Origin of the sequence: Saccharopolyspora kobensis (genome assembly GCF_900108315.1) — a bacterium.
GTDB lineage: Bacteria > Actinomycetota > Actinomycetes > Mycobacteriales > Pseudonocardiaceae > Saccharopolyspora > Saccharopolyspora kobensis.
Window position 1 is genome coordinate 192,624 of record NZ_FNVB01000006.1, and the last position, 114,014, is coordinate 306,637.

Below are 114,014 nucleotides of genomic sequence, written 5' to 3' on the forward strand. Positions count from 1 at the left end.
GCTCTTCGGGAGGTTCAGCCGCCGATCCGGGTCAGCTGCCACTCCTGGCCGATGCCGTCGCGGGCCTGCTGGACGTCGACGCGCGGCGGGAAGATCAGCAGCGGCGAGCGGTCCAGCCGGAACTGGCCGCTCGCGATGTGCACCCGGCCGGCCCGCGACGCGGCGTCGAGGGTCCACGTGTGGGGCTGCGGCGTGACGACAGCCAGCCGGTGGTGCCCCGGCTCCACCCGAACGCCCAGGTAGTGGCCGGTCTGCGCGCTCTGGATGGTGTAGCCGTGGCCCTTCCGCGCGATCACCCAGACCTGGGCGCCCTCACCGCGCGGCAGCAGCACGACGGGCGTGCCGGGCGCCGCGTCCCACGGCTCGGTCAGCACCTCGCCGAACGAGCTCGTGCCGAACTCGATCTGGTAGGTGCCGGGCTGCACGTACGCGCGCGGCTGAGCAGCCGTCGCAGCGGGTGCGAAGGCGACCAGCGCCGCGATGGACACCAGCGCGAAAGCCCACGCCAGAGCACGTCGAAGAGTCATCGTCCGAGGTCCTTTCCGAGAAGATGCCGCCCGGCCCCTCCCGGACGATCACGCCATCTCCATCGGCCGCCGCAACTCCGCACCGATGTCCTCGACCGGCGGATTCCACGCCCCCGTCAGGTGACACGTGGTGCGGCTGGTCGACCCGTCGGCCGTCAACACCGACCGCCACCCCTTTCTCAACCTTCCGGTTGACCAAGCCCGGACGCCGGGTCTACCTTGTTATTCAACCGACTAGTTGAGGACAAGCGTTGGACGAGAGCACGGAGCGGCTCAACCGGGCGTTCGCGGCGCTGGCCGACCCGACCCGGCGGGAACTGGTGGCCCGCCTGGCCGGTGCGGACGCGACCGTGGGCGAGCTCGCCGAGCCCTACGACATGAGCCTCCAGGCGATCTCCAAGCACGTGAAGGTGCTCGAGGACGCCGGATTGGTGACCCGCAGCAGGGACGCCCAGCGCCGGCCGGTCCACCTGGACGCGGAGGTGTTCGACCTGATGTCGAAGTGGATCGAGCGCTACCGCCGGGAAGCCGAGGAGCGCTACCAGCGCCTCGACGCCCTGCTCGGCCGGATGAACGAAGAACAGCAGCCGAACCGGAAGAAAGGCGCGTCATGACGCCCGTCGCGTCAACCGGATTCCTGCTCGACCGCACCTTCAGGGGGACCGTGATGCGACCCAGCCACAAGAAGCCGCAAAACGCAGGATCACTCCCAAGCGCGACCACCACTGAAAAGCACGGAGAGGCGGACAGGCCATGACCAACGAGACCAGGATCGCGGCGGACGAGAAGACCCCGACCATCGAGATCACCCGGGAATTCGACGCGACGCCCGAGCAGGTGTTCCGCGCCCACGTCGACCCGGAGCTCTACGCGCAGTGGGTCGGGCCGCGCTCGGTGACCACGAGGATCACCACCTGGGACGCCCGGACCGGCGGAGCTTGGGCGTTCGCCAACGACCGCGACGGCGAGGAGATCGCCGCCTTCTACGGCAGCTTCCACGAGGTGCGCCCGCAGGAGCGGATCGTGTGGACCTTCACCTTCGAGGGTGTGCCAGACGCGGTCGCGCTGGAGACGCTGACCTTCGAGGAGCTCGCGGGCGGCCGGACGCGGCTGCGGACGCTGAGCGTGGTGGCGGACTTCGAGACCCGCGACAGCATCCTCGCCAGCGGCATGGACACCGGAGTCGGCGAGGGCTACGAGAAGCTCGACGAGCTGCTCGCGAAGGGCGCCTGACGTGACGGCCGAGCAGCACGCGCAGGACGCCGCCCGGTTCACCGAGCTGGTCGAGTCCGCCGCGGCCGGCGACTGGTCGCGGCCGAGCCCGGTCGCGGAGTGGACGGCGCTCGACGTCGTGAAGCACCTGGTCGAGTGGTCCCGCGGCTTCCTGACGGGCGCGGGGATCGAGCTCCCGGCCCTGGACGTCGCGGCCGACCCGGTGGCCGCCTGGAAGCAGCACGTCACCGACGTCCAGGCCATCCTCGACAACCCCGCGGGCCGGGTGCTCAGCAACCCGCACACCGGCGACATGCCGGTCGATGAAGCGATCGACCGGTTCTACGCGGCCGACGTCTGGATGCACACCTGGGACCTCGCCAAGGCGCTCGGCCGCGAGCCCGACCTCGGCGAGGAGCGCTGCCGCGCGGCGCTGTCGGCCATGCGGCCGATGGAGCAGGTGTTGCGCGACAGCGGGCAGTTCGGCGCCGCCGTGCCCGTCGCGGCCGGCGCCTCGGCGCAGGACGAGCTGATGGGCTTCCTCGGCCGCGACCCGGCCTGGCCCCCCGCCACCTGATCCCCACGTTGACATATACCCCAGCGGGGTATATACACACTCCCGACACGGATACCCCCTAGGGGTATTGTTCGGGAGGAGAGGGACATGGGGCTGTTCGCGATTCGCGACTACCGGAGGCTGTTCGGCGCTCAGGTCATCGCGCTGTTCGGCACCGGGCTGGCCACGGTCGCGCTGGGGCTGCTCGCGTACGACCTCGCCGGACCTCGCGCAGGCGCGGTGCTCGCCACCGCGCTGACGATCAAGATGGTGGCGTACGTGGTCGTCGCACCGCTGGCGGCCGCGTACGTCGACCGGCTGCCCCGGCGCTGGTTCCTCACCGCTCTCGACGTGGTGCGCGCGCTGGTGGTGCTCGCGCTGCCGTTCGTCACCGAGGTCTGGCAGATCTACGTGCTGATCGGCGTGCTGCAGACCGCGTCGGCGGCGTTCACCCCGACGTTCCAGGCGGTGATCCCGGACATCGTGACCGACGAGGCCGACTACACCCGAGCGCTGTCCGCATCGCAGGTGGCCTCCACGATGGAAAGCCTGCTCAGCCCGGTGCTGGCGGCGGTGGCGCTCACCTTCATGACGTTCAACCTGCTGTTCCTAGGCACCTCGGTCGGATTCGCGGTGTCGGCGCTGCTGGTCCTGTCCACCCGGATTCCCGACGCGCGTCCCAGCGCGCGCACGAACGCCTGGGACCGCGCGGTGTCGGGGATCCGCACCTTCGCGGCCACGCCGAGCCTGCGCGGCGTCATGGCGCTGAACCTGGTCGTCGCCGCCGCCGGTTCCATCGTGGTCGTCAACACCGTGAACTACGTCCGCGACGTCCTCGGCGGCACCCAGTCCGACGTGGCCTGGATGCTCGCCGCTTCCGGAACGGGAACGCTGCTGGTGGCTCTCGTCCTGCCCCGCGTCCTGGACCGGGTGGCGGACCGGCTGGTGATGCTGACCGGAGCCGCGGTGCTGCTGCTCGCGGTCGGCGCGGCGGTCGCGATGTCCGCGGCGAGCATCGCGGCACCGCTGCTGACCGGCGCGATCTGGGTGGCGATCGGCGGCGGCATGGCGCTGATCATCACGCCGACCGGCCGGGTGCTGCGCCGAGCCGTCGACCCGAGCGGGATCCCCGAGGTCTTCGCCGCCCAGTTCTCGCTGTCCCACCTCGCCTGGCTGGTCACCTACCCCATCGCCGGCTGGGTCGCGACCCGCGCGGGCTTCACCACCACCTGGACCGTCCTGGCGGCCTTGGCGGCGATCGGAGCCCTCACCGCGATGGCCGTCTGGCCGCGAACAGAGCGGGTGGAGCAGCCCGGAACGGCGGCGGTGGTCCCGGCCGAGGACGGCGACCTCGTCACGGTCTCGGCCCGGGAAGCAGAGGAAGGCACCCTCATCGCGGGCCAGTGCTCCTGCGTCCGCACCGTATGAGTCCCACGGCTGAGAACGCGCACCTCTCGCCCGCCACCCGACTGGCGGAGCGAGAGGTGCGCGCGTTCCGCCGGGAGCAGAACCGCAGCCCGCGGGCACCGGACAGGTGCCAGGATGGCGGTCATGGCGGAAATCCTTCCCTTCAAGCGCACCCCTGCGCCGGATCGCGAACCGGACCCGCTGTGGCGCGAGGTGCTGGGCCGGAGCCTGCGCGCGACCCGGGAGAAGCGAGGTGTCCGCCTCGTCGACATCGCGGAGCGGGCCGGCATCTCGCCGCAGTACCTCTCCGAGATCGAACGCGGCCGCAAGGAACCTTCGAGCGAGATGATCGCCGCGGTCACGGGCGCCCTGGGCGTCGACCTGGCGGAGCTGCTCATCGGCATCGCGGGCGACGTCCAGCGGATCCGCGGCGCGGCACCCGTGCGCCGTCCCGCCGGCCCCGTGCTCATGGCCGCCTGAGAGCTCAGGACCGCTGGTCGAGGACCCGGTCCGCGAGCCCGTACTCGACGGCACCCGCCGCGTCGAACACGCGGTCCCGGTCGGTGTCGTGCCGCAGGTCCGCGACGGCACGACCGGTGTGCGCGGAGAGGATCTCCTCCAGCTGGGTGCGCACCCGCACCACCTCGTCGGCCTGGATGATCAGGTCCGGGATGGTGCCGCGCCCCTGCGCCGCGGGCTGGTGCAGCACCACGCGGGTGTGCGGCAGCACGGACCGGCGACCGGCCTCCCCCGCTGCCAGCAGCACGGCACCGGTCGCGACCGCCTGGCCCACGCACGTCGTCGCCACCGGCGCCTTGATGTAGCGGATCGTGTCGTACAGCGCGAGCATCGCCGACGGGTCGCCGCCCTCGCAGTTGATGTAGAAGTTGATCTCGCGTTCCGGGTTGTCCGCCTCCAGGTGCAGCAGCTGGGCGATCAACGCGTTCGCCACCCCGGAGTCGATCGCGGTGCCGAGGTAGACGATCCGCTCCGACAGCAGGTGCGAGTAGACGTCCATGATCCGCTCGCCGCCCGCGCTGCGCGTGATGACGTTGGGGATGGTGTAGGTGCTCATGCGCTCGCTCCCGTCGCCGAGGCGAGGCCCATCCGGTGCGTGCGCACGGGCAGGACCTGACCGAGATCGCCGACGACGTGGTCGATGAACCCGTACTCGCGCGCCTGCTCGGTGGTGAACCAGCGGTCGTGCAGCGAGTCGGTGAAGATCCGTTCGACCGGCTGACCGGTGTCCTCCGCGATGATCCCGAGCACCGTGTCCCGGGTGTGCCGCAGATCGTCGGCCTGCACCTCCACCTCGACCGCCGACCCGCCGATCCCGGACGACCCCTGGTGCATCAGGATCCGCGCGTGCGGGAGCGCGAAGCGCTTGCCCGGAGTGCCCGCGGACAGCAGGAACTGCCCAGCGCTGCACGCCAGCCCCAGCGCCAGCGTCGCCACGTCGCACGGCACGAGCCGCATCACGTCCCGGATGGCCAGCATCGCGGGCACCGAACCGCCCGGCGAGTGGATCCACAGCGCGATGTCCCTACCGGGATCCTCGCTCGCGAGGGACAGCATCTGAGTGGCGAGCACGGTCCCGTTGTCGTCGTCGAGCACGCCGTCGAGGACCAGCACCCGCTGCCCGAAGAACCGTTCCCGAAGCCGATGGTCGAACATCGGCTGCTTCCCGTTGTCGCTCATGCCCCCGACGATGCCGCCGCCCCGCCGCACTTGGCGGCTCCCGCTGCTGTGAGCAGATCAGCCCACAGCAGCTTGGCACCGAGAGAGCACGGGAGCATCTACCTCTGTGTCCTGCCTCATCCCGGACGGAGATTGCAACCACGCAGGCTTCACCACCACCTGGACCGTCCTGGCGGTCCTGTCCACGATCAGAGTCCTCACCGCACTAGCTGTCCGGCCGCGCACAGCAAGTGCCGACCGCGACCGGAGCCGGAAAGCAGGAGAAGGAAAACCCTCATCGCAAGCCAGTGCTCCTGCCTCCACGCCGCGTGAGTCCCACCGCCGAGGACGCGCAGCTAACCCACCAGCGAGGACGACGCCCCCGTGAGGTCGCATTGACAAACAGGAGAAGACTTAACACGTGGGTTGGACGGGCGTCGCTGTTGATGGATCTGGTTGATCGGCGCGAAGTAAAGAAGTTCAGAGAAGGCCCGTTCTAAGCACACGTCGGTGGCTTCAACTCGTAGGAGTCGATTTCCCAGCCCCCATTAGAATCTCGAAAAAACCCGAAGCTACCGAGAACGGGACCACCTTCGACCCGCATCCGGCAGGAGTACGCCACCGCGTCGTTGCCTGCGATCACCACAGCGTCGCGATCTAATCGCGGGTTGGCATAAGCGTTTTGATCCGTGACCTGGTTGCGCAGTTGCTGAGCCGCAGCCTGGCAGTCGGGAGCACCATGAGCTGCGGCGAACGCCTCCTTGCCAGTGTCGGCGAAGAGGAGGCAGATCATTTCTGGTTTTTCCGAGCGAAGTAAGTTGTACACATCAAAAACTGCATCGACAGGGCTAGGTGACTTCATCGGTCTCCCGGACACAAGCCCATGCACCTTCGGGATGGTCGGCTCAGGGGCAGCTGACTGTTGTCCGGAGTTTCTCGACTCCGGCGGCGGTGAATCGTTTCGTCCGATGACGAGCGTGACGGCACCGTATGTTCCGAAGCCAAGAAGGAGCAACAGCAGAAGTGCAGCGCCGACGAGCGAGAGTCGCGTTTGGCGGTTGTTGTTGATCGTCATCGGGCCGATGGATATGTGGTTCCGCCCGCGGATGCCCGAGACGTTGGTGATCGTGACGTTTTCCTGGTTGCCACCAACCGCGCTGCTGCTGCCCTGGGTAGGAGTGTAGGAGGAGGCAGACTCCTGAAGCTGTCGCGCAAATTCCGGGTCACTGCTGATCGCGTCTCGCACGACCGACTGCAACAGCGCCTGTCCTGCGGGCTCCGTCGGGCTTTGCTCGAACTGATTCCACGCGGATTGGCCGACGTCGGAGTTCAGCACTCGCTCGCGGACGAGATCATAGACGCGCTGAGCACCCTCTTGGACCGGCTGGCCGGAAGCGAGCGCGGACATCATCTGAACGACTGCGGCCGCGAGCGTGGACGCATCCATGTGAGCTCCCCCATGATCGGCAACGCTCGCTGAGCGTACCGGAATCAGCACTCGCTGTACGCGAGATCGAGCACTTCGCGTCACCTGGCCTGGCTTCCGGCATGACTGACTCGTGCTCGCGTCGACGCTGTTCCGCCAGTGCCTGCACCTCCGCTACGACGTCCGCGTAGCGCCATCGGACCTGGACCACCAGACATGATCAACTCAGGGCTAATCCACCCTTGTACTTCGCGTGGTCTTCGATGGTTCAGCGGCCGAGACCACTTCTAAGCTACCTCTGTGATCCGTCTCACTGCCCCGGAAGTTGGGGATTAACCCTCAGCCTGGCTTGACGGAGAGCGACTTACCAACTCGTCACGAGCTTGCAAAGCAAGGAACCCCCTGCTGGAGGGGGTTCCTGCTGTCTCGACCAGACGTGCGCCCGAAGGGATTCGAACCCCTAACCTTCTGATCCGTAGTCAGATGCTCTATCCGTTGAGCTACGGGCGCTTGTTCATTTGTGGGCTCCCACCTTACGGTAGGAACCGCTGCGGAGGCTCCGGGATTTGAACCCGGGAGGGGGCGTAACCCCCAACCGCATTAGCAGTGCGGCGCCATAGACCAGACTAGGCGAAGCCTCCCGGCGTCCTTCGTGGCCACCGGAGAAAAGACTACAGGGCCCTCCCAAGCCCTTTTCAAGGGGGGTCCACTTAAGCCGCGATCAGCCCGCTGAGCTGCGGAAACGCGTCCGGATCAGCGCAGGTGGAGGTCGAGCCAGTTCTTCGCGCGGCGCCAGGCCTCCGCGGCCGCCTCCGGGTCGCGGTCGAAGCGGTGGCCCGCGCCCGGGTAGCGGACCACGTCGGTCACCACCGATGCCGCGTCGGCCGCCTCGCGGAGCTTGTCCACCTCGTCGGCTTCGACGCCCTCGTCGTCGCCGTACAGGCCGAGCCACGGGCAGGAAAGCTCGTCCGCGATCTCCACCAGCGGCGGCAGCCCGTCCGACAGCGGGTCGAGGATGCCCCGGCCGCCGACGCTCACCGCCGCGCCCAGCGTGCGGCTCGCGGCCACCACCAGCGCCGCCGCGCCGCCGATGTCGAAGCCGATGACGCCCTGCCGGTCGGCGGGCACGCCCTGGTCGGACAGCCACACGAAGGACGCGTCGGTGTCGGCCAGGATCGAGTCGCCGGACAGCCTCCGCACCTGGTCGGGCTCGTCGTCGCGGTGGTACAGGTGCGGTGCGACGGTGAGCCAGCCCTCCTCCGCGAGGGCGCTGCTCAACTTTCGCACCCGGTCGGTGACGCCGCGGGTCTCGTGCAGGAAGACGAGCCCGCCGCGCACCACGTTGTCCGGTTCGGCAACGGTGAGGCGGAGCTCGTTGCCGTCGGTGAGCGCGAGCGTCTCGGTCCGGGTTTCTGTCATGCCGTGCAGGGAATCACGCCCAGGTGAACACCAGTCAACAACGTCATCCGGTCGGACCAGCGGGCACTTCACAAGATCACCGGAACGTGCCAGCCGCTTGCACTGACCGGAGCCGCGCCGCGACGTCGAATGCAGGCTGTTTCGCGGAGCCCCCGCAGGTTAACGTCACCGTGACCGACCTCTGAAGGAGTCGCAGAGATGAGCGTGCGCACCCGTGCCGACCTCGACCAGCTGCCCGCCTACGTGGCAGGCCGGACCGTGCCCGGTTCGATCAAGCTGGCCAGCAACGAGGTCTCCGAAGGCCCGCTGCCCAGCGCGGTGGCGGCCATCAACCAGGCGGCAGGCGAGGTGCACCGGTACCCGGACATGGGCGTCGGCCGCTTGACCGACGCGCTGGCCGCGCACTACCGGGTCGAGCCGGAGCGGATCGCCGTCGGCTGCGGTTCGGTCGCGCTGTGCGAGCAGCTGGTGCAGGCCACCTGCACCGCCGAGGACGAGGTCATCTTCCCGTGGCGGTCGTTCGAGGCGTACCCGATCATCACGCAGGTCGTCGGCGCCAAGCAGGTTCCGGTGCCGCTGACCGGTGAGCACGCGCTGGACCTGGAGGCCATGCTCGCCGCCATCACCCCGGCCACCCGGCTGATGTTCGTCTGCACCCCGAACAACCCGACCGGCACGCTGCTGCGCAAGGCCGAGCTCGCCGCATTCCTGGACCGGGTGCCGGAAGACGTGCTGGTGGTCCTGGACGAGGCGTACTTCGAGTTCGTCAGCGACCCGGACGCGCCGGACGGCGTGGAGATCACCCGCGAGCGCCGCAACGTGGCCTCGATGCGCACCTTCTCGAAGGCCTACGGCCTGGCCGGTCTGCGCGTCGGCTACGCGATCGCGCCGCCGGAGGTCGCCGCTGCGCTGCGCAAGGTGATCATCCCCTTCAGCGTCAACGCCCTCGCCCAGGTCGCCGCGATCGCCTCCCTGGAGGCCCAGGACGAGCTGCGGAAGCGCTGCGCCAACGTGATCGCGGAGCGCGAGCGGGTGCACCGGGAGCTCGTGTCCCTCGGCTACGAGGTCCCGGAGACCCAGGCGAACTTCGTCTGGCTCCCGCTGGGCGACCGGACGGCGGACTTCAACGAGCACTGCCTGCAGAACCGCGTGGTGGTCCGCGCCTTCGTCGGCGAAGGGGCCCGCGTGACGATCGGCCGGCCGGAGGAGAACGACGCCTTCCTCGCAGCCGCGAAGTCGTTCGTCTGAGCGCGCGACAATATTCGGAATTCCGACGCGAAATCAATATTTCTGACCGATTCACCGACCATCGGTCCGATTCGCCGCTTACCGGACGAAACGTTCGGCAAGCGGCGAAGTCGCGTTCGAGGACGACTCGGTCGCGCGGGCGATTTCGCGCGAAATCGGCATTCCGCTCTCAGGCAGGGCACGCTTTCGGCGAAATCGCCCTGGCAACCGCAACGCCGCTGGTAGGAGCACGTGCGAGCGCGGCCGGGAACCGCCTGTCGAGCGGCCGCCGTAGGCGCCGCGGCCCAGCCGGGTCTCCGCGCGAATCAGCCGATAAAAGAACAAAAAACGGTGGTGCCCAGCGAAGAGAGGGGGAGTACTTCGCCGGGCACCACCGCAGGGGGTGTGGCCGTCCGAGCCAGGACGACCACGTGGAGCGCGTAGTAATCTACGCAGCTCCGGAATGTAGTTGTGTTCTGCATTGCCCGCCAGCTCGAAAAGCGTCTTGCACCCGTTCAGGTGGCGGCATTAACGCGATCAGCCAGTGACCGCGTGGTGTCCGCGCACCAGAGCCGGAGCCGGCGCGGTGGGCAGGTCACGGTTCACCGGGTCCACGACCTTGGCAGGCGGGTTCACGGCCTGCACCGGCGGCGGGGTGTTCTCCGCCGGCGGCGGGGTGTTCTCCATCGGCGGCGTCTTGCCCTCCACCGGCGGCTTCGCACCCTCGACCGGCGGGGTGGGGTCGCCGTGCGAGTGGTCGACGATCGGCGCGTTGACGCACTGGTTGCCCTGCGGCGACAGGATCGACACGACCGCGCCGATCACCGTGATGTTGTTGCCGCACAGCTGGACCGGCAGCACGCTCAGGTTGTTGTCGTTGCCGACGTTGATGCCGTCGTTGTCCGCGCTGTCGGCGAAGGCCGGAACCCCTCCGGCGAGCAGTCCGGCGCCGGCGACGAATGCGCCTGCGAGGCAAGCAGTTTTACGCATAGAGCCCTCCCAATTCGGTTCACTTCGGGGGTGTTCCATCCGCGGGCTACCGCAGGTGGACGAGAGTGCCCAGCGGCAGCGTGGTGAGCAGCTGGAGCGCGTCGTCGGGCACCCGGACGCATCCGTCGCTGCTGGCCTGGCCGAACACCGATGGTTCTGGCCAGCCGTGCAGCGCGACGGTGCCGGGTCCGCCGCCGTAGGTGCTGAAGGTGTTGGAGTGGGTGCCCAACGGCAGGATGATCGGGCTGAACTTGGTCACCGTCTCCTCGATCGCGGCCATGATGTAGGTCCGGCCGCGCGGGGTCGGTGAAGCCGGTGCACCGACGCCGACCACCCACTCACCGATCGGTGCGCCGTCCTTGCGCACCACCATGCGGCGGGCGTCGATGTCGACGTCGACCACGTAGGGCGTGCGGGCGCGTTCGACCGGTCCGTCGGTGCGGACCCACCCGGTGCTGCCGTTCGGGCGGGACGGGAGCAGCACCTGCGCCCACGCCCCCCGCTCGGCGATGATCGGTACCCAGGTCGGGTTCTCCAGCTGCGTCGCGGGCAGCTTCGCGAACACCGGTCCGTCGGGCGCGTGGTGCACCGCGATGTCCTTCTTGACGCGCAGCACCACGCCGTCGGTCTCCCCGTCCGGCGCCGGGTCTTTCGGCGCGGTGGGGAACTCGGTGAAGGTGCTGGCCGGTGCCTGCATGCCGAGATCGGCCCGGGCCATGATCTGCTCGGGCTGGGCCGCCGGAGCCGTGCCGCAACCGGTGAGCGCGACGCACAGCGCACCGAGCGCAGCACCCAGCTGGATCCTGCGCCTGGCGGCGGTCGTCCGTGAACTCATGATCGGCTCCTGGCCCGTCGGGGAATGTGCTCGACAGCGTCCGGCGTCGGCCGGGAAGCGCCTGTGCGGTCGGCCGTTGACCTGGGAGATCAAGTGCCGGGACGGACGCTAACCCGCGCCCTTCCGCCGCTGGCGCGGGCCGATGGGAGCGCGATCTCGCCGATCAACGGCCTGAACAGGACAAACGGGCCAGCTTGATCGATTGCATAAAATCGTTACTAAATAGCTGTCGCTCAATAGTGTTGGTTTTTTAGCTCTACCGAGCGACAAATGGCCGGATTGCTCAAGCCCGGAAAGGACTCGAACAACCCGGCCAGGAGTGCTGGGACGTCACTTCCAGCTGGCGAGCACGCCCAGTTCCTTCTCCTGCGAGTCGGTCGGCGCGTACTCGACGGTGAACCCGGTCGCGTCCGCCGGAACGTCGTAGACGATCTTCCCGGAGACCGGCTCGCCCTCGGTCAGCAGGTGCAGGAACATGTTGTCCAGCGACACCGTGGCCGCCTCGTACCGGTTGCCCTGCGAGTCGACCAGCGTGAACTCGTCATCGCTGATGTTGTCGACGGTACCCGCGAGCAGTTCCGCCTGGGCGTCGACGGCGACGTACTTGCCGACCTCCGGCGGGAAGCTCGCCTGTGCGGGGTCGAGGTCCGCGGGCGCACCGATGGAGATCTTCAGCTTGGCACCGAGATCCTTGCTGACCTGGGCGAACTCGCCGAAGGCCACCGGGCCACCGGTCGTTTCCTCGGAAGCCTGGCCGGTTTCCGAGGAACTGGTCTCCGAGCTGCCGGACTCGGTGTTCCTCGGCGGCGTCGGGATGCCGGGGACGCAGCCCGCCAACCCGATCAGTAACGCAGCCGTGGCCAGGGGTGCAATCAGCCTCTTCAAGGTTCCTCGCACGAGAGATGTTCGGTTAGGGGGGTAGGAACAGGACTTTTGCACGTCGGAACGCCGTAAATCACCGGAATGGACTAATGTCCTGCAGGAAAGTTGAGCTGTTCTCCGGATCAGGAACGTCCGGGTGCTCACCTCCGTGCGGCATACGGGCGAACATCCCCGGACCTCCCGAAGCGGGGTGGCCGGTCGGCGCGCGGGGAGGGACGACGCGCCGACCGGCCGTCCGGCTCGACGCCGCAGGTCGGGGGAAGCGGCGGCGAACCGGAATTCAGGTGGTCAGAGGTTGCGGAGGCCGTCCAGCACGCGCTGCTGCAGATCGAGCGGCGGGCCAGCTCCGTCCGATGTGGACTCAGGCTCGCGGAGCCGGTGCCGTCCGACGCGTTCCCGTTGTCGCCGCTCGGCCTCGACGTGCGCGATGAGCTGCCACACGGTCAGCGCGCCTTCGCCGCCTCCGGCGTGCTGCGCGCGGTGCGGCCGCCAGGTCAGGACCAGGTAGCAGGCGAGGGTCGCCGAGATGACGGCGATCTGCGGCATCAGTTCCAGCATGTCGAATCCTCCCGAGATCAGCGGTCGGAGACCCGCCGCGCGGCGGCGTGGCAATCGGTGCAGGTCCCCCAAAGCCAAGCGAGCTCGGAGTTGTCGGCGACGAGCTCCTGCCCGCACAGCACCCGAACCCCGGTCCCGCTCGGATACGCCAAAGCCCCGTCGGGTCGCGCATCAGTACTCGCATGCCGAGCCCCACCAGCAGGAACCCAATGAAACGGATACACGGTCACCACCCCAGATTCTTGGATTGCCGAAGGCTGAGATCAGCTGCACTTCGAAGACTATGGGTGCAATTAACCCCGCGCCATCCCTTGATCGGGTGCAAGTGCACCTTTTCTGATAGGGCTAGGCTCCTGCCATGCCAGCCACTCCGACGCGCCGGAAGAAGCGACTGGGTCAGCTGCTCGCCCGCCTTCGCAGCGATGCCGACAAGACGCTTGGAGATGCAAGCAGACTGCTTCGCGTCAGCGAGCCGACCATCAGCCGCTACGAGACCGGACACGTTCGTCCAGGCTGGGCTGCGTTGCAAGCACTGCTGGCGCTCTACAAGGCAAGCGATGAGGAGCGTGGTGAAGCTGCGGCGTTGTGGGACGACGCGGGCGAACGCGCCACGCAGGTCGTTACTCCTACTGGCTCACCAAAGGCGTTCCGCGCCTTCCTCCGTGCTGAAGCGGAGGCCGACACAGCCCGAACGCTGGAGCCCCACGTAGTTCCCGGCCTGCTCCAAACCCACGCCTATGCACGAGCTGTCAACGAAAGTGGTCAGCAGTTCCACACCGCGTCTCCCGCGCGCTATGTGTCAGCTCGGCTGAGTCGGCAGTCGAGGCTGGTCCAGCCATCACCACTCCGCTTCCACGCTTTGATCGACGAGGCCGTGATCCGCAGAACAGTGGGTGGCCCGGAAGTCATGATCGAGCAGTTGACCCACCTGAACGACTGCTGCGCGCGGGAGAACGTGACGGTCCAGGTACTGCCGTTCAGCCTGGGTGCGTACGGCACGATGTCCGGCGGCTTCACGATCATCAGCTACACCGATCCCGATGACCCGCCAGCCGTCTATCTGGACTACGTCGCAGGTGGCGCCTGGGTGGAGAATGCGAACGACGTACAACATTTCGCGGAGATGTTCTCGGAGATCGCTACATCGGCCCTCAGCACCGATGAGTCTGCGGATCTGATCCGCGACCAGGCGAAGGCATTGGGATGAACAGCATGATCTGGCGCAAGAGCAGTCGTAGCGGCAGCGGAGCCAGCAACTGTGTCGAACTCGCCATCGGCGAGGCGGCCACCTACATCCGCGACACCAAGGACCGCGACGGCGGCACGTTACGCGTGAAACACCCGTCCTGGACCGCGTTCCTCGCCACCGTCAAGGCCGGTCGCCTCGACCGCTGAGTCGCCCCGGTTGGCCCGGTGAAGGGAACCTTTTAGCGGCCGACTCGCCTAGAAAGCGCCCTTCACCGCGGAAGTCCCTCAGCGGATGCGGGTGAGGTTGATGGGGAGGCCGTCGGTGGGCATGGGGCCGGTGCCGTAGCGCATCGGGGGTTCGTAGTCGGGGCTGACCTTCCAGCGGTAGCGGAGCAGGAGTTGGTGGAGGATCGCCTTCACCTCCATCACGCCGAAGTGCATGCCGATGCACTTGTGCGCTCCGCCGCCGAACGGCGCCCACGCGTAGCGGTGGGTCTTGTCCTCGCGGCGGTGTTCGGCGAAGCGCTCCGGATCGAACACGTCCGGGTTCGTCCACCACTCCGGCATCCGCTGCGTCGCGTAGACCTGGCCCGCGACCTTGGTCCCGGCCGGGATGTAGTGGCCGAGGATCTCGGTGTCCTTGACCGTTTCGCGGAACAGGCCGCCGACCGGGGCGTTGATCCGCATGGACTCCTTCACCACCATGTCCAGCGCGGGCAGCCGCTCCAGGTCGCCGTACTCGATGGCCGGTTTGCCCAGCGCCAGCGACTCCTCGCGGACGCGGTCCTGCCACTCCGGGTGCTTGCCGAGGTGGTGGGCCGTCATGGCGAGCGTGATCGTGCTGGTGTCGTGCGCCGCCATCAGCGCGAAGATCATGTGGTTGACGACGTCCTCGTCCGAGTAGCTGTCGCCGTCATCGGACTGCGCCCGGCAGAGCACGCTGAACAGGTCCTGTCCGGAACCCGCTCGCTTGGCCGGGATCCGCTCCCGGAAGTAGTTCTCCAGGAACCGGCGCGCGCGCAGCCCGCGCGCCCAGGTGCCACCGGGCACGTCGGCGCGCACGAGCGCGTGGCCGCCGTGCACCGCTGCCACGAACGCCCGGCTGAGCTGGTCGGCTTCCGCACCCGGCCGTTCACCGACGAAGACCTCGGTGGCCAGGTCGAGGGTGAGCCGCTTCGACGCGGTGTACACCGGGAATCGCTCGATCGGCCGCCACTGGGCCAGGGCCCGCTCGATCGCCGGCGTCATCACGTCCAGGTACCCGTTGAGCCGGTCGCGGGTGAAGGCCCGCTGCATGATCCGCCGGTGGTGCAGGTGCTCGTCGAAGTCGAGCAGCAGGATGCCGCGGCGGAAGAACGGGCCGATCAGGTAGTCGTAGAAGCCCTCGTTGCCGAAGGCCTTGTCGCGGTTGGTGGCCAGCGCCTCCAGCGCGTCCGGGCCGATCACGGTGACCGTCTTCGCCCCGAGCGTCACGCCCCACGACACCGGCCCGAACTCCGCGTACCGCCGGCGCGACGCCTCCAGCAGATCGGTCAGCACGGTGACCGTGTGCCCGATGACCGGCAGCCCGGGATTGCCGAACACCGGCTTCAGCCCGGAACCGGGCGGCGGCATGGCCAGCGGGCGAACCGGAGTCATCTGCTCGGCCCGGTAGATCGTGGACTGCAGCTGCCTGACGAGCGTGCGAGTCGCCACCGGCGTCCTCCCTGCGGAGCGGGTGCAAATCCCCCTACACGGAAGCACGGTACCGGCCCCGGACTCATCCGCCGTCAGCGCGAACCTGTTCCGCCGAACGCTTGGATGTCAGTCGAGGGCCCGGCGGAGGAAGAACTTGATGCCCAGGGCCCCGAACAGCACGCAGGAGATCAGCAGGGCCACCACGCAGATCCACGGTGGCATGTGCGGGACGTCCGGGAGGAGCGCGCCGCGCATGCCCTCGCTGACGTAGGTCAGCGGGTTGATCGCGCAGAGGACCTGGAACCAGCGCAGGTGCTCCAGCTGCGCCCACGGGAACTGGGTCGCGCCGGTGAACATCAGCGGGGCCAGGATCACCGCGAACATGATGTTGATCCGCCGCGGCGGCACCGCGGCACCCACCGTCAGACCGACCGCCGCACCGGCTAACGAGCCCAGCAGCATGCAGAGCAGGGCGAACGCCAGGCCGCTGTAGTTCCAGTTGATCTCGCCCAGCATCACCATGCCGATCGGCACCATCAGCACCGCCGCCAGCAGCCCGCGCAGCGCGCCGAAGAGCATCTTCTCCACCGCCACCCAGCTGATCGGCAGCGGCGCCAGCAGCCGGTCCTCGATCTCCCGCGAGTAGGAGAAGTCCAGCACCAGCGGGAAGGAGGTGTTCTGCAGCGACACCAGGAAGGCGTTCAGCGCGATCATGCCGGGCAGCAGGATCTGCGCGTACCCGGGTTGGGCGTAGCCGAGCTCGCTGAGCACCTTGCCGAAGATGAACAGCAGCGCCACCGGCTGCACCAGCACCTGCGCCAGGAAGCTCGGCAGCTCCCGGCCCGTCACGAACACGTCGCGGCCCAGCACCGCGGTGAAGGCCCGCACCGAGCTCATCGCAGTTCCCTCCCGGTGAGATCGATGAAGACGTCTTCCAGCGTGGCCGAGCCCAGCGCCAGATCGCTGACCGCGACCCGGTGCTCGTGCAGGGTCTGCGCGACCGGGCCGAGCAGCGCGGCCGGCTCGCCGCCGACGTAGAGCCGCAGCCGCAGCTCCGCCTCGCCGTCCGCCGCGGTGCCGCTGCTGATCTGCTCCACCCGCTGCACACCGTCCACAGCGGACAGCAGCTTCGCGATGCGCTCCGGCTCGTAGCCGTTCGGCCGCAGCGTCGCGTCCACCGTGCCGCTGCCCGGCAGCGATTTGATCAGCGCTTCCGGGGTGTCCAGGGTCAGCAGCTTGCCGTGGTCGACCACGCCGACGCGGTCGGACAGCTTCTCCGCCTCGTCCATGTCGTGGGTGGTGAGCACGACGGTCACGCCCTCGGAGCGCAGGTCGTTGATCCGGTCGTGCACGAACAGCCGGGCCTGCGGGTCGAGGCCGGTGGACGGCTCGTCCAGGAACAGCACCTCGGGCTTGTGGATCAGGGCGCGGGCGATCATCAGCCGCTGCGCCTGCCCGCCGGAGAGGTCGTCGACGCGCGCCTTCGCCTTGTCCGCCAAACCCATCCGGTCCAGCAGCTCGTCGGCGAGCCGGTGCCGCTCGGCGCGCGGCACCCCGTGGTAGGCGGCGTGCCAGATCAGGTTCTGCCGGGAGTTCAGCGAGCGGTCCAGGTTGACCCGCTGCGGCACCACCGCCACCTTGCTGCGCGCGGCCACCGGGTCGGCGGCCACGTCCACCCCGGCGACGCGGGCGGTGCCGCTGGTCAGCAGCACCCGGGTGGTCAGGATGCCGACCGTGGTGGTCTTGCCCGCGCCGTTCGGCCCGAGCAGCCCGAAGACCTCCCCCGCACCCACCTGGAAGCTCAGCCCGTCGACCGCGTTGCTCCCGGCCTTCGGGTACCGCTTGACCAGGTCGGTCACTTCAACCGCTGTGGTCACATCCGCTTCCTTCCTCGCCGAGCCCGCTGAGGACCGCGATCAGGTACTGCCGGACGATCGCGGCCTCAGCCGCCGGGACGTCCGGTTCGATCCGCTGGAACTCCGCGCGCACCGCCTGCCACGCCGAGTGCAGCTCCGCGCGCCCCCGGGTGGTGATGCGCAGCCTCACCGCCCGCCGGTCGTTGCGATCCCGGTGGCGGGTGAGCAGCCCGCCTTCCACCAGGGCGTCGACGACGGGGGTCAGCGTCGCCGGACGCACCCAGCAGCGCCGGGCGACTTCACGATGGGTCTGGTCGTTCTGGTGGTCGAGTGCGTTGAGCACGAGCAGGGCCGTCCGGCTCAGCTCGGTACTGCGCGCCACGGTCCGCTCCCAGTGCTGGGACAGCCGCCGACCGGTCAAGCCCACCAGTCGGGTCAGCGGCATCCGCTGCGGGTCCTGCTCCGCGAAGCCGGGCACGACCCGATGGTATCGGCGCCGAATGGTCAGGTGGCAAATCATTTTTCCGGCACGTCGGTGCTGGCAGGTAGCCTGATCAAGTGACGGAGCAGGGCACTCGATGGCTGAACGACCGCGAAATGGCTGCTTGGCGCGCCTACATCGTCGGCAGCGCGCTGCTGGAGCACCGCCTGAACAGGGACTTGCAGACCCACAACCTGTCCATCGCGGACTACGAGATCCTGGTCCGATTGTCCGAACGCCCCGACCAGCGAATGCGCATGAGCGAGCTGGCCCACGACGTGGCGCACTCCAAGAGCCGCATCTCGCACCAGATCCGCCGCCTGGAGTCGGCAGGCCTGGTCCGCCGCGACGAGTGCCCGGACGACGGCCGCGGCGTCCTCGCGGTGCTGACCGAGGAAGGCGCGGCGAAGCTCCGCGAAGCGGCCCCGAGCCACGTGGCCAGCGTCCGCGAGAACCTGGTCGACATCCTGGACGAGCAGGAGCAGGAGGTCCTGGGCCGGATCTTCGACCGCCTGACGACCCATCTGGGCGGCATCAAGTAGCGGCCCGCCTGCACGCCGACCCGCCCCGGTTGGCTACGCTGCGCCCTGGAAGCGTGGCAGAGCGGCCGAATGCACTCGCCTTGAAAGCGAGCGTCGCGAGAGCGACCGGGGGTTCGAATCCCCCCGCTTCCGCCACACCGCCCCTGACCTGCGCAAACGCAAGTCAGGGGCGATCTTGTCGGTACTGGGCCGAGCGAACGCGGCGCTCGCCTCGAGACATGTCGACATCAGCATCAGGAGCCGACCGGGCACTGCTCCATCGGATTGGCGCGGCGGCGTAGCGAGGCCCGGAACACCTCGGCGCAGGCATGATCGGCCCGTGGTGAAACGGGTGTTCATCAGCTATTCGCGTCGCGACTTCCACTTCGCCGAAGCCGCGGTGGCCGTGCTGCGGACGGATGGCCTGGACCCCTGGCTCGACGTGCAGCGGCTGGTGCCGGGAGAGGACTGGGCGACGGCGCTGGACGATGCCCTCGCGGCTGCCGACGCGCTGCTGCTCCTGGCCTCTCCGGCCGCGCTGGCGTCCGAGCACGTTCGGCGGGAGTGGACTTCGGCAGTGGAGCGCGGAATCCCGGTCCACATCGGTGCCGTGGCGGCGGTCGAGCTGCCCGGGGAACTGGCCGACCGCCCGGTGCACGACCTGCGGACCCGCTTCCGGGCGAGGGCCACGGTCCTTGCCGAGGTGATCTCCGGAAACCGCGCGGCGCCCGCCCGCAGGGCGCGCGGCCTGCCGGTGCCCGCACCGGTGGCCGCAGTGGTGGCACTGGCGTCGGCGACCGCGATCGCCACGAGCTGGGCGACCGCGTTCCTGGTGGGACTGGACGTGGCCGCAATCCGCTTGAGCCGGGGCCTGTTCGACACTTCCTGGGTGTGGGAGGCGTCCGCCTGGGACGCGCTGCTCGGGCAGCGCTGGCGGGCGACGGCGTACTACCTGCTGGGGCTGACCGTCTTCGCCGCTCCGCTAGTCCCCACGCTGCTGACCTCCGCGGTCGGGCTGCTGCGCCGCCGAGCCGGCCCGCTCGTCCTGCTTACCGGCCCGGCCGCGACCACCGCTGTCGGGACGCTGCTGTTCGTCGCGGTCGGGCTGAGCGTGGGCGGCCGCGGCCCGCTGGACGAGGCCGCGTTCATCACCCGAATCTTCCCGCCCACGCCCGAAATGGTCGCCGACGTGGCCGCGATGCGAGTGCTGCTGGTGATCGCCGTCGGGTGCGCGCTGGCCCAGGCGCTGATCGTCCTGCTCTCCCGCACGGTGCACCTGTGGACGCCGACCGGCTCGGGCCTCGACACCCACCGCAGGGCCATCGCCGGGGTCCGACCACTGCTCGTGCTGGCGTCCCCGGTAACTCGGTACCGGAGAACCGGGTACTACGACGGAGACTTCCCGGCGTTGTGGGCGAAGTACACCGCGCGCCTGGCCGAGCTGCCGGACCCAGGGGCCGCGCCGGTCGTGGAAGTCGAGTGCCTCGCCCCCCAGGACGAACCGGTCGCCGAGCTGCTCCGAACCGCCTGCCGCGATGCGGGCATGGCCGGTGGCCCCGGGCCGAGGTGGACCTTCGTGCTGATCAGCTCGCACGCGTCGTGGCCCGCGGTGGTGCGCGCGGTCGGTGCGCCGGGGCCGCCTGCGATCTGCGTGCTGGTGGACAGCATCCGGTTGCCGCCAGACGCCGAGGCGATGCGCCGCCACCAGTGGATCGACTTCCGCGACCGGCGCCCGGACCACTTGTTCCACCTGCTGGCCGCTCTGCTCGGCAGATCGCCCACCGAGCAGGCTCCTGCTCCGCCGCCGGTGGTCACGACCCGGTTCCTGGCCCCGTTCGAGGTGCGCTTCGCCGTCGAGTCGTGCCGTCACCTCGCCGCCGCGTTCCCCGGCTTCGCCCTGGTGACGCTGTTGTTCCAGCCGCTGGACCCGCGCAGCGCGGCGCTCGCGGTCGTCACCGCGCCGCTGGTAGCGGGCCTGGTGGTGCTGTCCCGCCGGATGGCCACTCGGCGAATCGCACTCACCCGGTTCCGGTGGAGCCTCGCCGCGCTCTGCGCGGGGACCGTGCTGTGGTGCGCAGTGGCGGTCACCACGCTGCGGGAGCACTGGGAGCGCCAGGCGGCGTGGGGGCCGCCGTCCGCCGAACCGGAAGGACTGGAGGCCCTCTCGGACATGGTTCCGCTGGAGATCGTGCTGTCCTTCCCCGCCGGAGCCGTCGCCTTCTGCGCGCTCCTGTGGACCTACCTGCTCCGAGGCTGGCTGCCGCGCGCGGTCACCGGCGCGGGCCTTCGGCCCGTCGGCCCGGAGATCCGCGTCGGTTTCATCCCGTGGATGGCGACTCCCGGAATCATCCTCGCGCTCGCCGTCCAGTACCTCGCGACTTACCCCTGACAAGAGCCTGCTCGACGATCTCGCCCCGGAGACAGCGGTAGCAGTCCGTGATCTCGTCCGTGCAAGCCCTCAGCGCGGCGGCTGCGGCTTCGACGGGGCACCCACCACTCCGATGCAGCGGCGACGACCATGCCGAATCAGAGCCCGGCTCAGCTGCAGGGCCGCGCCGAGGTGTTTCGAGACTCAGCGGAGTTGGCGACTCACCGAAGTGGATGAGCGAGGCGTGCTCACAGGCATGGTGGCTGGTAGCCGTCGACTTCCAGGCCGCGGAAGTCGAGGGTGTTCGGGGTTTTGCCGACGAAGACCAGGCCGCGCGCTTCGCTCAGCGCTGAGGCGAATGAGTACGACGGCTCGCCCAGTTCGGGCAGCCAGGTCCAGTTGTCGGGGGCGAAGCTGAAGAACCTCCGCTCCAGCTTTCCGCCGGTCGACGGCACCGGTGTGAGCCACTTGTCGCCGCCGCTCCAGTGCGAGGCCGGGCGCAACTGGATGTAGAGATCGTCGGTCGCGCTGTAGGTCAGCCAAAAACCGGACGACCCGGAGAGATCGGCCTGCGCTTCGAACTGATTGCCGAGCCACACGACGATCACGTGCCATTCGTCGTTCAGCAATTCCACCTTGGCCGCGTACCGGTCGCCCTCCGGCACGAGCAGGCTGCCGGTCGCCGGGACGGTGGTGCCTTCGCCGGTGGCAAGCCACTGCTGGTACTGGTCGATCGACGGAGTCGCGCACTCGCGGTCCGGCCCGGCTGACAGCCGGCTGCTGGAGGCGACGCCCGCATGAGCGCTCGAACCGACAGGAAGCAAAGCCAGTGCGCAGAGGAATGCTGCGAATGCCCTGGCCAGCCGGACCGTCCCGCGATCGTTCGCCGAAACTGTGCGCATTCTCGGGAAAGTAGCAGAGCAACGGGCGCAACAGTGCTATTGGCGATTTACCATCCGTTGCCGGTTTGCTGACTGTGAAGGGACATTCGGTAGATGCCGGTACGAACACGCTTGAGCGCTGGCCCCAGAGAATCACAGCCTGGCTTCAAATCCCCCACTTCCGCTTCTTGATCAGGAGAAACCCCGGTCGACACTCGTGGAGACGACCGGCGCCAGCCGGGCCGGTTGCATTTGGCGCTGTTGTGCCGCCAGCTCACCCTGGCCTGCAGTCGTCTCGACCGGCGCTTTCAACACGGCCCAGGGCGGGCCGTCGACTTTAAAGCGTCTTTTGACGGGCGACTCAATCAGATGACTCCGTGATCACAGTGTTCGACACCTCCAACGCGCGTGTGGCCTCGCTCTTCTTCGTCCACGCGAGAGAGGGGGTGCTGGTCCGGGGCCGCCAACTGTTCCGCCTTGGCGGCGTCAGCTCGTTTGCGGGCCTCCTTGGCACGCAGGGCGGCGGCCTTCTTTGCGCTGTCGGCCTGAGCCTTCAGCTTGGTCGCAACTGCCGACGTTCTTGTTGGATGCTCACAAATTGCTCCCACTAGACGGCCAGTGAACGTCTGGACGGCGTCCCGTTACATCACGGGGCTACGCGTGCGCTGACTTTTCGCCCATGTGCCGGGCGGGCGTTACGGCGTACTCGGCGGAGCCGCTCCGAAAGCGGAGACGGAGAACTGAACACGCGCGGCAGATTGCCTTCCCGCGGCCAAACAGCAACGATCAGCCACCCACGGCACCAGCCGCTGGCCTCCCCGGCGGCTGCTCCGTAACGCGCCACGCCTTGTCTACGACTTCGATGTCGGCAAGCCAAGATTTTGCGCTGGCCTCTGAGTCGAGGGAGACGACGTCGTGGATATGACCGAACGGGTTGCTGAACTCTCAGCGAAGCTGGCGCAGCAGAAGGCCTCGATCGAGACCGAAGAAGCCACCAAGAACGCGTTCGTGATGCCGTTCATCGGCCGCGTACTGGGCTACGACGTGTTCAACCCGTCGGAGGTCATCCCGGAGTTCACCGCCGACGTGGGCACCAAGAAAGGCGAGAAGATCGACTATGCCCTGGTCCACGACGGCCAGGTGCAGATACTGATCGAGGCCAAGAAGGTCACGGAACCGCTGCGCCTTGAGCACGCCTCGCAGCTCTACCGCTACTTCTCAGTCACCAACGCGCGAGTCGGCGTGCTGACCAACGGTCAGATCTGGGAGTTCTACACCGATCTGGACGCGCCCAACAAGATGGACGCCAAACCGTTCCTCGTCCTCGACCTGACCGCCGTCGACCGAACTCTGCTTCCGGAGCTGGCGAAGCTGACCCGGGACTCGTTCGACCTCGATTCGGTGATCAGCGCCGCGGGAGAGCTCAAGTACATCGGTGCCATCAAGCGATCGCTGGCGGGAGAGTTCAGGGAGCCCTCCGACGAGTGGGTCAGGTTCCTCGCCGGGCGGGTCTACGGTGGCAAGAACATCACCCAGAGGGTTCGCGAGCAGTTCTATCCACTGGTGGAGAAGGCTGCGCACCAGTTCCTCGCCGAGCAGGTCAACGATCGGCTCAAGACCGCGCTGGGCTCCGAGGTATCCACCGAACCAGCCGCGATCGATCAGGCGGCCCCTGCAAGGACACCGGCCAAGTCGGCCCCCGTCGGGGAGGCTGAGACAGCACACGGCACTCGCGCCAGCGAGATCACCACGACTGAGGAAGAACTCGACGGCTATCGCGTCGTGCGCGCCATCGTTTGCAGCGAAGTCGCCGCAACCCGCGTGGTCGGGCGGGACACTAAGACCTACTTCGGTGTCCTGCTTGACGACAACAACCGCAAGCCGATCGCGCGCCTGTGGTTCAACCGAACCCAGCGTTACCTGGGCCTTTTCGACGAGAACAAGGTTGAGACCCGGATGCCCATTGACGACGTCGAGGACATCTACGCCCACGCTGATCAGCTCCGCAAGACCGTCGCGGGATATCTCGCCAGGGCTGGCGAGCAGAACTAGCAATGTAGTGGTTCGCATCCCGCTTCCGCCGTTGGCAGGTCACAACGCCGGTCGCCTTCTCCATCCGGGTGATCGGCGTTTGCCGGGCTGCTTGCGTTTCAGGTGGTCGTAGGCGCCGACGAGTCGCCGCCCTGGTCTGCTCACAGGCCGGCTTCGCGTCCTGCGGCTCAGCGGAGGTCGTCAGCTAGTTCCGGTTCAGCGGCTCCGGTTGCCCTGACTCGGGCCAGCAGTTCGCGCGCCAGGTCCGACTCGCCCCGGCGGATCGCCACGTCGGCGCGCAGGACCAGCAGTTCCAGGAGCTGGGTCGCGGTTGGTTCTTCGTCGGTTCGGTGCCGGGCTCGGTCCAGGACCTTCACCGCCAGGTCCACGCCTTGCTTGGAATCCGCGAACAGCGCGCCCATGTGGATCGCCCGGTCGAACGTGCCCTTCGGCAGCGGCCAGTGCCGTTGGTTCTCGCTGATCGGCTGGGCGATCTGGATGGTGTTGCCGCCGGGATCGGTCATCAGGAACTGCCGCACCCCGTAGCTCATGTCCTTCAGCGCACCCACCCGCGGAACGCCCTGGACGGGCACCGACCCGAATGCCCCCTGCAGCCCTTCGGTGAACGCTGCGTACAGGTAGTCGACGTCATCGGTCTCGACCACGCAGCCGTGCGCGGAGGTCTCCGGGTCGAACTCCTTGCTCCCGTAGAAGTTCAGCTCGATGCCACCGCGCTTGACGGTCAGGAACTGGTACGGCGCCGTCTGCCGGAACGTGATCTCGAACCCCAACGCGGTGTAGAAGTCGGCCACCGGATCGATCGACCGGGCCATCAGCCCGGGAATCGTCCTCTCCGTCATGCCCTCGACGGTAGGGATCGGCGCCGTCGCGCGCACATGACAGTGAAAACCCGACTTCCGCAGGCTTCCGCTGTCCAGTGCTACCTGGGGTATGGACAGGGCCCGGCCGGGGTTCGTTCGGTGTCAGGGCTTTTCGGTGAGGAAGGTCAGGACTGCTTCCAGGAACTCCTGCTGGGCTTCGACGTTGGCCATGTGGACCGTCGGGAGGATCGTGAGCCGGGCGCCGGGGATCGTTTCCGCGAGTTCCTTGCCGTGGGCGGCCGAGGTGACCGTGTCGTGCTCGCCCGCGATGACCAGGGTCGGGTTGTTGATCAGCGTCGCGGTGCGGCGCAGGTCGTAGTCGCGCACCGCTGCCCAGCTGCCCGCCACTCCTTCGCGCTTCGTGGCGAGCAGGGTGCGGCGGAAGGGCTCGACGACCTCGTCCCGCAGCAGGTGGGCCGGGAACCAGTTGTTCAGGAACGTCTCCGCGGTGGCCTGCATGTCGGGGGCGGCCAGGAGGTCGGCGATCGGCTGGTCCCACTGGTTCGCCGGGCCGAGGTTCGCGGCCGTGTTGGAGAGCACCAGGCGGTCGACGCGCTCCGGGACGTGGATTCCCAGCCACTGCGCGACGATTCCGCCCAGGGACAGGCCCAGCACGTGCACCCGCTGCAGGCCGAGGGCGTCCAGCAGCTCCACGACGTCGCGGCCCAGGCGGTCCAGGGAGTAGGGGCCGCTCGGGACGTCGGAGGCGCCGTGGCCGCGGGCGTCGTAGCGCAGGACCCGGAAGTGCTCGGTCAGAGCCGGCACCTGGCCGTCCCACATGTGGAGGTCGGTGGCGATGGAGTTCGAGAGCAGCAGCACCGGCTTGTCCTGGTCGCCGTCGAAGCGGTAGGCGATGCGGACGCCGTCGCCGGTGGTGATGGTCCGGGATTCCATGTCAGCTCCAGTGGTTCTCGGCGGTGTTGAGCTCAGCCTATGAACGCCCTCCGCGGATAGCTATTACAAAGATCGGACCCTCCCTGTAGGTTATCTGGACAATGTTCACGCTCCACGAGTTGCAGTGCTTCAACGCCGTCGTGCTCGACGGCGGGTTCCAGGCCGCCGCCGAGCGGCTGCACCGCTCGCACCCCTCGGTGTTCGCGGCCGTCGCCAAGCTGGAACGCCAGCTGGGCCTGGAACTGCTGGATCGCTCCGGCTACCGGGTGCGGCTCACCGAGGCGGGGCGCGCCTTCCACCGCAAGGTGCGCTTCCTGCTGCACGAGGCCGAGGAGCTCCAGACCTACGCCGAGCAGCTGGCGATGGGCGAGGAAGCCGAACTGCGCGTGGTGCTCGGCGACCTGTGCCCGCTGCCGCCGGTGCTGGAACTGCTCAGCCGCTTCTTCGCGCAGCACCCGCAGACGCGGCTGCACCTGCAGTTCGAGACGATCACCGGCCCGTGGGAGCGGCTGTTGGAGGACGAGGCCGACCTCATCGTGCACCGGGTTCCCAAGAGCGACGTGCGGATGGAGTGGATCGACCTCGGCCGCGTCGCGCTGGTGCCCGTCGTGGCGCCCGGGTTCCTGCCCTTCCCGCCGGACACCGACATCACGCCGCAGCGGATGCAGGCCTTCACCCAGTGCATCGTCCGCGATTCGGCGCGGAACCCGTTCGAGCAAGGGCACTTCCTGATCGAGGGCGCGCCCCGGAGCTCGGTGCCGGACCACCTCATGAAGAAGGAACTGGTCCTGCACGGCATGGCGTGGGGGCACCTGCCCCGGTTCCTGATCGAGGAGGAGCTGCGCGACGGGCGCCTGCTCTCCATCGCCGGTCGGCACTTCCCCGGCGTCGTCGAAGAACTCTCCGCGGCTCGCCGGCGCGACCGGCCGCACGGGCCGGTCGCCGCCCAGCTGTGGGACTTCCTGGCGGGCAACGCGCCGATCCTGCGGCCCGCGCTGGGCCGGGTAGCGCGGATGAAGAGATCACCCGCGGGCTAGGAGTCGCTCGCAGCGCCCGGTGGGGCGAACGGGGTTAGCGTGGCTGCATGACCTGCGCCCGACGGCTCGCTTCGGCGGTGGTGTTCGTGCTGGCAGCGACGGCGTGCGGCACCACCGCGCCGCCTGCTCCGGCACCCGCGCCCAGCCCGCCCGCGCCGAGCCCGACGGAGGCACCGAGCCCGTCGCCCGCGGAACCGGTCGAGCAGGCGCCGGCCGGTTTCGTGCGGCTGCGGGACGTCGATCCCTCGATCATCGAGGAGATCCGCTACGCGACGTCGCACAACTTCACCGGCGATCCGGTGCCCGGCTACGACGAGCCGATGTGCGTCGTGACGCGGCCGCTCGCCGAGGCGCTCCACGCGGCGCAGCAACGGCTCGCGCCGCAGGGCTACACGCTCAAGGTCTACGACTGCTACCGACCGCGACGCGCCGACACCCGCTTCGTCGAGTGGGCCGAGGACGTCGACGACCAGCGCATGAAGGCCGAGTTCTACCCGGGGCTGGACAAGTCGCGGCTGTTCGCCGACGGCTACATCGCCGAGCGGTCCGGGCACAGCCGCGGCAGCTCGGTCGACCTGACGCTGGTGCGACTGCCCGCGAACCCCCAGCGCCCCTACGTGCCCGGTGAGCCGCTGACCTCGTGCTCCGCCGAGCAGCGTTTCCCGGACAACAGCATCGACATGGCCACCGGCTACGACTGCTTCGACAGCCTGTCGCACACCGACGACCCGCGGGTGACCGGTGAGGCGAGAGCCAACCGGGACCTGCTGCGCGACGTGCTCACCTCGGTCGGCCTGCAGAACTACCGGTACGAGTGGTGGCACTTCAACCTGCCCCGCGAACCGTTCCCGGACCAGTACTTCGACTTCCCGGTGAACAGCGCGGCCTTCCGCTAGTAGTCGAGCGACGGGTACCAGTCGCCGCGACCTCGGGGAGTCAGGTCGAGGATGTGCCAGACCGGGGCCAGGAGGTCAATGCCGCGCTCGTCGATCTCCTCGGACATGCGGGGGTGCACCGAGTAGACGTGGCGCACCGCGCCGTCGTCGTCGCGGGTGAACACCGACACCGTCGAATCCTGGTTGCCCTGTTCGTCCTCGCTGGCCAGGTCGCGCTTGAAAGCGCTCTTCGCCGCGCTGAGGAGGCGCAGTCCCGTCCAGCCCCGGTTGCGGGCGTGCTCGCGCAGCGCGGGCAGATCGGCCGCCGCGACGATCGCGAAGTCGACGTTCCGCCCGATGTGGCGGGCGATTCCGCTGAACCCGTCGATCCACATCGTGCACATCGGGCACGGCTCGGCCTGCTCCTTGCCGTACATGAAGTGGTAGACGACCAGATCCCGATCGGGCCCGGTGAACAGCTCGCTCAACCGCACCTCGCGCACCGGTTCGTCACCGGCGTTCAGGTCCGCGGGGCCTTCCTCGAACACGTAGTCGTCGACGACGGGCCCCAGCGGTAGCCGACGGCGCTGATCGGCCACCCGTTCGCGGTGGCGCATCAGCTCGATCTCGGCCTGGCGCAGCTCCTCCCGAGCGCGGACGTACTCGGGCGTCTCCGCGGCGAGATTGGTCTGGCGCATCGCCGGCTCCCCTCAACACAGCTGCTGCCTCGGTTCCCATCGTCAGCTCGCGCACCGGGGATCGCCACGTGAACGGGCCTCACACCGCCGCGTCGGCGCGGGCCTGGCGCCAGCGCGGGCTGTCGACGTAGTGATTGTCGTAGCGCTGGGAGGATTCCGAGATCTCCTTCGGGTCCGCCACGCCGCGAGCTACCCGATCGAGTAGCCGGTAGTAGTCGAAGCGGTCCATGCCGGGCGTGAAGACCACCAGCACGTCGGCGTCGGAGCCCTCTGCCGGACCGAAGGCGTGCGCCACGGTCGGCGGCACGGCGAGGAAGTCGCCCGGCTCCAGGGTGTGCAGGTCGTCGTCGACCAGGACCTGCAGCGCGCCGCCGAGGACGAAGAAGAACTCGGTGGCGCGAGTGTGGAAGTGCGCCGGAGTGCCGAAGACGCCCGCGCTCAGGGTGGCGCGGTTGGCGGTGAAGCGGTTCTCGGTGGTGTCCGAGTCGGCCAGCAGCGTGATCAGGCTGCCGGGGGCGTCGGCGAGGACCTCGGCGTCGGCGGCGCGGATCGGGGTGGGCATCGTTCCTCCAGGGTGCTCCGAGTTGCTGATGCCACTCTTTCCCGGCTGACCTGGGCGAACAACGCCGAAGTGCGAATCGGTCGATAAGCTGCGGGTTATCGATGGGAGGTCGGGTTGGAGCGCAGGGACATCGAGATCTTCCTGGCCCTCGCCGAGGAGCTGCACTTCGGCCGGGCGGCGGAACGGCTGCGCGTGTCGCAGGCGCGGGTCAGCCAGTCGATCAAGGCGATGGAGCGCCGGATCGGGGCGCCGCTGTTCGACCGCACCAGCCGGCGGGTCGCGCTCACCCCGATCGGCAGGCGGCTGGAGGCCGACGTCCGGCCCGCGTACGAGCAGCTGCTGGCGGGCATCGAGCGCGCGATCGCAGCGGGCCGCGGCGAGGAGGGCACCCTGCGGATCGCCTTCGAGGCACCGGCGATGGCGCACCTGATCTCCGGCGTGCTCAACGACTTCCGCTCCCGGCACCCGGGCTGCGAGGTGGACGTCCGCGAGGCCCCGTTCGACGATCCGCTCGCCACGCTGCGCTCCGGCGAGGCCGACCTGGCCGTCGTGCTGCTGCCGGTCACCGAGCCCGACGTCACGACCGGGCCGGTCGTGCACACCGAGCCCATGGTGCTCGCCGTCGCCTCCGGACATCCTTTCGCGCGCAGGGAATTCGTCACCTTGGAAGACCTCGGCCGGGACACCGTCCTGCGGGCCGCGCACCCGCCGCCCGCGTACTGGCGGGATCCGCCGGAGCCGTGGACGACGCCCGCGGGCGCACCGATCACCCGCGGCCGCACGTGCCGCACCTTCCAGGAACTCCTGCTGCTGATCGGCGCGAGCGAGGGCATCTGCCCGCTGGCCGCGCACGCGGCGGAGTACTTCGCGCGACCGGGCATCGCCTTCGTGCCGTTCCGGGACGCCCCGCAGGCTCAGTGGGGCCTGCTGTGGCGCAGCGCGGAGGAGACCGCGCTGGTCAAGGCGTTCGCGGCGACAGCTGGTGCAGGGCTTCCGCCGCGGTGATGCAGCCCGCCGTGGTCAGCTCCAGGTTGGCCAGGGAGGCATCGTGGGTCGGCTGGTCGGCCGCCGTCGTGCAGTCGCTGATGACCTGGACGTGGAAGCCGAGGTCGGTGGCGTGGCGGGCCGTCTGCTCGACCGTCAGGTTCGTCGCCACCCCGGTGATGAGCACCGAGTCGACGTCGCGGGCGCGGAGCCAGGCGGCGAGGTCGTTGCCCGCGAGGCCGGAGAGCTTCTGGTTGTCCACCACGTGATCCGGCTGGTCCGCCATCCCGGCGATCAGCGCCGAGCCCGGCGCGTCCGGCCGGAACGCCTCCTGCGCCTCGCCGACTGCCCGCATGAATCCGGTGTTGCGCACCAGCCCGCCCTCGCCGTCGGGGATCGTGAAGCGGGTGAACACCAGCGTCGCGCCCGCATCCGCTGCGGCCGCGTGGAATCGCGTCGCGCGGGGCACGACTCCGCTGCGCGCCACCGGTTCGCCGAGCATCCCGCCGAAGAAGCCCTCGGGCTCGATCACGTTGACCTGCCAGTGAAGTGCCAGCACGGCACACCTGCGTTCACCCATCAGGCGATTCTGCCCCGGCCCGCGCCCGGCTGTCGGGGATATCGGTCAGACTCCCCGGCATGGCTTCGCAGACGCACCACGCGCTCGACTACGTCGAAATCCCCGTCACCGACTTCGCCGCCGCGAAAGCGTTCTACGGCAACGCCTTCGGCTGGACCTTCAACGACTACGGGCCCGGCCCCTCCTACGTGGGAATCCAGGGCGACGGTGGCGAGGTCGGCGGCTTCCGGCTGACCGACGAGGTCACCGCGGGCGGGCCGCTGGTGCTGCTGTACTCGGCCGATCTGGACGCCAGCGCGCAGGCGGTTCGCGACGCGGGCGGGACGGTCACGCAGGGGCCGTACGAGTTCCCCGGCGGACGCCGCTTCCACTTCCACGACCCGGCGGGCAACGAGCTCGGCGTCTGGTCCGCGCGGTGACGGGCTGAACGGCCGGTGAGCAGATCCCGACAAAGGGCGTGATCTTCGTGAAGTTCTGACATCCTCCGGGACCTGGTCGGTTCAGGAAGGGGATGATCATGTCGATCGGTCCGTTACGGCTCGTCGCCGCGCTGGCGATGGCCGTGCTCGTGTTCTCCGGCGTCTCCGCCACCACCGCGCCGGAAGCCGCCGCCTACGACTGGAGCCGCGAGCTCCGCGAGGGCGACAGCGGCGCCGACGTCACCGAGCTGCAGATCAGGGTGGCCGGCTGGGCCGCCGACGGGGCCGAGCAGACCTTCGTCGCGGTGGACGGGAAGTTCGGCCCGGGCACCAAGGCCGCCGTCGCGCGCTTCCAGAAGGCCTACGGCCTCGACGGCAGCGGCGTGGTCGACGGCGCCACGCAGGAGAAGCTCAACGCGCTGGAGGAGGCCGACGGGTCGACGGCGCACTTCGAGTTCGCCGAGTTCCACTCCAAGGACGGGGCCGGTTTCGGCGGCGGGAACGCCGACGAGAGCACCGTGCGGGAGAACGTGCGGCGGCTGATGTACAAGCTGGAGGCCATCCGCGAGAAGGCCGGTGACGCCGCGATCACCGTCAACTCCGGTTTCCGCAGCAAGGCGCACAACGAGAACGTCGGCGGCGCGGCCAACAGCCAGCACACCTACGGCATCGCCGCGGACATCGTGATCAGCGGCAAGAGCGTCAGCCAGACCATCGACCTGGCCAAGACCTCCGGCATGTCCGGCATCATCCGCTACAACACCTTCACCCACGTCGACAGCAGGATGGAATACCCGTACGGAACCCAGTACTGGTACTGGAAGGTGTGATCCCGGCGCGCCATCCCGGAGCGGTCCGGCCGCTCCGGGATGGCGCAGCCGATCCCGGAGGCGATCCCGCAACGGGCTGAAGTCGTCCTCGGGGAACAGGGCCGGGAACGTGCGCAGCATCGCCTTCATCGCCGCCACGGTCCCGCCGAACTCGCTGCCGCGCAACGACATCTCGGTGAGCAGGTATTGCCAGCCGTAGGTGCCGCGGGTCAGCAGCAGCGCCTCCAGGTAGCCGGCGTAGTCGACGTCCAGCCGGTACGTCCCGCGCTTGGCGTCGAAGAACCAGATCTCGGGATCGGCGGCACCGCAGCGCAGCGACACCAGCTTGCCGTCACCGCCGCGGTGCGGGGCGTCGAAGACCCGGAACTCGCTGAACAGCCGCCGCTCGTCCGCGGGCGTGGCAGCGTGCGCGAGCGCGGGCGGTGGATTCCCGAACGCGTCGAGCAGGTAGGTCAGGTCGAACTCGCCGGACACCGCTGGGTCGGCGGTGCGCCACTGGACGGCGAAGGACTCGAACCTCGCCACGGCGGGCAGCAGCGACTCGTCCAACGTGACCTCGTACCAGTCCGCGATGGCCGCCAGCACGCTGCGCGCGTCCGCGCGTTCCGGGTCGGGCCCGCCCAGATCCCGGTGCTCGATCTCCACCTCGGGGCACGCTTCCAGGCCGTGCGCCATCCGCATCAGGCACTGCTCGACGTCCAGCAGTTCCAACCGATCCTCCCGGTCGACCGAATGCGACGGTGGTTCCGACGCACCGCACCGGAATCCGGTTCCCGGAGCTGTTCCGCAGTGCAATTCAAATGATTCCGGGATTTGTTCCGGGAATCCGTGGTCTGGACCGATCTTCGCTGCCATCATTCGTCGCGTTCGTTTTTCTCGACCCGATGAGGAAAAGTGAAGAAGTTACTCGCGCCGGCCGTCGGACTGCTGCTGGGACTGGCCGGATGTGGCGCCGCCGACGAGGCGACCGTTCTCGTACCGGAGCCCCAGACCGCCCCCGAGCAGGCGGAATCCGAAGCAGCCACGCCGCAGGTCGGCGGCAAGGACGTCGCTTTCGGCGAGACCGCGGGCGTCACGAACGAAGAGGGCGGGAAGTACGCCATCGCCGCGAGCGCGCTGCAGGACGTCACCGAGTTCTCGGAGCCGCCGGTGGAGGGCAAGTACGTTTCCACCGACGTCGAGGCATCGCTGATCAGCGGAACCGGCGGGGCCGTCGCTTCGGTCGGTTTCATGCTCGTCGACGCAGCGGGCAACGAATACGTGAGCGCCGCGCCGAACGGCGAGAACATGGACGGCGTGCTCTTCGCGACGCTGCTCAGCCAGGGCGATTCCGGCAGCGGGAAGGTGTACTTCGACGTGCCCGCCGATGCCACCGGGTTGAAGCTGGTCTTCCAGCCGCTGACCGCCACCGAGCCCCTGGGCAGCTGGAGCTGAGGCAGTACTAGGCGGAACGGCCCGCGAGGGTGCGGAGGACTTCGCGCAGTCCGTCACGGATGCCGGCGTCCTCCACCAGGCCGTCCGGGCCGACCGCCTCCCGCGGCACGAACAGCCGCCCGCAGGCCGCCTCGACGAGATCCACCGCCAGGTAGCGCAGAACGGTGGTCAACGCGCCGATCGCGCCGTCGCCACGGCCTTCGGGCGCGACGTTGAGCCAGGCGACCGGCTTGCCGTTCAGCTCGGTGCCGCCGATCGACCAGTCCAGCAGGTTCTTGAAGCTGCCGGGCAGCGTTCCGGCGTACTCCGGAGTGCAGAACAGCACCGCGTCCGCCGCGGCCACCCGGTTCCGCAGCTCGGCCACCGCGCGCGGCAGCGGCTCGACGTCGTCGTCCGGGTTGAACGCGGGCAGGTCCGCCAGGCCTTCGTGGAGCACCGCCGTCACCCCGTCCGGCGCGACCTCCCGCGCGGTGCGCAGGGCGGCGGTGTTCGTCGAACCGCTCCGCGTGCTGCCCGTGATGAGCAGGACCTCGACCACCACCGCACCTCCGCCCCGACTCGGGTTGTGAACCTACCTCCCGCTCACGGGTTTTCGAACCGGACCTCGGGATAGCGCGGGGACGGGCCGTCGAGCAGGTGCTGCGGGACGCCGTTCAGGTGGTGCTCCGCGAACGCGTCGAGGTAGTCGGCGGTGATGCGAGCCGCGCGGTCGCCGGCGATGGGCTCCGGCCCCAGGTCGATGCCCACCTGCTCGGCCAGCGGCGAGTAGTCGGTGAACGACCAGTGCGACGTCCCCTCGACGGAGAACCAGCGCTTCCATCCGGTCAGGTGCGACCAGGTGCCGTCCCAGGTGTCGTCCGCACCCGGCCGCCCGTGCTGGTCGGCGCCCAGCATCAGCAGCGGGCGGTCGGAATCGGCCGTCAGGCCCGGGTGGAACGTCCCGTCCAGGTTGGCCGCCGCGCGGAAGCGGTCATCGGCCAGCAGCGCGCGAGCCGCCGCCGCTCCGCCCATGGAGTGGCCCGCGACCACCACGCGGTCGCCGTCGATCCCGCCTCGCTCGATGAGCTCGTCGAGCACGAACGACAGGTCGGCGGCCCGGTTTCCCGCCACCGTCGTGCCGTCCGGTTTCGGCGTCCGCTCGCAGGCCAGGCAGCCGGTGACCCGGCCGTCCGGGAAGGTGATCGCCTTCGCCTCGTGGTTGTGGTCCACCGCGGCGACCGCGTAGCCGCGGCTGGCCAGGTCCTCGGCGAGGCCGGTCAGCGACGTGCGAGGCAGGGTGAAACCCGGTGAGAGCAGCACCAGCGGGAGATCGCGGTCCAGCGGTTCCGCGTCGACGCCCGCGTGGGTCCGGGTGGTGCTGAAGACCTCCGGGGACACCCCGTTGAGCTGCTGTCCTTCGAGGATCCGGCGGGATTCCTCCGGTGTGACGTACTGGGCGCGCGGGGCGTCGTCGCGGGTCGGGTACCAGAGCGAGACCATGAGCTCGCGCTTGTCCTCCGGGATCCACGGGTCCTGCCTGCTCCGGTCGACGAGGTGCAGCGCGGTGGTGCCGACCGCGTGCGGGCCGGACGGTCGCGGCAGTGCGGGAACCGGATCGGCGACCGCGGTCGGGCCCAGCAGCAGAGCGCTCGCCGAAACGGCGGCTATCAGCGTTTTCATGCTGCGAGCGTCCCGTTCCCGGACGTCCGGCGGACCCGGGCAGACCCTGGTTCAGGCCCGGAGATCCACCCAGACGAGGTGATGGTCCGACGCGTCGTTGAGGCGGGACAGCTCTTCGCCCGACGTCGGCCAGAAGACGCCGGAGCGCAGCGGGATCAGCGGCGCGGACGGCAGGACGTAGTCGATCCGGAGGTTGCCCGGCTTCTCGTCGTTGAAGTCGCCCGTGTCGAAGTACGGGCTGCCGCGGTGGCTCCCGTTCGCGCCGCCCTGGGCGAGGCTCGCTTCGATCGCGCCGACGCTGCCCGGCCGCGGGTCGATCACGCGCGGCGCGTGCAGCAGCTGGCGGATTCCGTTGCTGTCGCCGTCGAGCGGATCGGAGTTCTGGTCGCCGGCCACGACGAACCGGGCGCCGGGGCGCAGACCGCCGCGCTCGCCCTCGTCGTCGTAGATGTAGTCGCCGCGCTTCGGCGTCACGTAGTCCGCCCAGAACCGGATCTCGTCCTGGTTGCGCAGGACGTTGCGCTTCTCGGGGCCGTCGAAGGCGGGCGGCGTCGGGTGCGAGGTGAGGAAGTGCACCGTGCGTCCGCCGACGTCGATCGGCAGGTCCCAGTGCGACTTCGAGGACAGCCTGACCTGCGCCAGTTCCTCCGGCGTGAACCAGTCGGCCGGTTCCGGCGTCGCCGGGTCGTCCGGCAGCCGCGCGCCGGGCATGTCGGCCCAGCGGAACTGCTGGAAGGTGCGGGCCTGACCGATCGGGTACTTCGAGAGCACCACCATGCCGTACTGGCCGGGGAACACGCCGAAGCCGTGGGCGTCGCCCGGGCCGCCGATGGCGCCGTCCTTGTCCAGGTCCATGCCGGACGGCACACCGGTGTTGACCGGCGCGGTGTAGGCGTAGGGGTAGTCGATCGGGTCGGCGCCGCGCTGGCCCCGCGCGAGGTAGTTGGTGCGGAAGGCGTCGACCGCGGCGTTGCCCTCGACGTAGTCGAACTCGTTGAGCAGCAGGACGTCCGGGCGGGCCCGCTGCACGACCTCGGCCACCTTCCGCGCCTGCTCGTCGTCCGGTGTGGACAGATCGGCCAGCAGCTCGCCCTCGGCGACCCGGTTCAGCGAGGCGTTGAACGTCGCGAAGCGCACCGGCTCGGCCGCGTTCGCGGTCGGGGCGACCAGCGCGGCCGACACCGCGGCCGCCACCACCAATGCAGCTCGTTTCACGACATCGCCTTTCGCAGAACCGTTGTGCCCGACCACGGTGCCAAGGAACCGTGGTCGGGCGACGAACGGAAGCACAACTCCAGCTGAAGCTCTAATCTCGGTCGGTGGTCGAAACCACGACGACCGAAGTCCTCCCGGAGCTGTGGTCTTCCAGCGGGGATCAGGACAGGTTGTGGCCGTGGCCGACCTTCGGGCCCTGGTCGAAGCTCTGGGCCATCATCGTCGTCTGCGCGGCCCGCAGCTGCGCGCGCTCGGCGCGGGTCTGCATGCCGTTGACCGCCTCGGTGCTCTGCGAGTAGGCATGCACGACGTTGGCGATGCCCTTGGTCATCCGCTCCAGCGCCACCCGGTCCACGTTGGACAGGTTGTCGTCCTTGCTGTGGTAGTTCGGGTCGAACGCGATGCCCGCGGTGCCGCCCCACTTGGCGGCCTGCTCCTCGGTCTTCACGTCCTCGACGCCGGTGTGCATGCCGCCGGACGGGATGCCCACCGCGATGAACTCGCCGTAGTCGGAGCGGCCGTTGAACTCGCTCGGCTCCGACTCGATGCCCTGCGCGGCCATCGTCGCGATGAAGTCGTCCTTGATCTGACCCGAGCCGTGCGGGCCCGACGGGCCACCGGTCGAGCCGTCACCGTCGTAGACGAAGTAGCCGGCGTTCGGCGAGCCGATCATGTCGAAGTTCAGGTACAGCGCGATGTCGAGCTGCTCCTCGAAGCTCAGGCCCTGCACGTACTGCGTCGAGCCGACCAGGCCGGACTCCTCCGCGCCCCACCACGCGAACCGCACCGCGTTCTTCACGTCCGGGCTGCCGCCCAGCTTCAGCGCGGTCTCCAGCAGACCGGCGCTGCCGGTGCCGTTGTCGTTGATGCCCGGGCCCTCCGGCACACCGTCCAGGTGCGCACCGGCCATCACCACGTTGTCGGTGCGCCCGGTCTTGGTCTGCGCGATGATGTTGCGGGTGGTCACGGTCTCGAACCGCGCCTGCACGTCCAGCTTCACCTCGGCACCGGCCTGGCCGGACAGCGCCTCGCCGACCTCCTTGGTGACACCGGCCGTCGGGATGCGCCCCGCGTCCGCGCCGCCGAGGGTGCCGTTTAGCGGGCCCTCGACGTTGTTGTAGATGATCGCGCCGACCGCGCCGGCCTCGGACGCGAGCTGCTGCTTGGTCGCGAAGTCGCAGGCGCCGCGCGAGATCAGCACGACCGTCCCGGTGACCTCGGTGCCCGCGAAGTCGGTGGCCTCGCAGCCCGGGGTCTCGTCGACCGGCAGGACCGCCAGCGGCGCGGTCAGACCGCCCTGCGGGGTCGCCGGGGAGTACTCCAGGGCGTCGCCCTCCGTCGGCTGACCGGCGACCGCGAGGCTGAAGGAGTCCTTGAAGTACGCCTCGTAGGTGAACTCCGGGGTGGTCACGTCGAAACCGGCGCGCTGCAGCTTGCCCGCGACGTAATCCACGCTGGCCTCGTAGCCCGGCTGCCCGGAGGCGCGGTTCCCGCCGTTCTGGTCGGCGATCCGCTGGAACGCGATCAGGTGCCGGTTCACCGCGTTGCCGTTGATCGCGTCTCCGAGGTCGGCCGGGGCCGCGCTGGCCGGGGTGACAGCGAGCATCGCCGCCGCGCAGCTCGCGGCCAGAGCGGTGATCGAACGCCTGGATGTGATGGTTCGCAAACTCATCATGCTCCCCGTTTCGGGTGGATTTCGTGGTGGCAAGCCTTGAGAGGATCACGCTTTGAAGTCAAGGCCGTACCAGGAAGAGTTAAGAACCAGGGACCAATTCCCGTTTTTCCCGTATTGTGCGGCTGGCCCGGTCCTCTCGCACCGTCCGCTTCGGACTGCGGTGCCGCCGGTGGTCGCGTTGCGCTGACGTCCGTACCCCGAGCGGCTGGCGCCGGTCACACGAGCGCGGACGGCGGCGCCGACAGGCTCTACTGTCGCGGGCATGTACGCCATCGCGATCCGTGAACCGGGTGAACCGGACGTCTTGGAGTGGACCGAACACCCCGACCCGCGACCGGGTCCGGGCGAGGTGCTCATCGACGTCGCCGCCAGCGCGGTCAACCGCGCCGACCTCAGCCAGAGGGAGGGCAACTACCCGCCGCCGAAGGGCGCCAGCGACATCCTCGGGCTGGAGTGCTCCGGCACCATCGCCGAACTGGGTGAAGGCGTCGAGGGCTGGCAGGTCGGCGACGAGGTCTGCGCGCTGCTGTCCGGCGGCGGGTACGCCGAACGCGTCGCGGTGCCCGCCGAGCAGGTGCTGCCCAAGCCCGCCGGGGTCGACCTGGTGGACGCCGCCGGACTGCCCGAGGTGTGCTGCACCGTCTGGTCCAACGTGATCATGGAGTCCGGCCTCCGAAGTGGACAGCTGCTGCTGGTGCACGGCGGTGCGGGCGGCATCGGGACCTGCGCGATCCAGATCGGCCGGGCGCTCGGCGCCCGCGTCGCGGCGACCGCGGGATCGGCGGAGAGCCGCCGGCTGTGCGCCGAGCTCGGCGCGGACCCGGTGATCAGCTACCGGGACGAGGACTTCGTCGCGGTCGTGAAGGAGCTCGGCGGCGCCGACGTCATCCTGGACAACATGGGCGCGTCCTACCTGGACCGGAACCTGTCCGCGCTGGCGCCCGACGGGCACCTGGCGATCATCGGCATGCAGGGCGGCCGGAAGGCCGAGCTGGACCTGGGGAAGATGCTGGTCAAGCGACTGCACCTGTCGGTGCTGGGACTGCGCGGGCGCCCGCTGGCGGGCCCGCACGGCAAGGCCGCGATCGTCGCCGACGTCCGCGAGCGGCTGTGGCCGCTGGTCGAAGCGGGCCGCGTGCGGACCCCGGTCCACGACCGCATCCCGCTCCGCGAAGCGGCCCGGGCCCACGCCGTCCTCGAAGCGGGCGACGTCCGGGGCAAGATCCTCCTGGTCCGCTGACGGCGGAGTCACCCGACCGGCGGGCGCCCGGCGCAATTTCAATTGAAATCAAAGGTCCAATTTCAATTGAACTTGCGCAGGTGTCGGCGTGTCGGGTCCCGACGCGCCGGTGGTGCGTCGGGATCTACGCGATTTCAATGGAAATCAGGGGTCTGATTTCCATTGAAATCGCCTCCACCCCGGCGTCGACCGGTGCCGACACCGGACGGGCCGGGGTCGGAGGAGCCGGAGCCGACGCCAGAGGAACCGGGGTCCGGAGGAGCCGGAGCCGACGCCAGAGGAACCGGGGTCCGGAGGAGCCGAGTCCGGGTTCGGAGGAGCCGGGGTCCGGGTCCTCCGGAGGAGCCAGATCCAAATCCGGAGGAGCCAGATCCAAATCCGGAGGAGCCGGATCCAAGTCCGGGTCCGGAGGGATCCGGGTCCGGAGGGATCGGGGTCCAAGTCCGGAGGGGCTGGAGGAGTCGGGGGTGGAGGGGGTCAGGCGAGTTCGGCGATGGCTCGGATGAGCTGGTCGACTTCTGCCGCGTTGGTGTAGTGGGCGAGGCCGACTCGGACCGCTCCGCCCACTTCGCCGACGCCCAGGACCGCGAAGACGCCGTGGGTGCCGGGGTCGGCGAAGGCGCAGACCCCGCGGTCGGCCAGGTGCTCGACCGCGTCCACCGCCTTCACGCCGGAGACCGTGAACGCCATCGACGGGACGCGGCGCATCGCGTCGCCGATCAGCATCACGTGGTTCATCTTGCGGAGCCCGTTGGTCAGGCTCGCCAGCAGTCCCGCCTGGTAGGACTTCACCGAGCCCAGCGAGGTCAGCAGCCGTTCGCGGCGCGGCCCCACCGCGGCGTCGTCCAGCGCCGCCAGGTAGTCCACCGACGCCACCAGGCCGGCCAGCAGCGGGTAGGCGGGCGGGCCGAGCTCCATGCGCTCCGCGCCGCGCGCGCCGGGCTCCAGCGCGACCGACGGCAGCTGGTCGAGCATCGCGGCGTTCTTGAACACCAGCGCGCCCACCGGCGGCCCGCCCCAGGCCGAGGCGTTCACCGCCACCACGTCGGCGCCCATCGAGGTGATGTCGAGCGGGACGAACGGTGCCGCCGCCGAGGCGTCCACCACGACCAGCGCGCCGTGCTCGGCCGCCGCCTCCGCGGCCTGCCGCACGTCGGGCCGGGTGCCGACCGCACCCGACGCGGCGGTGATCGCCACCACCTTCGTGCGCGGGGTCACCAGCTCCTGGTACTGCCAGGTGGGCAGCTCGCAGGTCTCGATGTCGACCTCCGCCCAGCGGACGGTCCCGCCGGAGCGCTGGGCAGCGCGCTGCCACGGCGCGACGTTGGCCGGGTGGTCCAGCCGGGAGACGACCACGTCGTCCCCGATCATCCACCCGTCGCCGAGCGCGTCGGCCAGTCGTTGCAGCAGAACGGCGGAGTTCGGACCGAGCACCACCCCGGCCGGGTTCGCCCCGACCAGGTCGGCAATGGAGCGACGGGCGGCCTCCACGATCGCCTCGGCGCGCTGCGAGGCGGGGAATATCCCGCCCGGACCGGATACCGGCGCTCGCAGCGCGGTGGACGCCGCGGTCGCCACTTGTTCGGGAACCTGCATGCCTGCCGGGGCGTCCAGGTGCACCCACCCGTCGCCGAGCGCGGGGAACAGCCCGCGAACCGCCGCGACGTCGAACGCCATGGAGCACACGTTACGTACGAGGCGGGCCGGACCGGCTGCCGGGTGGTCGATATCGCATCAATCCGCCGCGCGAGCGATCATCCGGTGACGCGGCGTGGCCGACTGGCCGGTTCCGATCTGAGGCGTTCGTCTCCGCTGGTCAGGGCCCGTGAGTACTTTGGGGAGCCGTAGCGCCCCAAAACGCTCACGGGAGTCCGCCTGCAGCGCAGCACCGGACTCCGCCCACGCGAAGCATCCCGCAACCCGCCAGGATGGAGACATGACCCGCGAAGACAGTGAGGGCAGGCCGCAGGTGTTCGTGGTCGGCGAGGACGGCAAGCCGCTCGGTGCCACTGCCGAAGGCGAGCAGCACGAGCGCGGAGAGGACATCAACGAGCTTGTCGAGCAGCCCGCCAAGGTGATGCGCATCGGCACCATGATCAAGCAGCTGCTGGAGGAGGTCCGGGCGGCGCCGCTGGACGAGGCCAGCCGCAGCCGCCTCAAGGAGATCCACCAGTCCTCCATCCGCGAGCTGGAGCAGGGCCTGGCTCCGGAGCTCATCGAGGAGCTGGAGCGGCTGTCGCTGCCGTTCGCCCAGGAGAGCACGCCGTCGGAGTCGGAGCTGCGGATCGCGCAGGCTCAGCTGGTCGGCTGGCTGGAGGGCCTGTTCCACGGCCTGCAGACCGCGCTGTTCGCCCAGCAGATGGCGGCCCGCGCGCAGCTGGAGCAGATGCGCCGCGGCCTGCCCGCGGGCAGCGCGGGCGAGGCCGAGATCGGCCACGGCCGAGGCGGCACCGGCCAGTACCTGTGAGGCGCCGGGGCGACCGCGGTTCCAGCCGGGACTGAACCAAGTTCCCGCTGGAGCCGTGGTCGTCCCCGAGGGCGGTTCGCAGTTTCGACGGGCACCGGGGGGCTCGCGCACGGTGCGTGGGGGCGCCGCGCCGGAGCCTCGCGCCGTGGAGTGATGCCCTGGCCCGGAGTGCACACCATCGATCGGTACTCTGACGCACTGTGCAGTCCACGAGCACGGTAGACCGCCCCGCAGCGCCCCCCGAAACTTCGTCGCGAACTTGGCGCAAGGCCGCCAAGGACCTCGGCGACGGTTTCCGGCAGAAGCAGCTGTGGGCCCACCTCGGCTGGCAGGACATCAAGCAGCGGTACCGGCGATCGGTGCTGGGCCCGCTGTGGATCACCATCGGCATGGGCGTCACCGCCGGTGGCCTCGGCCTCATGTACTCCACGATCTTCGGCCAGGACCCCGGCCGTTACGTGCCGTACATGACCGTCGGGTTCATGATCTGGTACTTCATCCAGGGTTGCCTGCTCTCGGGCACCGAGGTGTTCATCCACAACGAAGGCCTGATCAAGCAGCTGCCCGCGCCGATCAGCGTGCACGTCCTGCGCACGGTGTGGCGGGAATTCCTGCTGTTCCTGCACAACCTGGTCGTCTACGTCGCGATCTTGTTGATCTTCCAGCCGAGCATCAGCTGGACGATCGTCTTCGCGATCCCGGCCTTCTTCCTGCTGCTGCTCAACGGCGGCTGGGTGGTGCTGCTGTTCGGCGTCGCGAGCACCCGATTCCGGGACATCCCGCCGGTGGTCGGCAGCTTCATGCAGCTGCTGTTCTTCATGTCGCCGATCGTCTGGCCGATCGACGTGCTCGAGCAGAACGCCGGGCCGCGCGCCTGGCTGGCGCAGCTCAACCCGATCTACCACTTCGTGGAGATCGCCCGGGCGCCGATGCTCGGCACGCCGCAGTCCTGGCACCACTGGGCGGTCGTGCTCGGGTTCACCGTCGGCGGTTGGCTGCTGGCGCTGTTTGTCATGCGCAACTACCGCGCACGTGTCGCCTACTGGGTCTGAGTGAGGTCGAACTGTGGTCAGCATCGACGTGTGGAATGCGGCGGTCGACTTCCCGATCTTCGACGCGAAGTCCCGCTCGCTGAAGAAGGCCGTCCTGGGCAAGGCCGGCGGCAAGATCGGCACCGACAGCCGGGTGCCGATCATCGAGGCGCTGCACGACATCGACCTGTCGCTGCGGCACGGTGACCGGGTGGCCCTGGTCGGCCACAACGGCGCGGGCAAGTCCACCCTGCTGCGGCTGCTCAGCGGCATCTACGAGCCGACCCGCGGCAGCGCCCGAGTGGTCGGCAAGGTCGCGCCGGTGTTCGACCTCGGCGTGGGCATGGACCCGGAGATCTCCGGCTACGAGAACATCATCATCCGCGGCCTCTTCCTGGGCATGACCCGCAAGGAGATGGAGAAGCGGATCGACGACATCGCCGAGTTCACCGAGCTCGGCGACTACCTGGCGATGCCGCTGCGCACCTACTCCACCGGCATGCGGGTGCGGCTGGCGCTCGGCGTGGTGACCTCGATCGACCCGGAGATCCTGATCCTGGACGAGGGCATCGGCGCGGTCGACGCGGAGTTCCTGGAGAAGGCCCGCGACCGGCTCAACGACCTGGTCAAGCGGTCCGGCATCCTCGTGTTCGCCTCGCACTCCGACGAATTCCTGATCGAGCTGTGCAGTTCGGCGATCTGGATGGACAAGGGCGGCATCCGCGAGCAGGGCTCGCTGCGCGAGGTCCTGACGCACTACAAGGGGTACGACCCCTTCGAGCACCTCAGTGAGGAAACCCTGGCCCGGATCGGCGAGTCCGCGGCCACGATCGGGAGCAAAGAAGGCTCATGAGCACCGACTCCGCACAGCAGCTGCCCGCCGGATCCGTAGTCGCGGTGATCGTCACCAGACACCGTCGCGAGCTGCTGGCCGAGTCCCTGAAGGTGATCGGCAGCCAAACCAGGCTGCCGGACCACCTCGTGGTAGTCGACAACGGCCCGGACCAGTCCGCCGAGGACGTGGTGGCGGACTGCCCGATCCCGTCGACCTACATCGCCTCGCAGCGCAACCTGGGCGGTGCGGGCGGCTTCGCGCTCGGCATGCTGACCGCGCTGTCGCTGGGCGCCGAGTGGGTGTGGCTGGGCGACGACGACGGCCGCCCGGCCGACGAGCAGGCGCTGGAGACGCTGCTGGAGGTCGCCACCAAGCGGCGGCTGGCCGCGGTGTCGCCGGTGGTGGTCAACATCGACACCCCGGACAAGCTGGCGTTCCCGCTGCGCCGCGGGCTGACCTGGAAGCGGCGGGTCAGCGAGCTCGGCGCCGGCGACTTCCTGCCCGGCATCGCCTCGCTGTTCAACGGCGCGCTGTTCCGCGCCTCGACGCTGGACGTGGTGGGCGTGCCGGACTACCGGCTGTTCTTCCGCGGTGACGAGGTGGAGATCCACCGGCGCGTGCTGCGCTCGGGGCTGCCGTTCGGCACCACGCTGAAGACCCGCTTCCTGCACCCGGACGGCTCGGCGGAGTTCAAGCCGATGCTGGGCGGCCGGTTCCACGCGCAGGACCCGTCGGACGCGAACAAGCGCTACTACACCTACCGCAACCGCGGCTACCTGCTGTCGCAGCCGGGCATGCGCAAGATCGGCGCCCTCGAGGTGGTCCGCTTCGGCCTCTACTTCGTGGGCCAGAAGCGCGACCCGAAGGCCTTCAAGGAGTGGCTGCGCCTCGTCCGCCAGGGCCAGCGGGAGCAGTTCTTCCGCCGCTGACCGACGCGCGGTCCGTGAGCGCGTGACAGCGTTGTGCGCTCGCGGACCGCCCGCAGGAACCGGCTGCGGCGGAATGGAAAAGCAGTCACCGAGTGGTCACGAAATACTGAGAATGGCCTGAGAGCAACCTGAGTCCGCAGCTCACGGCGTTGGCCGAGGTGTTCCTCTGCACACCCGCGGAATGCCGCGAAAGGGCCCGGACCAGCAACTACTATTCTCCACCCGTGCTCAGTGGCCAGGAGGAAAGCCGCCGAACGGACGATGCGTCGGCGCGCACCGAGACGACCCGGAAACCGCCCGCGAAACGGCTGAAGCTCTTCGCGTCGGTCCTCGGGCTGCTCGGCACCGTGCTCGCGCTGGCAGTGCCGTTCCTCCCGGTCAACTACGACATCACCACGCTGAAGTGGCCGACGGCCGAAGGCACCAAGTCGGTGTCCGCGCCGCTGCTGAGCTACTCGCCGCTGTGGCTGAAGGCCGACGTCCAGTGCGCCTCGGCGCGCAGCCTCGACGCGCGCACCAACGGCCCGGGCATCCTGCTGAGCACCAACCCGCCCTCCTCGGACTACGGCAACCTGACCGGCCTGGTGCTCCAGGTCGACAACAACCACCTGACGCTGCTCAACAAGGGCCAGCAGATGGGCACCGTGCCGCTGCCCGAGGGCGACTGCGCGATCTCGCTGCACTCCGACGCCTACGAGACCACCGCGACCGTGGGCGCCGAGTCGCTGGCCAACCTGCACGGCGACCAGCGCCCGCAGCTCACCGGCATCTACTCCGGCCTCAACGACGCGATCGACGACGTGCGCGGCCTGTCCTTCGAGGCCCGCGTCGACAACCGCTACGAGAGCCAGGCGACCACCATCAAGCTCACCGCGATGGTGCTGGCCGTGGTGGCGTTCATCGGTTCGCTGATCTGCCTGCGGCGGCTGGACGTGCGCGCCGGGCGCCGCCCGCCGAAGTGGGCACCGGCGGGCTGGTGGAAACCGACGTTCCGCGACGTGTCGGTGATCGGTGCGCTCGTCGTCTGGTGGGCCATGGGCGCCATGACCTCGGACGACGGCTACATCCTGAACATCGCGCGAGCGCGCGAGAGCTTCGGGTACGTCAGCAACTACTACCGCTGGTTCGGCGGTCCGGAAGCGCCGTTCGGCTGGTTCTACGAGCTGTACGCGCTGTGGGTGCAGGTCTCCACGGCGACGCCGTGGGTACGCCTGCCCGCGCTGCTGATGGGCATCGTGTCCTGGCTGCTGATCAGCCGTGAAGTGCTCCCCAGGCTCGGCCAGCAGGTGCGGCGCTCCAACGCCGCCGGCTGGGCCGCCGCCGCGGTGTTCCTGGCGTTCTGGCTGCCCTACAACAACGGCCTGCGCCCCGAGCCCGTCGTGGTGCTGTTCTCGCTGCTGGCGCTGTGCGCCGTCGAGCGCGCGGTGGCCACCGGCCGGTTGATGCCCGCCGCACTGGGCCTGGTGGTGGCCGCGCTGTCGGTCGGCGCGAACCCGCACGGCCTGGTGTCCGTGCTGCCGTTCATCGCGGCGCTGAAGCCGCTGTTCCGGCTGGTGCGCAAGCGGGCGCAGGAGTTCGGCTGGCTGCCGGTGCTGGCGCCGATCGCCGCCTCCGGCTTCGTGATCCTGACGCTGGTGTTCTCCGACCAGACGTTCAAGTCGGTCATGGACGCCACCGAGCTGCGCACCGACCTCGGCCCGAGCCAGAGCTGGTACGAGGAGCTCAGCCGCTACAACCTGCTGTTCAGCTCCACGCCGGACGGCTCCATGACGCGCCGCTTCCCGGTGCTGCTGGTGATCCTGTGCCTGGTGACCTGCGCCGTGGTGCTGCTGCGCCGCAGCCGGATCCGGGGCGCCGCCCTCGGCCCGAGCCGGCGGCTGCTGGCGATCACCGCGATGTCCTTCGGCGTGCTGGTGCTGACGCCCACCAAGTGGTCCCACCACTTCGGCATCTTCGCTGCCTTCGGCGGTGCGCTGGCCGCGCTGACCGCGCTGGCCACCAGCAGCACGGTGCTGCGGTCCAAGCGCAACCGCGCGGTGTTCGTCGCGATGCTGATGGCGATCCTGGCGTTCGCGGCCACCGGCCCCAACGCCTGGTGGTACGTCTCGGGCTGGGGCGTGCCGTGGTTCAACATGCCGCCGCAGATCGCCGGCTACAAGCTGAGCACGATCTTCCTGATCGTCGCGGCCATCGCGCTGATCGTGGCGTTCATCGAGCACCTGCGCATCGACGAGAACAACCCCAAGGTCGTCGACGAGAGCTTCGGGCGCGAGGAGAAGCGCAGCCGCGCGCTGCGGCTGGGCACCGCGCCGCTGTCGATCGTGTGCGCGCTGCTGGTGCTGTTCGAGCTGGCCAACTTCGGCAAGGTCATCCAGAAGCAGTGGGGCAGCTACAGCATGGGTGCCGACAACGTGAAGCAGATCGTCGGATCGAGCTGCGGGTTGTCGGACTACGTCTACGTCGAGACCAACCCGCAGTCCGGCATGCTGCGGGTCTCGCCCGAACAGCCGAGCGTCGGCGCGCCGTCGCAGGACGTGCGCATCCCGATCCCGCCGAAGCGGCTGGAGGGCAAGGAGGACATCAACGAGTTCATGCGGGCCAAGATGGTCGGCTTCAACCGGCCCGGCCTGCCCGCGGGCGACGGCACCGATCCGCAGGAACCCGACTGGAAGCCACCGCACCAGTTCGGCAACGACCGGGCGCCGGTGTGGGGCAGCTACGACCAGGCCGGAACCGGCACCGGCGAGCTGCGCACCCAGTGGTACGACCTGCCGGAGCGGGCCCGGACCGGTGAGGTGCCGGTGGTGATCTCGCTGGCGGGCAACGAGTTCGGCGCGAACTCGATCTCGCTGGAGTTCGGCCACGACACCGAGAACGGCTTCCTGATCACCGCGCGCAAGTACGTGGTGCAGCCGGGCGGCCCCGGCTGGCGCGACTTCCGGTACACCATCGGCGGCCTTTCCGAGGGCGCCACCAAGATGCGCGTGGTCGCCACGGACAACTCGGTGGGCCCGAACGGCTGGATCGCGATCAGCGCCCCGCGCGCGCCGCAGCTGGTGAACATGACCGACTTCGTCGGCGACCAGCCGACGTTCGTGGAGTGGACGGCGGCGCTGGTGCACCCGTGCCTGCAGCTGCCGGGCGTGCACAACGGCGTCGCGGAGATCCCGAAGTTCCGGGTGGCGGCGGGCGCCGAGGTGCGCGAGGTCGGCCAGGGCTGGTCGTCGCCGGACGCGGGCGGCCCGTTCGGCTGGCTCAACGTGGCGACGAGCATGCGCGAGCTGCCGACGTACCTGAAGAACAACATCCACCGGGACTGGGGCTCGCTGTACGCGGTCGACCCGTACGAGCCGGACGCGCTGCCTGCGCAGGCGGCGATGCAGGTGCACCGCGAAACGCACTGGGGCACCTGGACGCCGGGTCCGCTGTCGAAGACGGTCCACCTGCCGGGCGACGTCCCGAGCAGCGACGACCGCAACGACGTCAAGGCCTTCGAGGTCCCGGAGGAGGCGGAACCCGAGCAGTGACGTCGCGGATCCGTCCCCCGGAGTGCAATTTCAATTGAAATTGGAGGTCCAATTTCAATTGAAATTGCGTTCTCGGGGAGCCGCCGGCGGTACGCCTTGGGCGAAATGCGCTGGTGAGCGGGGTTTCGGGGTCTGCCGAGGGTGAAACCGGGTGTTCCGGCCGGGTCTGGCGTGGTGCCCTGGGATCCGGGTCCTCGACCGCCGAGGACCGCTGCGATTGGGAGGGTTCCCATGCCCGACACGCGACCTGGCCTGGTGCTGCACCTCGCGGGCGTCAGCCAGCCACTGCACATCGCGCTCGACCAGACCGAGGCGGACACCCTGCGCGACGTGCTCGCCGACCTGATGGCCAACGGCGAGACCAAGGCGCTCACCACCGCCGACGGCGGCAGCTTCGCGGTGAACTTCGCGCACGTGGCCACGGCCCACGTCGAGACGACGCGCTCCGACGCCAACGCCTACGGCGCTCCGGCCCGGGGCACCGGCTTCCGCAACTGACCGCCCGGACCGCTGCGCGAAATCGGCGTTCGACGGGCGTGCTGGCCGCCGATCTCGCGCGAAACCGCCCTCCACCACGCACGGGCCCGTCGATCTCGCGAGATCGACGTTCACCCGGGTGCGGTCGACTTCTCGCGAAAATCGACCGCACGCCCTCCGGCGGCCCGGGCTCAGTCGCCGGGGCGGTTCGGGTTGGTGGAGATGGGCGGGTCGGCCTGGAGCTGGTCGCCGACCAGGCGGATCGTGTGCTGGGTCGGCGTGCCGCTCGGGCAGCAGCCCGGGTCGTCGGCGTTGTAGACCGGGAATTCGACCCGGACCGCGGTGCCGTCCTGGGAGAGGATCCGCATCATTCCGATGTCGCCCGTCTGCTGCGCCAGCCGCTGCCCGTCGAAGAAGAACAGGGCCTGGCAGCGGCCGTTCGCGCTGCCCGTGCACATCGCCTGGATCACCCGGACCGGCCCGGCCAGCTCGCCGTCCGGCGGCGTGGGTGTGTAGCCCGCCGCTTCGATCTGGGCGAGCGCGGCGGCGAGGTCGAAGCTCTCGACGACGGGCTGGCTCGTCGCGGGAGCCGGAGGCGGCGGCGCGGCCTTCTCGGGCTCAGCGGCCTGACCGCAGCCGACGAGCAGAACGGCGAGCAGGGACAGCAATCCCGCAGTACGACGCACCAAATCCTCCGAAGTCCGATCTCCCCGGGTGGGACGCGCCGCGCAGTCGTTCCGTTCCACCTCCGCCCGAACGCGAAGAGCTCCGTTTCCCCTGGTCAGTCCCCGTGAGTGCTTTGGGGTGCCATAGCGCCCCAAAGCGCTCACGGTCCTTGACCTGCGGAAACGGAGTTCGGATCGCGGACTTGGGCATCGGTGCCGACCACGGCGCGGTCACTCGCGGAAGACGACCCACTTGAGCATCACGAAGTTGATCAGGGTGCCGAGGCCCTGACCGATGATCCAGCACAGCGTGACCAGCCACGGCGTTCCTTCCGCGCCCGTCATCATCACCAGCAGCTGGTTCGTTCCCCAGTTCACGAAGAACGTCACGATGTAGACGAGGGCGAAGCCACCGGCCTTGGCCTTGGTGTTCCCGGTGTTCGCGCCCTGGAAGGTGAGCTTGCGGTTGATCAAGTAGGACGCGGAGGTGCCGAGGATGAAGCTGATCCCCCTGGACAGCCACACCGGCCACCCGAGCACGCCCAGCATGAGCGAGTAGGTGCCGAAGTCGATGATGGCGCAGCCACCGCCGATTACGACGAATCGGATAAGCTGGTTCACAACGCCCAGGCGCTTGGGCTCCGTCTGGTCCGTCTGGGCTTCGGCCACGGCCACTGGTTCACCTCGGGATCGACGACAGGTCGTTCGGCGTCCAGGGCTTCGTCGCTCCGGAGCACCCGGCTGGGCGCCGAAGACGCGGGGGCTCGAACTCCGCACACGTCCCGGGCGAGTGTAGCGATGACGCATCGCACACCGCCGCGGACCGCGCGCACCCGCGGCTGTCGGCCACCGCTGCGCGGATAGACTCGGCTGGGTGGGATCGGTAAAGGACGAGCTTCAGACGCTGACCGGCTGGGGGCGCACCGCGCCGACCCGGGCCCGCGTCGTCAGCACCCCGGACGTCGAGGCGATCTCGAAAGCCGTCCGCGAGGCAGGTCCGCGCGGTGTCATCGCCCGCGGCCTGGGGCGCAGCTACGGCGACCCGTCGCAGAACGCGGGCGGCACCGTCATCGACATGACCGCCCTCGACCGGGTGCACCTGATCGACGTGGACGACGCGACGGTGGTCGTGGACGCCGGTGTGTCGCTCGACACCCTGATGCGCCGGCTGCTGCCGCACGGGCTGTGGATCCCGGTGCTGCCCGGCACCCGCCAGGTCACCGTCGGCGGCGCGATCGGTTCCGACATCCACGGCAAGAACCACCACTCGCAGGGCTCGTTCGGCAGCCACGTGCTGGCGCTGGACCTGCTCACCGCCGACGGCGAGGTCCGCACGCTGACCCCGGACGGCGAGGGCTCCGAGCTGTTCTGGGCCACCGTCGGCGGGATGGGCCTGACCGGCATCATCCTCAAGGCGACGATCAAGCTCAAGCGCGTCGAGACGGCCTACTTCCTGGTCGACAACGTGCAGACCAAGAACCTGGACGAGCTGATCGAGCACTTCACCGACGGCTCGGACGACAACTACGTCTACTCGGTGGCCTGGTTCGACTCGCTGGCCCGCGGCGACAAGCTGGGCCGCGCGCTGCTGACCCGCGGCAACTCGGCCACCATCGAGGACCTGCCGAAGAAGCTGCGCAAGGACCCGCTGAAGTTCAACGCGCCGCAGCTGATGACCGCCCCGCCGATCTTCCCGAACGGGCTGGTCAACAAGCTCACCATCACCGCGTTCAACGAGGTCTGGTACCGCAAGGCGCCGACCAGGTTCGGCCTCGTGCAGAACATCACCCAGTTCTTCCACCCGCTCGACCTGGTCGGCGAGTGGAACCGGGTGTACGGCCCGAACGGCTTCCTGCAGTACCAGTTCATGGTGCCGTTCGGCCAGGAGGCGATGTTCCGCCGCTCCATCGACAAGATCAGCGCATCGGGTCACGTGTCCTTCCTGAACGTGCTCAAGACGTTCGGCGAGGGCAACCAGGCCCCGATGTCGTTCCCCCGCAAGGGCTGGACGCTCACCGTCGACATCCCCATCACACCGGGCCTGGACCGGCTGTGCACGGAGCTGGACGAGATGGTCCTGGAGGCAGGCGGCCGCCTGTACCTGGCCAAGGAGTCCCGCACCACGGCGGAGATGATCGAGCAGATGTACCCGCGCATCGGCGAGTGGCGCAAGATCCGCGCCGCCGTCGACCCGGAGGGCGTCTTCCACTCCGACCTGTCCCGGAGGCTTGACCTGTGACCGCAGCACTGGAGACCAAGGAACTGATGGGCTGGGCCCGCACCGCTCCTTCGCGGGCGCGCGTGCTCAGCACCACGGACCTCGACGCGATCGCGGAGGCGGTCCGCACGGCCGACGAGCGCGGCGTCATCGCCCGCGGTCTGGGCCGCAGCTACGGCGACGTCGCGCAGAACGCCGGCGGCACCGTCATCGACATGACGCGGCTGAACCGGATCCACGAGATCGACCCGGACACCGCGATCGTCGACCTCGACGCCGGTGTCAGCCTGGACCAGCTGATGAAGGCGGCGCTGCCGCACGGCCTGTGGGTCCCGGTGCTGCCGGGCACCCGCCAGGTGACCATCGGCGGCGCGATCGCCAACGACATCCACGGCAAGAACCACCACAGCGCGGGCAGCTTCGGCAACCACGTGGTGTCGATGGACCTGCTCACCGCGGACGGCGAGATCCGCACGCTGACGCCGGAGGGCCCGGAAGCGGAGCTGTTCTGGGCGACCGTCGCGGGCATCGGGCTGACCGGCATCATCCTCCGGGCCAAGATCCAGATGACCCGGACCGAGACCGCGTACTTCATCGCCGACGTCGACCGGACGGCCAACCTCGACGAGACGATCGAGCTGTTCAGCGACGGCTCCGACGAGAAGTACACCTACTCCTCGGCGTGGTTCGACACGATCTCCACCGGTCCGAAGCTGGGCCGCGCCGCGTTCGGCCGCGGCTCGCTGGCCACGGTCGACCAGCTGCCGCCGAAGCTGCGCGCGAACCCGCTGAAGTTCGACGCGCCGCAGCTGCTGACGCTGCCGGACATCTTCCCGCCCGGGCTGGCCAACAAGCTCTCGTTCACCGCCATCGGCGAGCTGTACTACCGCAAGACCCCGAAGCGCGGCCGGGACCTGATCCAGAACCTCACCGCCTTCTACCACCCGCTCGACCTGTTCGGCGAGTGGAACCGGGCCTACGGCTCCCAGGGCTTCCTGCAGTACCAGTTCTCCCTGCCCTACGGCAAGGAGGAGGACCTCAAGCGGATCACCCGCAAGGTCGCGCACTCCGGGCACGTCTCGTTCCTCAACGTCATCAAGAAGATGGGCGAGGGCAACCGGGCGCCGCTGTCCTACCCGCACCCGGGTTGGCTGGTGTGCCTGGACTTCCCGATCGTCAACGGGCTGGGCCGGTTCTGCACCGAGCTCGACGAGGACATCCTCGCGCTCGGCGGCCGGCTGTACACCGCGAAGGACTCCCGGACCACCGCGGAGACCTTCCACACGATGTACCCGCGGGTGGAGGAGTTCCGGAAGATCCGCCAGACCGTTGACCCCGAAGGCATTTTCGCTTCAGACATGAGCCGGAGGCTTGAGCTGTGATCGACGCCGTTGGAAACCCGCAGTCCCTGCTGCTGCTCGGCGGCACCTCCGACATCGCGCTGGCGACGGCCGAGAAGTACGCCGCTCAGCGGCCGCTGCGGATCGTGCTGGCCGCCCGCGAGTCGGAGCGCCTGGACGCCGCCGCCGAGCGGCTGCGCAAGACCGGCAGCACCGTGGTGACCGTGCCGTTCGAGGCGCGCAAGATCGAAACGCACGCCGAGGTCATCGACAAGGCCTTCGCCGAGGGCGACATCGACATCACGCTGGTGGCGTTCGGCGTCCAGGGCGACAACGAGCAGGGCTGGACCGACGTCGAGACCGCCCGCGAGATGGCCGAGGTCAACTACGTCGCCCCGATGACGCTGGGCGTGCGGCTGGCCGAGAAGCTGCGCAAGCAGGGCCACGGCCACCTGGTCGTGATGTCCTCGCCGGCCGCCGAGCGCGCTCGCCGCTCGAACTTCGTCTACGGCTCGTCGAAGGCCGGTCTGGACACGTTCTTCAGCGGCCTGACCTACGCGCTGGACGGCTCCGGCGTGAAGGTCACCGTGGTGCGCCCGAACTACGTGCACACCAAGCTGACCGAGGGCATCAAGCCCGCGCCGATGGCCCAGCAGCCGGAGCAGGTCGCCGAGGTGATCGTGGACGCGGTCCGCAAGGGCAAGGAGCAGGTCTGGGCCCCGGCCCAGATGCGCTGGGTGATGACGGTCCTGCGGCACCTCCCGCGCGTCATCTTCCGCCGCCTGCCGTTCTGAGAGTCCTTCCAGACTCATCGAGCGACGGGGTCGCCGCGGTTCGTCCCGGCGGCCCCGTTCGTCTTTCCGGGTGTACGGAATGTCCGTCCATAACGTTTTGGTCTTTCAGGCAACGTTCCCGAGTCCGGATGCGATCTCCACTGTGACGGCGCCGTTGCGCCGCCCCGATGGCTTCCCGACGCGCTGCGCGCTGGGGGAAGGCGGATGCCTGGAGAAGTGGGGTTCACCGGGTAACCGTGTCCGTGGGCCCTCCACCTGCCCTGTTGTCCGGGGGGCCCACGGAGCTTCGCCGCACCAGCTGCTCGCCGGGCGAGAACGCCGAAGTCACCACGTCCAGCAGCGCCACGCCCCGACCCGCCCGTGCACGGACCGGAGGGCGATGGCCAGCGCCGCCGCGAAGGACGGGATCGACCGCGCTCCAGGAGGCGTTCGCCATCCTGTTGGCGCCCATGCGGGCGCCGCGATCCCCGGTCGCCGAACATTCGCGAAAACCCCCGGAACGCCGGGCAACCGGAACGCCCCGCCGCGCGATCAATGGTTGACCGAGCGAAAAGGGGTTTCGCGTGACCGCAAGAAGAATCGCGGCGTCGACCGCCGCGGCAGCAGCACTCGCCCTGGCCGTGACCGCACCCGCAGCGGCGCAGGACGAGCCGATCACGGCACCGCATTCCTCGACACCGGCGCCGACCACGGCACCGCACCCTTCGACACCGGCGCCGACCACGGCACCGGACTCCTCGACATCCGCGCCGACCACGGCACCGGACTCCTCGACGCCGACCACGGCCCCGGGAACTTCGACGCCCGCGCCGGACTCGTCGACGTCGGTGCCGACCACGTCGGCGACCGCCGAACCGGATCCGGGCGACGGCGCGATCCAGCAGCGCTACGAGTCGATGTCCGAGCAGGAACGCGCGGAGGTCGGCGAGCCCGTCGGCGGCGAGGTGGTGGCCGACGAGGGCCTGCGCTGGCAGGAGTTCACCTACGCCCGCTTCTACTGGACGCCGGACACCGGGGTCACCGTCGTGCGCGGCATGATCTACCAGCGGTTCCTGGACCTGGGCGGGCACGACGAGCTCGGTGTGCCGATCACCGACGAGCTGGCCAGCAGCGGTGGGGGTCGCTACAGCGACTTCCTCTCCGCCGACGGCGCGGTGCACTCGGCGATCTACTTCTCGACCCGCACCGGTGCGCACCTCGTCGTCGGGCCGATCCTGGAGCACTTCCGCGCGCTGGGCGAGGACGCCCACTTCGGGTACCCGGCGACCGACACCCGGCTGACGCCGGACGCGTTCGGCGCCTACAACCACTTCGTGATGCCGGGTTCCTCCCGCCAGGACGCCTCGATCTACTGGACGCAGCCGACCGGGGCGAACGCGGTGCAGGGCGCGATCCGCGCGAAGTGGGCCGAAAGCGGTTGGGAGGCCGGGCCGTTGGGCTACCCGGTGACCGACGAGCTGACCGCACCGGACGGTGTCGGCCGCTACAACCAGTTCAACGGTGACGGCGCCTTCCCGGCCGGGATCGTGTGGAGCCCGGAGACCGGCGCGCACTCGCTGCAGGGCGTCATCGCCCAGCGCTACATCGAGCTGAGCGGTCCGGGCGGCGTGCTCGGCTACCCGACCACCGACGAGCTGGGCACGCCGGACGGGCGCGGCCAGTACAACCACTTCACCGGCACCGGCGGGGCGTCGATCTACTGGACGCCGCAGACCGGCGCGCACGAGGTGTACGGCGGCATCCGCGTCCGCTGGGCGCAGCTCGGCTGGGAGCGCTCCTACCTGGGCTACCCGGTGAGCGGCGAGCACGACGTCGAGCGGGGCCGCGCGAGCGACTTCGAGCACGGCGTCATCGAGTGGCACCGCGACACCGGCGAGGTCGTCGACCGACCTACCCGGTGATCCACGGTGCGTGCGCGGTGATGGGGCGCGCCATCACCGCGCACGCACCCGTGTGAGCCAGGTCACCGCACCCGCCGCGGAACTGCGTCCCCCGCCGCACGTCTTCCGAACAGAAAGCGTTGACGGCACTTCTTTCAGGGGAGACACGGGAAATGCGCGCTCACACCATCGGCAAGACGCTGCTCGCGGCGACGGTCTGCGTCGTTTCGCTCAGCGCCTGCGGGAACCTCTCCGCGTCCGAAGAGGACGGTCGGACCGGTTCGGCGAGCCTGATCGCCGACGACGGTTCCGCCTCGTGCACGACGGAGCAGCTGGAACCGACCTTCGTGCTCGCCACCACCGGCAAGGTCGCCGGCCACGTCTCGGTCGCCAACACCGGCAGCGAACCCTGCGTGCTGGACGCCTCCCACCCGATCATCCAGTTCAACAACCGCGACGCCCTACCCATCGACGGCGTCACCTACCGGCAGGGCAACCCCGGCAGCGGCCCGATCACCCTCGCACCCGGCGAGTCCGCGGCCGCGGAGCTCGACTGGAACGACATGGGCCCGGAGTGCGTGGCCCGCGTCTGGGGGATGAGCCTCTCGGTCCGCCCGGAGGACCAGCCGAAGTCGGTGGACCCGCTGCTCAACGACAAGCCGTGGGTGTTCGACCTGTGCGGCGACGAGGTCACCGTGCACGGCTGGCAGAAGGTCTGATCGTCACCGCTCCCGGGTTTCGAGGACGAGGTGGGCCTCGCCGGCCCAGGTCGAGGTGATGGTCCAGGCCCCGGCCGGACCCGGCTCCCGGCGCAGGGTGTGGGTGACCGGGCGCGGGGCCTCCGGGGTGAAGTTGCGGTAGTTGAACTCCAGCAGCGCGCGGACCGGCGGGCCGGCCGTCGCCAGCCGCTGGGCCAGCTGGTCGGGGAGGTAGCCGCGGTCGGAGAAGCCGTCGACCACCGCGCAGTCGCAGAAGTACGCGAGGGCACCGATCTCGCCCGGGCTGGTGACCGTGCCCGTACCCACCAGGCGGCCGACCTCGGTGCCGACGCGGGCGTAGTCCGCCGCGCTCGCCCAGTTCGTCGTGATCGCGGACTCGCGCCACGGCGTCCCCTGCGCGGCCGCGAACCACGCCTGCGCGACGAGCAGGGCGCAGCCGAGCAGCAGTGAGAGCTCGCGCCGGATCGCCCCGAGCACACCGGCCAGCAGCAGCGAAAGCCCGATCATGCTCGGCGCGTAGTACCAGTGGTACGGCGGAACGCCCAGCAGCGTGTAGACGTAGTAGTGCGCGACGCCGCCGATGCCGAGCAGCGCCCACGGCCACAACCGCACCGCGCGGCGGAACGGGCGCAGCGCGCACACCACCGGCAGAGCGACCAGCCCGAGCAGCGGCGGGATCAGCGAGATCACCACGGCCGTCGGGAAGACCTCGTGGTAGAGCCAGAGCCCGTTGCTGAAGTCCCAGTCGCCCCAGGACTTCTGCAGCTGCTTGATGACCAATGTGTCCGGCACCGCGGATCCGAAGTAGAACCAGCTGAAGGTGAACCAGGGCAGCGCGATCGCGGCGGTGCTCAGCAGCCAGCGCCACCAGCCGCGCCACAGCGCAGGCCTGCCGACCAGCACCACCAGCACGAAGACCGCCAGGTCCAGCCTGGTCAGCGCGAGCAGCCCGGCCGCCACTCCGAACAGGACCGGCCTGACCTGCACCGATGCCAGCAGCAACAGCCCGAGCAGCGCCGCGGCCAGCGTCATCTCCAAACCGACCGACGAGAGCACCAGCGGATTGCCCGCGACCAGCAGCGCGCCCAGCGGCCCCACCCAGCCGGGCAGCCCCGAGCGGCGAGCAGCGGCGCGCAACAGCAGCGCCAGCGCGATGTTGGCCAGGACGAACACCGCGCCCAGGGCGACGACGGGCTGCCGCAGCACCGCCGTGAACGCGGCGAGGACGAGCACGTTCAGCGGTGCGGTCGCGGAGTTCGACACCTCCCCACCGATCAGGCCCCAGTGCCCGTGGAACGCCAGGTTCCGGGCGTAGCTCAGAGTGATGTAGGCGTCATCGATCAGGGCACCGTGCACCACCCAGAAAACCACCGCAGCGACCGCCCCGACGACCACCGTCCACACCGGCCAGCCGCTCCGGACCCGCTGCTCGCCCTGGTCGACGCGGGTCCAACCGTGGTCCGGGCGCAACGCGGCACCCTCTGCAACACGCACTCGCGCACTCCCCTCCGCTCGACGTGTGCACGCCGCTGCGGACGGGTTCGTTGCCCCGATCGGGGAACTTGTTGTGTGATGCCTATCGTCAGTCGGCCGGACGAATTCGGCGCGCGGCAGCGGTGTTCGCGCAACACGTTCGACAGGATTACCCGCGGCGCCCCAGCGAAACGCCGGGAGGACTTTTGGAGCACCTCAGCAGCTCCGCACAGCTCGAACGAACCGCCGAGCCCGAGCCGACCGAACCACCGCGCCGGCGCGGGCCCGGCCGGTGGCTGGCGCACCTGCTCGCGCTCTGCGTCGGCGTCGTCGGGCTGGTCTGCGCGTTGTCGCTGCCGTTCGCGCCGGTGTGGGTGGACCGCACCGAGGTGCGCTGGCCGGACGCGCAGGCCGAGACCACGACGGCCCTCTTCGCGCCCTACCGACCGGCGGAGTTCGAGGCGTCCGTGCCGTGCCCGGTGCTGCGCAACGCGCTGGAGCGGCCGGGGCGCACCACCGTCCTGACCACGCTGCCGCCGGGCAGCGACCGCGAAGGCCTGGTGCTCACCACCGAGGACGGCGAACCGCGGCTGCTGCTCGGGCAGCAGCAGGTCCAGCTGCCGCCGAACGCCTGCGGGCTGGACATCAGCGCCGACTCGCAGCGCTCGCTGGTGACCGTCGACGGCCGGGCGCCGATCGCGCTGGCCGGCGTCGCCGCGCCGGAGATCTTCACCTTCGCCACCGACCTCGAACCCGGCCAGCTGACCGGGCTCTCGGTCACGGCCCGGACGTTCTCCTGGTTCGACACCTCGCCGACCGAGGCCAAGACGACCCTGATCACCACCGCGCTGGCGCTCGCGCTGGTCTCGCTGGCCCTCCTGTTCGTGCACGCACCACCGGCGTTGCGCTCGGTCCGGGTGGCGCTCACCCCGCTGCCGGTGGACGTCGGGGTCGCCGCCGTGCTGGCGGCGTGGCTGGTCATCGGCCCGCTGACCGATGACGACGGCTTCGCGATGATGACCGTCCGCAACTACGACGACGCCGGGGACATCGGCAACTACTACCGCTGGTTCAACGCCTCGGAGACGCCGTTCACGCTGGTCCAGCACCTGATGCGGTGGTGGTCGGCGGACGACCTGACACCCGCCTGGCTCCGGGTGCCCAGCGCGGTGGCCGGCCTGCTGACCTGGTTCGTCGTCAGCCGCGGCATCGTGGCACCGGTCTGCCGGGGCACCCGGCGGTTCCCGCTGCACCTGGTCACCGCGGTGTTCTTCCTGGCCTGCTGGCTGCCGTTCGGCCTGGGCATCCGCCCCGAACCGTTCCTCGCGCTGGGCGCCTCCGCGCTGGTCGCGGCGCTGCTGAAGCTCGGCCGGACGCGCGCCCCGCAGCTGTGGCTGGGCATCGCGGCGCTGCTGACGGGGCTGACCGTGGCGATCACGCCCACCGGCGTCAGCGCGCTGATCATCGTGCTGGTCTTCGCGCCGCGCATCTGGCGGGTGCTCGCCCAGCCGGGTGCGCTGCCGCGCTGGGTGCTGGTGCCGACCCGCGCGGCGCTGGCCGCGTGCCTGGCGGGGACCGGCCTGGTGGCGATGTTCGCCGACTCGACCTGGCGCGGCGTCATGGCCGCGACCGAGATCCACGACGAGTTCGGGCCGAGCCTGGGCTGGTACCAGGAGATCGACCGGTACGCGGCGCTGCTGGGCACCTCGATCTGGGGCACCTCGGCGAAGCGGCTGGCGGTGTTCCTGGTGATCACCGCCGCGCTGCTCGCCGGCGCCTGCGCGATGCGGCAGATCCACCGCTGGACCTCGGTGGGCGAACTGCCGGTGCTGCTCGGCGCGGCGGTCGCGGTGCTGGCCGCGCTGTGGCTGACGCCGTCGAAGTGGACGCACCACTTCGGCTCCCTGGCCGGGGTCGGATCGGCGCTGCTCGCGGTGGTCGTGGTGGTGCTGGTGCGGGTCGGCAGGCTCCAGCACGCGAAGCGGGAGGCCCGGCTGCTCGGCGTGTTCGGCGCGGTCGCGACGTCCTTGGCCGCGGCGCTGGCGTTCATGGGCCCGAACACCTGGCCGATGCACTCCGACTTCGCCGTGCCGTGGTCGGATTCCCCGGTGCGGCCCGACGTTCCGCTCGACAGCCCGGTGTTCTGGCTGGCCGGTGCCGTCCTCATCGGACTGCTCGCGCTCGGCTTCCTGCGCCTCCGCGCGGCGGTGTGGGCCCGGCCGCGCAATCGTCTGATGTGGACGATCATGCCCGCCTCCGTGCTCAGCGGGGCGGCACTGGCCTCGGTGCTGGTCCTGCTCGGCTCGCTGGCCGCCGCGCCGCAGGTCATGGGCGACCGGTTCTCCGTGGCGCGGATGAACTGGCAGGGCCTCCGCAGCGGCACCTGCGGACTGGAGGACGAGGTCCAGGCGCTGCCCGTCGCCGAGCAGCTGTGGCCGCTGGTCGGCGAGGCCGAGCTGGACGGGTTCACCGCGGGCGGCGCACCGCCGCAGGAAGCGGACGTGACCAACGCGGGATCGGGCGAACCGCTGCGGGTGGTGCCGCCGGAGACCGAACCGGAGAAGGGCCCGCGCGACGAGGTGCAGGCGACGTCGGCGAGCGAGCACTCCTGGACGAGCCGCACCGGCGGCCCGCAGAACACCGGCTCGCTGATCAGCCCGTGGTTCGGAATGCCGCAGCTGACCAACGACCAGGCGCTGTCGCTGTGGATCGCCGGGCGGCCCGAGCAGGGCAACTCGCTGGCGCTGGAGTTCGCCGCCGCGGACCGACCGCTGGGCGTCCGCGAACTGCGCGACCCGCCGCCGACCGACCCGCCCTTCGACGACCCGCGCCACGGACGGCCGGTCGACTGGCGCAACTTCCGCGACTGGCGGCTGCACACCATCGACGCCCGCGACATCCCGCGCGGCGCGGACCGCGTGCGGATCCTCGGCGAGGACCGCACCACCGACGAGCAGGGCTGGCTGTCGGTGAGCGGCCCGGTGGTGCGCGACGTGGTGCCGCTGCGGCAGGCGCTCGACGCGCGCGGGCCCGTGCTGATCGACTGGACGATGAGCTTCCTCTTCCCGTGCCGCAGCGACTACCCGCAGGTCGCGGGCGGGGTGGCGAGCAGTCCGCGGCTGATGGTGACCCCGCCGACCGGCGACTGGGGAATGGCCGTCGACCCGAACTGGGGCGGGGTCTTCGCGGGCGCGACGATGCTCTCCCGCCGCATCGAGATCCCCACCCGCCTGCGCGGCGCGCCCGGCCACGCCTGGGGCCACCTCTACGCGGTCGGCTACGGCATCGAACGAGACGCCTACACGACGACCCGCACCTGGGAAACGATCGGCGGCGCTCACGGAGACGCCCCGTACCCCTTCAAGGAGCACTGATCGCGTCACCCCGGCGGCGGTCGATTTCGGGCGAAAGCGACGCGGCCCTGCCCGGGGTGGGAGGACGGGTGACGCTCGTTCAGGTGCTGCGGGATCCGGTCGGCTGGCTGAAACTGGTTCGCATTGTGCATCCAGCCAGTTGACCGGGGGGCATCGTGGCGGACCGGGCGGGAGCGGCGGAACTCGACCGCCCGCTGCCCGCGCCGACCCCGCGCGAGCGCCGGTTTCCCGGCGCCGTCGGGCTGCTCGTCGGAATGCTGGGCGTGCTGGTCGCACTCGCCGTGCCGCTGGCACCGGTGATCACCCAGCAGGTCACCGCGACCTGGCCGAAAGCCGGGCAGCTGCCCGAAAGCACGCTGGCCTTCGTCGTGCCGTACCACCCGGCCGAGGGACAGGTGCGGATCCCGTGCCCGGTGGTCCGCGCCGGGCAGCAGCGCGCCGCCCCGACCACGCTGGTCGCCAGCCGACCGCCCGGCCAGCCCACCGAGGGCTTCGCCGTCACCACCGCGAACGACCACGTGATCGCCCTGATCGGCGGCCGCGAAGCGCTGCGCGCGCCGATCACCGCAGCTTGCGACGTCGCCATCGACGCAGACAGCACGGGCAGCCGGGCGCGGATCGGCGACCGGGCGGTGGAGCTGCCCGGTGTGCGAGTCCGGGACATCGTCGCGTTCGCCACCGACCTCGAACCCGAGCAGGCGACCGGCCTCCAGGTCCGGGTGACCACGGCGAACTGGTTCGAGAACTCCCCCACCACGACCAAGAACCTCCTGGTCACCACCCAGATCGTCCTCGTCCTCCTCGCCTTCGCCACCCTCCTCGCCCACGACCGGTCCCGCCGGAAGCACGCAATTTCAATGGAAATCGAACCCCCAATTTCAATTGAAATTGCGGACCGTCGGCGTGTCGCCGCCCGACACTCCGACGGCGCGTCGGATGGTGGCGCAATTTCAATGGAAATCAGACGTCCAATTTCAATTGAAATTGCATCTCGCGGGCGGAGTCCGGTGCTGGGGCGCCTCGTCGACGTCGGGCTGTTCATCGTGCTCGCGGGGTGGTGGGTGGTCGGACCGACCACGCCGGACGACTCGTTCGCCGCGATGACCGTCCGCAACGGCCTGCTGACCGGCGACATCGGCAACTACTACCGCTGGGAGAACGCCTCCGAAGCCCCGTTCACGCTGGTCCAGCACCTGCTCGAACCCGTCGCCGCGTGGAGTGCCAATCCGCTCGCCCTGCGCATCCCGAGCGTGGTCGCGGCCGCGCTGACCTGGCTCGTGCTCAGCCGCGGAATCCTCGGCGCGGTGCTGCCGGAGCACTCCCGACTCGGTTCGGTCCGGCTGCTGGCCGCCGTGAGCTTCCTGGCCTGGTGGCTGCCGTTCGGACTGGGCGTGCGCCCGGAACCGTTCGAAGCGCTGGGCCTGGCCGCAGTGCTCGCCTGCGTCCTCCAGGCGGTGCGGCGCGACCGGGTCGCGTGGCTGGGGCTCGCCGCGCTGGCAGCCGGGCTGTCGGTCGCGGTGAACCCGATGGGCATCACCGCGCTCGCGCCGTTCGCGGTGCTCGCACCGCAGCTGCGGCGGCTGCTCAGCGTGCCCGTCGTGGCGCTGCTCGGTGGTATCGCCGCCGTCGGCGTGGTGGTGATGTTCGCCGACCAGTCGCTGTTCGGCGTCCGCAAGGCGACCGAGCTGCACGCGCACTACGGGCCGGACGTGCCCTGGTTCCAGGAAGTCCTGCGCTACCAGTACCTGCTCGGCTTCGACCTGCAGGGCGACATCGCGCGACGCGCTCCGGTGCTGCTGACCGCGCTCATCGCCGGCTACAGCGGCCTGCTGCTGCTGCGCGGCGCCCGGCGCCTGCCCGGCATGGCGCTGGCGCACGTGCCGCCGCTCTGCCTGCTGCTGAGCGTCCTCCTCATGATCGCGACACCCTCCAAATGGACGCACTATTTCGGCGCGCTGGCCGGAGTCGGAGCCGCTACGCTGACCGCAGGTGCGGTCCTGATCACATTCGCCGCCCGGCACCTCGCCCGCGACCGGGTGGTGCTGGTGGCGGGTGGGCTGTGCACCGCCCTCGCCGCGCTCGCCGCGGCGCTGGCGTTCGCTGGAAAGAACAACTGGTTCCTGCACTCCCAGTTCGGAGTGCCTTGGGGAGAGCAGCCGGTGCGACCGCTGAACAACCCCGCGTGGTGGTTGCTCGCGGTGGCCGCGGCACTGGCGGTGTCCGTCCTGAGTGGACGCACCGGCCGGGCTCGGCGGCTGCTCGTCCGGATTCCCGCGCTGGTCGGCGTGGGCGCGGTGGGGGTGACGGTGGCGATCGTGCTCGGTTCGTTCGTCCTCGCGCCCATCCGGCAGGCCGATGCCTATTCGATCGGCGGCCAGGGCCTGGCCGCGCTGTCCGGCGGCAGCTGCGGCATCGCGGACCACGTGGTCGCCACCCCGGACGTTCCCGGCGGTGCGCCGGCCTCGAACGGACCTGCCGAGAGCTACGGCTTCAGCGCCGGCACCGGGCACGCGCAAGAATTCGCGCCACCCGAAGGGGTGAACGAGTTCTGGGGCAGCCTGGGCGGCGGACAGATCTCCACCGGCGAGCTCACCACCGGCTGGTACTCGCTGCCCGCGCTCGCCCCGGACCAGGAGCTCGCGGTGGCGGTCGCCGGGCGCAGCGGCGACGGCAACCGGGTGGCGCTGGAATTCGCCTCGCCCACCGGCGTCCTCGGCGAGCACGTCCTGGACGACACCTGGCTGGACGCCGACGAGCGCCCGGCCTACCCCGCCGACCACGTGGTGCCGGACCGCCCGCAGGACCACCCCGCCTGGCGCGACCTGCCGGTTCCCGCCCGGGACATCCCGGCCGGGGCGACCGCGGTGCGGATCCGCGCGGTGGACGGCACCACCGATCCCGCGGGCTGGCTCGCGGTGGCCGGGCCGCGCGTCCGGAACGTCGTGCCGCTCCCGGAGTACCTGCGCGGCGAGGCGCCGGTCCTGGTGGACTGGTCGATGACCTGGAACGCGCCGTGCCTGCAGGACGTGCCGCGGGTGGCCGGCGGCCTGGTCGAGCCGCCCGCGCACCTCGTGATCCCGCCCAGCGGCACGGGTTTCGGCGGCAGTGCCGCATACGTCCGCGACATCGGCGGTGTCTTCGCCGGTGTGCGGGAAGTCGGTCACCAGAAAGAAGTACCGACCCGACCACTCGGCGTCGAGAAAACCCCGGAGTACTCCGAATGGGGCCACCTCATCGAGGTGCATTACCCGATGCCGGGCAACGAATACGACGTGCAACGCGTTCCTGTTCCACGGTGGGGTTGGCGAGGGGAGTGACCATGGCCGACACGATGCGCCAGCAGGTCCGGATTCCGGTGCCGCAGCAGCAACCGCGCAGCAGCGCTCCGGAAGGCCCCCCGCTGGTCTCCTACGTGCTCCCCGTCTTCAACGAGGTGGACGGCATCCGCCACTTCCACGAGGAGCTGACCTCCACCACCGCGACCCGCCCCGAGTTCGACTACGAGTTCGTCTACGTCAACGACGGATCCGCGGACGGTTCGCTGGAAGTCCTGCGGGACATCGCGAAGAACGACCCGCGGGTGCGGGTGGTGGACTTCGCGCGCAACTACGGCCACCAGATCGCCATCACCGCCGGGCTGGACCACGCCCGCGGCGACGCGGTGATCGTGATGGACACCGATCTGCAGGACCCGCCGCAGGTCAGCCTGGAGCTGATCGACGCGTGGGTGGCAGGCGCGGAGATCGTGTCCGCGCGCCGCCGCACCCGCCAGGACACGCCGTTCAAGCGCGTCACCGCCGCCGGTTACTACCGGGTGCTGCGGCGCTGCGCCGAGGTCGACATCCCGGTGGACACCGGCGACTTCCGGCTGCTCAACCGCCGCGCCGCCGAGGAGCTGCGCGGTTTCCGCGAGCGCAGCCGGTTCATCCGCGGCATGGTCGCCTCGATGGGCTTCGAGCAGCAGGAGGTGCTGTTCGACCGCGACGAGCGCGTCGCGGGCGAGACCAAGTACCCGATGCGCAAGATGCTGCGGCTGGCGGCCGACGGCGTCACCGGCTTCTCCACCGTCCCGCTCAAGATGATCACCCGGATGGGGTTCATCACCTTGGGGCTGGCGCTGCTCGGCATCATCTACGCGGTGACGCTACGGCTGTTCTTCCCCGCGGTGACGGTGTCCGGCTGGACCATGCTCATGGTCGCCATGCTGTTCCTCGGCGGGCTGCAGATGCTCTCGCTCGGGGTTATCGGCAGCTACGTCGGCCGCATCTACAGCGAGGTGCAGCAACGTCCGCTCTACATCGTGCGGGATGTGATCCGGCATGACGCGGACTGAACAGCGGCCGCTGGTCAGCCCGGAGCTGCTGCGCTACGCGGCGATCGGCGCCAGCGGAGTGCTGCTGGACTACCTGCTGTTCCTGCTGCTGTACAACGCTTTCGGGCTGCACGAGCAGGTGGCCAACGTGATCAGCACGACCGCGGGCATCACGAACAACTTCGTGCTCAACGCGCTGTTCAACTTCCGCAAGCGGGACCGGATCCTGGTGCGCTTCCTGCGGTTCTACGCCGTCGGCGTGGCGGGCATCGGCCTGACGTTCGCGCTGCTGCAGGTCTTCTCCGGCTGGCTCGGCATCGACCCGAACCTGGTCAAAGCGGCGTCCCTGCCGATCGTCCTGATCGTCCAGTACACCATCAACAAGAAGTGGAGCTTCGGATGAGAGTCGGCATCGTCGGTGCTGGTGCTACCGGGTTGACCGCGGCCTACGACGCGGTCAAGGCCGGGCACGACGTGACGGTGCTGGAGGCCTCCGCCGAACTGGGCGGGCTGGCCGCGTCGATCGAGGTCGGCGGCACGCCGCTGGAGCGCTTCTACCACCACAGCTTCCGCACCGACCGGGCCATGATCGGGCTCGTCGAGGAGCTCGGGCTCGGCCACCTGCTGTGGTTCCACCGGCCCACCACCGGGGTCTACGTCGACGGGCAGCTGCACGACTTCGGCACCCCGCAGGAGATGCTGCGGTTCCCGGGCTTCTCGCTGCTGGACAAGTTCCGCTTCGGGGCGACGGCGGCGGTTCTGAAGGCGGTTCGCAGCGGGCAGCGGTTCAACTCGGTGCGGGCGCTGGAGTGGATGCGCCGCTGGGCCGGGCGGCGCGTCACCGCGAACATCTGGGAACCGCTGCTGGAGGGCAAGTTCGGCATCCACGCCGAGCAGATCTCGATGGCCTGGCTGTGGGCCAGGATCCACTACCGCACCTTCGAACTCGGTTACGTGCACGGCGGTTTCGAGCAGGTGTACCGCGCGCTGCTGGACGCGGTGACCGAGCGCGGCGGGAAGGTCGAGTTCGGCAAACCGGTGGCCACCATCCGCCAGCCCGGCGCGACGGTCCTGGTCGGTGCCGGGGACGGCAGCAGCTACGAGTTCGACCGGGTGATCGTCACCGTCCCCCAGCCGGTGTTCGCGCAAGCGGCGGGCATCGAGACCGACGACGTGCTGTGGCGCAACCAGTACCTGGGCGCGACGTGCTTCATCCTGGAGTGCGACCGCAGCGTCATCCCGCACTACTGGCTGAACATCAACGACACGGCGTTCCCGTTCCTGGCGGTCGTGGAGCACACGAACATGGTCGATCCCGCCGAGTACGGCGGCCGCCACATCGTCTACGTCGGAAACTACGTGCCGCGCGACGACTGGCGGTTCAACACCGACCCGGCCGAACTGCTGGAGCGCTACGTGCCCTGGCTGCGCAAGCTGAACCCGGAGTTCGACCGCTCCTGGATCCGGAACTGGCACTTCTCCAAGGCGCCCTTCGCCCAGCCGATCGTGACGCCGGAGTACCGCTCGCTGATCCCCGGGCACCGCACGAAGATGCCCGGCGTGACGCTGGCGACGATGTCCCAGATCTACCCGCAGGACCGCGGCCAGTCCTACGCGATCGCCATGGCCCACGAGGTCACCGACCGACTCGGCCTCAGCAACCGGCGCCCGTAGCGGGAACCGCCCGGCTCACCGGGCGGTCCACCCGCCGTCGACGGCGACCAGCGCGCCGGTGATGAAGCTCGCCGCGTCGGAGGCCAGGAAGGCAACCGCTTCGGCGACCTCCTCGGGCCGTCCGATCCGGCCGATCGGGTGCGACGGCCCGAAGGAGGCGAGCATCTCGCGGCCGTTGTCGACGACGCCCTCCATGATGTCGGTGTCGATCACGCCGGGCAGCACCGCGTTGGAGCGGATGCCCTTCGGACCGCCCTCGATGGCGAGCACGCGCGTCATCTGCGCCAGCGCGCCCTTGGACGCGGCGTAGGCGGTCTGCGTCTCGAAGGCGACGACCGACGAGACCGAAGCGATCGAGACGATCGCACCGCCGGCCTCCATCGCCCGGAACGCCTCGCGCGCCTGGACGAAGTTCCCGCGCGCGTTGACGCGCATGATGGCTTCGAAGTCCTCGACGGAGGTCTCGGTGACCGGTTTGTTCAGCGTGCGGCCCGCGTTGTTGACCAGGACGTCGAGGCGGCCGAACCGATCGCGGGCCAGTGCCATCGTCTCCCGGGCCAGGTCCTCGTCCGCGACGTCGCCGACGAGTGCGGCCACGTGGTCCGGGGCGGCCTCGGCGAGCTCCGCGACGGCCGGGGCCTGGTCGGTGACGACCAGGCGGGCACCGCGTGCTCGGAGCAGCTCGGCGGTGGCGCGCCCGATACCGCGGGCGGCGCCGGTGACGACCGCGACGCGGCCGGTGAGGTCCCAGCTGGTGGGGGTGGTCATCGGGTTCTCCTCGTTCAGCGCTGGCGGGTCGGTCGGACGACGATCTCGTTCACGTCCACGTCGTCGGGCTGGTCCAGGGCGTAGGACACCGCGCCCGCGATGGCATCCGGTTCCATCGCGTGCTTCCGGTAGGTGCGCATCGCCGCGGCCGCTTCCCGGTCGGTGATGGAGTCCGCGAGTTCGGAGGTGACCACGCCCGGCGAGATGGTCGTGACCCGGATCGCGGGGTCGGCTTCCTGTCGCAGGCCCTCGGTGATCGCCCAGGCCGCGTACTTCGTGCCGGAGTACACGGCGCCGGTGGGCACCACCTGGTGCGCTCCGATGCTCGCGATCGTCACGAAGTGCCCGGAACCCTGCGCGGTGAAGTGCGGCAGCGCGGCGGCGATCCCGTGCAGCAGGCCGCGCACGTTGACGTCGATCATCCGGTCCCACTCGTCGACGAGCAGGCTGTCCAGGCGTGACAGCGGCATGACTCCGGCGTTGTTGACCAGGACGTCGACGCGCCCGAACCGCTCGCGGGCGAGCTCGACGAACGCTGCGACGTCCGCCCGGTCGGTGACGTCGAGCCGGACCGGGTGCAGGCTCCCGCCCGAGCGGCTCGCCCGCGGTGCGGTGCGCTCGGCCAGCTCCTGCAACCGGTCTTGCCGCCGCGCACCCGCGACGACGTGGTGCCCGCTGCCGACCAGGCGGGTGGCGATGGCCTCGCCGATCCCGCTGCTGGCTCCGGTGACGAGCACGATCTTCCGGTCCTGCGATTCATCGGTCATGCTCACGACGATGTCCGGGCCCGCCGCCCCGCGGGAGGCCACGACGTTCCTGGGAGCACTGCACCCACGACGGCCGCCGGTCGGCTCCCCTACGCTGCCGACGTGGGACGATCCGAACTCGGCGAGTACCTCAGCGGGCGGCGGGCGCAGCTCGCCCGGACGAGGCGAACCTGCCCAGCACCGGTCCCCGCCGGGTCCCCGGGCTGCGGCGCGAAGAGGTCGCCCTGCTGGCCGGGGTGAGCGTCGACTACTACATCCGGCTCGAGCAGGGCCGTGAGCGAACACCGTCGGCGCAGGTGGTCGATGCCCTGGCCACCGCGCTCCGCCTCGGCGAGGACGGCCGCCAGCACCTGTTCCGCCTGGCCGGGCTGAGTCCGCGCGCCCGCGCCGCCGCGGTGCCCGACCGGGTCGACCCGAGCCTGCTGGAGCTGATGTCCGCGTGGCCGCACAACCCGGCCATCGTCTACAACCGGGCGTTCGACGTGCTGGCGTCCAACGCGATCGCGGACGCGCTCTTCCACGACTGGGCGCACTCGCGGAACCTGATGCACGTCGTGTTCACCGATCCGGCGGCGCGGACGTTCTACCGGGACTGGCGCGAGGTCGCCCGCAACTCCGTCGCGGGCTTCCGCCTCGGCCACGGCAAAGCACCCGACGACCCGCGGATCCAGCAGGTGCTCGCGGAGCTGCTCGACGCCAGCTCCGCGTTCGCCGAGCTGTGGAGCAGCCACGACGCCCGCGGCAAAGCACTGGAGCGCAAGGACTTCGAGCACCGCGACGTCGGACCGCTGACGCTGACCATGCAGACCTTCGACGTGCGATCCCGCCCCGGCCAGGAGCTCGTCGTCTACCACGCCGAACCGGGCTCGCCGAGCAGCGAGGCCCTGGCACTGCTCGGCACCCTCGCCGCGACGGGCCGGCGGACCTGAGCCGGGTGCCCGTGAGTGCTTTGTGGGGCTATAGCACCCCAAAGCACTCACGGCACCTGACCTACCGCGCTCAGCAGAACGGGCCGGGCACCACCGTCAGGCCTCGTTGAGCCCCGGTTTGCCGTCTTCGATCACGAACGAGGCGAGGGTTTGCACCGGCGCTCCCGGCTTGGAGACGTACGGGAGGACCCGGTAGTCCGCGCGCAGCTCGTCGGGCGTGATCCTGGTGCTGATGTAGCCGCGCTGGTTGCTGTAGAGGCGGACGTGCGGGTTCTCCTCCAGGTACGCCTTCTCCTTGTCCGTGAGCTGGGCCGATCCGTCGCCGCCGCTGGTGATCGACGTCGTGGTCAGCTCGGTGCCGACGATCTCGTCGCGGTGGTGGATGTCGTTGGCCCAGTGGGTGTGCACGTCGCCGGTCAGCACCACCGGGTTGCGCACCTTGGCCCGCTTCCAGCCCTGCACGACGCGCTCGCGGGAGCCGACGTAGCCGTCCCAGGCGTCCGGGTTGTAGCCCTTCTCCTCGCCGTTGAGGTAGTCGATCTCGGCGAACATGACCTGCTGTCCCAGCACGTCCCAGCGGGCGTTGGACTGCTGCAGGCCCTTGAGCAGCCAGCGCTCCTGCTCGGCGCCGGTGAGGCTGCGCTTCGGGTCGAGCCGCTGCGGGTCCTGGGTCGGGAACTTGTCGCCGCCCACCTGGTCGTCGCGGTACTGGCGGGTGTCGAGCATGTGGAAGCTGGCCAGCCGGCCCCACTGGACGCGGCGGTGCAGGCGCAGGTCGATGCCGCGCGGGATCTGCGCCCGGCGCAGCGGCATGTTCTCGTAGTAGGCCTGGAAGGCGGCCTTGCGGCGCTCCAGGAAGTGCGGCTGCGGGATCTCCGGCTTCTCGTGGATCTCGTCGGCCCAGTTGTTGTCCACCTCGTGGTCGTCCCACACCACGACCCACGGGGCCGCCGCGTGCGCGTGCTGGAGGTCGGGGTCGGACTTGTACTGGGCGTGCCGCTGCCGGTAGTTCGCCAGCGTCTCGGTCTCCGGCCCGGCGTGGTCGCGCGGGTTGCCGCCCGGCGCCACGTAGACGCCCGCCTCGTACTCGTAGTTGTAGTCGCCCAGGTGCAGGACCAGGTCCGGGTGCTCGTCGGCGAGGTGGCGGTAGGCGGTGAAGTAGCCGTGCTCGTACTGCGCGCACGACGCGAACGCCATGGACAGGCTGGTCAGCGCGCCGGGCAGCGGCGCGGTTCGGGTGCGGCCGGTCGGCGACAGCGAATCCCCGGCGCGGAAGCGGTAGAAGTAGTCGCGGTCCGGGCGCAGGCCGGTCAGCTCGACGTGCACGCTGTGGCCCAGCTCCGGCGCGGCCTGCGCCTCACCGCGCTGCACGACGCGGGCGAACCGCTCGTCCTCGGCGACCTCCCACTGCACCGGGAGCGCCTTGTCCGGCATGCCGCCCATGCCGTCCTCGGCGAGCGGGTCGGCGGCCAGCCGGGTCCACAGCACCACGCCGTCGGGGGCGGGATCGCCGGAGGCGACGCCCAGCGTGAAGACCTCACCGCGGCGGGGCGAACCGGCCCCCGGCAGCGCGGCAACGGGCAGCGCGGCGGCAGTGGTCAGCGCTGCGGCGCCGGCGAGCGTGCCGCCCAGCAGCACGCTGCGCCGCGAAACGGATTCGGGCACGAGGACCTCCATCGTTCGGGAAACGGGCTCAACCCTCGCCCGGAGCGATGAAGAGGCGCTGCCATCCGGGTGATCGAGAGGTGAACAAGCCGTCGCGGCGCCACCTCGGTGAACGCGAAAGCGCCCCCGGTCCGGGAACCGGGGGCGCTGTTCGGGTCGCTCAGAGGTAGAAGGCCAGGAAGAGGCAGCCGGCCAGGATCAGGCCGAGGACCATCAGGACCTTGTCCTTCAGGACCACTTCTTCCGGTTCGCCCGCCACGCCCTTGTCGATGTCGACCGCGTAGCGCAGGATCGCCACCACCATCGGGACGATCGAGATCAGGCCCCAGCGGGACATCTCGAACTCGCGGATGTCGTAGGCCCACAGGGCGTAGGACATGATCGTGATCGCGGCCGCGATGGCCCACACGAACCGCAGGTAGGACGGCGAGTACGCCTTCAGCGACTTGCGGATCTTGGCACCGGTCTCCATCGCCAGCTTCACCTCGGCGTAGCGCTTGCCCGCCACCATGAACAGCGAGCCGAACGCGACGATCAGGTAGAACCACTGCGTGATGACCAGACCGGCGGCGGCACCACCGGCGATGGCGCGCAGCAGGAAGCCGGAGGCCACGATGCACAGGTCGATCACCGGCTGGTGCTTCAGGCCGAAGCAGTAGCCCAGCTGGACGGCGATGTAGACCGCCATCACCATGAACAGCGACATGCTGGTCAGGCCGGAGATCAGCAGCGATCCGCCGAGCAGCAGCACGCACACCGCGTACGCGATCGGCAGCGGGATCAGGCCCGCCGCGATCGGCCGGTTGCGCTTGGTCGGGTGCTGGCGGTCGGCCTCGACGTCGATGGCGTCGTTGACGAAGTAGATGCCGGAGGCGGCCATCGAGAACACGATGAACGCCACCACGGCGTGCCCGAGCACGCTCGGGTCCAGGATCTGGCCCGCCGCGAACGGCACGGCCAGCACCAGGACGTTCTTCACCCACTGCTTGGGGCGCAGTTCCTTGATCAGACCGGTGACCAGGCCCGCCGTGGTGCCCGCCTTGGCGGTCACCTTCGCGTGGTAGGCGTCCGAGGACTTGTCCTTGATGTCGTCGGACTTCTGCTTCGGCTCGGGCTCCAGCACCTCGTCGCCGAACTCGGCGCCGATGCTGCCCTCCGAGTCGGTCACCACAAGGCCAGCCGCCTCGGACTTGCCGCCGTCCTCGGCCAGCGCCGCGCCGACGCGGGCACCGTTGTTGCTGCCATCGGCGTCGGACTTACCAGCGTCCTCGGTCAACTCCTCGCCGACACCGGCACTGTTGCTGCCGTCGGACTCAGCCGCCTCGGACTTGCCGCCGTCCTCGGCCAGCGCCGCGCCGACGCGGGCACCGTTGTTGCTGCCATCGGCGTCGGACTTACCAGCGTCCTCGGTCAACTCCTCGCCGACACCGGCACTGTTGCTGCCGTCGGACTCAGCCGCCTCGGACTTGCCGCCGTCCTCGGCCAGCGCCGCGCCGACGCGGGCACCGTTGTTGCTGCCATCGGCGTCGGACTTACCAGCGTCCTCGGTCAACTCCTCGCCGACACCGGCACCGTTGCTGCTGCCGTCGGCCTCAGCCGCCTCGGTCTCGCCGGTGTCGGCCTCGGTTTGCTTCTTGTCAGCCACGGTTCCTCCGCCGTCTCATGAATCGCCGCACGCCCCACGCCACGGCACCGCCGAGCGCAGAACCGGCGACCACATCGCTCGGATAATGAACCCCCAGGACAAGGCGGCTGACCATCATCGGCGGCACCAGCGCCGGGGTCAGCTTCTTGCCCGTCAACCCGCCGTAGAGCACCGCGGCGGCCGTCGTGGACGTCGCGTGCGAGGACGGGAAGCTCAGCTTGCTCGGCGTGCCGACCAGCACCTGCACCTCGGGGTCGGACGGCCGGCGGCGGCGCACCACGCGCTTGATCGCGATCGAGGCGCCGTGCGCGACGGCGACTCCGGCGGCGGCGGTGAGCCACTCGCCGCGGCGCTCGCGGTCCACCAGCGCGCCGATCGCGCCGATGGCCAGCCAGCCACCCGCGTGCTCGCCGAACAGCGACATCGCCCGAGCGGTCTTGACCACGGCTGGCTTGGCCAGCGCGCCCTGCACCTTGCGCAGCGCGACGGTTTCGGGTGTGACCGTCGCCGGTGCTTCGTCGGCGGATGCGGCGACTGCCTCTTCGGGACCGGTCGCCGTCGTCAGCTCTGCCACATCGTCTCCGGGTGGATCGGGGTCACTTCTGGTCGAAGACCTGTTTCCAGGACTCCGGGCTGGTCAGCTCGGGCAGCGCCGCGCGGTAGACGGCGCACAGCCTGCTCCACTCCTGGCCGAGCCGCCGGTAGTTGGCCATGGCGCGCATGCCCAGCCGGCGGAACTCCTCCGGGTCGCGGCGGCGGAACGCCACCCCGCTGCCGTCGGCGTTGGACACCGTCGCGCTGTCGAGGTTGCCCAGCAGGAACCACCGGGCGCTGGCCGCGGGCACGTTCAGCTGCGGCCGCTCGCCGGCGTCCTTGGCCGGTTCCTTGAGGTTGTGCAGCAGCGCCTTGGAGGCGCGCGCCGCGATCACCGCCGGGTTCACCGGCGGCTTGAGCAGGCCTTCGGCCATGATCGGGTTCGCCGAGGGCGGCGGGAACTCGCGGGCCGACGGCAGCGTCTTGGCGTCGTCGTAGTCCTTGCGCAGCTCCCGGACCTCCGGCAGCGCCGTGCGGAGGCTGTCGAACAGTCCCTCCGGGCCCGCCATGAAGTCCTCCAGCGCCTTCTGCTGCACCGCGACCGTGGAGTACTCCATCGACAGCAGGTGCCGCAGCGTCAGCTTCAGGCCCTGCTTGATGATGTTGTTCTTGACCACGTCCGGGCTGTGCAGCGCGGCGAGGATCAGCCGGTTGCGGGTGTGGAAGTACGCCGTCCAGTCGGTGGCGTCGTTCTTGTCCGTCCACGGCATGTGCCAGATCGCGGCACCCGGCAGCGTCACCGTCGGGTACCCGCGCTCGCCAGCGCGCAGCGAGTACTCCGAGTCGTCGTGCTTGATGAACAGCGGCAGCGGCAGCCCGGTGCGCTCGATGACCTCGCGCGGGAACAGGCACATCCACCAGCCGTTGTAGGTGGAGTGGATGCGCTGGTGCAGCTTGGTGGTCTTGCGCAGCGGCTTCTTGGCGAAGTCGTGGTCGGTGACCGCGCCCGGCGCGGCCCGCCAGATGCCCTGGCCGAGGTCGACGACCTCGCCCATGGTGTGCAGCCGCGAGCGGGCCTGCAGGTTCAGCATCTGGCCGCCGACGATCACCGGGTTCGTCGCGGCGCGGGCGAAGGCGTTCGCCCGCAGGACGCCGTCCGGCTCCAGCGCGATGTCGTCGTCGATGACCATGACCTGGTCGGCGTCCGAGTTGTAGATGCCCTCGTACATGACCCGGCCGAAACCGCCCGAGCCGCCGATGTTGTCCTGCTCGATCACGTGCAGCTTGTCGCCGATGCGGCGGGCCGCCTCGTCGAAGCCCTCGGTGTCGCGGATCTTCTGCGGGCCCTGGTCGGCCACCACGACGCGCTGCACGACCTCCATGACCTGCGGGTCCTCGCCCAGCGTCTGCAGGGCGAGCACGCAGTCGGCGGGTCGCATCGTGGTGGTGCCGATGACGACCTGCTGCTTGGGCAGCGGCACGTCGGTGGTCCAGGCCGCCTCGTCGATCTCCAGCGGCACGTCGTTGGTGAACAGGTCGAACCAGATCCACCCGCCGTCCTCGAACGGCGTCAGCGACACGCGGAACTCCAGCGACGTCCAGCCCTCGCTGTCCACCGGGGTGCCCTGCAGGTGGACGCTGTCGCCGTTGGCCTTCGAGCGGTAGACGTCGAGCCGACCGGCCCCCTTGACCTTCAGCCGCAGCACGACCTCGTCGACCTTGGTCCAACGCTTCCAGTAGCTGGCAGGGAAGGCGTTGAAGTAGGAGGCCAGGGAGATCTTGCGGTGCGCGGGCACCAGCAGCCGGCGCCGTGACACGACGGTCGCGGCGCTGTCCAGCGACGCCGGCTCGTCGATGTACAGCGGGCGCACGTCCAGCGGGTCCTCGCTGCGCGGGAACACCACGCGCTGCAGCACCTGCTGGGACGACACGTCGGCGGTACCGGAGCGCATCGACGTCACGTCGCTGATCTTGCTCTCCCCCGCGGCGGGAGAACGGTCCTCTCGGGGGGTCCGGTCGGTCACGTCAGTCCTCCAGCGAGCCGTCCAGCGAACGGCCCTCGGTGAAGTATGGAGCGATCTTGTTGTCGAACATGCTCAGCGCCGAGCCGATCGCCATGTGCATGTCCAGGTACTTGTAGGTGCCCAATCGCCCGCCGAAGACGACCTTGCGCTCCTTGGCCTCCTTCTTGGCCAGCTCGCGGTAGGCCTCCAGCTTGCGCCGGTCCTCCGGGGTGTTGATCGGGTAGTACGGCTCGTCCCCGCTCTCCGCGGACCGCGAGTACTCGCGGACGATGACCGTCTTGTCCTTCGGGTAGTAGTCCCGCTCCGGGTGGAAGTGCCGGAACTCGTGGATCCGGGTGTACGGGACCTCTTCGTCGGCGTAGTTCATCACCGACGTGCCCTGGAAGTCGCCGGTCTGCACGACCTCGGTCTCGAAGTCCAGGGTGCGCCAGCCCAGCTCGCCCTCGACGTAGTCGAAGTAGCCGTCCAGCGGGCCCGTGTAGACCACCGGGACGCCGGTCGGCAGCTCGCCGCGCACGTCGAAGAAGTCGGTGTTGAGCCGGACCTCGATGTTGTCGTGCTCGGCCATCTTGTTCAGCCACGCGGTGTAGCCGTCGACCGGCAGGCCCTCGTAGCTGTCGTTGAAGTACCGGTTGTTGAAGTTGTAGCGGACCGGCAGGCGGCTGATGATCGCCGCGGGCAGCTCCTTGGGATCGGTCTGCCACTGCTTCGCCGTGTAGCCGCGGATGAACGCCTCGTACAGCGGGCGTCCGATCAGCGAGATGGCCTTCTCCTCGAGGTTCTGCGCGTCCGCAGTCTCGATCTCGGACGCCTGCTCGGCGATCAGCGCCTTCGCCTCGTCCGGGGTGAAGGCGCGTCCGAAGAACTGGCCGAGCAGGCTCAAGTTCATCGGGAGCGAGTAGATCTGGCCCTGATACTTGGTGAACACGCGGTGCTGGTAGTCCGTGAACTCGGTGAACTGGTTCACGTAGTCCCACACGCGCTTGTTCGAGGTGTGGAAGAGGTGCGCCCCGTAGCGGTGCACCTCGATGCCTGTTTCGGGCTCCGCCTCCGAGTAGGCGTTGCCCCCGATGTGGTCACGACGGTCCAGCACCAGCACCCGCTTGTCCAGCTGGGTGGCGGCGCGCTCTGCGATCGTGAGGCCGAAGAATCCGGAACCAACAACGATCAGGTCATAGCCTGCGAAGCTCACAGCCGTCGAGGGTACTGGGGGCTTACCGCAAGGCCGAAACCGCGTTGACGTTCGCGGCTACGCATGGCTACGGCGCGTGTTGATATCGCCGCAAACAGCATCTTCTCGGCATTTTGAACGTTCTGCTCTCACCCACTCCGAGTAAGAACGGCAATACGGCACGCAACTATTCGTCACTGCTAATACCTGTCGGGCGATCCGCCCGGCGTGTCGTGAGCCGAGTAGGATCGCGGATCGCATTCTGCTGCGCCCCGCTCCCGCCGCTCGCGAGCGCGGGCGCCGGATCCGGGGTGGTGAACATCGGGGTGACACGTGCTCGTGACGGGCGGCACCTGCTGGTCGCGGCGATCGTGCTGGAGATCCTCGCGATCTGGTTCGTGCACTGGATCGACACCCGCGGCTACATCGACACCGAGATCTACCGGCTCGGCGCCCGCGCCTGGCTGAACGGCAACGAGGTGTACGGCGACGACCTCACCCCGGAGTCGCCGGACTCGGGCACGCTGCCGTTCATCTACCCGCCGTTCGCGGTGCTGCTGTTCGTGCCGCTGACCTGGCTCTCCGGCGACACCGCGGTGGTGCTGGTGTCGGTCGTCTCACACCTGGCGATCCTGGTCACCGCGTACTCGCTGGCCCGGTCGTCGAGCTACTTCGCGCCGCGGGCCGGGCAGCTGGCGGTGGCCACCGCGCTGCTGCTGCCGTGGCTCACGCTGATCGAGCCGACGCGCGAGACGCTCAACTACGGGCAGATCAACCTGCTGCTGATGGGCCTGGTGGCGGCCGACTGCCTGCTGCCGCGCACCCGCTGGCCGCGCGGCCTGCTGGTGGGCATCGCCGCCGCGATCAAGCTGACACCGCTCGGGTTCCTGCTGCTGTTCCTGCTGCGCCGCGACTTCCGCGCGATGGCGGTGACCGGCATCACGTTCGCCGCGACGGTGCTGATCGGGCTGATCGCCATGCCGCAGGACTCCGCGGACTGGTGGCTGGACTCGATGTTCTCCACCGGCGACTCCCTCGGCACCGTCTACGTGGGCAACATGACGTTGCGCAGCCTGATCGCCAAGCAGTCGGTGACCGGCTTCGAGCTGAACGCGCTGTGGGTGATCGGCTCGCTGCTGCTGCTCGCGCTGGCGGTGCTCGGCATGCGGTACGCGCTGCGGGTCGGCAACCTGCCGCTGGCGGTGTGCCTGAACGCGGTGTGGATCCTGCTGGTGTCGCCGATCTCCTGGTCGCACCACTGGGTGTGGGCCGGGCCGGCGCTCGCGCTGCTGTTCGCGATGTCGTTGCGGCACCGCTGGTACGGAGTGCTGTTCACGGTGGTGCTGTGCGCGCTGACGGTGCTGATCGCCCCGCAGTGGTACCTGCCGAACACCGGGGACAAGGAACTGGCCTGGACGTTCTCGCAGCAGGTGGTCGGCAACTCCTACACGCTGATCGGCATCGGGTTCCTGGTCGCCGCGGCGGTGGCCTGCGCGCGGTTCCGACCCGATTCCGTCCGCGCACCCGCACCCGTCGACGTGCCGCCGGCCGCCGCGCCCCAGCACTACCGCTGACCGGATTCGATCCCCGCTGGAATCGCGCATCCGTCGGCGTGTCACGCGCCCGACACACCGGCGTTTCCGCAATTTCAATTGAAATTCGACGTCCGATTTCCATTGAAATCGCCGCACCCGCCGGTGGAATCGGCGACGAGCGGGGAATTTCGGGGCTTCCGCCGGAGCGCTCGCCGGGGCCCGGGACCATCCACTGGGGACAGCGGTCACCCGGACAGAGCAGTTGACCGGCGGCTGATCGGAGTCCACCGCATACTCGCTTCGGTCCACCAAACGGTTCCGGCCGACGGCCGGGACCCCTGCGCGGAAACGAGGTACCGAATGCGTCGTCGGCTCGGATTCCCGATCGCGCTGCTGCTGGCCACGGCGGCGCTGCCCGCAGCGAGCGCCGCCGCCCCGGAGTCGAGCACCCGGATTCCGCTGCGCGAAGCTCCGCTGGACCGCACCCAGACCCGCGAGGTCCGCACCTCCACGCCGTTCGACCTGGTCGGATTCGCCTGGCGGGGACCGGCACCGGACCGGGTCGAGGTCCGCACCCGCGGCTCCGGGGAGTGGAGCGAGTGGACCGAGCTGGAGCCGGAAGCGGGCGGCAGCGAACCACTGTGGACCGGGCGGGCCGACACCGCGCAGGTGCGGGCGAGCCGCGGCGGCGCGGACGCGACCGGTGACCTCGAGCTGATCGCGATCGACCCGGGCACGAGCGCCGCCGTCACCCCGGACACGCGGATCGCCGGGTCACCGCCGGTCGTCGGGCGGGCGCAGTGGGGCGCCGACGAGAACCTGATGACCTGGCCGCCGGAGCCGACCCGGACCAAAGCGGTGATCGTGCACCACACCGCGGGCACCAACGACTACAGCTGCGCGCAGTCCGCCGACATCGTGCGGGCGATCTACCGCTACCACGCCGTCGAGCTGAAGTGGGGCGACATCGGCTACCACGCGCTGGTCGACAAGTGCGGCACCGTGTTCGAGGGCCGCGCGGGCGGGCTGCGCGGCGACGTCGTCGGCGGGCACGCGCGGGGCTTCAACCGCAACACCTTCGGCGTGTCGATGCTCGGCAACTACGACCGGGCGACGCCGAGCAGCAAGACCGTCGAGTCGGTCGCCGAGATCAGCGCCTGGAAGCTGGGCACCGCGGGCGTGCCCGCCGACGGCCGGACCGAACTGGTCGCCGAACCGGCGAACAACTCGCACCACCCCGCCGGGGCCGCGGTCTCGCTGCCGACGATCTTCGGGCACCGCGACGTGAGCCGGACGGTCTGCCCGGGTCAGCGCGGCTACGAGAAGCTCGACCCGATCCGCGCCCGCGCGGCGGTCCTCCAGCAGCGCCACGCCCGGCCCTGAACCCGGTTGATGCCCGCAGCCGCGGCGACCTAGACCTGCACGGCCTCCCCGAACTCCGCCCCGGCGCAAGCACCCCTGAGCCACGGTCCGGAGACCCACCCAACCGCACCCCAGGGGAACGTGACGAAACCCAGCCACAAGGAACCCCGAAAACGCAAGATCACTCCTGATCGCAACCACCACTGTGAATCGCGGAGAGGCGGAACAGTCACCACCAGCGGCTGAGGAATTCGGCTACGCCGTCGTCGGTGTTGCTGGTGGTGACCTCGTCGGCCGCGGCCAGCGCGACCGGGTGGGCGTTGCCCATCGCCACCCCGCGGCCCGCCCAGGACAGCATCGGGACGTCGTTGGGCATGTCGCCGAAGGCGATCACGTCGGCCTGGTCGACGCCGAGGTCCGCGGCCACCGCGGCCAGGCCGGTCGCCTTGTCCACACCGGCCGCCGAGAGCTCGATCAGACCCGACGACGTCGAGTAGGTCAGCTGCAGCTGGGAGCCGAGCACCGCGCCCGCCGCCTCCGCCATCTCCGCGCTCGTCATGTGCTCGTGCAGCACCAGCAGCTTGACCGCGGGCTTGCCGGTCAGCTCGTCGGTGCCGGCGACGTGGATGTCCGCGTTCGGCCACACCCGGCGGAAATCGGCCTCGGCCAGGAACTGCTCGTGCGGCCGGTCGTGCGCGCCGTCCGTCGTGCGCTCCACCGCGAAGGCGCAGCCGGGCAGCTCGTGGCGCAGCTCGCGCACCACGTCGTGCAGCTCCAGGGCCTCGATCACGTGGCTCTGGAGCACCTGGTCGGCAGCGGCGTCGTAGAGCACCGCACCGTTCGCGCACACCGCCACGCCGGCCACCCCGAGGCCTTCGACGACCATCGGCATCCAGCGCGGCGGGCGACCGGTGACCAGCACGAACGGCGTCCCGGATGCGACCACCCGCTGCACCGCCCCAGCGGTTCGCGAGCTCACCCGCTCCATCGGGTCGAGCAGGGTTCCGTCCACGTCTGATGCCACCAGGCCGGGTTTGCGCACGCCGCCATCCTGCCTGGTGCGGGCGGGCGACCCCGGACCCAGCACCCCGCCGAGGCGACGCGCGCCACCCCGCATCACCTGATCGGGTCGATGGCGGTGGGGCTCGACCAGTACGGTCGACGTGTGCGAGTTGGGATCGTGATTCTGCCGGAGCACCGTTGGTGGGCCGCCGAGCCGCTGTGGCGGATGGCCGAGGAGTACGGCTTCGCCCACGCCTGGACCTACGACCACCTGGGCTGGCGGTCCCTTGTGGACAAGTCGTGGTTCGACGCGGTGCCGACCTTGACCGCGGCCGCGATGGTCACCTCGACCATCCGGCTGGGCACCCTGGTCGCCTCGCCGAACTTCCGGCACCCGGTGCACTTCGCGCGGGAGCTCACCGCGCTCGACGACATCTCCGACGGCCGGATCACGCTCGGCATCGGCGCGGGCAGCGCCGCCTTCGACAGCCGGGTGCTCGGCCAACCGGAGCTGACGCCCGCGCAGCGCTCCGACCGGTTCGCCGAGTTCCTGGAGCTGCTGGACCGGATCCTCACCCACGACTCCACCGACTACTCCGGCACCTACTACTCCGCCGTGGAGGCCCGCAGGCACCCCGGCTGCGTGCAGCTGCCCCGGCTGCCGTTCGTGGTGGCCGCCAACAGCCCCCGCTCGATGCAGCTGGCCGCCCGGTACGGCAAGGGCTGGGTCACCACCGGCCGCGCGGCGGAGGACCAGGAGGCGTGGTGGCGGTCGGTCGCCGAGCTCTCGCTGCGCTTCGCCGAGGCGCTCGCCGAGCAGGGGCGGGATCCGGCCAGGGTCGACCGCTACCTGCAGGCCGACGCGGCGCCGGTGTTCTCGATGTCCAGTGTGGAGCACTTCCGCGACGTGGTGGGCCGCGCGCGCGAGCTCGGCTTCACCGACGTGATCACCCACTGGCCGCGCGCCGACGGCCCCTACGCGGGCAAGGAGTCGACCGTCGAGGAGATCGCCTCGGAAGTCCTCCCGGAGATCTGATCAGTCCCCACAGCCTGGTGGTGGTTGCGTTGCTGGGGTGGTCGCTCAGCGGCTGAGTGCTTCCCCGGACTGCGAGTGCCCGTCCTGGTGTATGACCACGGCAGTGCCCTCAGACCTCACCGCGAGGTGAGGCGAGCAGCGTCGCGCCCACCGCGAGGAACTCGGCGGGCGCTCCGCCCAGGGCCGAAAGGCGGTGCGGGACGCGGGCGCTGAAGCTCACGCTGTCCCCGGCCCGCAGCGTCGTGGCGCCCTGGTCGAAGTCCACGTGCAGCTGGCCGCTGAGCACGTAGAGCCAGTCGTGGCCCTCGTGCTTGACCGGGCGCACTCCCTCGCTGGTCGGGGAGATCCGGTAGCGCGCGGCGTAGAGGCCGGGGATCACCGCGCGCGGGGTCAGCACCTGCAGCGCCATGCCGTCGGTGTCGACCGTCGGGACCTCGTTGCCGCGCAACACCATCGCCGCCGGTCCCGGCCTGCCGTCGGTGAACAGCTGGGACAGGCCGACGTCGAGCGCGGTGGCCAGCCTGGCCAGCACGTCCAGCGCCGGTGTCATCTCGCCCTGCTCGATGTTGATCAGGTGCGACACGTCGAGCTCCGCGCGGGCCGCGAGCTCGCCCTGGTCGAGCCCGCGCGAGGCCCGCAACCGGCGGATCCGGTCGCCGAGCCCGGCGAGAGCGCGCGAACTACCAGGGGTATCGGACACGTCGAACACCATAAGACGGGTGCGGCGGGTTCGCTGCGATCGCGCGTGTGCCCCGATGCCACGCCGGGTAGCCATCTTCGGCAGGAGGTGGTGGTGATGTCGATTCGGGAGACCGTGCAGCGCCTGCTGGACGACGAGGGCACCACCTACGCCGCCGAAGCCGGGATCAAGCTGGAGAACAAGCCCGCCCCGCTGTACCGGCTGCTGGTGCTGGCGCTGCTGCTGTCCACGCGGATCAAGGCGGAGCTGGCGGTGTCGGCGGCGCGGGAGCTCAGCGAGTTCGGCACTGCGCAGAAGATGTGCGACGCGACCTGGCAGCAGCGGGTGGACGCGCTCGACCGCGGGCGCTACGCCCGCTACGACGAGAGCACGGCGACGGCGCTCGGCAAGGGAGCTCAACTGCTGCTCGACCGCTACCACGGCGATCTGCGCCGGATGCGGGCGAAGGCCGACGGCGATCTGGACGTGCTGCGGGAGCTGCTCACCGAGGTGCCGCGGATCGGCCCGGTGGGCGCGGACATCTTCTGCCGCGAAGTGCAGCTGGTGTGGCCCGAGCTGCGGCCGTTCTTCGACGAGAAGGCCCTGGCAGGTGCGCGGAAGCTGGGCCTGCCGACGAAACCGGAACGGCTGGCCGAGCACGTCGAGGGCCACGACCTGGCCCGCCTGGCGGCCGCGCTGATCCGAGCTTGAGCGGCGGCGGTGCGAGACCACCGCCGCTCAGGGCTCCGGACTCCATCTCTGCCCTGGTCGGCCACGTGGCTGCGAAGGCCTACGCGGTGCATCGCAGAAGCCTCCGCAGGCGCATGACCCGCCCTCGCAACCTGCACCGCCGCGGGCTCTCAGAGGTCGCCTGGCGAGGAAAGCCCGTGCGCCGTGTATTGGGCACGGGATCCCGCAGCCAGGCGGCGTCTGAGGTTTCCGCACCGCCACGCAGAACGAGCCCGGAAACCTCACTACTTGGGTTCGAGGACCTCTCGGCCGCCGAGGAACGGGCGCAGGGCGACCGGGACGCGGACCGAACCGTCGGCCTGCTGGTGGTTCTCCAGGATCGCCACGATCCAGCGGGTGGTGGCCAGCGTGCCGTTGAGGGTGGCCGCGATGCGGGTGCGGCCCTCCTCGTCGCGGTAGCGGGTGTTGAGCCGCCGGGCCTGGAACGTGGTGCAGTTCGAGGTGGAGGTCAGCTCGCGGTAGGTCTGCTGGCTGGGCACCCAGGCCTCGCAGTCGAACTTGCGGGCCGCGCTGGCGCCGAGGTCACCGGCCGCGGTGTCGATCACCCGGTAGGGCACCTCGATCTTGGCCAGCATGTCCTCTTCCCAGGCCAGCAGGCGCTGGTGCTCCTCCTTGGCGTCCTCTTCCCGGCAGTAGACGAACATCTCCAGCTTGTTGAACTGGTGCACGCGGATGATGCCGCGGGTGTCCTTGCCGTAGGAGCCCGCCTCGCGGCGGAAGCAGGTCGACCAGCCCGCGTAGCGCAGCGGACCGTCGGAGAAGTCCAGGATCTCGTCCGAGTGGTAACCCGCCAGCGGCACCTCGGAGGTGCCGACCAGGTACAGGTCGTCGGCCTCCAGCCGGTAGACCTCGGTGGAGTGCGCGCCGAGGAAGCCGGTGCCGTCCATGATCTCCGGCCGGACCAGCACCGGCGGCACGACCAGGCTGAACCCGCTGGCGGTGGCCTGCGCGGCGGCCATGTTCAGCAGCGCCAGCTCCAGCTGGGCACCGATGCCGGTGAGGAAGTAGAACCGGGCGCCGGACACCTTCGCGCCGCGCTCCATGTCGAAGGCCCCGAGCGCGTTGCCCAGGTCGACGTGGTCGGAGACCTCGAAGTCGAACTCGCGCGGCACGCCGACGTGCTTGAGCACCGCGTAGTCGTCCTCGCCGCCCGGCGGGACGTCGGGCTCGACGATGTTCTGGACGGCCTTCTGCGCGCGCAGCAGCTCCTCGTCGGCCTCCGACTGCGCGACCTCGGCCTCCTTGACCTGCGCGGAGAGCTCCTTGGCCTGGGCCAGCAGCGCGTCGCGCTCCTCGCCCTTGGCCTTGCCGACCTTCTTGCCGAGCTGCTTCTGCTCGGCGCGCAGGTTGTCCGCGCGGGACACCGCGGACCTGCGACGCTCGTCGGCGGACAGCAGCGCGTCCACCAGGGACGCGTCTTCACCCCGCGCACGCTGCGAAGCGCGCACGGCTTCCGGATCATCGCGTAGCGTCTTCAGGTCGATCACAGCTGGTCAGCGTAGTCCTTCCCGCACCGACCCCGGCCCCTGGGTGCCGATTTCGCGCGAAATTGACCATCACCCGGGTGAACGCCGATTTCTCGCGAAATCGACGCGCACTCCGCTCAGCTGCCGCCGGGGATCCGGTGCGGGACGAAAGCCGCGCCGTCGTCGGTGATCAGGCCGGCCGTTTCGCGGATGCCGAGGCCGGCCGAGGAGTCGCCGACCACCCAGGCGCCGAGGGCCGGGCGCATGCCGTCGAACTCCGGCAGCGGGTCGAACGCCTGGTAGACGTAGCCCTCCTCGCCGTAGATGCCGGCCGTCTCGGTCTCCCAGCCCGGCGCCACCACGGTGATGTTGTTGCCCTCGCGGCCCAGCCGGGGCTTGCGGACGTACTCGGTGAGCAGGCCGGGCTGGTCCAGGAACGTCGGCAGCAGGTTCGGGTGCCCGGGGTGCATCTCCCACAGGATCGCCAGCAGCGCCTTGTTCGACAGCAGCATCTTCCACAGCGGTTCGATCCACTGGGTGGCGGGCAGCGTGCCGACCGCGTGCTTGCCGAACTCGTCGTCGACCATCCACTCCCAGGGGTAGATCTTGACGACGGAGTTCATCGGCGCCTCTTCGAGGTCGACGAAGCGCTCCAGCAGGTTGTCCCAGCCGATCTCCTCGATCGCCAGGCCGACGGTGTCCAGACCCGCCTCCGCCGCGGTCTCCTGCAGGTAGGCGGCGGTGATGTTGTCCTCACCGGTGGTGTCGGCGGAGGACCAGGTGAAGTGCACCTCGTTGGTCGCCAGCTGGTCCTTGATCTCGCCCCAGCGCTCCACCAGCTTCTCGTGGACGGAGTTCCACTGGTCGTCGCCCTCGTGGCACTCGGTCAGCCAGTGCCACTGCACGACCGCGGCCTCCAGCAGCGAGGTCGGCGTGTCGGCGTTGTACTCCAGCAGCTTGGCCGGGCCGGTGCCGTCGTAGCGCAGGTCGAACCGGCCGTAGAGGTGCGGGTCGCCGCGCTTCCAGGACTCGGCGATGCGCGGCCACACCCACTCCGGGATGCCGAAGTCCTTGTAGCGCTCGGTGGTGACCACGTGGTCCACCGCGTCCAGGCACATCGAGTGCAGCAGTTCGACGTCGGCCTCCAGGGAGAGCACCTCGTCGAGGCTGAACTCGTAGTGCACGCCCTCGTCCCAGTAGGGCCGCGCCGAGCCGTCCGCCGCGCGGGCGGGCGTGCCGAAGACGAGCCCCAGCTCCTCGACCTTGGCCTGCCAGTCCGGCCGCCGTTCGGTAGTCCTGCGTCGCACCCGTCAGCTCCCGCTGCTGCCGCTCTTGTTGTTGATGCCGAAGCCACCGCGCTGGATGGTCTTGCCGCTGGTGTCCTTGATGGTGGACCCGGTCGGCTTGGTGAAGGACGAGCCGGTCGCCGGCGATCCCACCGGCGGCGCCGACACACCGGCAGGCGTGTAGGCGTAGCGGTAGGAGTTGTAGTTGCCGCTCGGCATGCCACTGGGCAGGAAGATCGGCATGAAGAACATGCCGCCGGTGACGTGGCCGCCGTGGCTGTGCACGTACTGCTCGTTGCAGAAGTCGTCCTGGTCCCGGACGCCCGGCTGGCCGGACTGGTCGGTCGCGCAGTACTGCTCGCTGGCGTTGGCCTCGTTGCTGACCTCGGACGCCGAGTACATCGCGGCGACCAGCGCCACGACGCCGACCGTCACGCCACCGCCGATCATGATCCGGCGGCGCTTCTGGCTCTTCTGCTCCGCAGCCTCCAGCTCGGCGCGGTGCTTCTCCTCGCGGCGCTTCTCCGCCGCGATCCGGGCGCGCTGCTCCGCCAGCGTCGGTTCGCGCGGGGTCGTGCTCTCAGCGTCCTGGTGCCGGATCTGACCACGCGCCGGTCCCGCCGTCGGCTGCTCGGGCTGCTGCGGAGGGTTCGGCGGCGTACCCCCACCCGACTGCTCGTCTGCCACTGGCTTGCCATCTTCCGTCATAGCCCCACTCCCGGAAGCAACATTACCTACCCAGCTGACGGCCCCGGCAACGAATCGGTTCCGAACCAGCCGCAGGTAACCGCGCAACGCGATGTCGGACCAGGCATCATGTCCACGATGGCCGCGCCCGATGCACCCCAGAGCCCCAGCCGGAAGAAGCCGAACACCCGGCTGGTGATGATCTGCGCCGTGCTCGGCGCGCTGCTGGTCCTGGTGGTCAGCGCGCTGCTGAACTGGCCGACGGGCGGATCGTCGCGCAGCGGCGGGCCCAACCAGCTCGGCCAGTCCCCGGCGCCGAAGGTGGTGTTCAGCGCACCGCCGGGCAGCTGCCTGAACTGGGCCGAGCCCGACGCCTCCGACATCCGCCAGGTGACCTGCGCCGAGCCGCACCTGTTCGAGGTCACCGGCACCGCCGACCTGGGCCCGGAGTTCGGCCCGCAGGCCCCGTTCCCGAACACCGAGCAGTGGCAGGAGCTCAAGCAGGAGCGCTGCGTGGAGGTCTCCACCGGGTTCCTGTCCGGCCGGTTCGACCCCAACGGCCGGTTCAGCGTCGGTGCCTTCACCCCCAGCGAGGACGGCTGGGTCGACGGTGACCGGAAGCTGCACTGCGGCCTCCAGCAGCCCGGCCCGTCCGGCAAGCTCTACCCGATCACCGGCAGCGCCTCGACGATGGACCAGTCCAACACCTACCCGGAGGGCCGCTGCCTCGGCGTCAACGGCACCGCGGTGTGGGACCCGGTGGACTGCGCGCGGCCGCACTCGGTGGAGATCACCGGCGTGGTCGACCTCGCCGACCAGTTCCCCGGCGGCTACCCGGAGGAGAAGGCCCAGGACGACTTCCTGTTCGGCCGGTGCGAGGAGATGACCGGCCGCTACGCGGGCGGGCCGACGGTGGCCAAGGACAAGGGCCTCGTCGTCTACTGGGACACCCTCTCGCAGGAGAGCTGGGACGCCGGATCGCGGCAGGTCAACTGCAAGGTGAGCGCGCAGCTGCCGGACGGCAGCGGGCTGGCGCCGGTGACCGGCAGCGTCAAGGGCGAGGTGCGCGTCGGCACCGAGCCCGCGCCGCGCGTCACCGCTCCGGGCGAGCCCGGCGCACCCGCCACCGAGCCGCGCTGAGCTGGTAGAACGGGTCCATGCCGGTGGAGATGACCCGTGCCCGGTTCGAGGAGCTCGTCGCGGACGCGCTGGATCTGCTGCCCGCGGAGTTCGCGGCCGCGATGAACAACGTCGTGGTCCTGGTCGAGGACGCCGATCCCGAGGACCCGACGCTGCTCGGGCTTTACGAGGGCATCGCGCTGACCGAGCGCGACAGCACCTACGCCGGGGTCATGCCGGACCGGATCACGATCTACCGCGAGCCGCTGCTGGAGATGTGCGCCGACGAGGAGGAGCTGGTCGACGAGATCGCGGTGACGGTGATCCACGAGATCGCCCACCACTTCGGCATCGACGACGACAAGCTCCACGCCCTCGGCTGGGGCTGAGCGCGAACCCGCAACTTCAATTGAAATCAGACGTCCACCTTCAACGGAAACCAGACGTCCAACTCCCGTTGAAATCAGGTGTGCAATTTCAATGGAAGTTGCACACGACGTCGGCGTGTCGGCGCCCGACACGCCGACGGTGCGTCGGGTTTTGCGCAATTTCAATTGAAATATGACGTGAGATTTCAATTGAAATTGCGTGGTCGTCGAGAGCGCGTGGTCGTCCGGTTCCGGCGGTTTCTGTGGGTTAGAGGGTTGGGAGGCCGTCCCAGGCCTTGCAGGTCCAGCCGGTCGGGGCTTCGGGGTCGGATTCCAGGACGATCACACCTGTGTTGGGCAGGAAGACCGAGTCGGCCGTTGCGCCGTCGACGTTCGAGGCCAGCGCGGCGGCCGCCAGGCGCAGCATCGCGCCGTGGCTGACCAGTGCCACCGAGCCGTCCCCGGCGCCGTCGATCGCGCTGCGGGCTCCGGCGACGAACCTGGTCAGCGCCTCGCGGCCGGTTTCGCCGCCCGGCATCGGCACGTCGAGCTCGCCGCCGTGCCAGAGCGAGTAGACCTCGTGGAAGCTCCGCAGCGCCTCCGGGTCGCCCCGGCGCTCCAGGTCACCGGCGTAGACCTCGTGGGTGCCCTCGACGACCTCGACGGGCAGCTCGTGGCGCTGCGCCAGCGGTTGCGCCGTCTCCTGGGCGCGGATCGCGCGGCTCGCGTGGATCGAGACGATCTTCTCCTCGGCCAGCCGCACCGCCAGCTCCGCCGCCTGCTGCTGCCCGAGCTCGGTCAGGCCGGGGCCTGGCGGCAGCGTGTCGAGCACGCGAGCCACGTTGGCCGGGGTCTGCCCGTGGCGGATCAGGACCAAGCGCAGTCCGGTGGGCGCCGCCAGTTCCAGCCCGCTCATGCTGTTCCGCCTCTCCGCGATTCACAGGGGTAGCGACCAGAAACAATCTCGCGTTTCGCGGTTCCTCGTGGCCGGGTCGCGCCACGGTCCGCTGAGATGCAGTAGAGCAGAACTCGTGACCGCGACTCCGGGATGCTCATGCGAGACGTCCTGCTCGGACGTCTTCGACCCACTGGGCGGAGAGGCGGAAGGCCTGCTCGGAAGCCGTTTCGCGGACGCTGGCCGGGGAGCGGTCGGCCTTCGGGTAGGAGCCGAGGAACCGGACGGTGCTGCACCTGCGGCGCAGGGCGGTCAGCGCGTCGCCGATGCGGGCGTCCGCGACGTGGCCGTCGAAGTCCAGGAAGAACCGGTACTCGCCGAAGCGGTCCTTGATCGGGCGGGACTCGATGCGGCTGAGGTTGATGCCGCGCAGCGACAGCTCGGCGAGCAGCTCGGCGAGCGAGCCGACCTCGTCGCCGATCACCGCGCACACCGAGGTGCGGTCCGCGCCGGTCGGCTCCGGGAGCTTGCCGGGGCGCCGGACCAGCAGGAACCGGGTCACCGCATCGCGCACGTCGGCGATGCCGCCGACCAGCCGTTCCAGCGACGGGTAGTGCTCGACGGCGACCGGCGCGGAGATCGCCGCGTCGAACTCGCCTGCCGCCACCGCCGCCGCACCGGCCGCGGTCGAGCTGGTGGCCCGCACCTCCGCGCCGGGCAGGTTCGCCGCGAGCCAGTCGCGGACCTGCGCGAGCGCGTGCGGGTGGCTGGCCACGGTGCGGATCGCGCCCTGCTCGGTGCCCGGTCTGACCAGCAGGTCGAACTGCACCGGCAGCAGGGCTTCCTGGACGGCGACCAGCGGTTCGTCGGTGGTCAGCGCGTCGAGGGTCGCGGGCACCGAGCCCTCCACGGAGTTCTCCACCGGAACGCCGGCCGCCAGCACCTCGCCGCGGCGCACCGCGGTCAGCGCCAGCGGGACGGTCTCGAACGGCACGAGTTCGGCGTCGAAGTCCCCGGTGAGCGACCTGGTGGCTTGCTCGGTGAAGGTGCCCGCCGGGCCGAGGTACGCGATTTGTGGCACACGACCACCCTAGAGAAGCCACCTGAACCACCTCGACCTGCGGTTCGCGGAGCTGGGCCCCGCCCTCGCGAACCGGCCGCGGCGCCTCGGAACCGCAATGCACCCCAGGTGTGACCTACCCGATGCCACTTGTTCGGGCTTTCCTGCGATGCTGTGTGTCGTGACCGCAGATTCGGGGCGCTCGTCGGAGGGAGCGGAGCCGGAGCTGCAGCTCGTCCTGTGCGCGTTGGACGAGCCGCTGGCCGCAGCCTGGCAGGAGATCGCAGACGACCGCGCCGGACTCAGCGTCCACCGGGGTTCGGTGCTGGACCTCGCGGTCGACGCGGTGGTGAGCCCGGCGAACTCCTACGGCTGGATGCGCGGCGGCATCGACGCCGTGTACGCGCGGGCCTTCCCGGAGGTGGAGGAGCAGGTGCGCAGCGCCGTGCTCGCCTACCACGGCGGAGAGCTGCCGGTCGGCGAGGCGCTGCTGGTGCCCACCGGTGCGCCCAACCCCATCTGGCTGATCAGCGCGCCCACCATGCGGGAGCCCGGGGAGCTGTTGCCCGCCGACACCGTGCACCCCTACCTGGCGGCGCGCGCGGTGCTGCGGCTCTGGGCCAGCGCGGTGCTGGAGAACGGCGCGCTGGTGCGGCAGGTGGTGCGGTCGATAGCGATGCCCGGACTGGGCACCGGCGTCGGCGGCGTGGCGCCGGACCTGTGCGCGCGGCAGATCGCCGCGGCGTGGGACGAGGTCTTCACCCACGTGGATCAGCGCTGACGATCAGGCGGAACCGGACGGTGGTGAGTACCGTCGGGCGCACCGACCACCGAGGAGGTTCCCCGATGCTGATTCGCCGTTTGGCCCGACCGATGCTCGCCGCGGTGTTCATCTACGGCGGGATCGGGTCGCTGCGCGATGCGCCGAACCACGCCAAAGCGGCGGCCCCGCTGCTGGAGAAGGCCACCGGACCGATCAAGGACTCGCTGCCCGAACAGGTGCCCACCGACCCGGAGACGCTGGTGCGCATCGACGGCGCGGTCAAGATCGGGGCGGGCGTGCTGCTGGCGCTCGGCAAGTTCCCGCGGCTGTCGGCGCTGCTGCTGGCGGGCAGCGTCGTGCCGACGACGCTGGCCGCGCACGCCTTCTGGGAGATCTCCGACCCGCAGGAACGCGCGAACCAGCAGGTCCACTTCCTCAAGAACCTCGGGCTGCTCGGCGGCCTGCTGCTGACCGCGGTGGACACCGGCGGCAAGCCCTCCGTCGGCTACCGGGCCAAGCGCCGCGCGCGCAAGGTCTCCGCCCAGGCCCACCAGACGGCCGGCGCGGTCAAGGGCATGGCGAAGATCAAGAAATAGCGCCGGATCCGACCCTAAGCGCACCCGTCGGCGGGTACCTACGTAGCGTGGGTGTCGTGCCGGTGAGCGTGCTGCTAGTCGATGATCATGAGGTGGTCCGGCGCGGTCTGCGCGACCTGCTGGACACCGAGGAGGACGTCACGATCGTCGCCGAGGCCGGTGGCGTCGGCGAAGCGCTGGTGCGCGCGCAGGCGACCGGCCCCGACGTCGCCGTCATCGACATGCGGCTGCCCGACGGCGACGGCCTGGAGCTGTGCCGACGGCTCCGCGAGCTGCCCGAACCGCCGTACTGCCTGGTGCTGACCGCCTTCGACGACGAGGCCGCGCTGGTCGGGGCGATCAACGCCGGGGCCTCCGGCTACCTGCTCAAGCAGGTCCGGGGCCAGGACCTGGTCAACGCGGTCCGCGAGGTGGCGGCGGGCCGTTCGCTGCTGGATCCGGTCACCACCGGTCGGGTGCTGGCCCGGCTGCGCCAGTCCAGCAATCCGGAGCAGGACGAGCTGGCGTCGCTGACCGAGCGGGAGCGCCGGGTGCTGGAGCTGATCGGCGAGGGACTGACCAACCGCCAGATCGCCGAACAGCTGTTCCTGGCGGAGAAGACGGTGAAGAACTACGTGACCTCGGTGCTGGCCAAGCTCGGCATGGAGCGGCGAACGCAGGCCGCGGCCTGGGTCGCCCGCCGCCAAGGCCAGCTCTGACCCATGCTCAGCGCGGCTGGGACGAGCCGCTCTGAGTCGAGGCCCCGATGCCTCTCTGCGGACCGTGACGCAAGAAGCCCCGGAAACGCGAGAGCATCCCGAACGCAACAGTCACTGTGAATCGCGGAGAGGCGGGACAGCGGGGCTGAGCGGTACTTCCCAGGTCACCGTGGTGCCGCTGTCGGGGGACGAGGTCAGCACGCAGCGGCCTCCTGCTGCGACCGCGCGTTCTTCGAGGTTCCGCAGGCCTCGCTTGCTCACGTCGCGCGGGATCCCGCAGCCGTCGTCGACGACCTGCAGGAGGAGTCCGGCCGTCGAGCGGCGGACCCGGACCAGCACCGCCTTCGCCCCGGCATGTCTGACCACATTGGACAGCGCTTCGCGCAGGGCGGCGCGGGCGTGGTCGGCGACCTGGACCGGCACGTCCGACAGGTCGCCCTCGATCTCCAGCCGCGGCGGGCGGCCCAGCAGCTCACCGGCGATCTGCACCTCGGAACGCATCGAGTCGTCCAGCGCGGGCGCCTGGTCGGGGGTTTCCGGGTCGGCCGAGCGCAGCGTGCGGGCGGTGGCCCGGACCTCGGCGATCGCCTGGTCGATCTGCTCCATGGTCTCCGCCAGCCGGGAGGCGTCGGCGGGCGCGAGCTGCCCGGACAGCCGTCGCTCCAGCACCTCCAGCTGCACACCGGTGGCGTAGAGCCGCTGCACGATCACGTCGTGCAGATCGCGGGCGATGCGCTCCCGCTCCTGGTACACCGCGATCCGCTGCCGCGCCGTGGAGCCTTCGGCGAGCACGAGCGCCAGCCCGGCCTGCGCGGCGAACGAGGTCAGCACGTCGACCGCGACTCGCGTGAACGTGCTCGCGCCGCGCCTGCGGTAGACCGCCAGCGCGCCCAGTCGGCGCTCGCGGGTTCCGAACGGGGCGACCGCGAACGGGCCGTAGACCCGCAGCGCGGCCGGGACGTACGGGGCCGTGAGCGGGTCGTCGATGAGGTCGTCGACGACGACCGGGACGCCGCTGCGGGCGACGCGCGCCGCGGCCGACCGGGAGGACAGGACGGTGCCGACCGGGTCGCCGAGCGGGCCGGTCGCGGACGGCGCGCCGTAGGCCGCTTCGACGGTCAGGCGGCCGTCGTCGGCGCGGACGGTGACGACGCCGAGATCGGCCTCGGCCAGTTCGGCGGCGCGGCGGACGACCAGCGGCAGCACCGCGTCGGGATCTTCCGCGGACAGCGCCACGCGGGTGATCTCGGTCGATGCCGCCAGCATTCGCCGGGCGAGGGAGGAATCCATGTCGTGCACGAGGCTATAGCTCCAAACCGGTCGCTGGCGCCTCCTGACTACGCAGGTCACAGGCGGTGGGCTGCGCGAGGAACACGACCCGACTTCCTACCGCGACGCGGGCGGCCGGTGCGACATCGGCTTCCGGCCAGCGGAGTCCCCGATCACCCGACGACGGCATGGCCCTGCCCGGCTTCCGCGCGGACCACGCCGTTCTCCACGCGCAGGACGACGTCGGCGCGCTCGGCTTCCGACCAGCGGTGCGTCACGTGCACCAGCGTGCGACCGCGCAGCTCCTGCGTCAGGCGGTCCAGGAGCGCTTCAGCGGTCGGGACGTCCAGGTGCGCCGTCGGCTCGTCGAGCAGCACCAGCTCCGCGTCCGGGACCAGCAGCGCGCGGGCCAGCGCCAGGCGCTGCGCTTCGCCCCCGGACATCGCGGTGCTGCTGACCGCGGTGTCCAGCCGGTCGTCCCAGTCCGGCAGCCCGGCCAGCCGGAGCGCCGCGATCAGTTCGTCGTCGCTCGCTAGCGGCGCGGCCATCCGCAGGTTCTCGCGCACGGTCGTCGACACCAGCTGCGGTTCCTGCGGGCACCAGCCGATCCGCTGCGGCACCCGGGCTTCACCGCTCTCCTCCCGCAGAAATCCCAGCAGCAGCGCCAGCAGCGTCGACTTGCCGCCTCCGGAAGGCCCGACGATCGCCACGTGCGTCCCGGCAGGCACACGCACGTCCACGCCTCGCAGCGCCGGTTCGGCAGCGCCCGGCCAGCGCACGTCGACGTCGGCGAGCTCGATCCCGCCGTCCGTGTGCGCCTTCCGCTCCGCAACGTCGCCGGATACCGCGAGCAGCGGTTCCAGGCGGTTCTGAGCGGTGCGCAGCGAACGCCACTGCTGCGCGGCCGGAGGCAGCAGCGCGACGGCCTCGGCCACCGCGAGCGGCACGAGCCCGAGCAGCGGCGCCAGTTCGGGCGCCAGGCGACCTCCGGACACCGCCGCCGCTCCGAGCCACGCGCCGCCGAGCACCGCGATGCCGATGAGCACGGTGATCACCGCTGTGGCCGCACCCGCGCCGAAGGCCGCGCGCCGGGCTCGCGCGGCGAGCCGCGTGTCCTCCGCCGCCAGCTCGGCGCGCTGCCCGGTGTGCGCGCCGAAGGCGAGCAGTTCCGCCGCGCCGTCGAGAAGTCCCAGGACACGGGCGGCCACCCGCCGCCGCCCCTCGGCCACGGCCGTCGTCGCGCGGCGCTCCGCCACCACAGCGGCGAAGGGGCTCGCGAAGCACGCCACGAGGAGCACGACAGCGAGCAGCACACCCGCTTCGGGCAGCACCAGCGCCTGCACCACGACCGCCACGACCATCACGATCACGGCTACCAGCGGCGGGAAGATCACCCTGGGCACCAGATCGCGGACCGCGTCGACGTCGTCGACGAGACGGGCGACGCCCTCGCCCCGGCGGAGCCCGGCGGTGCGCACCGGTCCGAGCCGGACCAGCGCGTCCCACAGCCGACGGCGCATCCGGCCGGACATCCGGAACGCCGCGTCGTGCGTGACCAGCCGTTCCACGTAGCGCAGCACCGCGCGCGACAGCGCGAAGGTGCGCACGCCGACGACCGCGACCGACAGCGTCAGGATCGGCGGCTGTTGCGAAGCGCGGGCGATCAGCCAGGCCGACGTCGCGGCCAGCGCGAGACCGGAGAGCAGCGACAGCGCACCGAGACCGGTGCCGAAGAGCAGGCGCGGGGACAGCAGGTCGCGGAGTCGACCGCGGGCGGCGGGAAGGTCGGGCGCAGCGGCCGGGGCGGCCGCGAGCGCCTGCTCGGAGCGCTCCGCGGCGGCGTCCGGCCGGTGGCTGGCGAGCACCACGGTCGCACCGGCGTCGGCGGCGCGACGGATCGCGGTGTTGATCCGGTGCGCCGTGGCGGTGTCGAGGTGCGCGGTGGGCTCGTCGAGCAGCAGGATCGTCGCGTCGCCGCGCAGCCGGAGCAGAGCGCGGGCCACCGCGACGCGTTGCCGCTCCCCCGTCGACAGCTCGTCGGTGCGGCGGTCCCGGAGGTGCCCCGCCGCCGCCTCGGCCAGCGCTTCGCCGACGTGCGCCGACAAGTCCGGCTGGTCGGCCGTGGCGACGGCGAGTTCGTCGGCGACCGTGCCGCCGGAGAAGGTCGGGCGCTGCGGCACCCAGGCGATGCGGCGGCGCCACTCCGCGGGCGCGAACTCCGCGATGTCCACCCCGTCGCAGGTGATCGTGCCGCTCTCCGGTTCGGCGAAGCCGAGCAGGACCGCCATCGTCGTGGACTTGCCGCTGCCGCTCGGGCCGATGCCGTCGAAGCCCTCCAGCCGCACGATCTCGCCCGGCCGCGCGGTGAAGCTGAGCCCGTCCGGCGCGAAGGCCTCCCGCCGCCGCACCCGGAGCCCGGCGATCCGCAGCTCCCCGGCACGCGGAGCGCCGGAACCCGGTCGGGATCGCTGGTCGCCGGGATCGCCGCTGACGATCTCGTCGACCCGGCGGACGGCCTCCACGCCGTCCTCGCTGGCGTGGTGCGCGGCGCCCGCGGCGCGCAGCGGGAGGTAGCACTCCGGGGCCAGGACCAGCACCAGCAGGCCGGTGGCCAGGTCGAAGTCGCCGGAGACCAGGCGCAGGCCGATGCCCACCGCCACCATCGCCACCGACAGCGACGAGAGCAGCTCCAGCACCAGCGCGGACAGGAACGCGACGCGCAGCGTGGCGACCGTGGTGCGGCGGTGCGCGTCGCTGACCCGGCCGACCACCTCGCCCTGGGCCCGCGCGCGGCCGAACGCGGTGAGCACCGGCAGCGCCCGGATCAGCTCCAGCAGCTGCCCGGACAGCCGCTGGACGGCGTCGGCGGCCCGGGAGGTGCGCTGCTCGGTGTACTTGCCGACCAGCCAGGCGAACAGCGGGATGAGCGGCACGGTGATCACGATGACCAGCGCGGAGACCCAGTCCGACCACAGGATCCAGGCGCCCACCAGCGGCGGCACCACGGCCGCCGTGACCAGCGCGGGCAGGTACTTGGTGAAGTACGCGTCGAGCGCGTCGAGGCCCTTGGTGGCCAGCGCGGTCAGCTCGGCGGGCCCGCGCCGATGGATCCACTCCGGGCCGCGGCGCAGCGCGGAGTCCAGCAGCAGGCCGCGCAGCTCCTCCTTCGCGCCCGCCGCGGCGCGGGCCGACACCGACTCGGTCGCCCACCCCAGCACGGCGCGCGCGACCACGGCGCCGGCCAGCACGATCAGGTAGTCGCTGATCTCGCCGGGACCGGCGCCGCGCGTCACCACCGCCGCGAGCGCGCTGCCCAACGCCCAGGCCTGCACGATCAGCGCGATCGCGTTGCCGACCGACAGCAGCCCGGCGACCACGAGCGCCCGGCGAGCCGACGCCGACAACCGCGGCAGCGCACCCAGCGGACCCATCACTCGCTCCTCACCACTACGTCCTGCAACGACCCGCCCCACAGTGTCGAGGGAACCGGTGATTTCGCGGTGCTCGACATGCCCCGGTGTGTCCGGCGCCCGACACGCCGACAACCCGCGCAATTTCAATGGAAATCAGACGTCTGATTTCCATTGAAATTGCGTCGAGCAGCGGGAGGTGTCATGCGGAGGGGGCGTGCACCGGCGGGATGTGCTTGGTGCCGATGCGCTTGCGGAACACCCAGTACGTCCAGCCCTGGTAGATCAGCACCGCCGGGGTGCCGAAGGCCGCCACCCAGGTGATCACCGTCAGCGTGTACGGGCTGGACGCGGTGTCCGCGATCGACAGCGAATTCGTGGCGTCCAAAGTGGACGGGATCACGTTCGGCCACAGCGCGCCGAACAGCGTGATCACCACGCTCGCCAGCGCCACGCCCTGCAGCGCGAACGCCTGCCCGTCGCGCCACCGGTACAGCCGCGCGAGCCCGGCCAGCGCCGCCACGAGCGCGATCACCAGCGGCACCCACGTCCACTCGGAGCCCTCGGTGAACTGCGCGATGAACAGCAGCGCGATCACCGGCAGCAGCAGCGGCACGCCCATGCGCAGCGCGAAACGCCGGGCCCGCTCGCGGATCTCGCCCTCGGTCTTCAGCGACAGGAACACCGCTCCGTGCAGCAGCGAGAACCCGCACACCGCCAGCGCGCCGACGATGCTGGGCACGCTGAAGATCGTCCACCAGCCGCCGACCCGGTCACCGCGCTCGTCCAGCGGCAGCCCGAAGACGTTGGCCGACAGCACCAGCCCCACCACCAGCGGCGAGATCCAGGAGGCGGCCACGATCACCCGGTCCCAGTTGCGCCGCCACCGGTGGGTGTCCACCTTGCCGCGGTACTCGAAGGCCACACCGCGGCCGATCAGCGCCACCAGCAGCAACAGCAGCGGCAGGTAGGCGGTGCTGAACAGCGAGGCGTACCAGCCGGGGAAGGACGCGAACATGGCGCCACCGGCGACGATCAGCCACACCTCGTTGCCGTCCCACACCGGGCCGATCGTGTTGATCAGCACGCGCCGCTCGACGTCCTTGCGGCCGAGGATCGGCAGCAGCATGCCGACGCCGAAGTCGAAGCCCTCCAGGAACAGGTAGCCCAGCCACAGCAGGGCGATCACGCAGAACCAGAAGGTGGGCAGATCCATCGCAAGTCCTCTTCAGCTCGTCAGTACGCGAAGGACAGGGCTTCGTCGGCCTTCTCGCCCTCGGGCGGTTTCGGCGGCATCACCGCGTCGAACCCGCCGCGCACGTAGCGCACCATCAGGAAGATCTCCACGATCGCCAGCACGCCGTAGAGCGCGGTCAGCGCGATCACCGAGGTCAGCATCTCGCCGGCCGTCACCCCGGCGGACACCGCCTGCGCGGTGTACATCCACACGCCGTCGATGCCGGAGGGATCGGGGTTGGGCGCCACCACGAACGGCTGGCGGCCCATCTCGGTGAACACCCAGCCCGCGATGTTGCCCGCGAACGGCAGCCCGATCGCCGCCACCGCCAGCGGCGCCCACCAGCGGCCCTTGGGGAACTTCTGCTTGCGGGTCAGCCACAGCACCGCCACCGCGCCGAGCGCGGCCAGTCCGCCGAAGCCGATCATGAACCGGAAACCCCAGTAGGTGACCGGCAGGTTCGGCGTGTAGTCGATGGGCTGCCCGGCGAACTGGCCCAGCCGCGGGTCGTCCGGGTAGTGCGTGCCGTACTTGGCCTGGTACTCCGGGATCAGCGCCTGGACGCCCTTGACCTCGCTGGTGAAGTCGCCGTTGGCCAGGTAGGACAGGATGTAGGGCACGGTGATGCTCTTGACGTTCTCGCAGTCCGGGCGGGTCACGTCGCCGACCGCGAAGATCGAGAAGCTGGCCGGGGCCTCGCTGTGGCAGAGCGCCTCGGCGGAGGCCATCTTCATCGGCTGCTGCTGGAACATCAGCTTGCCCTGGATGTCGCCCGAGATCGCCAGCCCGGCGAAGGCGATCACCGCGACCCAGGCGCCCAGCCGCAGCGAGCCGTGCCAGGCCTTGCGGTCCTCGTCGTCGACGGCGGACTTGCGGTGGTGGCGGGCGATCTGCCAGGCGGCGATGCCGATCAGGAACGACCCGGCGACCGCGAAGCAGCCGAAGACGGTGTGCGGGAACGCGGCGAGCACGGTGTTGTTGCCCAGCACCGCCCAGATCGAGTTCAGCCGCGGTCTGCCGTCCACCAGCTCCACGCCGACCGGGTGCTGCATCCAGGAGTTGGCGGCCAGGATGAAGTACGCCGACAGCACGGTGGCCAGCGAGAACGCCCACGCGCAGGCCAGGTGCACGCCCTTGGACAGCTTGTCCCAGCCGAAGATCCACAGGCCGAGGAAGGTCGACTCGACGAAGAACGCGAGCAGGCCCTCCATCGCCAGCGGCGCGCCGAAGACATCGCCGACGAAGCGCGAGTAGGCGCTCCAGGCCATGCCGAACTGGAACTCCTGGACGATGCCGGTGACCACGCCCATGGCGAAGTTGATCAGCATCAACTTGCCCCAGAACTTGGTCATCTTGAGGTAGCGGTACTTGCCGGTGCGGTACCAGGCGGTCTGCATCCCGGCGACCAGCACCGCGAGCCCGATGGTCAGCGGAACCATCAGGAAGTGGTAGACGGTCGTGATCCCGAACTGCCATCGGGCGATGTCGAGCAGATCCACGATGTCCACTCTGTCCACGCCCGGGTGAAATCCGCAGAGGCAAGGGCCCTTTATCGCCCGGACGAGGGTCCTATGGCGGACAGGACCTTGGTCCCATCGACGCAGCGGATTCATCCTCACCGGCCGGATTACTTCTTACCAGCCGCATCGGGTGACGGGAAAGATGTTCCGGCGAAAACCGGATCCGCCCGCGGTGCGTACTACCCGGTGGACCCGAACGGAGAGGACCTGCCATGCGAACACCGGTAGTCGCCGCCGGCGTGCTCGCCGCGGTGATCGCGCTGCTGATGAGATCGCGCCGCCGGACCACCGCACCGCCGCCGCGCGGACTGCGCGCGCTCCCGGGCGGGCACCGCCGCACGGCGAGGCGATTGGCGCGCACCGACGTCGTCGTGGTCGCCGAACCAGGCGGTCAGGCGCCCGGGCGGTCGTGCGGATGAGCGCGGAAAACCGTTTCACGTTCTCCTGCGTCTGACCGGGCGTGCGGGAGGAACAGAGCGACGAGGAGCTGCTGCGGGCCGTGGCCCGCGGCGACCGGGCCGCGTTCGACGCGCTCTACCAGCGCAACGCCGGGTGGCTCGCGGCGCGGCTGCGGCGCCGCTGCGACGATCCCGGGCTGGCCGCCGAGGTGCTGCAGGACTGCTTCCTGCTGGCGTGGCGCTCAGCGCGGTCGTTCGACTCGCGGGGCAACGCCGCCGCCTGGCTGTGGACCATCGCGTCCCGGCGGCTGATCGACGCGCACCGCCGCCGCGGCGCCCGCGTCCGGTCGTCCGGCGAACCGGCCGAGTCGGCGCTCGTCGCGGACTCCGCCGAGTCCGAGGTGATGGACCGGACGCTCGCCCCGGAGCTGGCCGCCGCGATCCGGCTGCTGTCCCCGGAGCTGCGCGCGGTCCTGCAGGCCACCGCGCTCGACGGGCGCACGGTCCGGGAGACGTCGGCGCTGCTCGGCATACCCGAAGGCACGGTCAAGACCCGAATGCGCAAAGCCCGCCGCATGCTGAAGGAGGCACTCGCATGACGCACGAGCACTTCCCCGCGTCCGCCCTGCGTGCCTACGCCGCCGGTCAGGCCGCCGAAGCCGACGCCATCGAGGACCACGCGCTCGGCTGCGCCCCGTGCCGGCAGCTGATCAACGAGGCGGCAGCGGGCGATCCGCTGCTGGAGCAGGTGCGGGCCGCGCTCACCCCGCTGCCGCCGCAATGGCCCCGGCCCGGCCGGTGGCGGCGGATCCGGGTGCTGCTCAACTCCGCGCCCGCCGTGCGCGGCGCGTGGCTGTTCGCCGTGCTCTTGGTGCTGGCGTGCGCCATCGGGCTCGACCAGATCACCCCCGAAGACAGCTGGTGGTCGCAGCACGGCTCCGCGCTGCTGCTGTTCGCGCCCGTCCTGCCGGTGCTCGGCGTCGCGCTGTGCTTCGGGCCGTTCGGCGACCCGGCTCACGAGATCACCGCGGTCACGCCGTTCGGCGGGTTGCGGCTGGTCCTCTGGCGCACCATGTCCGTCCTGCTGACGACCGTCCCGGCAGCCGCGCTGGTCGGCGCGATCACCGGGCGCGCGTCGGTCACGACCTGGCTGCTGCCCTGCCTGGGGCTGACCGCGCTCACGCTGGCGCTCGGTTCGCTGTTCCGGCTGGAGATCGTCGCGGTCGCGGTGACCGCGACCTGGTGGGTGCTCGTCGGCGGGCCGCTGTTCAACGAACAGGTCCCGGTGCTGGTCGACCGGCCGCTGCCGCTGCTGTGGTCCGCGCTGATGGCCGCCTCCGCCACCGTGCTCTACCTGCGCCGCACCCGACTGCACTCGAACTTCGGGAGTTGACTTGCCCCCCACCGAGATCCGCGACCTGACCGTCCGATTCGGCCGCCGGACCGCGCTGAGCGGGATCAGCGCCGACCTCGACGACGGCGTGCTCGGCCTGCTCGGCCCCAACGGCGCCGGGAAGTCGACGCTGCTGCGGGCGCTGGCCACGCTGGTCACGCCGACCAGCGGCTCGATCCGGCTGCTGGGCCGCACCGACCTGCGCGAGATCCGCCGCCGGCTCGGGTACCTGCCGCAGGAGTTCGGCTACTACCCGCGGTTCACCGCGCGCGAGTTCGTCGAGCACTTCGCCTGGTTGAAGGAGGTCCCGGCCGCCGAGCTGCCGCTCGCGGTGGACCGGGCGCTGACCCGCGTCGGGCTGGCCGACCGCGCCGACGAGAAGCTCAAGAAGCTCTCCGGCGGCATGCGCAGGCGGGTCGGCATCGCGCAGGCCATCGTCAACGACCCGGAACTGCTGCTGCTCGACGAACCGACCGCCGGACTGGATCCCGAGCAGCAGGTGGAGCTCCGCGAACTCCTCCGCGAGCTCGGCGAAACCAGCTGCGTGGTGCTGAGCACGCACGTGATGGGCGATGCCGGTGCCTGCGACCAGATCTGGGTCCTGGAATCCGGGCGGCCGCTCTTCCGGGGCGCACCGGACGAGCTGGGCAGCGGAAACCTGGAGGAGCGCTACCACGCGGTGCTGCGCGCGAACCGGAAGAGCGCGGCGTGATCCGGGCACTGCGCCGGGAGTTCCGCGCCGCGGTGCTGCTGTCGCCGGCCGTCCTCGCCGCGCTCACCACGCTGCTGCTCGTGCAGCCCTGGGGGGCGCTCAGCTGGAACGCCGTCGCCCAGTCCATGCGGTTCGGCATGCTCTACGCGGGCCCGCTGATGGCGACGGCCGGTGCCTGGACCGCAGGCCGGGACCTCCGCCGCGGCACCCGCGATCTGCTGGCCACCACATCCCGGTCGACCTGGCGGCCGCACGTGGTGGCCTGGGCGGCGCTGACCGCGGCTGCGCTGCTCGGGCTGGTGCTGACCTGCGCAGTCGCAGCGATCTTCGTGCAACCGATCACCGCGAGCGACGAGCTGTGGGTCCCCGAGCTGTTCCTCTGCGTTCCTGCTTACGGGGCGCTGGTCGCGTTCGGGATGGCGCTGGGCCGGTTGGTGCGGTGGCGGTTGATCGTCGCGCTGACCCCGGTGCTGACGTTCCTGGGCATCCTCTTCGCCTCTCGGCGGGACTGGTCCGCACCGGTGTCCCTGACGATGAACGCCGGCCCGGCGAGCGACTACGCGACGTTCACCGGCCTATCCAGCGCGCTGCAAGCTGCGTGGTACGCCGCCATCGCGGTGGCTCTCCTCGCCATCGGCGCGGCACGTCGGCGGTGGCTCGCCCTGCCGCCGATGGCGCTGGCCATCGCGATGTCGGTGCAGCTGGCCTCGATGCCCTACGACGAGCACATGCGCGACGACCCGGCGGCCGTCCAGCAGGTGTGCACCACGACCGGCCCGCCCGTCTGCGTACCGCGCTACCAGGAGCCGGTGCTCGACGAGCTCGCCGGTCTGGTGCAGCCGATGCTGGTGCGGCTCGACGGAATCGCCTCGGCTCCGACAGCAGTGCGGTTCTCCCACCGATCGGACGACGGACCGGCCTGGACGTTCGACTCGACGTTGACCGGGCGACTGGTGGATCCGCAACGCAATCGCGTAGCGCTGGCGCACCTGCTGCTGTCCCTGGAACCGGATGGACGGCACTACGCCGACTGCACGCCGACAGTGCACGGCGAGTACGCGTCCGTCGCGGAGGCCGCCCAGCACTGGCTGCTCGGCGACATCCCGCGAGCACAACAGCTCCTCGACGGAAGAGCCCCCGACCGCGAATGGATCGCCGCCTACTTCGCGGCCAAGGCGAACTGCGACGGCGAGGCGATGCGCTTGCTGGTCCCAGCCACCGCGAACGCCTGATCGCACAACGAAATCGCGACGCCGTCCTGGTCGGACGGGCACAGCGCACCCGGACCACGCGCGGTCGACCGCCGCCGCACACCCAGAAAGGGCCTGGAAATGATGCCGATCAGCACTCCTCGACCGCGTCCGGTCCGCCCAGTGCTGCGCGCGAACCGGAAGCGCGCGGCGTGATCCGGGCGCTGCTGCGCGAGCTGCGCAAGGGCGCACCGTTCGCGCTGGTGGTGGCGGCCGGTTTCACCGTGCTGGTGTTCCTGCAGCCGTGGTGGGCGGGCAACTGGAACGCGCTCACCACGGCACTGCGGTTCAGCGTGCTCTACGTGGGCCCGCTGATGGCCGCCGCCGGCACGTGGGCGGCGAACCGGGAGCACCGCCGGGGCACCGCGGAACTGCTGACCACCACGACGCGGCCGGGGTGGCAGCCCTTCCTCGCGTCCTGGCTGGCGCTCACCCTGATCTCGGTGCTCGGCATGGTGATCGCGATCGCGGTCGCGGCGTTCTTCGTCATCCCGACCGCCGCGCCGACGAGTGGTCGGTGGCTCCTGACGATGCTGGCGAACGTGCCGATCTTCGGCGCGATGGTGGCCTTCGGCGCGTTGCTGGGCCGGTCGGTGCGGTGGCCGCTGATCACCGCGGCGACGCCGCTGCTGACGTTCACCCTGATCGTCTACATCGAGGTCCCCAGCTGGTCTTCGGCGATCGGCGTAGCGCTCGGCCCGAACGACATCGCGAATTCCAGCATGTTCACCGCTTTCTCGAGCGCGTTGCAGGCCGTGTTGTTCAGCGCCATCGCGGTCGCCCTGCTCATCGCCGCGGTGGCGCGGCGACGATGGCTCGCCCTGCTGCCCGCGGGGCTGGTCATCGCCGTGTCGGCGCACTTCTCCGGGTTGTCGCACGACCAGCACGTGGCCATCGACTCGGCGGGCGCGCAACCGGTGTGCACGACCAGCACGCCGAAGGTGTGCGTCCCGGAGTACCAGCAACCCGCGCTGGCCGAGGTCGCCGCCTTGACGCAGCCGATGTTGCGCAAGCTCGACGGGATACCCGGCGCCCCGACCGAACTGCGCACCGGAAGCGGCAGCCCGGCGGACGAAGGCCTGAACACCTACCAGCACCCCATCACCCTCACCGGTCGGCTCGCGGATCCCGACCGCGAACGCGAGCTGATGGCGTCGTACCTGGTCCTGCCTCGCCAGATGACGTGTCCCGGCCAGGACTTCTTCGACGCATACGGGATCGCCGCAGCCTGGCTGCTCGACGACCGGCCCGACGGCCCGCCCGGGCGCGAGTGGATGGCCGCGTACTACGCGGCGTACCGCGACTGCGACCCCGAAGCCATCGGGGAATTGGCCACCACAATTCGATAGCGCTCCGAAAACGCATCCGCACGCCTGAATTCGACGAATTCAGGTGCTGACCTCGCACGCCCGGAAAGGGGCCCGGACATGACCACCGCGCTCGCGAGAACCGTTCCGCGGAAACCCGATTCCGCGCTGCACCCGATGACCTGGCGACCGGTGCTGCTGATCGCCTCGGCGGTGGCCGCGGTGCTGGTGCTGGTCAGCCCGCGCTACGGGTACTTCGCCGACGAGCTCTACTTCATCGCCGCCGGGCACCACCCATCCTGGGGCTACGCCGACCAACCGCCGCTGATACCGCTCATAGCGTCCACTTTGGACAACATGGTTCCCGGTTCGCTCGTCGCGCTGCGCTTTCCGGCCGCGCTCGTCATGGCGGCGGGCGTCGTGGTCACCGCGCTGATCGCGCGCGAGCTCGGCGGCGGCCGCCGGGCGCAGATCGCGGCGGCCGGGACCTGGGCGGTCACCGCGCAGTTCGCCAGCGCCGGGCACATGCTCACCACCTGGTCGATCGATCCGGTCCTGTGGACGACCGCCAGCTGGCTGCTGGTGCGGTGGACCCGGCTGCGCGACGACCGGCTGCTGCTCTGGGCCGGAGCGGTCACCGCGGTCGCGCTGCAGGTCAAGTTCCTGATCCCGGTCCTGTGGCTCGGCGTCGGGATCGCCGCGCTGCTGACCGGCCCGCGGGAACTGCTGCGGCGCCCGCTGCTCTGGTGCGGCGCGACCCTCTGCGCGCTCACCCTCACGCCCACGCTGCTCTGGCAGCACGCCAACGGCTGGCCGCAGCTGCAGATGCCCGCCACGGTCGCTTCCGAGAACTCCACCGGCTGGCTGACCCTCCCGCTCGCCGTGGCTTGCGCCGGGCTCGTCGGCGCCGCGGCGGTCTGCTTCGGCACCTGGCGACTGCTGCGCGCCCCGCACCTGAGCCCGTACCGCTACCTGGGCTGGGCCGCGATCGGCATCGCGCTGGCGTTCGCCGCCGTCGGCGGGCGGCCGTACTACGTCGCCGGGCTGTTCGGGCTGCTCTACGCCGTGGCGGCGGTCGAGCGGGAGCACCGCCCGACCCGCGGCTGGATCGTCGGGACCGCCTACACCGCCTCCGCCGTCATAGCGATCGCTGCGCTCCCGATCCTGCCGATGTCGATGATCCCGAAGCACGACGTGTTCGCCCGGGGCAGCATCGGCTGGCCCGAGCTGACCGCCGCGGTCGCCGACGCGCACCGCAGCACCCCGCCGGGCACCGAGGTCATCACGCACGACTACTGGTCGGCGAGCGCGCTGCACCACTACGGCCCGGCGATCGGGATCACCGAAGTGCACAGCGGGAGCCGGGGATTCTGGCACCTGAGCCGGCCGAGCGGCGGCCAGGTGCTCTACGTCGGCGGCACCCGCGACCACCTGCTGCAGCACTTCCGCGAAGTCCGCCCGATGACCACGGTGGACACGGGCCTCGCGGTGGACACCTACTACGAGGGCACGACGATCTGGCTGGCCAGCGGCCCGCGCGCGCCCTGGTCCGACCTCTGGCCGGAGTTCCAGCGCATGGGCATCTTCGACGGCTCCACCGGCACCGGCTCCGAACTCCCCGGAGCGATCACCGGTGTTGCCTGAAAGGGCAGCGATTTCCGCTGAGCGAGCACGCGCACCGAGACGAGCTGCGAAACTGAGCCGCGTGGATGTGCCCATACCGCTTTCCCTGCCAGAGGAGTTCGTCCTGCTGTCCCAGCGGGAAACCGGAGAGGTCAGGTACGAGCCCGCGACGAGCTTCGGCTGCGCGGCGGCCGAGCTCGGTGAACTCCTGCTGCGCGGCAAGATCCGGATCTGGCACAAGGAACGCCGGCTCTTCAGCCGCGCGGTGCTCATCGGGTCCGGCAAGATCGAGCTGCTCGACTCCGGAAGCACCGGACTCGCCTGGGCCGAGGAGGTGCTGAACGGGCTCGTACGACGGCAAGCCGCCAAGCCCAAGCCGGTCACTGTGACCAGCTGGGTACGCCATCGCAGCTCGGACGCGCTGAACCAGCACCGGTCCGCGCTGCTCGCCCGCGGCCTGCTGGCTCACGCGCCACCCGAATCCCGGAGGAAACCCGACCGCTACTTCCCGCACCCCGGCGCGCGGGAGGCGCTGCTCGCCGAACTGCACGCCGCCATCGCAGGTCATCGCCCTTTCGACGGGCGCACCTTCGTCCTGACCCAGCTCGCCAACGCCGACGGGCTCAACAGCGAGATGCGGCGCGGGCTCAGCGTTTGGACCGTCTTGAAGTCCAAGTCGTTCGGGGATGTCCCGCCCAGCCTCCTCCGCGCCACCAGCGCGCTCACCAGTGCGATTCCCAGCCCCTCCACTTCAGGCGGCGGCGACGGCGACGGCGGCGAATGAACCTCCCGGGCCGCGTTGGCGAACGCGACCCGGGAGGAACGGTTTCACGCCGACTGCATCGCCTGCGGGGACATCTGGCGGCACATCGAGGCGCACTGGTTCATCATGTCCGCCAGCTCCGCCATCTCCCGCGATTCCATGCGGCGGCACATCTCGGCGGTCATGTCGCACATGTCGGCGCACATGCCGCACATCCGCACGCACATCTGCACCATGTCCGCGCTGGCCTTCGCCATGCTCGAACAGCGCATCATCATGTCCGCGCACATCCGGCACATGTCCGCGCACGAGATCATCACCATGCTCATCTGCATGGCCTCGTCGCTGCGCTTCTCCATGCAGTGCGACAGCATCCGCTCGCACATGTCGTGGCACTTGTGGCACATGTCGATGCACTGCTGCATTTCGGTGGTCATCTGCCGTGTCATCCGTGGGCCTCCAAAGCACTCGGAAGGGACCCGGCCGCCCGCACAGGCGCCCGAGGGGCTCGGAATACCCCCGAGCGGCCTAGATCGCACGCGCGAAGTCGGCCGCGTGGTCCTTGGCCCACTCCGCGAAGCCGCGGGCGCGGCCGGTGATCGGCGCCGAGGTCGGCATCGGCGGGACCGCCGACTTGTCGAAGTCAGCGAGCTCCGAGGGGTCGGCTTCCGCTCCGGAGTAGTCCTCGAAACCCAGCAGGAAGTCGGCGTTCTCCGCGGCGAAACCGCCCTGAGCGCGGTAGAACTCCCGGGCCTCGTGCGGCGTGACCTCCGCGATGCGGATCTCCCGGCCGACGGCTTCCGCGATGAGCTCGATCTGCTCGCGGTGGGTGAGCAGGTCGGGGCCGTTGACGTCGTAGGCGCGGCCGGAGTGCCCGTCGGCCAGCAACGCCGTCACCGCCACGTCGGCGATGTCCTGCTCGTGCGTCGGGTACCAGGCCACGGCGTCCGGGTTCGGGTCCCGCACGACGCCCTCGGCGCGGATCGACGGTCCCCACATCCACAGCTTGTTCAGCGCGAACTCGCCGGGCCGCACGTGCGTCCACGCCATCCCGGAGGCCTCCACCGCCTGCTCCACGGGCAGGTGGAAGTGGGTGTCGAAACCGCCGGTGACCGCGCCCGACGACAGCACCACGACGCGCTGCACACCGGCCCGCTCCGCGGCGGCCACCACCTCCCGCGCGGTCTCCGGCACCGGGAACAGGAACAGCCGCTCGACGCCCCGGAACGCCTCGGTCAGGCTGTCCGGTCGTGCGAGGTCACCGCGCACCGCCGCCACCCCGGCGGGGAACGCGGCCCGCGGGTTGCGGGTCAGCGCCCGCACCGGCTCACCCGCGTCCGCCAGCCGGCGCACGACGCGGCTGCCGACGTTGCCGGTAGCTCCGGTGATCAGGATGGTCATGCGCGGTCCGCCTCGCTGTCCCGCCTCTCCGCGTTCTTCAGTGGTGGTTGCGCATGGACGGATCTCGCGTTGCGCGGTTCCTTGCGGCTGGGTCGCGTCACGGTCCCATGAGGTGCGGTTGGGCAGGACTCCGGTTGGCACAAGGGCGTCATTACGTCCTCTCGATGAATTCGTTCGGGATGTCGAGCGCTCGACGACGGATTCATCCTGCCCCGCCGATCCCCGGCCGAGCAAACATGAACAAGTTGTTCACATAACTCTCTGACCTGCGGAAACAATTCGTCGAATGACAGCGGAGAATTGCTTTTTCGAGCGCGCGGAAACCCGCGTCGAACTGGGAGAACGCCGCACCGGAGAAGCCGCGCGGAAAAATTCGTCCGGAGCGGGCCTCAGCGCAGGGCCTCGGCCACCGATTCCGCCGTTTCCAGCACCAGCGGGCCGATCTCCTCCGGCACCAGCGGCTGCAGCGCCACCACGCCGACGCTGGCGCGCAGGCCGGGCACCCCGCGCACGGGCGCCGCCACGGCGAACGCGCCCGCCTGCAGATCGCCGCTGCTGGCGATCCACCGCGGCCCGCCCGGCGGGAGGTCCACCGCGCGCCCGGCCGCGCCGCGCTGCACCGGATGACGACTGCCCACCCGGTACGACACGTGGTAGCTGGTCCACGACGGCTCCACCACCGCCACGGCCTGCGCCTCGCTGCCGTCGGCGACGGTCAGGTGCACCGTCGAACCGACGCGCTCCGCCAACGCCCGCAGCGCGGGCAGCGACGCCACGCGCAGCTGCGGCAGCACCCGCCCGGCGAGCCACAGCACGCCGAGGCCCAACCGCACCTTCGAACCCTCGCGGCGCACCAGGCCGCGGCTCTGCAGCGGCCCGAGCAACCGGTACACGGCCGCGCGGCTGACGCCCACGGTCGCCGCCAGGTCGCTGATCGTCGGCGCTTCGCTCTCCGACTCGGCCACCGCCTGCAGCAGGCTCAGCCCGCGCTCCAGCGTCAGCGAGCTCTCCTTCGCCACGGGCTGGGAGTCGCGGGGCCCGCCGAGCGGGGTGCGGATCGGTTCCGGGGTGGTTGGTGGGGCCATCGCGTCACCTCCGAGCAGCGGCCAGCACAGTGCCGGTCACCTCACCGAGCCCGATCACCGTTCCACCGGGCCCGGGCGCGGTCCCGCGCAGCGTCACGCGGTCCCCGTCCTGGAGGAAGGTGCGCTGCTCGCCGTCCTGCAGCGTGATCGGCTCGGCGCCGCCCCAGGTCAGCTCCAGCAGGCAGCCGCGCTGCTCGCGCTGCGGCCCGGACACGGTGCCCGACGCGAACAGGTCGCCGGGGCGCACCGGGGCACCGTTGACGGTCAGGTGCGCCAGCTGCTGCGCGGGCGACCACGACATGTGCTCGAAGCGCGGCCGGGACAGCACCGTCTCGTTGCAGCGCACCTCCAGCTGCAGGTCGAGTCCCCAGGGCTCGGCCTCCAGCAGGTAGGACTGCAGCACGTGGTCCGGCTCCGGCAGCGGGATGCGGGCGTCCTCGAAGGCCGCCAGCGGGGTGATCCAGCCGGCCATCGAGGTGGCGAAGGACTTGGCCAGGAACGGCCCCAGCGGTTCGGACTCCCAGGCCTGGACGTCCCGCGCCGACCAGTCGTTGACCAGCACCACGCCGAACACGTGCTCGGCGAAGTCCGCGGTCGGCACCCGGGTGGCGGCCTCCCCGCCGCAGACGAACCCGACCTCGGCCTCGAAGTCCAGCCGCCGGGTCGGCCCGAACGCCGGGTGCAGGTCACCGGCCGCCTTGCGCTGCCCGCTCGGCCGGTGGACGTCGGTGCCCGAGACGTACACCGTGCCCGCGCGGCCGTGGTAGCCGACCGGCATGTGCGTCCAGTTCTCCGGCACCGGCGCGGCCGTCCGGCGCAGGATCCGGTTGACGTTCTCCACGTGGTGCCGCGAGGAGAAGAAGTCGACGTAGTCGGCGACCGCGAACGGCAGCACCAGGGTGTGCCAGTCGGTGCGCACCAGGCGCGCACCAGCAGGCGCGCGGTCGGCCGACACGATCTCGGTGAGCCGCTCGCGCAGCTCCTGCCAGCGCTCCCGCCCGGCCGCCAGCAGCGGATCGAGGGAATCGGCCGAGACCAGCTCGGCGAGTCGAGGTCCGAGCGCCTCGGCGACGCCGCGCAGCGGCAGCGCATGCCTGCCGACCCGCACCGCGACGACCGGACCGCTGCCGGTCACCAGCACCCCGTAGGGCAGCGTCTGCGGCCCGAACGGCTGGTCCGGGGCGAACTCCGGATCCTCGATCCAGGTCAAAGCAGTCCCAATCCTTCGAGCTCGACGACCGGGTCCTTCAACGATCGTGCCCCGTAGGAGGCGAAGACGTCGCGGACGGCGTTCGCCGCGTCGTCGGACAGCGCCTTGGCCTCCTCGGCCAGCGCGGCGCCGTCGGTGCTGGCCAGAGCTTCCCGCACGTCCTTGCCCGACAGCGAACGCGCGGCTGCGACCAGCAGGTTCAGGAAGCCGTGGTTGGTGAACCCGGTTTCCGGGTCGGTGCCGCGCACCGCGGTGTGCAGCCCGGTGGTGGCCTTGAACGGCACGTCGAGGCTGGCGGCCACGGCCAGGAAGTCGGTGACCACGTCGACCGAGGGCACCGATTCGGCGGTCTGCCCACCGCAGCGCAGCTTCGGCCAGCAACCGTGCTCGGCGACCCGGCGGATGCCGTCCAGCCAGCCGTCGCCGCCGCGCCGCGGCTCGACGACCCGGATGATGTCCTCGGGCACGAACTCCGACACCCGCTCCAGCCAGATGTCGTCGACGTCCGACGGCGCCGGCATCTCCACCATCCGCAGCGCCAGCAGCTCCTGGCGGCCCTCGATGATCGACAGCGCCTTGGGCACGCCGCCGAGCCCGGTGTCGCACACCAGCGACAGCGGCACCGGCGCGCTCGGCTTGGCCTTGGCCAGCTCGGTGATCAGCTCGGCGAGCCGCGAGGCCTGGCACAGGATCGGCCCGAGCAGTCCGGTGAGGGCGCCGCCGCGCGCTTCGAGGTGGTCGGCCACCACCTGCGGGACGGCCGGCGCTCCCGGCGGGAACAACGAGGCGTCGTCGACCAGGCGGGCGAACAGTGGCGGGATGCCGCGCGGACCGGGCGCGCGAAGCTCAACAGCGCTTGACACGGCTGACACGCTAATGCCGTATCAGCCAGTGAACAAAGGTGCCCGATAAACGGACGTCTGGCGGGGTCATGGGCTCCTCCCTCGCCTGGTTCAGACCTCATCATCCACCCAGCACCGACAGCGGCTGACGGCACCCTTCCCCCACTGCGCGAGATCGCCTCCCGCTGCGGCCTTCCAGCTGGTACTAAGAGCATGTGCGCGGGAGCGGCTCGGGGCGAGGTTCCCCCGAGCGGAGCACTTCCAGACCCCGCGGAGATAAGTTAGGCTTGCCTAAGTTGGAGGTGAGCGGTGAGCGAGACGAGGACCCGGAGACCTGCCACGCCGAGCCCGGCGGAGCGGGCCAGGAGCATCGCCAAGCGCGGTGGCCGGGCGGCGCTGCTGCCGTCCGGCGAAACAGCGGTGCGCGTCGCACCGCTGCTGCACCACGTGCACGCGGACGGCTCCGCCACCGTGCTGCTCGCCGACGACCACCCGCTGATCTCCACCGCCTGGCAAGCCCCGCGCAGCGAACTCGCCGCGGTGCTGGAGGTCGCGGACCCGACGCCCGTCCGGCTCCGCGAACCGGTGCGCGGCCTGCTGTGGCTGACCGGCTGGATGAGCCTGCTGCAGGGCGACGACGCCCGCGCCGAGGTGCTCGCGGTCGCCGAAGAGCGCCCCGACCCGAGACTGCTGGACGCCGGGCACGGCGCGACCGTGCTGAAGCTGGAGTCGGCGTCGCTGGTGCTGGCCGACTCGGAGGGCACCAGCTCGGTGGAGCCTGCCGACTTCCAGGCCGCTGAGCCCGACCCGTTCTGCATGCACGAGGACTCCTGGCTGCGCCACCTGGAGCTCTCGCACCGGGACGTCGTCGGCCTGCTCGGCAGGCACCTGCCGGAGAAGCTGCGCGGCGGCCACATCCGCCCGCTCGGCCTGGACAAGCACGGCCTGCGCCTGCGCGTGGAGTCGACCGACGGCGACCACGACGTCCGGCTGGCCTTCTCCCGCCCGGTGACGACCACCGAGAACCTCGGCACGGAGCTGCGCCGCCTGGTCGGCTGCCCGTTCCTCGCCCAGCAGCGCTCCGCCTGAGATCCCGTCCGGCGAACTCGTTCTGCCCGGCGGTGCGGGTGGCGGATCAGCGCCTGGATCGCGGGCGCCCTGACTCGTGTGACCGGTGCGCGGCGTCCCCGCCAGAGGAGCGCTGAGAACCCGCGGCGATGCCGGTTGCGAGGGTGGGCCGAGCGGCATCGCCGCTTCAAGAAGGGGAGATCGGCCTCGGCTCGATCCGTTGCGCCTGCTCAAGCACCGTCAGTCGTCCTGGACGGCCTCGGAGTCCAGGGGTTCGAGGTGCTGGATCCGGCCGCTGCGGAACCGCAGGCGCGTCTCCCCGGGGCCCACCAGCAGCGCCTCGTCGACGCCGCCGCGCCGGGTGATCATCCACAGGAACGAGCGCGCGACGACCGCCGCCCGCCCGGGTCTGGTCCCGTCGACGAACCGCACCTGCAGCCCGCCCGGATCGCTGTGCCGCAGCTCCACCAGGACTCCGTCGCGCACGCCGAACAGGTCGGCCGCGCCCACCGGTCCGTCGAGCGCGTCGAAGCCGCGCACCGCCTGCAGCACGCGCACCGCGCGTCCGGTGTCGGCCGAACCCCACACGAACACGTCCATGCCCACCTCCGCCGGGCCGTCACCGATCCGACGCCACCGCCGCGCGGGCAGTTCCGGCTCGGGTTTCCCGGTTTTGCCAGACCGGACGGGGGCCGTCACCGGCCCGGGTAGGTTCGTCGCGTGAGCACCATGCGCGCCTGGTTGGCCCCCGCCCGCCCCGGCGACCCCGCCGTCGTCACCGACCGCCGGGAGCGCAAGGCGATCACCATCGAGCTGGTCGTGGTGTTCGCCGTGACGCTCGGGATGTCCGGCCTGCAGAGCCTGCTGTCCCTGCTCGACGCGCTGCTGCGCCCGGAGCCGCTTGCCGACCAGCACGCCGCGATCAACGTCCCGCGCGCCGACCTGGGGCTGCTCGACATGCTCCAGCAGCTGACGAACGTGGCCCGGCTGATCGCCTGGGGCGCGCTGGGCGCGTACCTGCTGTGGCGCGGCGGGATCGCGCTGTGGCGGGTCGGCCTCGACCGCACCCGCCCGGGCAGCGACTTCGTCCGCGGCGTGGGGCTCGCGGCGCTGATCGGCATTCCCGGTCTCGGGCTCTACCTGACCGCGCACGCGCTCGGCCTCAGCCTGACCGTGCAGCCGTCCACGCTCGACGCGGCGTGGTGGCGGGCGCCGGTCCTGACGCTGGCCGCCTTCGGCAACTCCTTCGCCGAAGAGGTCCTGGTGGTGGCCTACCTGCTGACCCGGCTGCGGCAGCTGGGCTGGTCGGAGAACCGGGCGCTGTGGTTCGCGGCGGTGCTGCGCGGCAGCTACCACCTGTACCAGGGCATCGGCGGATTCGTCGGCAACGTCGTGATGGGGCTGGTCTACGGGCGGATCTGGCAGCGCTCCAACCGCCTGTGGCCGCTGATCGTGGGCCACGCCCTGATCGACGTGGTCGCCTTCGTCGGCTACGCAGCCCTCCGCGGGAACGTCACCTGGCTGCCGTAGGAGTGCAATTTCAATTGAAATCAGCGGTGTGATTTCAATTGAAATTGCGCGGACACCCACTGGGGGAGCTCCGGAGCGGGGTCTTCGATCCGGGCGTTCTTCGCAACGTTCTGATGGTCGCAACGGTGTTTTGATTAACGATCCATCGAAAAACGCGCCGGGTGCAGATGTTTTGCATCGTCGTGGCTACGCTGCGAATCGTGACCGAACCACACGTCCAGAGCGAGGTCGGGCCGCTGCACGCGGTGCTGCTGCACCGGCCGGGCACGGAGCTGAAGCGGCTCACCCCGCGCAACAACGACCAGCTCCTGTTCGACGCGATCCCGTGGGTCGATCGCGCGCAGGAGGAGCACGACGCCTTCGCCGAGGTCCTGCGCGGCCGAGGCGTTGAAGTGCTGCTACTGCGCGACGTCCTCACCGACGCGCTGCAGGACTCGCGGGCGCGGGCGGCGGCCGTGCTCAGCGGCGTCGACGAGCTCAGGCTGGGCTCCGACATCGCCGACACCCTGCGCTCCCACCTGTCCACTGTGGACGAGGCCGCGCTGGCCGAGATCCTCATCGCGGGCATGACCTTCGAGGAGCTGCCCGCGGCCGAGGGGCAGTCGCTGGTCCGCCGCATGCACCAGCCGCACGACTTCGCCATCGAGCCGCTGCCGAACCTGCTGTTCACCCGCGACTCGTCGGTGTGGGTGGGCGACCGGGTCGCCATCGCCGCCCTCGCGATGCCCGCGCGGCGCCGCGAATCGGCCCTCACCGACCTGATCTACGCCTACC

107 protein-coding genes, 3 tRNA genes and 1 pseudogene (1 of these 111 only partly in view) are annotated in these 114,014 nt (G+C 70.4%); 57 read left to right on the forward strand and 54 right to left on the reverse strand.

All coding sequences use genetic code 11. From position 1 onward, the window contains the following. Positions 1–14: 14 nt before the first annotated feature. Positions 15–527 carry a ricin-type beta-trefoil lectin domain protein gene (locus C4T78_RS21330; RefSeq protein ID WP_143185951.1) on the reverse strand — a complete coding sequence of 171 codons (513 nt, stop codon included), beginning with the start codon at positions 525–527 and terminating at the stop codon, positions 15–17. Positions 528–778: 251 nt separating this feature from the next. On the opposite strand from C4T78_RS21330, the gene C4T78_RS21335 reads away from it, so the two are divergent. The 5 genes from C4T78_RS21335 to C4T78_RS21355 all read left to right on the forward strand — a co-directional run bounded on the left by C4T78_RS21335 (position 779) and on the right by C4T78_RS21355 (position 4,182). Further along, positions 779–1,141, forward strand: a complete 363-nt coding sequence (locus tag C4T78_RS21335; RefSeq protein WP_093356229.1) for an ArsR/SmtB family transcription factor — start codon at positions 779–781, stop codon at positions 1,139–1,141. Positions 1,142–1,280: 139 nt separating this feature from the next. Beyond that, positions 1,281–1,760: an SRPBCC family protein gene (locus C4T78_RS21340; protein ID WP_093356230.1), complete on the forward strand. Its 480-nt coding sequence runs from the start codon at positions 1,281–1,283 to the stop codon at positions 1,758–1,760. Position 1,761: 1 nt separating this feature from the next. Further along, a complete protein-coding gene (locus C4T78_RS21345) occupies positions 1,762–2,316 on the forward strand; it encodes a maleylpyruvate isomerase family mycothiol-dependent enzyme (RefSeq protein WP_093356232.1) in 555 nt (184 codons plus the stop codon). Between the two features lie 87 nt (positions 2,317–2,403). Then, complete coding sequence (locus C4T78_RS21350) at positions 2,404–3,723, forward strand: MFS transporter (protein WP_093356233.1); 1,320 nt, start codon at positions 2,404–2,406, stop codon at positions 3,721–3,723. 123 nt (positions 3,724–3,846) lie between these two features. Further along, on the forward strand, positions 3,847–4,182 hold the full coding sequence (locus C4T78_RS21355; protein WP_093356234.1) for a helix-turn-helix domain-containing protein: 336 nt from the start codon (positions 3,847–3,849) through the stop codon (positions 4,180–4,182). A gap of 4 nt (positions 4,183–4,186) precedes the next feature. Here the strand turns inward: C4T78_RS21355 and C4T78_RS21360 are convergent, their stop codons facing one another. The 6 genes from C4T78_RS21360 to C4T78_RS21380 all read right to left on the reverse strand — a co-directional run bounded on the left by C4T78_RS21360 (position 4,187) and on the right by C4T78_RS21380 (position 8,224). After that, positions 4,187–4,777 carry a ClpP family protease gene (locus C4T78_RS21360; RefSeq protein ID WP_093356236.1) on the reverse strand — a complete coding sequence of 197 codons (591 nt, stop codon included), beginning with the start codon at positions 4,775–4,777 and terminating at the stop codon, positions 4,187–4,189. Beyond that, positions 4,774–5,400 carry a ClpP family protease gene (locus tag C4T78_RS21365; protein ID WP_093356329.1) on the reverse strand — a complete coding sequence of 209 codons (627 nt, stop codon included), beginning with the start codon at positions 5,398–5,400 and terminating at the stop codon, positions 4,774–4,776. The genes C4T78_RS21360 and C4T78_RS21365 overlap by 4 nt, the downstream gene beginning before the upstream one ends. A gap of 475 nt (positions 5,401–5,875) precedes the next feature. Beyond that, positions 5,876–6,826, reverse strand: coding sequence for a hypothetical protein (locus tag C4T78_RS36125; protein ID WP_143185954.1), 951 nt, complete (start codon positions 6,824–6,826; stop codon positions 5,876–5,878). Positions 6,827–7,242: 416 nt separating this feature from the next. After that, positions 7,243–7,315, reverse strand: a tRNA-Arg gene (locus tag C4T78_RS21370). Between the two features lie 41 nt (positions 7,316–7,356). After that, a tRNA-Ser gene (locus tag C4T78_RS21375) sits at positions 7,357–7,446 on the reverse strand. A 112-nt stretch (positions 7,447–7,558) separates the two neighbouring features. Then, a complete protein-coding gene (locus tag C4T78_RS21380) occupies positions 7,559–8,224 on the reverse strand; it encodes a dienelactone hydrolase family protein (RefSeq protein ID WP_093356237.1) in 666 nt (221 codons plus the stop codon). A 198-nt stretch (positions 8,225–8,422) separates the two neighbouring features. Here C4T78_RS21380 and hisC point away from each other — a divergent pair, with 198 nt between their 5' ends. Then, positions 8,423–9,472 (forward strand): histidinol-phosphate transaminase, encoded by a 1,050-nt coding sequence (gene hisC / locus C4T78_RS21385; protein WP_093356238.1) that lies wholly within the window; start codon positions 8,423–8,425, stop codon positions 9,470–9,472. Between the two features lie 516 nt (positions 9,473–9,988). Here hisC and C4T78_RS21390 read toward each other — a convergent pair. From C4T78_RS21390 to C4T78_RS21410, 5 genes are all read right to left on the reverse strand, one after another. Beyond that, positions 9,989–10,441 (reverse strand): hypothetical protein, encoded by a 453-nt coding sequence (locus C4T78_RS21390; RefSeq protein ID WP_093356240.1) that lies wholly within the window; start codon positions 10,439–10,441, stop codon positions 9,989–9,991. A 46-nt stretch (positions 10,442–10,487) separates the two neighbouring features. Continuing rightward, on the reverse strand, positions 10,488–11,276 hold the full coding sequence (locus C4T78_RS21395) for a L,D-transpeptidase family protein (RefSeq protein WP_093356241.1): 789 nt from the start codon (positions 11,274–11,276) through the stop codon (positions 10,488–10,490). A gap of 330 nt (positions 11,277–11,606) precedes the next feature. Beyond that, positions 11,607–12,161, reverse strand: a complete 555-nt coding sequence (locus tag C4T78_RS21400; protein WP_177247714.1) for a DUF4352 domain-containing protein — start codon at positions 12,159–12,161, stop codon at positions 11,607–11,609. A gap of 285 nt (positions 12,162–12,446) precedes the next feature. Further along, the gene (locus C4T78_RS21405) at positions 12,447–12,716 is read right to left on the reverse strand and encodes a hypothetical protein (RefSeq protein ID WP_093356243.1); all 270 of its coding nucleotides are present in this window, start codon (positions 12,714–12,716) and stop codon (positions 12,447–12,449) included. Between the two features lie 17 nt (positions 12,717–12,733). After that, complete coding sequence (locus C4T78_RS21410; RefSeq protein WP_093356245.1) at positions 12,734–12,949, reverse strand: HC3 family zinc finger protein; 216 nt, start codon at positions 12,947–12,949, stop codon at positions 12,734–12,736. 125 nt (positions 12,950–13,074) lie between these two features. On the opposite strand from C4T78_RS21410, the gene C4T78_RS21415 reads away from it, so the two are divergent. Continuing rightward, complete coding sequence (locus C4T78_RS21415; RefSeq protein ID WP_143185956.1) at positions 13,075–13,923, forward strand: helix-turn-helix domain-containing protein; 849 nt, start codon at positions 13,075–13,077, stop codon at positions 13,921–13,923. Beyond that, on the forward strand, positions 13,920–14,111 hold the full coding sequence (locus C4T78_RS21420) for a DUF397 domain-containing protein (RefSeq protein ID WP_093356246.1): 192 nt from the start codon (positions 13,920–13,922) through the stop codon (positions 14,109–14,111). Before C4T78_RS21415 ends, C4T78_RS21420 begins: the two co-directional genes overlap by 4 nt. 78 nt (positions 14,112–14,189) lie before the next feature. Here C4T78_RS21420 and C4T78_RS21425 read toward each other — a convergent pair whose 3' ends face one another. From C4T78_RS21425 to C4T78_RS21440, 4 genes are all read right to left on the reverse strand, one after another. Further along, complete coding sequence (locus C4T78_RS21425) at positions 14,190–15,599, reverse strand: cytochrome P450 (protein ID WP_235863713.1); 1,410 nt, start codon at positions 15,597–15,599, stop codon at positions 14,190–14,192. A gap of 108 nt (positions 15,600–15,707) precedes the next feature. Next, the gene (locus tag C4T78_RS21430) at positions 15,708–16,478 is read right to left on the reverse strand and encodes an ABC transporter permease (RefSeq protein WP_093356247.1); all 771 of its coding nucleotides are present in this window, start codon (positions 16,476–16,478) and stop codon (positions 15,708–15,710) included. Then, entirely contained in the window at positions 16,475–17,458 is a 984-nt protein-coding gene (locus tag C4T78_RS21435) for an ABC transporter ATP-binding protein (RefSeq protein WP_093356248.1), read from the reverse strand. The genes C4T78_RS21430 and C4T78_RS21435 overlap by 4 nt, the downstream gene beginning before the upstream one ends. Next, positions 17,442–17,915, reverse strand: coding sequence for a MarR family winged helix-turn-helix transcriptional regulator (locus C4T78_RS21440; RefSeq protein WP_235863714.1), 474 nt, complete (start codon positions 17,913–17,915; stop codon positions 17,442–17,444). The genes C4T78_RS21435 and C4T78_RS21440 overlap by 17 nt, the downstream gene beginning before the upstream one ends. A gap of 119 nt (positions 17,916–18,034) precedes the next feature. Here C4T78_RS21440 and C4T78_RS21445 point away from each other — a divergent pair, with 119 nt between their 5' ends. From C4T78_RS21445 to C4T78_RS21455, 3 genes are all read left to right on the forward strand, one after another. After that, positions 18,035–18,460, forward strand: coding sequence for a MarR family winged helix-turn-helix transcriptional regulator (locus tag C4T78_RS21445; RefSeq protein WP_093151390.1), 426 nt, complete (start codon positions 18,035–18,037; stop codon positions 18,458–18,460). Between the two features lie 47 nt (positions 18,461–18,507). Further along, a tRNA-Ser gene (locus C4T78_RS21450) sits at positions 18,508–18,595 on the forward strand. Positions 18,596–18,779: 184 nt separating this feature from the next. Then, positions 18,780–20,828: a toll/interleukin-1 receptor domain-containing protein gene (locus C4T78_RS21455; RefSeq protein ID WP_143185958.1), complete on the forward strand. Its 2,049-nt coding sequence runs from the start codon at positions 18,780–18,782 to the stop codon at positions 20,826–20,828. Positions 20,829–21,055: 227 nt separating this feature from the next. On the opposite strand, the gene C4T78_RS21460 is transcribed toward C4T78_RS21455, so the two are convergent. Next, the gene (locus tag C4T78_RS21460; protein ID WP_177247715.1) at positions 21,056–21,709 is read right to left on the reverse strand and encodes a hypothetical protein; all 654 of its coding nucleotides are present in this window, start codon (positions 21,707–21,709) and stop codon (positions 21,056–21,058) included. Between the two features lie 900 nt (positions 21,710–22,609). Here C4T78_RS21460 and C4T78_RS21465 point away from each other — a divergent pair. Then, positions 22,610–23,740, forward strand: coding sequence for a type I restriction endonuclease (locus tag C4T78_RS21465; RefSeq protein ID WP_309599288.1), 1,131 nt, complete (start codon positions 22,610–22,612; stop codon positions 23,738–23,740). A 167-nt stretch (positions 23,741–23,907) separates the two neighbouring features. Here C4T78_RS21465 and C4T78_RS21470 read toward each other — a convergent pair whose 3' ends face one another. Both C4T78_RS21470 and pcaD read right to left on the reverse strand, forming a co-directional pair. Beyond that, positions 23,908–24,579, reverse strand: a complete 672-nt coding sequence (locus C4T78_RS21470; RefSeq protein ID WP_235863715.1) for a DUF8817 family protein — start codon at positions 24,577–24,579, stop codon at positions 23,908–23,910. Positions 24,580–24,702: 123 nt separating this feature from the next. Next, the gene (pcaD, locus tag C4T78_RS21475) at positions 24,703–25,494 is read right to left on the reverse strand and encodes a 3-oxoadipate enol-lactonase (protein WP_093356253.1); all 792 of its coding nucleotides are present in this window, start codon (positions 25,492–25,494) and stop codon (positions 24,703–24,705) included. 101 nt (positions 25,495–25,595) lie between these two features. On the opposite strand from pcaD, the gene C4T78_RS21480 reads away from it, so the two are divergent. Both C4T78_RS21480 and C4T78_RS21485 read left to right on the forward strand, forming a co-directional pair. After that, positions 25,596–26,531 (forward strand): LysR family transcriptional regulator, encoded by a 936-nt coding sequence (locus C4T78_RS21480; protein ID WP_093356254.1) that lies wholly within the window; start codon positions 25,596–25,598, stop codon positions 26,529–26,531. 47 nt (positions 26,532–26,578) lie between these two features. Next, positions 26,579–27,427, forward strand: coding sequence for a M15 family metallopeptidase (locus C4T78_RS21485; protein ID WP_093356256.1), 849 nt, complete (start codon positions 26,579–26,581; stop codon positions 27,425–27,427). Here C4T78_RS21485 and C4T78_RS21490 read toward each other — a convergent pair. Both C4T78_RS21490 and C4T78_RS21495 read right to left on the reverse strand, forming a co-directional pair. Then, complete coding sequence (locus C4T78_RS21490) at positions 27,424–28,104, reverse strand: DUF899 family protein (RefSeq protein WP_093356257.1); 681 nt, start codon at positions 28,102–28,104, stop codon at positions 27,424–27,426. The two genes, C4T78_RS21485 and C4T78_RS21490, sit on opposite strands and share 4 nt — an antisense overlap. A 79-nt stretch (positions 28,105–28,183) precedes the next feature. Then, complete coding sequence (locus C4T78_RS21495; RefSeq protein WP_093356258.1) at positions 28,184–28,666, reverse strand: cupin domain-containing protein; 483 nt, start codon at positions 28,664–28,666, stop codon at positions 28,184–28,186. A gap of 114 nt (positions 28,667–28,780) precedes the next feature. Between C4T78_RS21495 and C4T78_RS21500 the strand changes: the two genes are divergently transcribed. After that, a complete protein-coding gene (locus C4T78_RS21500; protein WP_093356259.1) occupies positions 28,781–29,671 on the forward strand; it encodes a LysR family transcriptional regulator in 891 nt (296 codons plus the stop codon). Here C4T78_RS21500 and C4T78_RS21505 read toward each other — a convergent pair. Further along, positions 29,625–30,209 (reverse strand): cysteine hydrolase family protein, encoded by a 585-nt coding sequence (locus C4T78_RS21505; RefSeq protein ID WP_235863716.1) that lies wholly within the window; start codon positions 30,207–30,209, stop codon positions 29,625–29,627. The genes C4T78_RS21500 and C4T78_RS21505 overlap by 47 nt on opposite strands. An 80-nt stretch (positions 30,210–30,289) precedes the next feature. Here C4T78_RS21505 and C4T78_RS21510 point away from each other — a divergent pair, with 80 nt between their 5' ends. The 4 genes from C4T78_RS21510 to C4T78_RS36490 all read left to right on the forward strand — a co-directional run bounded on the left by C4T78_RS21510 (position 30,290) and on the right by C4T78_RS36490 (position 32,913). Then, a complete protein-coding gene (locus C4T78_RS21510; protein WP_093150201.1) occupies positions 30,290–30,649 on the forward strand; it encodes a VOC family protein in 360 nt (119 codons plus the stop codon). Positions 30,650–30,747: 98 nt separating this feature from the next. Beyond that, complete coding sequence (locus C4T78_RS21515; RefSeq protein ID WP_235863717.1) at positions 30,748–31,479, forward strand: D-Ala-D-Ala carboxypeptidase family metallohydrolase; 732 nt, start codon at positions 30,748–30,750, stop codon at positions 31,477–31,479. Between the two features lie 39 nt (positions 31,480–31,518). After that, on the forward strand, positions 31,519–32,283 hold the full coding sequence (locus C4T78_RS36130) for a hypothetical protein (protein ID WP_143185960.1): 765 nt from the start codon (positions 31,519–31,521) through the stop codon (positions 32,281–32,283). Between the two features lie 90 nt (positions 32,284–32,373). Further along, positions 32,374–32,913 (forward strand): DUF4352 domain-containing protein, encoded by a 540-nt coding sequence (locus tag C4T78_RS36490; RefSeq protein WP_093356263.1) that lies wholly within the window; start codon positions 32,374–32,376, stop codon positions 32,911–32,913. Positions 32,914–32,920: 7 nt separating this feature from the next. Here C4T78_RS36490 and C4T78_RS21530 read toward each other — a convergent pair whose 3' ends face one another. From C4T78_RS21530 to C4T78_RS21545, 4 genes are all read right to left on the reverse strand, one after another. After that, positions 32,921–33,451 (reverse strand): NADPH-dependent FMN reductase, encoded by a 531-nt coding sequence (locus tag C4T78_RS21530; RefSeq protein ID WP_218161665.1) that lies wholly within the window; start codon positions 33,449–33,451, stop codon positions 32,921–32,923. 44 nt (positions 33,452–33,495) lie between these two features. Continuing rightward, positions 33,496–34,572, reverse strand: a complete 1,077-nt coding sequence (locus C4T78_RS21535; RefSeq protein ID WP_093356266.1) for an alpha/beta hydrolase family protein — start codon at positions 34,570–34,572, stop codon at positions 33,496–33,498. Positions 34,573–34,623: 51 nt separating this feature from the next. Further along, positions 34,624–35,787, reverse strand: coding sequence for an endonuclease/exonuclease/phosphatase family protein (locus C4T78_RS21540; RefSeq protein WP_093356267.1), 1,164 nt, complete (start codon positions 35,785–35,787; stop codon positions 34,624–34,626). A gap of 160 nt (positions 35,788–35,947) precedes the next feature. Then, on the reverse strand, positions 35,948–37,459 hold the full coding sequence (locus C4T78_RS21545; RefSeq protein WP_093356335.1) for a M28 family metallopeptidase: 1,512 nt from the start codon (positions 37,457–37,459) through the stop codon (positions 35,948–35,950). A 265-nt stretch (positions 37,460–37,724) separates the two neighbouring features. Between C4T78_RS21545 and C4T78_RS21550 the strand changes: the two genes are divergently transcribed. Next, positions 37,725–38,702: an NAD(P)H-quinone oxidoreductase gene (locus C4T78_RS21550; RefSeq protein WP_093356268.1), complete on the forward strand. Its 978-nt coding sequence runs from the start codon at positions 37,725–37,727 to the stop codon at positions 38,700–38,702. Between the two features lie 477 nt (positions 38,703–39,179). Here the strand turns inward: C4T78_RS21550 and C4T78_RS21555 are convergent, their stop codons facing one another. Continuing rightward, complete coding sequence (locus tag C4T78_RS21555; protein ID WP_093356269.1) at positions 39,180–40,379, reverse strand: cysteine desulfurase-like protein; 1,200 nt, start codon at positions 40,377–40,379, stop codon at positions 39,180–39,182. A gap of 259 nt (positions 40,380–40,638) precedes the next feature. On the opposite strand from C4T78_RS21555, the gene C4T78_RS21560 reads away from it, so the two are divergent. The 6 genes from C4T78_RS21560 to C4T78_RS21585 all read left to right on the forward strand — a co-directional run bounded on the left by C4T78_RS21560 (position 40,639) and on the right by C4T78_RS21585 (position 47,989). Continuing rightward, complete coding sequence (locus tag C4T78_RS21560) at positions 40,639–41,169, forward strand: bacterial proteasome activator family protein (RefSeq protein ID WP_093150238.1); 531 nt, start codon at positions 40,639–40,641, stop codon at positions 41,167–41,169. Between the two features lie 200 nt (positions 41,170–41,369). Next, complete coding sequence (gene wzm / locus C4T78_RS21565; protein WP_093356271.1) at positions 41,370–42,221, forward strand: galactan export ABC transporter permease subunit Wzm/RfbD; 852 nt, start codon at positions 41,370–41,372, stop codon at positions 42,219–42,221. 28 nt (positions 42,222–42,249) lie between these two features. Next, entirely contained in the window at positions 42,250–43,053 is an 804-nt protein-coding gene (wzt, locus tag C4T78_RS21570) for a galactan export ABC transporter ATP-binding subunit Wzt/RfbE (protein WP_408005536.1), read from the forward strand. Beyond that, positions 43,050–43,964, forward strand: a complete 915-nt coding sequence (gene glfT1, locus C4T78_RS21575; protein WP_093356273.1) for a galactofuranosyltransferase GlfT1 — start codon at positions 43,050–43,052, stop codon at positions 43,962–43,964. The genes wzt and glfT1 overlap by 4 nt, the downstream gene beginning before the upstream one ends. A 224-nt stretch (positions 43,965–44,188) precedes the next feature. Beyond that, positions 44,189–47,491, forward strand: coding sequence for an arabinosyltransferase domain-containing protein (locus tag C4T78_RS21580; protein ID WP_093356275.1), 3,303 nt, complete (start codon positions 44,189–44,191; stop codon positions 47,489–47,491). Between the two features lie 231 nt (positions 47,492–47,722). Further along, complete coding sequence (locus C4T78_RS21585; protein WP_093356276.1) at positions 47,723–47,989, forward strand: hypothetical protein; 267 nt, start codon at positions 47,723–47,725, stop codon at positions 47,987–47,989. A 170-nt stretch (positions 47,990–48,159) separates the two neighbouring features. Here the strand turns inward: C4T78_RS21585 and C4T78_RS21590 are convergent, their stop codons facing one another. Both C4T78_RS21590 and C4T78_RS21595 read right to left on the reverse strand, forming a co-directional pair. Further along, positions 48,160–48,654: an LppP/LprE family lipoprotein gene (locus tag C4T78_RS21590; RefSeq protein ID WP_235863718.1), complete on the reverse strand. Its 495-nt coding sequence runs from the start codon at positions 48,652–48,654 to the stop codon at positions 48,160–48,162. Between the two features lie 210 nt (positions 48,655–48,864). Continuing rightward, positions 48,865–49,308, reverse strand: coding sequence for a GtrA family protein (locus tag C4T78_RS21595; RefSeq protein ID WP_093356279.1), 444 nt, complete (start codon positions 49,306–49,308; stop codon positions 48,865–48,867). A gap of 199 nt (positions 49,309–49,507) precedes the next feature. Between C4T78_RS21595 and dprE1 (C4T78_RS21600) the strand changes: the two genes are divergently transcribed. From dprE1 (C4T78_RS21600) to C4T78_RS21620, 5 genes are all read left to right on the forward strand, one after another. Beyond that, on the forward strand, positions 49,508–50,872 hold the full coding sequence (dprE1, locus tag C4T78_RS21600; protein ID WP_093356280.1) for a decaprenylphosphoryl-beta-D-ribose oxidase: 1,365 nt from the start codon (positions 49,508–49,510) through the stop codon (positions 50,870–50,872). A 26-nt stretch (positions 50,873–50,898) separates the two neighbouring features. Beyond that, entirely contained in the window at positions 50,899–52,233 is a 1,335-nt protein-coding gene (dprE1, locus tag C4T78_RS21605; RefSeq protein WP_177247716.1) for a decaprenylphosphoryl-beta-D-ribose oxidase, read from the forward strand. After that, positions 52,230–52,985, forward strand: coding sequence for a decaprenylphospho-beta-D-erythro-pentofuranosid-2-ulose 2-reductase (gene dprE2, locus C4T78_RS21610; RefSeq protein WP_093356283.1), 756 nt, complete (start codon positions 52,230–52,232; stop codon positions 52,983–52,985). Before dprE1 (C4T78_RS21605) ends, dprE2 begins: the two co-directional genes overlap by 4 nt. 563 nt (positions 52,986–53,548) lie before the next feature. Next, on the forward strand, positions 53,549–54,886 hold the full coding sequence (locus C4T78_RS21615; RefSeq protein WP_235863719.1) for a hypothetical protein: 1,338 nt from the start codon (positions 53,549–53,551) through the stop codon (positions 54,884–54,886). 152 nt (positions 54,887–55,038) lie between these two features. Then, entirely contained in the window at positions 55,039–55,584 is a 546-nt protein-coding gene (locus C4T78_RS21620) for a DUF4232 domain-containing protein (RefSeq protein WP_093356284.1), read from the forward strand. Between the two features lie 3 nt (positions 55,585–55,587). Here the strand turns inward: C4T78_RS21620 and C4T78_RS21625 are convergent, their stop codons facing one another. Then, the gene (locus C4T78_RS21625; RefSeq protein WP_235863720.1) at positions 55,588–57,078 is read right to left on the reverse strand and encodes a hypothetical protein; all 1,491 of its coding nucleotides are present in this window, start codon (positions 57,076–57,078) and stop codon (positions 55,588–55,590) included. Between the two features lie 185 nt (positions 57,079–57,263). Between C4T78_RS21625 and C4T78_RS21630 the strand changes: the two genes are divergently transcribed. From C4T78_RS21630 to C4T78_RS21650, 5 genes are all read left to right on the forward strand, one after another. Further along, positions 57,264–60,431, forward strand: coding sequence for an arabinosyltransferase domain-containing protein (locus C4T78_RS21630; protein ID WP_093356285.1), 3,168 nt, complete (start codon positions 57,264–57,266; stop codon positions 60,429–60,431). Positions 60,432–60,586: 155 nt separating this feature from the next. Further along, the gene (locus C4T78_RS21635; RefSeq protein WP_235863721.1) at positions 60,587–63,748 is read left to right on the forward strand and encodes an arabinosyltransferase domain-containing protein; all 3,162 of its coding nucleotides are present in this window, start codon (positions 60,587–60,589) and stop codon (positions 63,746–63,748) included. Positions 63,749–63,750: 2 nt separating this feature from the next. Beyond that, the gene (locus C4T78_RS21640) at positions 63,751–64,764 is read left to right on the forward strand and encodes a glycosyltransferase family 2 protein (protein WP_093356287.1); all 1,014 of its coding nucleotides are present in this window, start codon (positions 63,751–63,753) and stop codon (positions 64,762–64,764) included. Continuing rightward, positions 64,751–65,146 carry a GtrA family protein gene (locus tag C4T78_RS21645; RefSeq protein ID WP_093356288.1) on the forward strand — a complete coding sequence of 132 codons (396 nt, stop codon included), beginning with the start codon at positions 64,751–64,753 and terminating at the stop codon, positions 65,144–65,146. The genes C4T78_RS21640 and C4T78_RS21645 overlap by 14 nt, the downstream gene beginning before the upstream one ends. Beyond that, positions 65,143–66,417, forward strand: coding sequence for an NAD(P)/FAD-dependent oxidoreductase (locus C4T78_RS21650; protein WP_093356289.1), 1,275 nt, complete (start codon positions 65,143–65,145; stop codon positions 66,415–66,417). The genes C4T78_RS21645 and C4T78_RS21650 overlap by 4 nt, the downstream gene beginning before the upstream one ends. Positions 66,418–66,432: 15 nt before the next feature. On the opposite strand, the gene C4T78_RS21655 is transcribed toward C4T78_RS21650, so the two are convergent. Together C4T78_RS21655 and C4T78_RS21660 are read right to left on the reverse strand one after the other, a co-directional pair. Continuing rightward, the gene (locus C4T78_RS21655; protein ID WP_093356291.1) at positions 66,433–67,185 is read right to left on the reverse strand and encodes an SDR family NAD(P)-dependent oxidoreductase; all 753 of its coding nucleotides are present in this window, start codon (positions 67,183–67,185) and stop codon (positions 66,433–66,435) included. Positions 67,186–67,199: 14 nt separating this feature from the next. Then, the gene (locus C4T78_RS21660; protein ID WP_093356340.1) at positions 67,200–67,952 is read right to left on the reverse strand and encodes an SDR family oxidoreductase; all 753 of its coding nucleotides are present in this window, start codon (positions 67,950–67,952) and stop codon (positions 67,200–67,202) included. A 102-nt stretch (positions 67,953–68,054) separates the two neighbouring features. Here C4T78_RS21660 and C4T78_RS21665 point away from each other — a divergent pair. Then, positions 68,055–68,881: pseudogene (locus tag C4T78_RS21665) on the forward strand (helix-turn-helix domain-containing protein). A gap of 96 nt (positions 68,882–68,977) precedes the next feature. On the opposite strand, the gene C4T78_RS21670 reads toward C4T78_RS21665, so the two are convergent. From C4T78_RS21670 to glf, 5 genes are all read right to left on the reverse strand, one after another. Then, complete coding sequence (locus tag C4T78_RS21670) at positions 68,978–70,558, reverse strand: alkaline phosphatase D family protein (RefSeq protein ID WP_093356292.1); 1,581 nt, start codon at positions 70,556–70,558, stop codon at positions 68,978–68,980. Between the two features lie 148 nt (positions 70,559–70,706). Beyond that, on the reverse strand, positions 70,707–71,669 hold the full coding sequence (locus C4T78_RS21675) for a decaprenyl-phosphate phosphoribosyltransferase (RefSeq protein WP_374703896.1): 963 nt from the start codon (positions 71,667–71,669) through the stop codon (positions 70,707–70,709). A gap of 514 nt (positions 71,670–72,183) precedes the next feature. Then, positions 72,184–72,765, reverse strand: coding sequence for a phosphatase PAP2 family protein (locus tag C4T78_RS21680; protein ID WP_374703891.1), 582 nt, complete (start codon positions 72,763–72,765; stop codon positions 72,184–72,186). 22 nt (positions 72,766–72,787) lie between these two features. Continuing rightward, positions 72,788–74,749 (reverse strand): glycosyltransferase, encoded by a 1,962-nt coding sequence (locus C4T78_RS21685; protein WP_093351090.1) that lies wholly within the window; start codon positions 74,747–74,749, stop codon positions 72,788–72,790. 1 nt (position 74,750) lies between these two features. Next, positions 74,751–75,941 (reverse strand): UDP-galactopyranose mutase, encoded by a 1,191-nt coding sequence (glf, locus tag C4T78_RS21690; RefSeq protein WP_093351088.1) that lies wholly within the window; start codon positions 75,939–75,941, stop codon positions 74,751–74,753. Positions 75,942–76,246: 305 nt separating this feature from the next. Between glf and C4T78_RS21695 the strand changes: the two genes are divergently transcribed. Both C4T78_RS21695 and C4T78_RS21700 read left to right on the forward strand, forming a co-directional pair. Continuing rightward, the gene (locus C4T78_RS21695; protein ID WP_103908152.1) at positions 76,247–77,494 is read left to right on the forward strand and encodes a glycosyltransferase 87 family protein; all 1,248 of its coding nucleotides are present in this window, start codon (positions 76,247–76,249) and stop codon (positions 77,492–77,494) included. Positions 77,495–77,815: 321 nt separating this feature from the next. Continuing rightward, entirely contained in the window at positions 77,816–78,838 is a 1,023-nt protein-coding gene (locus tag C4T78_RS21700; RefSeq protein WP_093351085.1) for a peptidoglycan recognition protein family protein, read from the forward strand. Positions 78,839–79,046: 208 nt separating this feature from the next. Here C4T78_RS21700 and C4T78_RS21705 read toward each other — a convergent pair whose 3' ends face one another. Continuing rightward, complete coding sequence (locus tag C4T78_RS21705; protein ID WP_093351083.1) at positions 79,047–79,859, reverse strand: HAD family hydrolase; 813 nt, start codon at positions 79,857–79,859, stop codon at positions 79,047–79,049. 123 nt (positions 79,860–79,982) lie between these two features. On the opposite strand from C4T78_RS21705, the gene C4T78_RS21710 reads away from it, so the two are divergent. Beyond that, entirely contained in the window at positions 79,983–80,855 is an 873-nt protein-coding gene (locus tag C4T78_RS21710; protein WP_093351080.1) for an LLM class flavin-dependent oxidoreductase, read from the forward strand. Between the two features lie 109 nt (positions 80,856–80,964). Here C4T78_RS21710 and C4T78_RS21715 read toward each other — a convergent pair whose 3' ends face one another. Continuing rightward, complete coding sequence (locus C4T78_RS21715) at positions 80,965–81,555, reverse strand: helix-turn-helix domain-containing protein (RefSeq protein ID WP_235863457.1); 591 nt, start codon at positions 81,553–81,555, stop codon at positions 80,965–80,967. A 96-nt stretch (positions 81,556–81,651) separates the two neighbouring features. On the opposite strand from C4T78_RS21715, the gene C4T78_RS21720 reads away from it, so the two are divergent. Further along, the gene (locus tag C4T78_RS21720) at positions 81,652–82,245 is read left to right on the forward strand and encodes an endonuclease (RefSeq protein ID WP_093351075.1); all 594 of its coding nucleotides are present in this window, start codon (positions 81,652–81,654) and stop codon (positions 82,243–82,245) included. A gap of 263 nt (positions 82,246–82,508) precedes the next feature. Here the strand turns inward: C4T78_RS21720 and serS are convergent, their stop codons facing one another. From serS to C4T78_RS21735, 3 genes are all read right to left on the reverse strand, one after another. Next, positions 82,509–83,771: a serine--tRNA ligase gene (gene serS, locus C4T78_RS21725; protein WP_093351072.1), complete on the reverse strand. Its 1,263-nt coding sequence runs from the start codon at positions 83,769–83,771 to the stop codon at positions 82,509–82,511. 116 nt (positions 83,772–83,887) lie between these two features. Further along, a complete protein-coding gene (locus C4T78_RS21730) occupies positions 83,888–85,057 on the reverse strand; it encodes a glutathionylspermidine synthase family protein (protein ID WP_093351070.1) in 1,170 nt (389 codons plus the stop codon). Between the two features lie 3 nt (positions 85,058–85,060). Continuing rightward, positions 85,061–85,723, reverse strand: coding sequence for a hypothetical protein (locus C4T78_RS21735; RefSeq protein WP_235863456.1), 663 nt, complete (start codon positions 85,721–85,723; stop codon positions 85,061–85,063). A gap of 138 nt (positions 85,724–85,861) precedes the next feature. Between C4T78_RS21735 and C4T78_RS21740 the strand changes: the two genes are divergently transcribed. Both C4T78_RS21740 and C4T78_RS21745 read left to right on the forward strand, forming a co-directional pair. Continuing rightward, positions 85,862–86,863, forward strand: coding sequence for a septum formation family protein (locus C4T78_RS21740; RefSeq protein WP_093351244.1), 1,002 nt, complete (start codon positions 85,862–85,864; stop codon positions 86,861–86,863). A gap of 17 nt (positions 86,864–86,880) precedes the next feature. Further along, the gene (locus C4T78_RS21745) at positions 86,881–87,231 is read left to right on the forward strand and encodes a metallopeptidase family protein (protein WP_093351065.1); all 351 of its coding nucleotides are present in this window, start codon (positions 86,881–86,883) and stop codon (positions 87,229–87,231) included. 247 nt (positions 87,232–87,478) lie between these two features. On the opposite strand, the gene C4T78_RS21750 is transcribed toward C4T78_RS21745, so the two are convergent. Continuing rightward, complete coding sequence (locus C4T78_RS21750; RefSeq protein WP_093351062.1) at positions 87,479–88,126, reverse strand: histidine phosphatase family protein; 648 nt, start codon at positions 88,124–88,126, stop codon at positions 87,479–87,481. Positions 88,127–88,262: 136 nt separating this feature from the next. Beyond that, positions 88,263–89,186 (reverse strand): prephenate dehydratase, encoded by a 924-nt coding sequence (gene pheA / locus C4T78_RS21755; RefSeq protein ID WP_093351060.1) that lies wholly within the window; start codon positions 89,184–89,186, stop codon positions 88,263–88,265. Positions 89,187–89,346: 160 nt separating this feature from the next. Between pheA and C4T78_RS21760 the strand changes: the two genes are divergently transcribed. From C4T78_RS21760 to C4T78_RS21770, 3 genes are all read left to right on the forward strand, one after another. Continuing rightward, positions 89,347–89,946: a macro domain-containing protein gene (locus C4T78_RS21760; RefSeq protein WP_235863455.1), complete on the forward strand. Its 600-nt coding sequence runs from the start codon at positions 89,347–89,349 to the stop codon at positions 89,944–89,946. Positions 89,947–90,011: 65 nt separating this feature from the next. After that, entirely contained in the window at positions 90,012–90,524 is a 513-nt protein-coding gene (locus C4T78_RS21765) for a DoxX family protein (RefSeq protein WP_093351055.1), read from the forward strand. Between the two features lie 56 nt (positions 90,525–90,580). Beyond that, on the forward strand, positions 90,581–91,222 hold the full coding sequence (locus C4T78_RS21770) for a response regulator (protein WP_177247537.1): 642 nt from the start codon (positions 90,581–90,583) through the stop codon (positions 91,220–91,222). Between the two features lie 111 nt (positions 91,223–91,333). Here C4T78_RS21770 and C4T78_RS21775 read toward each other — a convergent pair whose 3' ends face one another. The 4 genes from C4T78_RS21775 to C4T78_RS21790 form a co-directional block, all read right to left on the reverse strand. Continuing rightward, positions 91,334–92,512 (reverse strand): GAF domain-containing sensor histidine kinase, encoded by a 1,179-nt coding sequence (locus tag C4T78_RS21775; RefSeq protein ID WP_093351239.1) that lies wholly within the window; start codon positions 92,510–92,512, stop codon positions 91,334–91,336. Between the two features lie 152 nt (positions 92,513–92,664). Next, positions 92,665–95,922, reverse strand: a complete 3,258-nt coding sequence (cydD, locus tag C4T78_RS21780; RefSeq protein ID WP_093351052.1) for a thiol reductant ABC exporter subunit CydD — start codon at positions 95,920–95,922, stop codon at positions 92,665–92,667. A gap of 181 nt (positions 95,923–96,103) precedes the next feature. Further along, a complete protein-coding gene (gene cydB, locus C4T78_RS21785; protein ID WP_093351050.1) occupies positions 96,104–97,117 on the reverse strand; it encodes a cytochrome d ubiquinol oxidase subunit II in 1,014 nt (337 codons plus the stop codon). Positions 97,118–97,137: 20 nt separating this feature from the next. Beyond that, complete coding sequence (locus C4T78_RS21790; RefSeq protein WP_093351236.1) at positions 97,138–98,637, reverse strand: cytochrome ubiquinol oxidase subunit I; 1,500 nt, start codon at positions 98,635–98,637, stop codon at positions 97,138–97,140. Positions 98,638–98,870: 233 nt separating this feature from the next. Here C4T78_RS21790 and C4T78_RS21795 point away from each other — a divergent pair, with 233 nt between their 5' ends. The 8 genes from C4T78_RS21795 (at position 98,871) to C4T78_RS21830 (ending at position 106,125) form a co-directional block, all read left to right on the forward strand. Then, complete coding sequence (locus C4T78_RS21795; protein ID WP_093351047.1) at positions 98,871–99,077, forward strand: hypothetical protein; 207 nt, start codon at positions 98,871–98,873, stop codon at positions 99,075–99,077. A 41-nt stretch (positions 99,078–99,118) separates the two neighbouring features. Then, positions 99,119–99,655 carry an RNA polymerase sigma factor gene (locus C4T78_RS21800; RefSeq protein WP_218161562.1) on the forward strand — a complete coding sequence of 179 codons (537 nt, stop codon included), beginning with the start codon at positions 99,119–99,121 and terminating at the stop codon, positions 99,653–99,655. After that, positions 99,652–100,449, forward strand: coding sequence for a hypothetical protein (locus C4T78_RS21805; RefSeq protein WP_093351045.1), 798 nt, complete (start codon positions 99,652–99,654; stop codon positions 100,447–100,449). The genes C4T78_RS21800 and C4T78_RS21805 overlap by 4 nt, the downstream gene beginning before the upstream one ends. 1 nt (position 100,450) lies before the next feature. Next, positions 100,451–101,161: an ABC transporter ATP-binding protein gene (locus tag C4T78_RS21810; protein WP_218161561.1), complete on the forward strand. Its 711-nt coding sequence runs from the start codon at positions 100,451–100,453 to the stop codon at positions 101,159–101,161. Continuing rightward, on the forward strand, positions 101,158–102,393 hold the full coding sequence (locus C4T78_RS21815; protein ID WP_093351042.1) for a hypothetical protein: 1,236 nt from the start codon (positions 101,158–101,160) through the stop codon (positions 102,391–102,393). Before C4T78_RS21810 ends, C4T78_RS21815 begins: the two co-directional genes overlap by 4 nt. A gap of 170 nt (positions 102,394–102,563) precedes the next feature. Then, positions 102,564–103,760: an ABC transporter permease gene (locus C4T78_RS21820; protein WP_093351040.1), complete on the forward strand. Its 1,197-nt coding sequence runs from the start codon at positions 102,564–102,566 to the stop codon at positions 103,758–103,760. A gap of 78 nt (positions 103,761–103,838) precedes the next feature. Further along, positions 103,839–105,362, forward strand: coding sequence for a glycosyltransferase family 39 protein (locus C4T78_RS21825; protein WP_093351037.1), 1,524 nt, complete (start codon positions 103,839–103,841; stop codon positions 105,360–105,362). A 61-nt stretch (positions 105,363–105,423) separates the two neighbouring features. Continuing rightward, positions 105,424–106,125, forward strand: a complete 702-nt coding sequence (locus C4T78_RS21830; protein WP_177247536.1) for a GOLPH3/VPS74 family protein — start codon at positions 105,424–105,426, stop codon at positions 106,123–106,125. Between the two features lie 44 nt (positions 106,126–106,169). On the opposite strand, the gene C4T78_RS21835 is transcribed toward C4T78_RS21830, so the two are convergent. The 5 genes from C4T78_RS21835 to C4T78_RS21855 all read right to left on the reverse strand — a co-directional run bounded on the left by C4T78_RS21835 (position 106,170) and on the right by C4T78_RS21855 (position 110,663). Continuing rightward, positions 106,170–106,541, reverse strand: a complete 372-nt coding sequence (locus C4T78_RS21835) for a four-helix bundle copper-binding protein (RefSeq protein WP_103908148.1) — start codon at positions 106,539–106,541, stop codon at positions 106,170–106,172. A 91-nt stretch (positions 106,542–106,632) separates the two neighbouring features. Beyond that, positions 106,633–107,505 (reverse strand): NAD(P)H-binding protein, encoded by an 873-nt coding sequence (locus tag C4T78_RS21840; protein WP_093351030.1) that lies wholly within the window; start codon positions 107,503–107,505, stop codon positions 106,633–106,635. 389 nt (positions 107,506–107,894) lie between these two features. Continuing rightward, positions 107,895–108,590, reverse strand: coding sequence for an IclR family transcriptional regulator (locus C4T78_RS21845; RefSeq protein ID WP_093351027.1), 696 nt, complete (start codon positions 108,588–108,590; stop codon positions 107,895–107,897). A 4-nt stretch (positions 108,591–108,594) separates the two neighbouring features. Continuing rightward, positions 108,595–109,800, reverse strand: a complete 1,206-nt coding sequence (locus C4T78_RS21850) for a fumarylacetoacetate hydrolase family protein (protein ID WP_093351025.1) — start codon at positions 109,798–109,800, stop codon at positions 108,595–108,597. Next, on the reverse strand, positions 109,797–110,663 hold the full coding sequence (locus C4T78_RS21855; RefSeq protein WP_177241938.1) for a hypothetical protein: 867 nt from the start codon (positions 110,661–110,663) through the stop codon (positions 109,797–109,799). The genes C4T78_RS21850 and C4T78_RS21855 overlap by 4 nt, the downstream gene beginning before the upstream one ends. Before the next feature lie 288 nt (positions 110,664–110,951). On the opposite strand from C4T78_RS21855, the gene C4T78_RS21860 reads away from it, so the two are divergent. Then, positions 110,952–111,731 (forward strand): DUF2470 domain-containing protein, encoded by a 780-nt coding sequence (locus C4T78_RS21860; RefSeq protein ID WP_093351022.1) that lies wholly within the window; start codon positions 110,952–110,954, stop codon positions 111,729–111,731. 219 nt (positions 111,732–111,950) lie between these two features. Here the strand turns inward: C4T78_RS21860 and C4T78_RS21865 are convergent, their stop codons facing one another. Next, the gene (locus tag C4T78_RS21865; protein WP_235863454.1) at positions 111,951–112,310 is read right to left on the reverse strand and encodes a hypothetical protein; all 360 of its coding nucleotides are present in this window, start codon (positions 112,308–112,310) and stop codon (positions 111,951–111,953) included. 129 nt (positions 112,311–112,439) lie between these two features. Between C4T78_RS21865 and C4T78_RS21870 the strand changes: the two genes are divergently transcribed. Continuing rightward, complete coding sequence (locus C4T78_RS21870; protein ID WP_093351227.1) at positions 112,440–113,240, forward strand: CPBP family intramembrane glutamic endopeptidase; 801 nt, start codon at positions 112,440–112,442, stop codon at positions 113,238–113,240. Positions 113,241–113,440: 200 nt separating this feature from the next. Next, positions 113,441–114,014, forward strand: the 5' portion of a protein-coding gene (locus C4T78_RS21875; RefSeq protein ID WP_235863453.1) for an arginine deiminase. 635 nt of this gene lie beyond the right edge of the window; only the first 574 of its 1,209 coding nucleotides appear in the window; its start codon is at positions 113,441–113,443; its stop codon lies beyond the right edge, outside the window.

Excerpts from the sequence above, each read along its gene's own strand:
- C4T78_RS21330 (WP_143185951.1), bottom strand. The coding sequence starts at position 527 with ATGACTCTTCGACGTGCTCTGGCGTGGGCTTTCGCGCTGGTGTCCATC.
- C4T78_RS21340 (WP_093356230.1), top strand. The coding sequence starts at position 1,281 with ATGACCAACGAGACCAGGATCGCGGCGGACGAGAAGACCCCGACCATC.
- C4T78_RS21350 (WP_093356233.1), top strand. The coding sequence starts at position 2,404 with ATGGGGCTGTTCGCGATTCGCGACTACCGGAGGCTGTTCGGCGCTCAG.
- C4T78_RS21355 (WP_093356234.1), top strand. The coding sequence starts at position 3,847 with ATGGCGGAAATCCTTCCCTTCAAGCGCACCCCTGCGCCGGATCGCGAA.
- C4T78_RS21360 (WP_093356236.1), bottom strand. The coding sequence starts at position 4,777 with ATGAGCACCTACACCATCCCCAACGTCATCACGCGCAGCGCGGGCGGC.
- C4T78_RS21365 (WP_093356329.1), bottom strand. The coding sequence starts at position 5,400 with ATGAGCGACAACGGGAAGCAGCCGATGTTCGACCATCGGCTTCGGGAA.
- C4T78_RS36125 (WP_143185954.1), bottom strand. The coding sequence starts at position 6,826 with ATGGATGCGTCCACGCTCGCGGCCGCAGTCGTTCAGATGATGTCCGCG.
- C4T78_RS21380 (WP_093356237.1), bottom strand. The coding sequence starts at position 8,224 with ATGACAGAAACCCGGACCGAGACGCTCGCGCTCACCGACGGCAACGAG.
- hisC (WP_093356238.1), top strand. The coding sequence starts at position 8,423 with ATGAGCGTGCGCACCCGTGCCGACCTCGACCAGCTGCCCGCCTACGTG.
- C4T78_RS21390 (WP_093356240.1), bottom strand. The coding sequence starts at position 10,441 with ATGCGTAAAACTGCTTGCCTCGCAGGCGCATTCGTCGCCGGCGCCGGA.
- C4T78_RS21395 (WP_093356241.1), bottom strand. The coding sequence starts at position 11,276 with ATGAGTTCACGGACGACCGCCGCCAGGCGCAGGATCCAGCTGGGTGCT.
- C4T78_RS21405 (WP_093356243.1), bottom strand. The coding sequence starts at position 12,716 with ATGCTGGAACTGATGCCGCAGATCGCCGTCATCTCGGCGACCCTCGCC.
- C4T78_RS21415 (WP_143185956.1), top strand. The coding sequence starts at position 13,075 with ATGCCAGCCACTCCGACGCGCCGGAAGAAGCGACTGGGTCAGCTGCTC.
- C4T78_RS21420 (WP_093356246.1), top strand. The coding sequence starts at position 13,920 with ATGAACAGCATGATCTGGCGCAAGAGCAGTCGTAGCGGCAGCGGAGCC.
- C4T78_RS21430 (WP_093356247.1), bottom strand. The coding sequence starts at position 16,478 with ATGAGCTCGGTGCGGGCCTTCACCGCGGTGCTGGGCCGCGACGTGTTC.
- C4T78_RS21445 (WP_093151390.1), top strand. The coding sequence starts at position 18,035 with ATGGCTGCTTGGCGCGCCTACATCGTCGGCAGCGCGCTGCTGGAGCAC.
- C4T78_RS21460 (WP_177247715.1), bottom strand. The coding sequence starts at position 21,709 with ATGCGCACAGTTTCGGCGAACGATCGCGGGACGGTCCGGCTGGCCAGG.
- C4T78_RS21465 (WP_309599288.1), top strand. The coding sequence starts at position 22,610 with ATGACCGAACGGGTTGCTGAACTCTCAGCGAAGCTGGCGCAGCAGAAG.
- C4T78_RS21470 (WP_235863715.1), bottom strand. The coding sequence starts at position 24,579 with ATGACGGAGAGGACGATTCCCGGGCTGATGGCCCGGTCGATCGATCCG.
- pcaD (WP_093356253.1), bottom strand. The coding sequence starts at position 25,494 with ATGGAATCCCGGACCATCACCACCGGCGACGGCGTCCGCATCGCCTAC.
- C4T78_RS21480 (WP_093356254.1), top strand. The coding sequence starts at position 25,596 with ATGTTCACGCTCCACGAGTTGCAGTGCTTCAACGCCGTCGTGCTCGAC.
- C4T78_RS21485 (WP_093356256.1), top strand. The coding sequence starts at position 26,579 with ATGACCTGCGCCCGACGGCTCGCTTCGGCGGTGGTGTTCGTGCTGGCA.
- C4T78_RS21490 (WP_093356257.1), bottom strand. The coding sequence starts at position 28,104 with ATGCGCCAGACCAATCTCGCCGCGGAGACGCCCGAGTACGTCCGCGCT.
- C4T78_RS21495 (WP_093356258.1), bottom strand. The coding sequence starts at position 28,666 with ATGCCCACCCCGATCCGCGCCGCCGACGCCGAGGTCCTCGCCGACGCC.
- C4T78_RS21510 (WP_093150201.1), top strand. The coding sequence starts at position 30,290 with ATGGCTTCGCAGACGCACCACGCGCTCGACTACGTCGAAATCCCCGTC.
- C4T78_RS21515 (WP_235863717.1), top strand. The coding sequence starts at position 30,748 with ATGTCGATCGGTCCGTTACGGCTCGTCGCCGCGCTGGCGATGGCCGTG.
- C4T78_RS36130 (WP_143185960.1), top strand. The coding sequence starts at position 31,519 with ATGGCGCAGCCGATCCCGGAGGCGATCCCGCAACGGGCTGAAGTCGTC.
- C4T78_RS21535 (WP_093356266.1), bottom strand. The coding sequence starts at position 34,572 with ATGAAAACGCTGATAGCCGCCGTTTCGGCGAGCGCTCTGCTGCTGGGC.
- C4T78_RS21545 (WP_093356335.1), bottom strand. The coding sequence starts at position 37,459 with ATGAGTTTGCGAACCATCACATCCAGGCGTTCGATCACCGCTCTGGCC.
- C4T78_RS21550 (WP_093356268.1), top strand. The coding sequence starts at position 37,725 with ATGTACGCCATCGCGATCCGTGAACCGGGTGAACCGGACGTCTTGGAG.
- C4T78_RS21555 (WP_093356269.1), bottom strand. The coding sequence starts at position 40,379 with ATGGCGTTCGACGTCGCGGCGGTTCGCGGGCTGTTCCCCGCGCTCGGC.
- C4T78_RS21560 (WP_093150238.1), top strand. The coding sequence starts at position 40,639 with ATGACCCGCGAAGACAGTGAGGGCAGGCCGCAGGTGTTCGTGGTCGGC.
- glfT1 (WP_093356273.1), top strand. The coding sequence starts at position 43,050 with ATGAGCACCGACTCCGCACAGCAGCTGCCCGCCGGATCCGTAGTCGCG.
- C4T78_RS21585 (WP_093356276.1), top strand. The coding sequence starts at position 47,723 with ATGCCCGACACGCGACCTGGCCTGGTGCTGCACCTCGCGGGCGTCAGC.
- dprE1 (WP_177247716.1), top strand. The coding sequence starts at position 50,899 with ATGGGCTGGGCCCGCACCGCTCCTTCGCGGGCGCGCGTGCTCAGCACC.
- C4T78_RS21620 (WP_093356284.1), top strand. The coding sequence starts at position 55,039 with ATGCGCGCTCACACCATCGGCAAGACGCTGCTCGCGGCGACGGTCTGC.
- C4T78_RS21640 (WP_093356287.1), top strand. The coding sequence starts at position 63,751 with ATGGCCGACACGATGCGCCAGCAGGTCCGGATTCCGGTGCCGCAGCAG.
- C4T78_RS21645 (WP_093356288.1), top strand. The coding sequence starts at position 64,751 with ATGACGCGGACTGAACAGCGGCCGCTGGTCAGCCCGGAGCTGCTGCGC.
- C4T78_RS21650 (WP_093356289.1), top strand. The coding sequence starts at position 65,143 with ATGAGAGTCGGCATCGTCGGTGCTGGTGCTACCGGGTTGACCGCGGCC.
- C4T78_RS21655 (WP_093356291.1), bottom strand. The coding sequence starts at position 67,185 with ATGACCACCCCCACCAGCTGGGACCTCACCGGCCGCGTCGCGGTCGTC.
- C4T78_RS21660 (WP_093356340.1), bottom strand. The coding sequence starts at position 67,952 with ATGACCGATGAATCGCAGGACCGGAAGATCGTGCTCGTCACCGGAGCC.
- C4T78_RS21670 (WP_093356292.1), bottom strand. The coding sequence starts at position 70,558 with ATGGAGGTCCTCGTGCCCGAATCCGTTTCGCGGCGCAGCGTGCTGCTG.
- C4T78_RS21700 (WP_093351085.1), top strand. The coding sequence starts at position 77,816 with ATGCGTCGTCGGCTCGGATTCCCGATCGCGCTGCTGCTGGCCACGGCG.
- C4T78_RS21720 (WP_093351075.1), top strand. The coding sequence starts at position 81,652 with ATGTCGATTCGGGAGACCGTGCAGCGCCTGCTGGACGACGAGGGCACC.
- C4T78_RS21740 (WP_093351244.1), top strand. The coding sequence starts at position 85,862 with ATGGCCGCGCCCGATGCACCCCAGAGCCCCAGCCGGAAGAAGCCGAAC.
- C4T78_RS21745 (WP_093351065.1), top strand. The coding sequence starts at position 86,881 with ATGCCGGTGGAGATGACCCGTGCCCGGTTCGAGGAGCTCGTCGCGGAC.
- C4T78_RS21750 (WP_093351062.1), bottom strand. The coding sequence starts at position 88,126 with ATGAGCGGGCTGGAACTGGCGGCGCCCACCGGACTGCGCTTGGTCCTG.
- C4T78_RS21765 (WP_093351055.1), top strand. The coding sequence starts at position 90,012 with ATGCTGATTCGCCGTTTGGCCCGACCGATGCTCGCCGCGGTGTTCATC.
- C4T78_RS21775 (WP_093351239.1), bottom strand. The coding sequence starts at position 92,512 with ATGGATTCCTCCCTCGCCCGGCGAATGCTGGCGGCATCGACCGAGATC.
- cydD (WP_093351052.1), bottom strand. The coding sequence starts at position 95,922 with ATGGGTCCGCTGGGTGCGCTGCCGCGGTTGTCGGCGTCGGCTCGCCGG.
- cydB (WP_093351050.1), bottom strand. The coding sequence starts at position 97,117 with ATGGATCTGCCCACCTTCTGGTTCTGCGTGATCGCCCTGCTGTGGCTG.
- C4T78_RS21795 (WP_093351047.1), top strand. The coding sequence starts at position 98,871 with ATGCGAACACCGGTAGTCGCCGCCGGCGTGCTCGCCGCGGTGATCGCG.
- C4T78_RS21805 (WP_093351045.1), top strand. The coding sequence starts at position 99,652 with ATGACGCACGAGCACTTCCCCGCGTCCGCCCTGCGTGCCTACGCCGCC.
- C4T78_RS21825 (WP_093351037.1), top strand. The coding sequence starts at position 103,839 with ATGACCACCGCGCTCGCGAGAACCGTTCCGCGGAAACCCGATTCCGCG.
- C4T78_RS21835 (WP_103908148.1), bottom strand. The coding sequence starts at position 106,541 with ATGACCACCGAAATGCAGCAGTGCATCGACATGTGCCACAAGTGCCAC.
- C4T78_RS21840 (WP_093351030.1), bottom strand. The coding sequence starts at position 107,505 with ATGACCATCCTGATCACCGGAGCTACCGGCAACGTCGGCAGCCGCGTC.
- C4T78_RS21845 (WP_093351027.1), bottom strand. The coding sequence starts at position 108,590 with ATGGCCCCACCAACCACCCCGGAACCGATCCGCACCCCGCTCGGCGGG.
- C4T78_RS21865 (WP_235863454.1), bottom strand. The coding sequence starts at position 112,310 with ATGGACGTGTTCGTGTGGGGTTCGGCCGACACCGGACGCGCGGTGCGC.
- C4T78_RS21870 (WP_093351227.1), top strand. The coding sequence starts at position 112,440 with ATGCGCGCCTGGTTGGCCCCCGCCCGCCCCGGCGACCCCGCCGTCGTC.